Source organism: Methylopila sp. 73B (assembly GCF_000526315.1).
Taxonomy (GTDB): Bacteria; Pseudomonadota; Alphaproteobacteria; order Rhizobiales; family Methylopilaceae; genus Methylopila.
Genome location: NZ_JAFV01000001.1, coordinates 2,472,098 through 2,586,071, shown reverse-complemented (window position 1 = coordinate 2,586,071; position 113,974 = coordinate 2,472,098). Strand labels below are relative to the sequence as shown.

Genomic DNA, 113,974 nt, shown 5'->3' with positions numbered 1-113,974 from the left:
ATGACCGTCACGCCGGGGAACAGCTTGGCGAGGCCGGCGTGGAGGATCTCCTCCGCGCGCTCGTCGGCGTCGGTCACCGGGCTGCGGTCGTCCTTCGAACGCACCACGATGGCTTCGGCGTCGTAGACGTCCAGGATCGCCCGGCCGGCCTCGACGCAGAGGGCGCCGAGCGCCTGGAGCAGCGCGAGGTCGGTCATGGGCACTGTGTCCTTCCCGAAGGCTTCGGCTTGAGGGCGGAGACCGCAGCGTGTATCAGGCCTGACGTCGCGGCCGGGCGGCGCCGACGAGTCGCCGGCCCGGAAACCGCTCCCAAAGCGCCGGCAGGAGCCCCCATGTCAACCTCCGATGCGACGCCGCCTTCGGGCGTGATCACGCTCGACGCCCTCGACCTCGCGGCGCTGATCGCGAGCCGGGTCTGCCACGACGTGATCAGCCCGGTGGGCGCCATCGTCAACGGCCTCGAGATTCTCGAGGACGAAAAAGACGAAGGCATGCGCGGCTTCGCCTTCGACCTGATCAAGAAGAGCGCGGCGCAGGCCTCCGCCCGCCTGCAGTTCTGCCGCATCGCCTTCGGCGCGGCGGGTTCGGCGGCGGCCATGCTCGACCTCGGCGACGCCGAGCAGGTCGCGCGCGGCTTCATCGAGGACCAGAAAACCAAGCTCACCTGGGAAGCGCCGCGCCAGCTGCTTCTCAAGAACAAGGTCAAGCTGCTGCTCAACCTGGTGCTGGTCGCGACCACCACCATTCCGCGCGGCGGCGTCATCGCCGTGACGTCGGAAGGCGAGGGCGACGCCACCGCGTTCCGCATCGTCGCGACGGGCCCGACCGCCCGCGTGCCCGGCAACGTGGTCGACCTGCTGGCGGGCCGCGCGCCGGACGACCGGGTCGACGCCCACGTCATCCAGCCGTTCTATGCGGGCCTCGTCGCCAAGGCGGCGAACATGGCGGTGACGATCGAAGCCGAGATCGAAGGCGAGCGCATCGTCACGCGGGCGACGAACGTTTCGGCGTAAACTGCCCGCAGCGGGCGCTCACTCCGCGGCGATCGCGCGGTCCTCATAGTTCGCCGACATGTTGTCGAGGCTCGCCACGATGTGGTCGGCGAGCGCCTGCGCCGTCTCGGTCAGCGATCCGGTGTTGCGCAGCAACGCGATCTTGCAGGTGGGCAGCGAAGGGAAGCCCTCGGCCGATCCGAGCACCCGCATGCCCGGCCGAAGCGCCGATTCCGGCAGCACCGAGATCGCGAGCCCCGCCAGCACCGCGGAGCCGACCGCGGTGAAGTTGCAGCTGGAATAGAGCACCCGGTGCTGCCGCCCCATCGCCTCCAGCTTGGCGATGGCGGTCTCGCGCCACTCGCAGGCGGCGGTGCCGAGCGCGAGCGGCAGCACCTGCTCCTCATGCACCAGCGCGCGCTGCGAGGTCACCCACAGCAGCGGCTCCTGCCGGATGATCTCGCCGACGGGCTTGCGGGAGGCGTGGGTGATGATGGCGAGGTCGAGATCGTCGCGCGCGATGAAGCCGATGAGATGGCTCGTCGGCTCGCAGACGACCGACACCTCCACGCGCGGATTGGAACGCGAGAAGCGGGCGAGGATCTCGGGCAGGTAGCGCTCGGCGTAGTCGTCCGGCACGCCCAGCCGCACCCGGCCGGTCAGCGCGTCGTCGGCGAAGGCGGAGACCGCCTCGCGGGAGATGTGGACGATGCGCCGGGCGTAATCCAGCAGTCGCTCGCCGTCTTCCGTCAGCCGGTTTCCGCGACCGTCGCGCGCGAAGATCGCCCGCCCGATCCTCTCCTCCAGCCGTTTCATCTGCATCGAGACCGCGGACTGGGTCTTGTGCACCACGTCGGCCGCGCGGGTGAACGAGCCTGTGTCGACGATGGCGAGGAAGGTCTTCAGCTGGTCGACGTCGAGAAGAGCGGTCATGGCGGCTCCACAGTCCGGGCCTCTAACGCCCATCACGGGATCTGATGACCTATATTAGGAACATTCGTTTCACTGATCAATGCGGGTCAGGCAAGGTTCGCTCGTCCCCGGGTGGCCGGCGGCGGTTTTCAAGCGGCTCGGACGATCCGAGCGGCGGACCGCCCCTCAAAAGGTGAGAGACGTCGTCCCGGCGCGAGGAGGTTGCTATGTCCCTGCCGTCCATCGAGAGCCTGACGCCCGCCCGGATCACTCCGGCGAAGGTCGCCCTCGTGAAGGTCCAGGCGCTCATGCGAACCGCCTTCGCCGCGGCCGTGGCGTGGAACAACCACCGCAAGCTCGGCGAACTCGCGGGCCTCGACGACAAGATGCTGGCCGATATCGGCCTTACCCGCGCGGACGTCGGAATGGCCGCGTCCGAGCCGCTGTGGCGCGACCCGACCGTTCGGCTCACCGTGCTGGCGGTCGAACGGCGCGCGTCGGAGAAGGCGCACCTGCGGTGGCGGATCTCGCGTCGGCGCGAGGCGGTCCAGGCGCGGCGGAGTTTGCCGCGCGAGACCTGCGCGGACTGACGCGACGGCGGATCAGGCGGGCGGCTTGCGCGGCCCGCCTTTCGGCTCGCTGAAGAAGGTCTCGAAGATCTGCTCCATGGCGCGGGCGTTCTGCGCCGAGAGCTCACGGCTCGTCTCGAGCATCTGGTCGAACGGCGTCGTCCCGGCGGGCTCGCCCTGCTTCGGAGCCGGAGCTTCGACCGGGTCGGGCGTTGGCTCCCGCGGCTCGGGCTGGGCCGCCGCCCGCGCGCCGAACATCCCCCCGAACATCTCCGCCATCATCTCGCCCATCGGATTCGAAACGGCTCCGCCGTCGCTCCCGGCGTTTTCGGTCCTGCGGCCCTCGGTCTTGTCGTCCTCCGCCTTGGCGGACTCGGGCTGGAAGGCGCTCGCCCAGTCGGTGAACGGATTGCGCGGCGCGTCGTCGGCGGCGTCGGCTTCCGGGCGGCGGGTCGAGTCGCGCAGCAGCTCGTTCCAGAACGCGCCGAAGGGCCCGGGAAACGGGCCGCCGCTCGCCGCCTCGGGCGCTCCCGCCTGCGAGGCCTGAGCCGCTTTGATCACCCCGCCGATCAAAACGCTGGTCAGCACCGGCATCACCTTGCGAATGATGTCGGCCTGCACGCCGGAGGCCGCGGCGGCCTGCGCGGCCACGGCGCGCGACACGTCCTTCGAGCCGAACAGGGCGCCGAGCGCGTCCTCGCCGGCGCTCTTGGCGCGGGGGTCGAGCGCCGCCGCCTGGGCCTCGAAGGCGCGCGCGTAGGTTTCCGCGCCCATCAACTCGTGCAGCCGTCGCGCGGCGGCGTCGCTCTGAGACTGGCGTTGAAAGCCCTGGGCGAAGGCCGGCGTCAACGCGGCGGTCGCGGCCCGCATCTGCTCCGGCGTCATGCCGTAGGCGCGGGCGATGTGGTCGAAGGCGCCGCCGCCCTGCGTTCGCCGGATCAGCTCGAACATGTCGAACATCGCGTCTCTCCTGAGCCGAGCCTTAACCACCCTAACCCGCGGCGGTCGGGGCCGCCACTCACTCCGCCGGGGCCGGGGCGGGCGTCGCCGCGTCGTCGACAACGGCCCCCTTCCGCTTTGGCTGCGCCAGCGGCTGGGGCGTCGGCTTGTTGGTGTAGGTGAGGTCGCGCCCGGCGTAGATGCCCTCGACGCGCTGAACGTCGAGCTTCTCCGCGTCGCGGCGCCGGACGTCCTCCTCGATCTCGAGCGCGCGCTCGGCGTCGACCCCGACCGCCTCCAACGCCATGCGCCCGATGACGAGCGCGCTCTCGAAGGTCTCGCGCACGACGTTGGCGACGCCCATGCCGTAGAGATCGAGGGCGTGCCCGCGATCGTAGGCCTTCACCACCAACTCGGTGAGCGGGAAGCTCGACTGGATCAACTCGACGATGCGCTTCGCGGTCTCGCGATCATCGACGCAGACCACGATGGCGCGCGCCTTGTCCGCGCCCGCCGCCCGCAGCACGTCGAGGCGCGAGCCGTCGCCATAATAGACCTTGAAGCCGAACTGGGCGGCCTGGAAGACCCGCTCCGGGTTGCCGTCGATCAGCGTCGTCTCGACGCCCTCCGCCAGGAGCAGCTGCGACGCGATCTGGCCAACGCGGCCGAAGCCGATCACCAGCACCTGCCCCTTGGCTCCCTCGAAGTCCTCGTCCGGCTCGGGCATTGTCGGCTCGGCCTTTGCGGCGAACTGCTCGGCGAGCGCCGCAAGCGGCGGGGCCGCGACTAGGCTGAGCGCCGCCATCGCGGACAACAGGCTTGCCGTCTCGGCGTCGATGAGCCCGTTGCTCAGCGACAGCGGAACGAGCACGAACACGAACTCGCCGGCCGCCGCGAGCAGCGAGCCGATCCGGATCGCGTCCGGCAAGGAGGCGCCGAACAGGCGGGCGAGGACGCCTGCGATAACGACCTTGAGCGCGAGATAGCCGACCGTGGCGGCCAGCAGCAGCGGCAGTCGGTTCCAGACCACGCCGACGTCGATGGTCATGCCGATGCCCATGAAGAACAGGGCGATCAGCAGCCCGCGAAATGGCTCGACGTCGGCTTCGAGCTCATGCCGGTAGGATGAGGTCGCGAGCAGCACTCCGGCGAGAAACGAACCGAGCGCCATCGACAAGCCCGCGGCGTGCGCGACTTCCGCCGCGCCGAGCACGACGAGCAGCGCGGCGGCGGTCATCACCTCGCGCGCGCCGGTGCGCGCCAGCAGGCGGAACATGGGATCGAGCAGATAGCGCCCCGCGACCACGATGCCGGCGAGAGCGGCGACGGCGATCGCCGCGGAGGCCAGGGTGTGGCCCCAGCTCTCGCTCGGGGCCCCCGCCGGCGCGCCGAGAAACGGAATGAGCGCCAGCGCCGGGACGACGGCGATGTCCTGCGCCAGCAGCACCGCGAAGGTCTTCTCGCCGTAAGGCCGATTGAGATGGCCGCGTTCGTCGAGGATCTGCAGCGCCATGGCGGTGGCGGAAGAGTAGAGCGCGACGCCGATCGCAAGCGCCGAGGGGGCCGCCCAGCCACCGAGGTAGGCGAGCAGCGCTACGGCGAGGGCCGCTCCCACGATCTGGCCGCCGCCCATGCCGACGACGTAGCGGCGGAGCGCGATCAGCCGCTCGAGCCTGAGGTCGAGCCCGATCAGGAACAGCAGCATGACGACGCCGAGCTCGGCGAGCTGCAGCACCTGCTCCGGGTCCCGGAAGAAGCCAAGCGCCGCGGGGCCGACGACCACGCCGGCCGCAAGGTAGCCGACGACGGCGCCCAGCCCCAGCCGGCGGGCGATCGGCGCGGCGACGACCGCCGCCACGAGGAAGACGAGGATGCCGATCAACGGTCCGGGTGCTGCGGGATGTTCCATGAGGCGGCTCCGGCGGGAGGTTCGCCGCGCATGTGGCGCTCTGCGGCTCGCCTTCGCAAGCGGTCCCCGGCTATGCATCGCCGCGCCGCACATGACGCAGGGCTTGAGCGCGCTTATCATAAGAGACGACACGCGCGGCCGGCGACCGGCGGCGCCGGAGTGCGGACGGACGATGCGCATCGCGGAGCTTCAGACGACGGACATGCCTGCGCTGGCGGAACGCCTTGCTGGACTGCCGCATCTCGTCTTCCTCGACAGCGCGATGCCGCACGCGAAGCTCGGCCGCTTCTCCTACCTCGCGGCCGACCCCTACGCCGTTCTGGAGGTCGACGCCGCCGGAGCGCGGATCGGCGGCCAGGTCATCGAGGGCGATCCGCTCGCGGCGCTGGAGCGGGCGCTCGCGGCCGAACGCGCGCCGGCTCATCCCGACCTTCCGCCGTTCCAGGGCGGCGCGGCGGGCTTCATCTCCTACGACTATGGGCGCCGTCTGGAGCGGCTGCCGGCGCCTGAAGTGGACGATCTCGGCGTTCCGGACGCGGTGCTGCCGCTCTACGACTGGGTGATCGCCTGCGATCACGCGAAGGGGAAGGCGTGGCTGGTCTCGACCGGTGCGCCGGAGCGCGACGCACAGGCCCGCGCGGTCCGCGCGGACGCCCGCGCGGACTTGGTGCTGGAGCGGCTCGCGGCCCCCGTCGTCGCGCGCGCCGCCGTCTCCGCCCAACCGATCGCTTTCGCCTCGAACTTCACCCGCGAGGACTACGAGCGCGCGATCGCGCGCACGGTCGACTACGTGCTCTCGGGCGACATCTTTCAGGCGAACGTCGCCCAACGCTTCCTGGCCGATCTCCCGGCGGGCTTCGATCCCTGGGCGTTCTACCGCCGCCTGCGCACCCGCAACGCCGCGCCCTTCGCCGCCTATCTCGCCTTCGGCGACGTGGTGCTCGCCTCAAGCTCGCCGGAGCGCTTCGTCTCGGTCGAGGGCGACCGTGTGGAGGCGCGGCCCATCAAGGGCACAGCCAAGCGCTGGGCGGACCCGCACGCCGACGGCTCGTCCTCCCGCGCTCTGCTCGCCTCAGAGAAGGACCGGGCCGAGAACGTCATGATCGTCGACCTGCTGCGCAACGACCTGTCGCGGGTCTGCCGGCCGGGCACGGTCGAGGTCCCGACGCTGTGCGGGCTCGAGACCTACGCCTCCGTCCATCACCTGGTCTCCGTCGTGACCGGGCGGCTGCGTGAAGGGCTGGGCGTGACCGACCTGCTCAGGGCGAGCTTTCCCGGTGGCTCAATCACCGGCGCGCCCAAGCTGCGCGCCATGGAGATCATCGCCGAACTGGAGCGCCACGCCCGCGGCGTCTATTGCGGCTCGATCGGCTGGATCTCATTCGCCGGCGACGCCGACTTCAACATCGCGATCCGCACGGCGACCCTCGCCCGCGGAAAGGCCCTGTTCCAGGCCGGCGGCGGCATCACCGCGCTGTCGGACCCGCGCGCCGAATACGACGAGACGCTGACCAAGGCCCGCGCGGTGTTCGACGCCTTCGGCGGGGGGCTCGCCGCGACGAAGGACGGCGGCGAGCCGCCGCGCGCGGCCGCCGGAGGGCTCCGATGATCCTCGTCGTGGACAACTACGACTCCTTCGTCTTCAACGTCGCCCGCTACGTCGAGGAGCTCGGTCGCGACGTGAAGGTCGTGCGCAACGACGCGATCGGCGTCGAGGAAATCGCGGCGATGACGCCGGAGGCGGTGATCGTCTCTCCCGGTCCCTGCACCCCGACCGAAGCCGGCGTGTCGCTTCCGCTGATCCGGGCGCTGTCGGGCGCGGTGCCGATCCTCGGCATCTGCCTCGGCCACCAGGCGATCGGCGAGGTCTTCGGCGGCCGCGTCGTGCGCGCCCAGCGTCCGCTGCACGGCCGCGCCTCCCGCGTCGCGCATGACGGCGACGGGCTGTTCGCCGGGCTTCCCGACCCGCTGACCGTCGGCCGCTATCACTCCCTGATCGTCGAGTTCGACGAGGGCTACGCCGGGCCGTTGCGCGTGACGGCGACCTCCGAGGAGGGCGAGGTCATGGCGGTGGCGCACGCGGAGCATCCGACGGTCGGCGTGCAGTTCCATCCGGAGTCGATCCTCACCGACCGCGGGCACGCGTTGCTCCGAAACTTCCTGGCCATGGCGGAGGCGCGCGCGCCGTGCCTCGCCTGAACGGCGCCGCGGTGGCTGGGGTCGCGCCGTTCGACCTAGCCGACCGCGGCCTGACGCTCGGCGACGGGCTGTTCGAAACCATCGCGGTGTTCGGCGGCCGTCCCGCCGCGCTCGAGGCCCATCTCGACCGCATGGTCCAATCCGCGGCCGAAATCCGGTTGCCGGTCGACCGCGCCATGCTCGAAGCGGAAGTGGCGGCTCTGGCGGGGGAGGGCGGCGACGCAGTCGTTCGCCTCACGGTCACCCGCGGCGCGGGCGCGCGCGGGCTCGCGATCCCCGATGCCTGCGCGCCGACCGTGATCGCCGCGCGGACGCCGTTCCCTTGGGCGACCCTCGGCGCGCCGATCCGGCTCGCCACGGTTTCGGTCCAGCGCAACCCGACGTCCTTCGCGTCGCGCGCCAAGACGCTGTCCTATCTCGACAGCGTGCTGGCCTATGACGAGGCGCGGAGCGCGGGCGCGGACGACGCGCTGATGCTCAACGTCCACGGCCGCGCCGCATCGACGTCGATGGCGAACCTCTTCGCGCTGTTCGGACGGACGCTTGCAACCCCGCCGGTCTCCGAAGGCGTGCTGCCGGGGATCATGCGGCGGCTCGTGCTGAAGCTTGCCCCCGCGTTGGGCCTCACGCCGCTGGAGCGGCCGCTGACGCGCGATGACTTGAGCGAGGCCCACGCCGTCTTCGCCACCAACAGCGTCCGGCTCGTAATGCCGGTGACCGCGCTGGACGGCGCCGCGCTCGCAGGCCAGACGCGTTTCGTGACGGCCGTCGCCGACGCCGTGCGAGAGGCCTGCGGCGCCTCACGAAACGGTTAACGGCCGGCGTCCAGAAATTATCGATCGTTCACTACGTGTGGCCGCTCGAGCTTGCGGCCGGCGTCGGCGACGGTATCTCCGCGGTCGCCATGGCTGACCCCGCTCGCACCTTCAAGCGCCTTCGCCCGCCGCCGTCGCCGCCGGCGCACCCAAGCCGGCCGGCCTTCGGCCGCCGCGTCTCGGTCCCCGAGCCGACGCCTGCGCCACGACGCACGTCGCGCGCCGCGCAGGCGTTCTGCGCGGTCATGATCGTCTACGGGATTGTGATGATCGTCCTGGAGCGACTTTAGATCGCGCAGTCCCTCAGGGCAGGGCGTCGTAGCCCGGCCCGAAGCCCTTCAGCGACACCGGAATGCCGATGCCCTTTTCGGGGGTCTGGAAAATGATGAAGGTCGCGCTCTGACCGTTGCGAAACTGGCCGACGAGCGTGTCCTCGAGCACGACCTCGGCCACGCAGCCGTTCTGCAGGCAGCGGACGAAGCCGGCGCGTCCCACCTCGTTCTGGTCGATCCGCAGCCCCAGTCCCGACGGCAGCAGCACGCCGAGCGGCGCCAGCACGCGCAGGAGGCGGCTCTTCTTGTCGGCGGTCTTCAGGACGATGACCGTGAGGCCGACGTTCGGCATGTCGTCGGCGGTGACGCTCTGGATCAGCGCGCACTGCTCGCCCTGCGCGCCCGCCGGCGTGTCGCAGCGCATTTGCCAATCGCCGTGGGTGGCCTTCACCGCGCCCTGGGCGACGGCGGCGATTGGCGCGAGTCCGATCAGAGCGGCTGCGGCGGCGAGCGCCAGCGAACGGATGCGAGGCACGTGGGGCGGTCTCCGGATACGGACCGCTCGGGCGTAGCAGAGCGGGGCGGCGTGTCAAGCTGACGCCCGCCCGCCCAAGGCCGTCTCGGGACTGTGGTTTTTCGCGCCCTTATGCCGCATGGAAGTCACTGAGGCGCCACATTGAGCTTGCGCAACCTTTATGATTTCAAGAAAGCAGGTTAGACCCCCTACAGCCTGCCGCACGCACGGATTCGTCCGCGCGGGCCGGCCGCTTGGGCCTGACCGGCTCCGACCATTGGCGGGCTCGCTCCGTCTGGCAGGGGCATGACAAGACAACAAAAAGGGCGAAACCGGCCCTTGGGAAGCGACGAGAGGCTGGCATGTTTCCAACCGGACGTCTGACGACGCTCACGATCGCCGCCGCCGCGGCCTCGATCCTTGGCGCCGCCCCGGCGCTGGCCGCCGCCGGCCAGCCCAGCCCGTGGGAGGTCGGCTTCCAGGACGCCGTCACGCCGATCTTCGAGCAGATCCACGATTTCCATAACTTTATCCTGGCGATCATCACGGTCATCACGCTGTTCGTTCTGGCGCTGCTGATCTACGTGGTCGTGCGCTTTCGCGAGGATAAGAACCCGGTTCCATCCAAGACCACGCATCACACGATGCTCGAGGTGGTCTGGACGATCGCGCCGGTGCTGATCCTGGTCGCGATCGCCGTGCCGTCCTTCCGCCTCCTCTACGCCCAGTACACCCCGCCCCCGGGCGATCTGAACATCAAGATCGTCGGCCGCCAGTGGAACTGGGACATCGTCTATCCCGACGCCGACGAGTTGACGCTGACCGCCGTGATGGCGCAGGACAGCGACCTCAAGCCCGGCCAGCCCCGGCTGCTCACCGTCGACAACGAGGCCGTGGTTCCGGTCGGCAAGGTGGTCCGCGTGCAGGTGACCTCCGAGGACGTGATCCACTCTTTCGCCATGCCGTCCTTCGGCGTGAAGGTCGACGCCGTTCCAGGCCGCAACAATGAGACCTGGTTCCGGGCCGACAAGGAAGGCGTCTACCACGGCCAGTGCTCCGAGCTTTGCGGCCAGGACCACGCCTTCATGCCGATCGTGATCCGGGTGGTGAACGAGGAGCTGTACGGCCGCTGGCTCGAAGCCGCGAAGTCGGACACCGAAGAAGCCAAGAAGCTGCTCGAGGCGTCGATCGGGCAGGGCGGCGCGACCGTCGCGCAGCGCTGATCGACCGCCCGAAAAAGACTTGAGTCAGGGAGACGAGGCTATGGCCACTGCGGCTCACGCCCACGGGACGACGCACCCGGGGCACGACCATCCGACGGGATGGCGGCGCTACGTGTATTCGACGAACCACAAAGACATCGGCACGATGTACCTGATCTTCGCGATCTGCGCGGGGATCTTGGGCGGCGCGCTCTCGATCGGCATCCGCCTCGAGCTGCAGCAGCCGGGCATGCAGTTCTTCACGAACCCGAACACGTTCAACGCCTTCACCACGGCGCACGGCCTCATCATGATCTTCTTCATGGTGATGCCCGCGATGATCGGCGGCTTCGGCAACTGGTTCGTGCCCCTCATGATCGGCGCGCCCGACATGGCGTTCCCGCGCATGAACAACATCTCCTTCTGGCTGCTGATCCCCGCGGTCGGCCTGCTCATCACCTCGCTCTTCGTCGAGGGCGCGCCCGGCTCGCACGGCGTCTCGGGCGGCTGGACGATCTACCCGCCCTATTCCACGAGCGGCCAGCCCGGCCCGGCCATGGACTTCGCTATCCTCGGCCTTCACATCGCCGGCGCGTCGTCGATCCTGGGCGCGATCAACTTCATCACGACGATCTTCAACATGCGCGCCCCGGGCATGACGCTGCACAAGATGCCGCTGTTCGCCTGGGCGGTGCTCGTGACCGCATTCCTGCTGCTGCTCTCGCTCCCGGTTCTCGCCGGCGCGATCACCATGCTGCTCACCGACCGCAACTTCGGCACGACCTTCTTCTCGCCGGCCGGCGGCGGCGACCCGATCCTCTACCAGCACCTGTTCTGGTTCTTCGGGCACCCGGAAGTGTACATCCTGATTCTGCCGGGCTTCGGCATCATCAGCCACATCATCTCGACCTTCTCGCGCAAGCCCGTGTTCGGCTACCTCGGCATGGCCTACGCCATGGTCGCGATCGGCGTGGTCGGCTTCGTCGTGTGGGCGCACCACATGTACACCACCGGCATTTCCGTGAACACGCAGGCCTACTTCGTGTTCGCCACGATGGTCATCGCGGTCCCCACGGGCGTGAAGATATTCTCGTGGATCGCGACGATGTGGGGCGGTTCGATCAGCCTCCGCGCCCCGATGTACTGGGCGATCGGCTTCATCTTCCTGTTCACGCTCGGCGGCGTCACCGGCGTGGTGCTGTCCAACGCCGGCATCGACCGCTCGCTGCACGACACCTACTACGTGGTGGCGCACTTCCACTACGTGCTGTCGCTCGGCGCCGTGTTCGCCATCTTCGCGGGCTGGTACTACTGGTTCCCGAAGATGTTCGGCTATATGTACAACGAGACGATCGCGAAGACGCACTTCTGGGTCACGTTCATCGGCGTGAACCTCGTGTTCTTCCCGCAGCACTTCCTTGGCCTGTCGGGCATGCCGCGCCGCTACGTCGACTATCCCGACGCGTTCGCGGGCTGGAACTTCGTGTCCTCGGTCGGCTCGTACATCTCGGCGGTCGGCGTGTTCATCTTCCTCTACGGCGTGTTCGAGGCCTTCTCGAAGAAGCGCGTGGCGGGCGATAACCCCTGGGGTCCGGGCGCCACGACGCTTGAGTGGACGCTGCCTTCGCCCCCGCCGTTCCACCAGTTCGAGACGCTGCCCCGCGTGAAGTGACCTTCCGAGCGGCCGGGCGGGCTTCGCCCCTCCGGCCGCTCTCGCCCCGACCGGGCTCAACCTCAAGTCAGGCGCGTACCCCGTCATGTCCCTCGCTCACGACGATCATCTCGACGCCCCGACGCTGACGGGCCCCGGCCCGAGCCTCGCGGGCGTGGAGGACTTCGTCGCGCTCCTGAAGCCGCGGGTGATGTCGCTCGTGATCTTCACGGCGCTCGTTGGTCTCGTCGCCGCTCCCGGCGGCCTCCACCCTGTGCTCGGCGCGATCGCGCTGCTCTGCGTCGCCGTCGGCGCGGGGGCTTCGGGCGCGCTGAACATGTGGTGGGACGCCGACATCGACGCGGTCATGACCCGCACCCAGAACCGCCCGATCCCGGCGGGCCGGGTCGCGCCGGGCGAGGCGCTCGGCTTCGGCCTGCTGCTCTCCGGCGTTTCGGTGATGCTGCTCGGCCTCGCCACCAACTGGCTGGCGGGCGGGCTGCTCGCCTTCACCATCTTCTTCTACGTCGTCGTCTACACGATGTGGCTGAAGCGCTGGACGCCTCAGAACATCGTCATCGGCGGACTCGCCGGCGCGCTGCCGCCCATGATCGGCTGGGCGGCGGCGACGGGGACCGTCGGGCTCGAGAGCGCGACGCTCGTCGCCATCATCTTCATGTGGACGCCGCCGCACTTCTGGGCGCTCGCCCTGATCAAGTCCGAGGACTACGCGCGGGCCGGCGTGCCGATGCTTCCCGTGGTCGCCGGCGAGGACGAGACCCGCAAGCAGATCCTGCTCTACTCGATCGCGCTGGCGCCGCTCGGCGTGCTGCCGGCCGCGATCGGGCTCGGCGGCTGGGCCTATCTGGCGCTGTCGAGCGCCGCCGGCTTCGCCTTCGTCGGCTTCGCCTGGCGGGTCTACCGGCTGCGTGAGGGCGTCCCGGCGCGCCGCGCCGCGGGCAAGCTGTTCGCCTATTCGCTGTTCTACCTGACGGCGCTGTTCGCCACGATCCTGATCGAAAAGAGCCTCGGGGTCGCGGCGCTGACCGCGCCGTTCGATGGCTGGATGTGATGGCCGAGGAGGATGGCGTCCGCCTGACCGCGGAGCAGCAGCGTCAGCGGCGGCGGCGGAACGTCGCCATCGCCTGGGCGCTGGGCGCGCTGGTGGTGCTGTTCTGGCTGGTGACAATCTTCAAACTGGGCGGAAACGTCCTCAACCGGCCCCTGTGAGCGTGGAGACCGAGCGGTGACCGAACAGGCGCCGAAGACCCAGACCGATCTCGACCGCCGCCACCGCAACGTGGCCGCGGCCTGCGGCGTGTTCGTCGCGGTAATGGTCGGCGCGGCCTTCGCCGCGGTGCCGCTCTACGACATGTTCTGCCGCGCGACCGGCTTCGACGGCACCACGCAGGTCGCGAAGAGCGCGCCCGAGGCGGCGCTGGACCGCACGATGATCGTCCGGTTCGACGGCAACGTCGCCCCGGGGCTCGACTGGGACTTCCGGCCGGAGATCACGACGACCACGGTGAAGGTCGGCGAGACGAAGCTGGTGAACTTCAAGGTCCGGAACCGCTCGGACCGCGAACTGTCGGGAACCGCGACCTACAACGTTACGCCCGAGACGACCGGGGCCTACTTCGCCAAGCTGCAGTGCTTCTGCTTCACCGAGCAGACGCTGAAGCCGGGCGACGAGATCGACATGCCGGTGGCATTCTTCGTCGATCCGACGATCGCGGACGAGCGCGAGCTCGACCGCGTGAAGCAGATCACGCTGTCCTACACGTTCTTCCCGGCGAAAGGCCCGAAGCCGCTCGCCGCCGTGAAGGACGACCGACCGAAACTCTAGACGCTCACCGGGACGCGACGCTTCGAACGCCGCGGTCCGAAGGACAATAACGGGGAGACGACCATGGCCGACGCCCACGCCAAGCATCACGACTACCACCTTGTGGACCCGAGCCCGTGGCCGTTCCTCGCCTCGATGGCGGCTTTCGTCATGGCTGTCGGCGCGGTGCTCTGGATGCACGGCCACACGCCGTGGATCGCCGTCGCCGGCTTCGCGGGCGTGCTCTACACCGCGATCGCCTGGTGGCGCGACGTGATCAAGGAGGCCCACGCCGGCTTTCACACCCGCGTCGTGCAGATCCACATGCGCTACGGCATGATCCTGTTCATCGCCTCCGAGGTGATGTTCTTCGTCGCGTGGTTCTGGGCCTACTTCGACGTGGCCCTGTTCCCGAACGAGGCGCACCAGTTCCAGCGGCTCGAGGCGACCGGCGGCGTGTGGCCCCCCACGGGCATCCAGACCTTCGACCCCTGGCACCTGCCGCTGGTCAACACGCTGATCCTGCTGACGTCGGGCACCACGGTGACCTGGGCGCATCACGCGCTGCTGCACGGCGACCGCCGCAGCCTCAAGATCGCCCTGTGGCTGACGATCGGCCTCGGCGCGCTGTTCTCGGTGTTCCAGGCGATCGAATATTCCGAGGCCGCGTTCAAGTTCTCCGAGAACATCTATGGCGCGACCTTCTTCATGGCGACCGGCTTCCACGGCTTCCACGTGATCGTCGGCACCATCTTCCTCGCGGTCTGCCTCGCCCGCGTCTACGCCGGCCACTTCACCCCGAAGCAGCACTTCGGCTTCGAGGCGGCGGCCTGGTACTGGCACTTCGTCGACGTGGTGTGGCTGTTCCTGTTCATGGCCATCTATGTCTGGGGCGCCGGCGCTCACGGCGCCGCCCATTGACGACGGCGCCCTCGCGGCGCCAGAGCTTCCGAAGGGCCGCCGGCGTCGCGCCGGCGGCCCTTCGCCGTTCCAAGGACCCGCGATGACCCCGCCGACCGTGTCCCAGCCCCCCGTCAACGCCGCCGCCGCGGGACTGCTGGGGCGTTGCCCCGCCTGCGGAAGAGGCAAGCTGTTCAAGGGCTTCATCGATCTGCCGCCGGCCTGCGCGGCGTGCGGCCTCGACTACGGCTTCGCGGACGCGGGCGACGGGCCGGCGGTGTTCGTCACGCTGATCGCGGGCTTCCTCGTACTCGGCTTCGTGCTGTGGTTCGAGTTCACCTTCGATCCGCCGTTCTGGGTTCATCTCCTGGTGTCGCTGCCGCTGACGCTGATCGTCTGCCTGGGAATGTTGCGTCTGTTCAAGGGGTTGCTGATCGCCCTCCAGCACCGCAACGCCGCCTCCGAGGCGAAGCTCGACCGATGACCGGGGCGCGCAGGCTTCTCGGCGCGGGGCTCGCGACGCTGGTCGCGCTCGGGCTTCTGGTCGCCCTCGGCGTCTGGCAGCTCGAACGGCTCGCCTGGAAGAACGACCTTGTCGCCCGCATCTCCGCGCGGACCGAGGCGTCGCCCGTCGCGGCGCCCCCGGAAGCGGACTGGCCGAGGCTCGACTTTGACGCCTGGGGTTACCGTCGGGTTAACCTGACCGGAACGTTCGCGCACCAAAACGAGGTCCGGGTCTACGTCACGCTCAGCGACGCCCGCGGGCCTCTGTCCGGTCCCGGCTATTTCGTCCTGACCCCGCTTGTTCGGCCGGATGGCTCCGCCGTGATCGTCAACCGCGGCTTCGTGCCCGAGCCGCTGGGCGATCCGGCGCGGCGGCCGGAGACGCAGGTCGCAGGACCGGTCACAGTGACGGGCCTCCTGCGGGGACCGGAGGACCGCAACCTCTTCACCCCTGCCGACAACCCCGCGAAGCGCCTGTTCTTCGCGCGCGATCCGAAAGCGATCGCGGCGGGCCTCGGGCTGACGCGCGTGGCGCCGTTCACGGTCGACGCCGACGCCGCGTCCAATCCCGGCGGCCTGCCGCAGGGCGGCGAGACGCGGCTGACCTTCCCCAACCGTCATCTCGAATACGCGCTCACCTGGTTCGGCCTCGCGGCCGCGCTCGCCGGGGTGTTCGCGGTCTACGCCGTCCGGGTCGTGCGCGAGGATCGGGGCTCCTGAGCTCCACCGCGCTTGCGGGTCCGGGTCCGGACGCCTAGTTTGGCGGCCTCATTTCCCTGTTTCGACGGAGCATCTTCGGCATGGCTGTCGCCTATGTCTCGACCCGCGGCGACGCGCCCAGGCTCGGTTTCACCGACGCGATGCTGGCGGGCCTCGCGCGCGACGGCGGCCTCTATGTGCCGGAGACCTGGCCCACCCTCTCCCGCGTCGAGATCGCCGCGCTTGCGGGCCGCCCCTACGCCGAGATCGCCGAGGCCGTGATCGCCCCCTTCGTCGGCGACGCGATCCCGGCGCCCACGCTCCGGGCGATGATCCAGGAGGCCTACGGCTCGTTCCGCCACCCGGCGACCACGCCGCTGGTGCAGACCGGGCCGAACCGCTTCGTGCTGGAGCTGTTCCATGGGCCGACACTCGCCTTCAAGGACGTCGCCATGCAGCTGCTCGCGCGGCTGATGGACTACGCCTTGGCCGAACGCGGCCAGCGCGCGACCATTGTCGGCGCCACCTCCGGCGACACCGGCGGCGCCGCGATCGAGGCCTTCCGCGGCCGCTCGCGGCTCGACGTCTTCATCCTGATGCCGGACGGCAAGGTGAGCGAAGTCCAGCGCCGGCAGATGACGACCGTGCCGGACGTCAACGTCCACGCCATCGCGATCGACGGATCGTTCGACGACGCGCAGGCGCACGTGAAGGCCATGTTCAATCATCACGCCTTCCGCGACCGGCTGGCGCTCGCCGGCGTCAACTCGATCAACTGGGCGCGGGTGCTGGCGCAGGCGGTCTATTATTTCGCGGCCGCGCTCGCGCTCGGCGCGCCGCACCGCAAGGTCGATTTCGTGGTGCCGACCGGCAACTTCGGCGACGTCTTCGCGGGCTATGTTGCGAAGCGCATGGGGCTGCCTATCGGCCGGCTCGTCATCGCCACCAACGTCAACGACATCCTCGCCCGCACGCTCGAGACCGGGCGCTACGAGGTCACCGGCGTCACCGCGACCACCTCGCCCTCCATGGACATCCAGGTGTCGTCGAACTTCGAGCGGCTTCTGTTCGACGCCCTTGGCCGCGACCCCTCCAAGGTGCGCGCCGCGATGGCGTCTCTCGGCCAGTCCGGCGCCTTCACGCTGGAGCCGGACGCGCTCGCAGCCATCCGCGCCGAGTTCGACGCCGCCCGCGCCGACGAGGCGACGGTCGGGCGCACCATCGGCCGCGTGCTGAAGGACGCGGGCTACCTGCTCGACACCCACACCGCGGTCGCCTACGCCGTCGCCGACCACGCCGCGCTCGATCCCGCGACGCCGACAGTGGTGCTCTCGACCGCCCATCCCGCCAAGTTCCCGGACGCGGTGCAGGCGGCGTCCGGCGTGCGGCCCGCGCTGCCGCCGCATCTCGCCGACCTGCTGACGCGGCCCGAGCGCCTCAAGCGCCTGCCGAACGACGTCGCGGCGATCGAGGCCTACGTGTCGGACCATGCCCGGGTGCTGCGGGACGCCGCCGCGTGAGCGCGCGCATGGAGACGACCGCGACAGCCCTTCTCCCCTCCCCCTTGCGGGGAGGGGCCGGGGGTGGGGGTCGCGCAGGTTATGGCTCCTGGCCTGAGGCGGCGAAGGGGGGGCGCTTCGTTCTGAACCACCCCCCCCCCCAGCCCCTCCCCGCTGGGGGGAGGGGGGCGCCTCCCACTTGTTCCAACGAAGAATCCGCCCAATGAGCGCGCGCGTCACCACGCTCCCCTCCGGCCTCGCGGTCGTGACCGACGCCATGCCGGAGCTCGGCACGGCGGCCGTCGGCGTCTCCTTCGGGGCCGGGGCCCGGTCGGAGCGCGAGGAGGAGCACGGGCTCGCCCATCTGCTGGAGCACATGGCGTTCAAAGGCACCGCGCGGCGCTCCGCGCTCGCCATCGCCGAGGAGATCGAGCAGGTCGGCGGCGATCTCAACGCCGCGACCGGCGTCGAACAGACCGCCTATTCCGCCCGCGTGTTGGCCGCCGACGTGGAGCTCGCGCTCGACATGCTGGCCGACATCGTCACCGAGCCGGCCTTCGATCCGGACGAGCTGAAGCGCGAGCAGAACGTGATCGTGCAGGAGATCGGCTCGGTCGAGGACACGCCCGACGACCTCGTGTTCGACATGCTGCAGGAGGCGGCGTTCCCCGGCCAGCCGCTCGGCCGTTCGATCCTCGGCACGGAGCAGACCGTGCGCGGGCTGGACCGGCGCGCGCTCGCGGGCTTCCTCGGCCGCAACTACACCTCCGGCGGCGCGGTCGTCGTCGCGGCCGGGGCGGTCGAGCACGACGCCTTCGTGGACGCCGCGGCGCGCCTGTTCGACCGGCTGCCCGCCGGCAAGGCCGACACGCCGAAGGCCGCGGCCTACCGCGGCGGCGACAAGCGGGCGAAGCGCGACCTCGAGCAGCTCCATGTGGCGATCGCCTTCGAGGGCCGCCCCTACGAGGCGCCTGACGCCTACGCGGCCCAGGTGTTCACGAACCTCGTCGGCGGCGGCATGTCCTCCCGCCTGTTCCAGGAGGTGCGCGAGAACCGCGGCCTCGCCTACTCCGTGCACGCGTTCCATTGGGGCTACGCCGACGCCGGCCTGTTCGGCGCCTACGCCGGCCTCGGGCCGGAGGACGCGGCTGAGATTCTGCCTGTCATGCTCGACGTGCTGCACGACGCCGCGGACGCGGCGACCGAGCGCGAGGTGCTGCGCGCCAAGGCGCAGATGAAGGCGGGGCTGCTGATGTCGCTGGAGCAGGCGGCGTCGCGCGCCGACCATCACGCCCGCCACCAGCTCGCCCACGGGCGCCCGCTCGATCTCGGGGAGACGCTCGCCAAGATCGAGGCGGTGACGGTGGAGGACGCGCGGGCCGCGGGCAAGCTCATGCTCGGCTCCGCGTCGACGCTCGCCGCCATCGGCCCGACGCGGGGGCTGATGCGCGAAGATCGCCTGGCCGAACGGCTGGGCGCGCGGCGGTCTGCGGCCTGAGACCGCGGGCGATGGCGTTCTTCCGGACGCTGGCGGCGGCGGAGCTGGTGCCCACGGTGACGGGCGAGGGCGTCACCCTCCGCACGCCCCAGATGGCGGACTATCAGGCCTGGGCGGACCTTCGGGCCGCCAGCCGATCCTTCCTGCGGCCGTGGGAGCCGATCTGGCCCGCCGACGACCTGACGCGGCTCGCCTACCGCCGCCGGCTGAAGCGCTATGTGCGCGAGATCGAGCAGGACCAGGCCTACCCGTTCTTCGTGTTCGACGCCGAAGGGAGGCTCGTCGGCGGCGTGACGCTGAGCCAGGTCCGCCGCGGCGTCGCCCAGACCTGCTCGGTCGGCTACTGGATGGGCGAACGTCACGCGGGCCGGGGCCTGATGACCAAGGCGGTGCGCGCGCTCGCGCCCTTCGTCTTCACCCAGCTGAAGCTGCGGCGGATCGAGGCCGCCTGCCTGCCCTTCAACGCCGCGTCGATCCGCCTGCTGGAAAAGACGGGGTTCCAGAAGGAGGGCTATGCGCGGGAATATCTGTGCATCGACGGCGTCTGGCAGGACCACCTGCTTTACGCGCTTCTGCGAAGCGACGCCGTGGGCTAAGTAGATGCGGGTCGGCGCTCCGCGGAGCGGCCGACGCGATCGGGACCCGCGGTAAAAGCCGGGCCATCACGTCGCCGTCGCTCCGGCGGCTTTCGGGGAGACGCCAAGCGTTGCGTTCGGTCCGCGCCCTCCTTCCGGCGCTGCTTCTCTTCATGTCGCTCTTTTTCGCCGTCGCCCCCGCGGCGGCGCTGCAGCCGTTGTCGGTCGACGGCGACGACGAGGCGATCGATCTGCTCGGCGCGGTCGAGCGGCCGGTCGGCCAGGCGGACCGCCTCCAGGTCGCGACCTTTCCCGGCCCCGACGGAATCGTCCGGCGGATCGAGGTGCGCGCCCAGCGGGAGGGCGGGGACGGCCGGCAGTGGCTCGTCTTCGCGCTCCGCAACGACGGCGACGAGCAGATCGACCGCCTGCTGGTCTCGCCGCACTTCCGGCTGGTGGGTTCGGGGGCCGTGTGGCCGGACCTCGGCGAAGAGCGGCTGGCGAACGTCACGGCGAGCCAGGGACTGCGCCCCGAACGGCAGGCTTCCGACGACGCGGACGTGTTCCAGCTGACGATTGATCCCGGGGCGACGGTCACCTACGTCGTCGAGCTCGCGTCGCCGAAGCTGCTGCAACTGACGCTCTGGGACACCGACGCCTACAAGGACAAGATCAACTCCTTCACGCTCTACCGCGGCATCATGCTCGGCGTCGGCGGCCTTCTGGCCCTGATCCTGACCATCCTGTTCGTGGTGAAGGGCAGCGTGATGTTCCCCGCCGCGGCCGCGCTGGCCTGGGGCGTGATGTTCTATCTCGGCGTCGACTTCGGCTTCTGGCGCAAGATCTTCGACCTCCAGCCGGACGTCGACCGCATCCTGAGGGCCGCGAGCGAAGCGTCGCTGGCGGCCACCCTGCTGGTCTTCCTGTTCGCCTACCTCAATCTGAACCGCTGGCACGTGCGCTACAGCCACATCATGGGCGTGTGGCTGGCCTTCCTGGTTGGGCTCGTCTGGCTTGCGGCCTACCAGGCGCCGATCGCGGCCGGCATCGCCCGGCTCTCGCTGATCGGCGTCGCGGTCATCGGCCTCGGCATCGTCGTCTGGTTCGCGGCCAAGGGCTACGACCGCGCGGTGATGCTCGCGCCGACATGGGTCCTGCTGGTCGCCTGGGTCGGCGCCGCCGCGATCACCGTCGCGGGCGGCCTCGCCAGCGATCTGGCCGCCGCCGCGCTGGTGGGCGGGCTAGTGCTGATCGTCCTGCTGATCGGCTTCACGGTCATGCAGCACGCCTTCTCCGGCGGCTCCGTGGCGACAGGCCCGGCCTCCGACGTCGAACGCCGGGCGCTGGCGATCACCGGCTCCGGCGACGTGGTGTGGGACTGGGACGTGGAGGGCGACCGCGTCCACGCCGGGCACGAGCTCGAGCATGCGCTCGGTCTCAAGCGCGGCGCGCTCGACGCGCCGGCCGCGCGCTGGCTCGACGTCGTGCATCCGAGCGACCGCGACCGGTTCCGCGCGGCGCTCGACGCGCTGGTGGAGGAACGCCGGGGGCGCCTCGCCGAGACCTTCCGCCTGCGCGGCGCGGACGGGCATTTCCTCTGGTACACGCTGCGCGCCCGCCCCGTGGTCGGCGCCGACGGCGAAGTGGTGCGCTGCGTCGGCACGCTGCTCGACGTGACCGACGCCAAGACCACCGAGGAGCGCCTGCTCCAGAACGCGGTGCATGACAACCTCACCGGCCTGCCGAACCGCGAGCTGTTCGTGGACCGGCTCGACGCCGCGCTCGCCTACGCCCAGACCGACCCAGGCCTGCGGCCGACGGTGATGGTGCTCGACATCGACCGCTACAAGAAGGTCAACGAGAGCGTCGGCGTCACCACCGGCGACACCATCCTCATCACCGTGGTCCGGCGGCTCTCGCGGCTCCTGAAGCCCCAGGACACGCTGGCGCGGCTCGGCGGCGACCAGTTCGGCGTGCTGCTGCTGTCCGAGCGCGACGGCGAGAACATCACGGGCTTCGCCGACACCCTGAAGCGGACGCTGCGCGCGCCCATCACCTTCGGCGGCCGCGAGATCTTTCTCACCGCCTCGATCGGGCTCGCGCTCGCCGACGGCCGCTCGGGCGGCGCCGGCGACGAGATGGTCAAAAACGCCGAGGTGGCGATGTACCACGCAAAGCGCTTCGGCGGGGACCACATCGAGGTGTTCAAGCCGACCATGCGGGCGGCGACCACCGACCGCCTGCTGATCGCGGGCGAGCTGAACCGGGCGCTGGAGCGCAACGAGATCAAGGTGCATTACCAGCCGATCGTCCGGCTGGAGGACCGCACCATCGCGGGCTTCGAGGCGCTGCTGCGCTGGGAGCATCCGCGCTACGGCCGCCGCTCGACCGCGGAGTTCATCTCGATCGCCGAGGAGAGCGGCCTGATCGTGGACCTCGGGCTGTTCGCGCTGGACGAGGCCGCGCGCCAGCTCGCGCAGTGGCAGGCGCGGGTGCCGGGCGAACCGCCGCTGTTCATGTCGGTCAACGTGTCGAGCCGGCAGTTCCTGCGGCAGGATCTGGTGCAGGACATCAAGAACGTGCTGGCGCGCGCGCTGCTGCCGCCGGGCTCGCTCAAGATCGAGCTGACCGAGAGTCTGGTCATGGAGAACCCGGAGCACGCGGCCCAGATGCTGCTGCGCCTCCGCGAGCTCGGCGCCGGGCTCTCGCTGGACGACTTCGGCACCGGCCATTCCAGCCTCGCCTACCTCCAGCGCTTCCCCTTCGACGTGCTGAAAATCGACAAGTCCTTCGTTCGTCCTACGGGACGGGGGGAGCGGCCGGTGATCCTCGGCTCGATCGTGCGGCTCGCGCACGATCTCGGCATGGAGGTCGTGGCGGAGGGCGTGGAGACCGACAGCGACGCGGTCGAGCTCTACCACCTTGGGGCCACCTTCGCGCAGGGCTACGCCTTCGGCGAGGCCATGTCGGCCGACGACTGCGACCGCATGCTCGGCCTCGCACCCCAAGGCGTCGCCCGCCGCGTGATGCAGGGCGCGCTCGGGCGGCGGTGAGCCGTTTCTGAAACCGTCATAACGAGGCGCGGGCATCCCTCCCCCGGAAGGGGAGGGTGGACGGGCGAAGCCCGGCCGGGTGGGGTGGTTTCAGTTGGACGCTCGGCTAAGCTCACGTGCTCTACGTCCAAGGCCCCACCCGGCCCTTTGCTTCGCAAAGGTCCACCCTCCCCACGCCTATGGCGCGAGGAGGGACAGAAGGCCGCGTCAGGCGTGGCCAGCTTCGGGGGAGAGCTTGCCGAGGTCGATGCCGATCTTCGCCAGCGCGCGCTCGTATTTCGTCTCGACCGCGCCGTCGAACACCAGGCCGCGGTCGGCGGGCACGTTGAGCCAGCCGTTGGCCTGGATCTCGGTCTCGAGCTGCCCCGGCGCCCAGCCGGCGTAGCCCAGCGCGAGCAGGGCGCTCTTGGGTCCGGCGCCCTTGGCGATCGCCTTGAGGATGTCGAGCGTCGCCGTCAGGCAGATGCCGTCGTCGATCGAGAGCGTCGAGTCTTCGATCATGAAGTCGGCGGAGTGCAGCACGAAGCCGCGGCCGGATTCGACCGGGCCGCCGCGCAGCACCTGGATCGCGCCGGCGCGTTCCGGCAGGCGGATCTCCTCGCCCTCCGAGATCACGTCGAGCTGCACCAGCAGGTCGGGAAAGCTGATGTGCGGGGCGAGCTTGTTGACGACGATGCCCATCGCGCCCTCGGAAGAATGGGCGCAGACGTAGATCACCGTGCGGGCGAAGCGGTCGTCCGTCATGGTCGGCATGGCGACCAGCACCTGACCGTCGAGATAACCCGATCGGGAGGTGCGGTCGGCGAGGCGTTTGCGCAGAAGCTCCGGCATGCATGAAAGAGTAGGGCTGCTGATGGTTTTTTAAAAGGAGGCGTCGCTGCGCTTTCACGTCGCCCTCACGTCGAGTTGCCTTTCTCAGGGGCCGGCGTCAGGTAAGGCTTCGATGATGATCGCACGCTCGCTGCTCGCCGCCCTGTCCGTCGCCGCGCTCGGCTCGCCCGCGTCGGCGGAGCCCACGTCGCCATGGGCGCGGGACGGCGCGTCGGCGCTGCGGCTGGTCGACGCCGGCCGCGGGCCAGCGGGCGAGCGCCTCGCCGCCGTCGCGATCACGCTCGAGGGCGGCTGGAAGACCTACTGGCGCCAGCCCGGCGACAGCGGCGTGCCGCCGCGCTTCGACTTTTCCGGCTCGCGCAACCTCGCGTCCGCGACCGTCGTCTTCCCCGTTCCGGAGCGCGCCAGCGACGAGAGCGGGATCACCAACGTCTACCACCACGAGGTGACGCTGCCGGTCGCCGTCACCCCGAAGGATCCGGCCGAGCCGGTGGAGCTCGCGCTGGTGGCGGACTACGGCGTCTGCGACCAGGTCTGCGTGCCGGTGCGCTCGGAAGTCTCGCTCAGCCTCGCCGCCGACGGCGGTTTCCCCGGTCCCGCCGCGGCGGCGGCGCGCCGGGCGCTCGCCCATGCGCCGAAGCTCAAAGCGCTCGGCGCGCCGGACGGGCCGCTGGCGATCGCGTCGATCATCCGCGAGGGGAACGGCTTCGAGATCGGCGTCCGCGCGGGGGCGCCGGGCGCGCTGCTGTTCGCCGAGACGGGGGAGGGCGCCTTCGTGCCCTCGCCGAAGGCGCTGCCGCCGCGGGCGGACGGCGTCGCGCGCTTCCACGTGGCGCTCCCGGACGGCGCGCCGCCCGCGGCGCTGCGCCTGACGCTCTCGGTCGGGGGACAGGCGATCGAGACGCTGGCGCCTATCGACGCCGTCGCGGCGAAGCCCTAAATCTCGGCCTCGACGTCCCCAACGGCCGTGCCTCGTTCGGCCGCCTCACTGGATCGATCAGGAGAGACCCAATGGCCATCGAGGTCGGCGCGCGCCTGCCCAACACCACCTTCCGCACCATGGGCCCCGAGGGTCCGGCGACGGTGATGGCGGACGAACTGTTCGCGGGCAAGAAGGCGGTGCTGTTCGCCGTGCCGGGGGCCTTCACGCCCACCTGCCACAAGAACCACCTGCCGGGCTATCTCAACAACCTCGATGCGCTGAAGGACAAGGGCGTCGACGTGATCGCGGTGACGTCGGTCAACGACGTCTTCGTCATGAACGCCTGGGCCGAGGCCACCGGCGGCAAGGGCAAGATCGAGTTCCTGTCGGACGGCAGCGCCGATTTCGCGAAGGCGCTCGGCCTCGAGCTCGACGCCTCGGCCGGCGGCCTCGGCGTGCGCTCCAAGCGCTACGCCATGATCCTCGACGACATGACCGTCAGCTTCCTGGCGGTCGAGGACAGCCCCGGCAAGGCCGACCTCTCCGCCGCCGACAAGGTGCTCGCCGCGCTCTGAACGGCGCTGAGCGCCCCAGAGAGGGAACGCCTGCCGTGCCGGAGACTCGCCGTCGCCCAGCCGCGCTCTCTCCCCTCCCCCTTGCGGGGAGGGGGCGGGGCGGGGGTGGTCCCGGATGAGGCCCCCGAGGCGAAATCGCGTCAGCCGCTCTGCGCCTTGGCCGCTACGCTTCGTTCTGCGCCACCCCCACCCCTAACCCCTCCCCGCAAGGGGGAGGGGAACAAGGCCGGGCGTCTGCTTGAAGCGATCCGGCTCTAGCCGCGCTTCGTCTGGAACGGCTTCATGCCCTCACGCGCCAGCTCGTCGGCGCGCTCGTTCTCCGGATGGCCGGCGTGGCCCTTCACCCAGCGCCAGTCGATCTGGTGGATCCGGATCGCGGCGTCGAGGCGCTCCCACAGGTCCTGGTTCTTCACCGGCTTCTTGTCCGCGGTCTTCCAGCCGTTCTTCTTCCAGCCGAACACCCACTTGGTGACGCCGTCGCGCAGGTACTGGCTGTCGGTGTGCAGGACCACCTCGCAGGGGCGGGTCAGCGCCTCCAGCGCCGAGATGGCGGCCATCAGCTCCATGCGGTTGTTGGTGGTGGGAGCCTCGCCGCCCTTCAGCTCCTTCTCGACGCCGCCTTTGCGCAGGATCGCGCCCCAGCCGCCGGGGCCGGGGTTTCCGGAACAGGCGCCGTCCGTGAAGATCTCGACGGCGCCGGGCGCGACCGGCTTCTCCGGCTCCGCGGGCCTCGCGAGCGGCGTAGGGCTCTTCGTCCGCGGCCTGTGCGACACCGGGCTCATGCCCGCCACCCGTAGTCGCCGAGGCCCGCCGCCTGCTGGTGGAACCGCAGCTTCTTCAGGTATTCGAGCGGGTCGAGCTTCTTGACCAGCGCCCCCGGCGGCGTGTCGAGCCAGTCCACGAGGCGCGTCAGCATGAAGCGCAGCGCGGCGCCGCGCGCGAGCGCCGGCAGCGCCGCGATCTCCGCCTCCGACAGCGGCCGCGCCGCATTATAGGCGTCGAGCAGCGCGCGGCCCTTGGTGACGTTGAACTCGCCGGTCGGCTCGAAGCACCAGGCGTTGAGGCAGATCGCGACGTCGTAGGCGAAGGCGTCGTCGCAGGCGAAGTAGAAGTCGATCAGCCCCGACAGCCGGTCGCCCAGGAAGAACACGTTGTTCGGGAACAGGTCGGCGTGGATGACGCCGGAGGGGAGAGCGAGGTCCTCGAAGGTGGGGCCGAGCGCCGCAAGCTCCGCCTCGATCAGCGCGTCGAGCCCCGGCGCGACCGCGTCGCTGCGCCCGCGGGCGCTCTCCGCGAGGCGCCGCCAGCCCTCGACCGACAACGCGTTGGGGCGCTTGAGTTGGAAGTCCTTGGCAGCCTCATGCAGATCGGCGAGCGCGCGGCCCAGCTCAGCGCACTGTCGCGGCGTCGGCCGCCGCACCGAGACGCCGTCGAGGAAGGTGACGAGGGCCGCGGGGCGGCCGCACAGCTCCGACAGCAGCGCGCCGTCGCGGGCCGCCACCGGCTGCGGGCAGGTGACGCCGCGGGCGGCGAGATGCTCCAGCAGGCCGAGGAAGAACGGCAGGTCGTCCCGGCTCACCCGCTTCTCGTAGAGCGTGAGGATGAACCGCGCCTTGGTGGTCACCAGCAGGTAGTTGGTGTTTTCGACCCCCTCCGCGATGCCCTTAAACGAGACGGCCTCGCCGATGTCGTAGGCCTTGAGTAAGGCGGCGAGGTCCTCGTCGGGGACTTCGGTGTAGACGGCCATGCGGGGTCTCGGGTGAGGGGAGGGCGCACGGGCTGCTTAAGAGGTCGGCGCGCGGGCCGCAATGCTCTGCAGGGGCGGAGCCGCCGAAGAGGGGCGATCCTTGGCCGTAGCGAGCGCAGGGATCCCTCCTCGCGCCGCAGGCGTGGGGAGGGTGGCCCCGGCCGCCGGCCGGGGTCGGGTGGGGGCCTTCGGCGTCGAGCGCGGGGGCGTCATGAGCGTGAGTCTGGAGCGCACCCCACCCGGCCGGGCTTCGCCCGTCCACCCTCCCCTGTCCCAGGGGAGGGATCGCCCGCGTGCAAGCTCGCCAGACCTCGGCTCTTGAAGGCCGATCGCTTTACTCCGCCGCCGGCGCGCGCAACTCCCGCGGCAGCGGGAAGAACACGCTCTCGTCCGCCGTCGACACGGTCTCAACCGTCACGGCGTAGCGCTCCGCGAAGGCGTCGATGATCTCCTCGACCAGGATCTCCGGCGCCGAGGCGCCGGCGGTGACCCCGAGCGTGCTGAGACCCGAGAACTCGTCCCAGTCGATATCGGTCGCGCGCTGAACCAGCCGAGCCACGCGGCAGCCGGCGCGCTCGGCCACCTCCCGCAGGCGCTGCGAGTTCGACGAGTTCGGCGCGCCGACCACGACGAGGCCGTCGCACTCCGGCGCGACGCGCTTGACCGCCTCCTGGCGGTTGGTCGTCGCGTAGCAGATGTCTTCCTTGTGGGGGCCGTGGATCAGCGGGAAGCGGGCCTTCAGCGCCGCCACCACGTCGGCGGTGTCGTCGATCGACAGCGTCGTCTGGGTGACGTAGGCGAGCTCCGCTGCATCCGCGGGCAGCACGAGGGCCGCGACGTCGGCGACGGTCTCGACCAGCAGCACCGCGCCCTCGGGCAGCTGGCCCATGGTGCCGATCACCTCCGGATGGCCGGCGTGGCCGATGAGCAGCACCAGCCGCCCGCGCTTGTGGTGGATCTCCGCCTCGCGGTGCACCTTGGTGACCAGCGGACAGGTGGCGTCGATCGCGATCAGGTTGCGGGCCTTCGCCGCGGCGGGCACCGACTTCGCGACGCCATGGGCCGAAAACACCACCGGCCGGTCGCCGTCGGGCGCCTCGTCCAGCTCCTCGATGAAGACCGCGCCTTTGCGCTTCAGCGCGTCGACCACGTAGCGGTTGTGCACGATCTCGTGGCGGACGTAGACCGGCGGCCCGAAGCGCACGAGGGCGGCCTCGACCACGTCGATCGCGCGCACCACGCCGGCGCAGAAGCCCCGCGGGGCGCACAGCAGAATGCGGAGGGGCGGCTTGTCGCTCATGATCCGCTCAATAAGACAGGCGCCGAAGCGCGGGCCGTCGGGCGGGGACGGCGTTCGCCCCCGAGATGGGCCGCGCGGGCGGGGGGTGTCAAGGCGAGCCCCGCGCTTTCGCGGGCGGGACCGCCTTGCTATAAAGCCCGCGCGCCGGGGCCTTCCCGCCCGCGGCGCCTGTTCCGGGGGCGAGGCGTATGCGTAGCGGCGACGGACGACGGACGAAGGCCGGCACATATCTATTGGCGGGCGCCGCGGCGCTGGCGCTGTCCGCGTGCAGCACGGTCGGCGGCGACCAGCAGGCGGGCGCCCCAGGCCAGGAAAGCGTGGCGACGAAGCTGCTGCTCGGCAACGCCAATCCGCCCCCCATCACGCCGCCGGTGGACGACGCCCTCAAGCGCGATTGCCCGCCGATCGAGATCCTCGACGGCACGGCGGCCTTCCGCGCCTATGATCCGCCCTCCGCGACGGACCCGTTCTCGGTGCGCTACCAGGCCAATCTGGTCGACACCGCGCGGCAGTGCTCCAGCCTGGGCGTCGAGGCGGCGATCCGGGTCGGCGTGACGGGCCGCGTGATCCTCGGGCCCAAGGGCGCGCCCGGCGCCTTCCGCCTGCCGCTGCGCGTGGCGGTGGTCGACGAGGCGGACAAGCCGATCTACTCGCAGGTTCATGTGATCGACGTGGTGGTGCCGGCGGGCCAGACCCAGGCGCAATTCCCGCACCTAGAGCAGGACATCGTGGTGCCGATCCCCGAAAACCGCTTCCGCGGCTGGCGCATCCTTGTCGGCTACGACCCCAAGGGCGCGCCGGCCGGCGCCGTCCGCCGCTCCGCCCGCCGCTGAGGCGCGGCCGCCGCGCAGGGGCCGCGCGTTTCTCCTCGGCCGCCGCTTGACACCGTTCCGCCCGCTTCCTTATATCCGCCCGCGCCGCGGGGACGCTCATGCGACCCCGGCCGTGGCGGAGTAGCTCAGCTGGTTAGAGCAGCGGAATCATAATCCGCGTGTCGGGGGTTCGAGTCCCTCCTCCGCTACCACCGATCCCCCCGGCACTGCGACGCTCGGGAACAGGTCGTGATCAAGCAGCAGCGCCAGCCTGCCTTGCACCGTAACGGACACCCTGTCTCCCGCCTTCGACGGCTCCACAACGACGTGGTCGACTAGCGATCGGAACGCGTCGACCGCAGCGGCGTCGCCGTCTGCGAACGCTTCGCCCAAACCCTTGGCAAGCGCGCCCAGATCGCGGGCGTAGGTTTCGAGTGCGGCGGGGTGGTGTGTGATCGGCGAAGCGTCGTCGTCAGCCGAACCGAGGTCCTGACGGCAGCGGTGGCGTTCGGCAGTAAGATCGTCCACGCGGAGCTTGACCGTCGCAGGATAGCCGGCGGGTGCGGGACGGCTGCGACAGGCTTCCGGTGATCGCCGGAGCATGACGGCAGGGAGGTCGCCGTGATCTACCGCGAGCGCGGATGAAGGGCAGCTGCGCCGACCTCGATGCGGCGGGGCAGGGGCCCGGCCGACGCGTTAGGGACCGTACGACGATCCGAACGTCCGCGGGGTCGCCGCCCCCGGGGTGCCCAGTTTGCCAGCCGTTTTGAAGCCTAAAGTCGCTAAAGTCGCAGGCTGGAGGCGAGGCTAGTCGTCGGGATTTTCTATTAGCCACGACGAAAGGTGCTGGTTCGGCTTCTGACCCTTCGCCGAACTTGGAACGTCTGGTTACGGGAGCGTCGGTGCCTACTTGACGTGTGGGCGACGGCTAGGTTGGCACTCCCGGCGGCGGCTACTCGCGAGACGCCGTTCCAACACGTTCTTAACGCGCCGCCGCATCGATCCCTCTTAAATTCCAACGGGGCGAGGCTGCATCTCATCCGCATGGCGACGTCGCCGTGTGGAGCCTTGCACATGATGGATTTGTTGATGCTCGCCGGCGGGATCGCGGGGTTCTCCGCGCTGGCGGCCTATGCGCTCGCCTGTGAAAGGCTTTGAGCGCGATGATTCTTCTCGGACTTCCCGTTCTCGACGTCGTTCTCGGCGGAGCGGCCGCGCTCGCCGCGACCGCGGTCTTCCTCGCAGCGCTGCTGCGGCCGGAGCGGTTCTGAGCCGCTCGACCTTCCGGACCCCAACACGATGACCATCAATGGCTGGATGCAGATCGCAGTGTTCTGCGCGATCGTCCTTGCGCTCGTCCGCCCGCTTGGCGGCTTTCTCTTCCGCCTCTACGCCGGCGAGCGCACCTTCCTTTACCCCGCTCTCGCGCCGGTCGAGCGTGGCTTCTACAGGCTTGCGGGCGTCAGGCCCGACGCTGAGCAACGCTGGGCGAGCTATGCGCTCGCCATGCTGGCGTTCCACGTCGCAGGCTTCCTTGCGGTCTATGGCGTTCTGCGCCTTCAGGGCGTTTTGCCGCTCAATCCGCAGGGCTTTGCGGGCGTGACGCCGGACCTCGCCCTCAACACAGCGATCTCCTTCGTCACCAACACGGACTGGCAGTCCTATGGCGGCGAAGCTACGCTGTCCTACGGCTCGCAAATGTGGGCGCTGACGGTCCAGAACTTCCTATCGGCCGCGACCGGCATGGCGCTTGCGGTCGCCCTGATACGCGGCTTTGCGCGGCGCTCGGCGAAGGGGATCGGCAATTTCTGGGTGGACCTGACCCGATCGGTCCTCTACGTGCTGCTGCCCGCGTGCATCGTATTCGCGCTGATCTACGTCGCCCTCGGAGTGCCGCAGACGCTCCAACCCTATCTCACCGCGAAGACGCTCGAAGGGGCGGAGCAGACCATCGCGCTAGGGCCGGTCGCGAGCCAGCTCGCGATCAAGATGCTCGGCACCAATGGCGGTGGCTTCTTCAACGCCAATTCGGCGCACCCGTTCGAGAACCCGTCGGCGCTTTCCAACCTCATCCAGATGGTCTCGATCTTCGCGATCGGCGCGGCGCTCACCAATGTATTCGGCCGCATGGTCGGCGACGAGCGGCAGGGATGGGCGATCCTCGGCGCGATGGGGACCCTGTTCCTCGCGGGCGTCGGGCTGGTCTACTGGGCGGAGGCCGGCGCCAACCCGATCCACGCCGCAATCGGCCTCGATCCCTCGGCCGGCAATATGGAAGGCAAAGAGGTCCGCTTCGGGATCGCCCTGTCGGCGCTGTTCGCGGTGCTCACCACCGCGGCCTCGTGCGGCGCCGTCAACGCGATGCACGACTCCTTCTCGGCGATTGGCGGCCTCATCCCGATGGTCAACATGCAGCTCGGCGAGGTGATCGTCGGCGGCGTGGGGGCCGGGCTCTACGGCATCCTGCTGTTCGCGGTCGTCGCCGTCTTCGTGGCCGGGCTGATGGTCGGGCGCACGCCGGAATATGTCGGCAAGAAGATCGAAGGCCGCGAGGTGAAGCTCACCATGCTGGCGCTGCTGTGCTCGCCCGCGGCGACGCTGCTCGCGCTCGCCGTCGCCCTCGTCGTTCCCGTCGGCCTCGCCGGCCTGCAGGAAAGCGGGCCGCACGGCTTTTCCGAAGCGCTCTACGCGACGACCTCGGCTGCGGCGAACAACGGGTCGGCCTTCGCCGGCCTGACCGCGAACAGCCCGTTCTGGAACGTGACGCTCGCAATCGGGATGATGATCGGCCGGTTCGCGCTGATCGTCCCGATGCTGGCGGTGGCGGGATCGCTTGCGGCCAAGAGCAAGGTCCCGCCCTCCGCCGGCACCTTTCCGACGCATGGACCGCTGTTCGTCGGGCTGCTGGTCGGCGTCGTCCTCATCGTGGGCGGCCTCACCTACTTCCCGGCGCTCACTCTCGGCCCGGTCGCCGACGCCTTTGCGACCGCCGCCGGCGATACGCGGTAAGGCCATGCTCTCCGACCGGCGCTCTTTTCGGGTCTTTTACGCGGCGCGCTCAGACGCCGGCGCGCCGCATGGATCGTCCTTCTGCTCGTCCTGATCACACTGTTTGCAATCGTCGCCCGCGCGCTCAGCGCGCCGCCGACAGATGCGACGCTCAACCGGCCAGATACATGTCAGCACAACCTCGCTCCCTGCTCGATCCCGCACTGATCGTTCCGGCGCTGGGCTCCGCCCTGCGAAAGCTCGATCCCCGCCAGCTCATCCGCAATCCCGTGATGTTCGCGGTTGAGGTCGTGGCGCTTGTCGCCGTCGTTCTCTTCGCGCGCGACCTTGCGGTCCGCTCGCCCTCCGCCGGTTTCTCCGGCCAGCTCGCCTTCTGGCTCTGGGCGACGGTCTATTTCGCTACCTTTTCCGAAGCGATCGCGGAGGGGCGCGGCAAGGCCCAGGCCGACGCTCTTCGCCGCACCCGCTCGGACACGATGGCGAAACGCCTTGTCGGCCAGGGCGGAGATTACGAGGAGATCGCGGCGCCCGCGCTGAAGGTCGGCGACCTCGTCCTCGTCGAGCCCGGCGACCTGATCCCGGGCGACGGCGAGGTCCTCGAAGGCGTCGCGACCGTCGATGAGAGCGCGATCACGGGCGAAAGCGCGCCGGTGATCCGCGAGAGCGGCGGCGATCGCTCGGCCGTCACCGGCGGCACGAAGGTGCTGTCGGACAGCATCACGGTCCGGATTACGGCCGCGAGCGGTTCGAGTTTCCTCGACCGCATGATCGCGCTGGTGGAAGGCGCCGAGCGCGCCAAGACGCCGAACGAGATCGCGCTCACCATCCTGCTCGCGGGCCTCTCGCTGATCTTCGTGCTTGCGGTCGCGACCATCCCATCCTTCGCGGCCTATTCCGGAGGCGTGGTCCCGATCGTCGTGCTGGTCGCGCTGTTCGTGACGCTGATCCCGACGACGATCGGCGGGCTTCTGTCGGCGATCGGCATCGCCGGCATGAACCGGCTCGTTCGTTTCAACGTGCTAGCCATGTCGGGCCGTGCGGTCGAGGCCGCGGGCGACGTCGACGTGCTGCTGCTCGACAAGACCGGCACGATCACGCTCGGCAACCGGCAGGCGGCGGAGTTTCTGCCCCTGCCAGGCGTTCGCGCAAGCGAGCTCGCCGACGCCGCTCAGCTCGCGAGCCTCTCCGACGAGACGCCGGAGGGCCGCTCGATCGTCGTCCTCGCCAAGGCGGCGCACGGCCTGCGCGGCCGCGAGATGGGGCCGCTCGAGGCGACCTTCATCCCGTTTTCGGCGCAGACCCGCATGAGCGGCGTCGACATCGGCGCGACGAAGATCCGCAAGGGCGCCGCCGACGCCGTCATAAAGCATGTGAAGGCCCATGGCGGTCAGATCCCGGACGAGCTCGGCGCCATCGTCGAACGCGTGGCGCGCGAGGGCGGCACGCCGCTCGTCGTGTCGACCCACGCGAAGGCTCTCGGCGTCGTCCACCTCAAGGACATCGTTAAAGGCGGCATCCGCGAGCGCTTCAGCGAGCTTCGCGCGATGGGCATCCGCACGGTGATGATCACCGGCGACAACCCCATGACCGCGGCCGCCATCGCCGCGGAGGCGGGCGTCGACGATTTCCTCGCGGAAGCGACGCCGGAGGCGAAGCTCGCGCTCATCCGGAGGGAGCAGGAGGGCGGCAAGCTCGTCGCGATGTGCGGCGACGGCACCAACGACGCCCCGGCGCTCGCGCAGGCCGACGTCGGCGTCGCCATGCAGACCGGCACGGTCGCGGCGCGCGAGGCCGGCAACATGGTCGACCTCGACAGCGACCCGACCAAGCTCATCGAGATCGTGGGCATCGGCAAGCAGCTGCTGATGACGCGCGGCGCGCTGACGACCTTCTCGGTCGCGAACGACGTCGCGAAGTATTTCGCAATCATCCCGGCGATGTTCGTCGCGCTCTACCCGCCGCTTGGCGCGCTCAACGTCATGGGGCTCGCGAGCCCCCAGAGCGCGATCCTTTCCGCGATCATCTTCAACGCGCTGATCATCGTCGCGCTGGTGCCGCTCGCGCTGAAGGGCGTCTCCTACACGCCGTCGAGCGCCGCGGCGCTGCTGCGCCGCAACCTCCTCGTCTACGGCCTCGGCGGCCTCAGCGCGCCCTTTATCGGGATCAAGCTCGTCGATCTCGCGATCACCTCCGTCGGCCTAGCGTGAAGAAGGAAACCATCGACATGCTCCGCCATCTCCGCCCCGCGCTGACGCTGCTCGCCCTCCTCACTCTCGTGACGGGCGTCGTCTATCCGCTCGGGATCACATCGGTCGCGCAACTCGCCATGCCTGCCAGGGCCTCCGGTTCGATGATCGAGCAGGACGGCCGCGTCGTCGGCTCAAGCCTCATCGGCCAGTCCTTCGCCAGCCCGCGTTATTTCCACGGCCGCCCCTCGGCCGCGGGCCAAAACAGCTATGACGCGGCGTCCTCCTCCGGCTCCAATCTCGGGCCGACCTCGAAGGCGCTCGCCGACCGCATCAAGGGCGACGTCGCCAAGGCGAAGGCCGAAAACGCAATCGACGGACCGGTTCCGGCCGATCTCGTCACTGCGTCGGGTTCCGGACTCGATCCAGACATCTCGCCGGCCGCGGCCTACGCGCAGGTGGGCCGCGTCGCGCGCGAGCGCGGAGTGCCCGAAGACGACGTCCGACGCCTGATCGAAGCAAGCGTCCAGGGGCGGCTGTTCGGCCTTATCGGCGAGCCGAGGACGAACGTGCTCGCGTTGAACATAGCGCTCGATGCGCTGAAGAGACCGTGACGCCGAGCCTGTTCGGCGATCTATAATCCGCCGGAAATGGCCGCCGATCCACGCTCTTCGCCCGAACGCTTTTTCGACGCCCCTTCGCGTGAAGGACGGGGCCGCCTGAAGATCTTCTTCGGGGCGGCCCCGGGCGTCGGCAAGACCTACGAGATGCTGTCGGCCGCCCGCGCGGCGCATGCCGAGGGCGTCGATGTGGTGATTGGCGTCGTCGAGACTCACGGCCGAGCGGAGACGGAGGCGCTCGTTAGCGGTCTCGAAGCGATCCGGAGGGTCGAAGTCGCCTATCGCGGCCGGACGCTGCAGGAAATGGACGTCGACGCCGTGCTGAAGCGCGCGCCGAAACTGGTCGTCGTCGACGAGCTCGCCCACACCAATGCGCCCGGCTCGCGACACCCGAAGCGTCACCAGGACGTCGAGGAGTTTTTGGCCGCCGGGATCGACGTCTTCACGACCCTCAACGTCCAGCATCTCGAAAGCCTCAACGACATCGTCGCCCGCATCACGCGCGTGAGGGTCCGCGAGACGGTGCCGGACAGCGTCTTCGACCTCGCCGACGAGGTCGAAGTCGTCGACGTCACGCCCGACGTTCTGCGAAAGCGCCTCGCGACCGGCAAGATCTATGTACGCGAGCAGGCGGAACGCGCGGTTCGGCACTTCTTCCAGCCCGGCAATCTGACCGCGCTTCGCGAGCTCGCCCTCCGGCGCACCGCCGAACGCGTCGACGCCGACATGCGCGAGCACATGCGCGCCAACGCCATCGAAGGGCCGTGGCCGGCGGTCGAGCGCGTCCTGGTCGCGATCGACGAGCAGCCCGGAGCTGCCGCGCTCGTGCGCGCCGGCCGGCGGCTCGCAGACCGGGCCCGCGCGGACTGGCTCTGCGTGACGATCGAGACCCCGCGCCACGCCCATCTGTCCGACGCCGAACGGGATCGCGTCGCCGACACGCTTCGGCTCGCGGAGACGCTTGGCGCGGAATCGCTTTCTCTCCCCGGCGGCGCCGACGTCGCGGAGGACCTGCTCGCTTTCGCCCGGAGCCGGAACGTCACGACCATCCTTCTCGGCAAGGCGCGGCGCTCGCGCTGGTTCGCGTTCCGTCACGGATCAGTCGTCGCGAACCTGCTCGAACGCTCCGGGCCGATCGCCGTGCAGGTGATGGCGGGAGACGGAGAAACCGTTCCGCCGAAATCGGTCGCCTCCCGCCCCGTCCCGCGGCCGCCGCGCCTGCGCGGCTACCTCGCCGCGGCCGCAGCGTCGCTCGGCGCCGCCCTCGCCGGTCTCGCCGTCGACCTCACGATCGATCTGCCGAACATCTCGCTGGTGTTCGTGCCCGCGGTGCTGCTTATCGCGGTGCGCTACGGCCTCGGCCCGTCGCTCGCCGCGTCGTTCTTCGCCGCCCTCGCCTACAATTTCTTCTTCACCGATCCGCGCTTCTCGCTGACCGTCGACGATCCTTCGAACGTCGTCGCCATCCTGTTTTTCTCGCTGACCGCGGTGCTCGCAAGTTCCGTCGCGGCGCGCGTGAGGGCGCAGACGCTCGCGGCGCGCGATCAGGCGCGGGTCACGGCCGAGCTCTACGCGTTTTCGCGCAAGCTCGCGGCCGTCGGCGATGAGGACGATCTGCTCTGGGCCGCCGCCCACCAGGTGGCGCTGATGCTGAAGGCCGACGTCGTGCTCCTCACCGAGACCGCAAACGGCCTCGACGTCGGCGGCGCCTATCCGCCCGAAGACCAGCTCGACGCCGCCGAACTCGCCGCCGCGACCTGGGCCTACGAGCACGACGCGCCGACGGGCCGCGGCGCCGCGACCCTGCCGGGCGTCACGCGGCTGTTCCTTCCGCTGAAGACGAGCCGCGGCAAGCTCGGCGTCGTCGGCGTCGCGCGACGCTCGGCGGGCCCGGTGCTGACGCCCGGGGAGCGTCGCCTGCTCGACGCGCTCGTCGACCAGACCGCGGTCGCGCTGGAGCGCATCCGCCTCGGCGCCGACGTCGACGCCGCGCGCCTGGAGGCTGAGGCCGAACGCCTGCGGGGCGCCCTGCTCGCCTCCGTTAGCCACGACTTCAAGACGCCGCTCGCCACCATCATGGGCGTGATCACCAGCCTGCGGAGCTATGGCGCCCGCTACGATGACCTCACGCGCGACGACATGCTGGCGAGCGCGCAAGGCGAGACCGAGCGGCTGGACCGCTTCGTCGCCAATCTTCTGGACGTCGTGAAGCTCGACGCCGGCGGCGTGGCGGCGAAGGCCGAAACGCTCGACGTCGAAGACGTCATCGGAGGAGCGCTGAGGCGCGCGTCGCCTTTGCTCGGCGACCGCCGCGTGACCGTCGCGCTTCCCGAGGCGACGCTTCTGATCAGCGGCGATCCGGTGCTGCTCGAGCACGCGCTGGTCAATCTGCTGGAGAACGCCGGCAAGTACACGCCAGCGGGGGCGATGGTGACGATCGAGGCGCGCGCCGAGGCCGATCACGTGCTGCTGAGCGTGACGGACGACGGCCCCGGCATCCCCGCGGACGATCTTCAAAAAGTGTTCGATCGGCTCTACCGCTCCGGGCAGGGCGACCGGAAGACGACGGGCGCCGGTCTCGGCCTCGGCATCGCCAAGGGCTTCGTGGAGGCGATGGGCGGCTCGATCACTGCTGAGAACGTCGCCGGCGGCCATGGCGCGCGCTTCGAACTGCGGCTCCCGCGGGCGGCGACGCCGGCGCGGGAAGGAGAGGCCGCCTGATGGTCTCGAGCGCGATCACCGTTCTGATCGTCGACGACGAGGCGCCGATCCGGCGCTTCCTGAAAGCGACGCTGGGGGTGAACGACTACCGGACGCTGGAGGCGGAGACCGGGGCCGAGGCGCTGCGGCTCATGCGCCATGTCGCGCCTGAGCTCGTCCTGCTCGATCTCGGCCTGCCCGACATGGACGGGCTCGATCTCATCCGCGAGATCCGCGCGAAGGGCCCCGTGCCGATCGTGGTGCTCTCCGCTCGCGGCGAGGAGGCGGCGAAGGTCGCGGCGCTCGATCTCGGGGCGGACGACTACGTCACAAAGCCCTTCGGGACTGACGAGCTGATGGCGCGCATGCGCGCCGCTCTGCGCCACCGCCTCGCCGACCGCGGCGCCGAGCCAGTCTTTCGAGCGGGGCCGCTTGTCGTCGATCTCGCCCGTCATGTCGTCACCCGAGACGGCGCGGAGGTGAAGCTGTCGCCGAAGGAATTCGCGATCCTGCAGGAACTCGTGGTCCATGCCGGCAAGGTGCTGACCCATCGCCACCTGTTTCGCGCCGTCTGGGGACAGGACGACGGCGACCAGACGTCGCTCCGCGTCTACATCCGGCAGCTGAGGGTGAAACTGGAGCCCGACCCCTCGCGTCCGAGCCATCTGTTGACTGAGGCAGGCGTAGGATATCGGCTGGTCAGTTGATCGACGGACGATGTCCGCCTTCCGCATATAGGCCAGCTTCCGCTATCGACGCACAACGAGCGTGGCGTCTGTTCGCGGTCTGCCCTTGGCGATTAGACGCGGGCGGCGCCACAGTTCGGCAACGCGATCCAAAACGTAGCGCCGGGCGCGTCATCCGTCAGAATAACATTCGAACCCTGCGAGAGCAGCAGCGAGCGGGCGATCGCAAGGCCGAGGCCGGTGCCGCCATCCGCTCGGCGCGTTGTGAAGAACGGCTCGAACAATCGGTCACGGTCGGCGGCGGGCACGCCTTGCCCGTCATCACGCACTTCAAGCCATGTTCGATCATCGCGCCGGATCACGCGGATATCGACGTTGCGCGCGCCAGACTGAGAAGCGTTCTCGATCAAAGTCGTCAGAACCGCCTCCAGAGCTTCGGGAGCGAGCGAGGTCTCGACGCGATCTCCCATCGCGGCCTGAACCGCGACGGCCCGACCGCTCATCGCGTCCGCGATGTTGCGTAAGGGTCCCTCGATAGACGTGCGTCCGCTTCGGGCGGGAACCGTCATTTCTGCGCGGGCAAGCTCTAGCAAACGCCTTACGAGGCGCGAAAGGCGTCGGCGTCCTGGGTGGCGTTCGCAAGGAAGCGACGGCGGTCGCTTTGGTCCATCTCGGCGCCATGCTCATCGAGCAGTTCCAGCGCGCCGCGTATGCCGGCGAGCGGCGTCTTGAATTCGTGGCTCATGGCGGCCGCGAAGTCGCGCAGGTAGGTCGAGCGGCGCTCGATCTCCTTTGCCATGCGCGCAAAATTCTCGAACAGCTCACGGATCTCGACCGCCGCCGTGGCCGGGGGCGGCGGCACCGAGGTGGGTCCAAGCGCCACTTGCTTGGTCGCTTCAGAAAGCCGCTCGATCGGCCGCGCTATCGTGCGCGACAGGAGCGCCGATAGGCCGAGAATGATCGCGAAGATCACGCCGACGCCCAACGCGATCTTGCCGAGGTCATCATAGACGCCACGAAACAGGCTTCGTGGCGACCGCGACAACAGGATGGCCCCGACCACGTCGGCGCCGACACGGATCGGACGCGCGTAATGCACGCGAATGTCCGCGGCGCGGCTGAACACCTCGAGCGGGTAGCGAGGAGCGTAATTCCCTCTCCGCCTGAGGACCGTCTCGGCCGTTCCTTTGAGCGCGGAGTCGACCTCCGGCAAGGCGGCGTGGCTGCGCCCCACATCGGTGCGCGCCAGGACGATGGTGCCATTTCGGTCGAGCACACGGACGGAGGCCAGCGTCGCGCGGACTGTGTCCCAAATGACGGCGGACGCTCCAGACGTTGCGCGGGCGGCGTCCGGATCGGACGGAAGCGTCGTGATCTCGGCCGACGGACGTTCGGGCAGCGTCTTCATGCGGTTGAGATCGACGCTGAGGGCCTCCGGCTCGTACTCGTCGTCGCGCGGCGGCGCGGAGGCCGCAGGGCCCGGCCAGTTTTGGCGCATCACCGCTTCGATCGCCGCTCCCTGAGCGATCAGTTCGGCCTCGGTCTGACGCACGAGCACGTTTTCGTAGACCCGCAGGAACACCGCGCCGAGCCCGGGCATCGCGGCGGTGAACAGCAGCACGCCGAACAGGATCGCCCGCAGGCGCAGCGCCGGCCATCGCGCTTTGACGAACGCCTTCAGTCGACCCATCACGCGTCGCCGCGGCAAGGTCCGAGCCGGTAGCCGACGCCAGCGCGCGTCTCGATGACGTCCGACCCGCCGCCCTTCAGGAACTTGTGCCGGACGTTGCGCACATGCCTGTCGATCGTCCGGTCGGTCACCGCGAAGCCCGGCCCATGCATCCGGTCGATCATCTCGTCGCGCGAAAACGCCTTGTTGGGCGCCGCGGCGAGCGTCGCCAGCAGATGGAACTCCGTGGCTGTGAGCGGCACCTCGACCTCATCCCAGAAGGCGCGATAGCCGTCCCGATCGAGGCGCAGCCGCTCTCGCGCGATCGTCGCGGGTTCCGGTGCGGATTGCCGGGCGCGGCCGCGGGAGCGTTTGAGGATCGCGCCGACCCGCGCCACCACCTCGCGCGGCGAGAATGGCTTGACGACATAGTCGTCGGCCCCGATCTCGATTCCGAGCACACGGTCGATCTCCTCGTCGCGAGAAGACAGGAATAGGATCGGCACGTCGCTGGTGACGCGCAGCCGGCTGCAGACTTCGAGCCCCTGTATTTTCGGCATGTTGATGTCGAGCACGACGAGGTCGGGCGACTGGTCTCGCGCCACAGCGAGCGTCTCCTCGCCATCGGCGGACTCGACGGTCGTCATGCCCGCCTTGGTCAGCGCGAAGACGAGGACCTGCCGAATATGCGGATCGTCGTCTGCGATCAGAATCTTAGGAACGCCGAGGTCCGCCATCTTAATCTCCCGCCTCGCCGTCTGCAGCGGGCGACCAGCCAGGATCGGCCGCGTGTGCGACCGCAAGACGTCGCGCTCCGCGCCATGTCCATGACCGCCAGTCCGACTGCGCCGCGGCGAGCGTCTCCGAAATTCGCAAGCGCGCGGACGCGACCTGTTCGGTCAGTGGATCGGACGGATGCGCGCGTTCGAATTCAAGCATGGCGTTCAGTGCCGACGGACCAAGATATTCGAGGTATGCGACGTCGAGCACGCCGCCGCTACCCGAGGTCGTCGCGTTATGGCGGACGTTCCACTGCGCCGTCACTGAGCCGAGGCTAACGAAGACGCACGAGACGAGTGTGGTGGCGAGGACGGCCGCGTTCGCGTTAATGAGCCAGGCGCTGCTCTTGTTCGCGATGATGCGCCAGCAGATCAGTCCGAGGCCCGCTGCGACCAGCGCCATCCAGATCAACGCCGCAAGCCGCAGACGCGTCAGCGAGTAGGCCTCGATATAGTCCACGGTCCGCAACATGCTCGACGCGACGAGGAATATGTTCTGGGCGATCCAGACATAGACGAGCGCGCGGAGCGGTCCGCCGCCTTCCGTTGGCGCTCCCGGCCGCAATACGAACAGCACGAAGCCGCCGGCGAGCAGCGCGGTGAGGATCAGCGGGTATGCGCCACTGTGGGCGTAGTCGGCGAGAGTGACCCCGTCCGGGAGCGGCGCGCCGCTCCACAGGAAGACGACGTCGAGGACATTCTCGATCGCGAAGATCGCGTTGAAGACGACCAGCGACACGATCACCGACGCCGTGGAGATCGCCGGCGCCCCCGGCAGGGCGATGGTCGGGAGCCTGACCGTGCGGGGGCGGATGAAGCGGCTCGCCCTAAGCGTGCTCCAGACGACGAATGCGATGACGATCCACCACCAGACGCGCCGCATCGACAGATCGGTCGCGTCCCCTCCCCAGCGCAGCCCCTCGATCCAGCGCGCGATGATCGGGTTAGCGCTCGCGAACAGCCCCGTGAACACGACGGCGCCGGCCAGCGGCGCCACGAGGAATAGGGCGACCTTCGCAAACGGCAGCCCCCGTCGGCGCCGTCGCACCTTGAACCAGCGTTCGCCGTCTTCGATAGGCTTGACCAAGATGCTGAGCGTAAAAGCCGCCAACCGCCCGATCCAGCGCCAGGCGTCGTCGAACCGCGCGGCGCGTGGCAAAAGCGCGGCGAGGCCGATTGCGCACCAAAAGATGAGCCCGGCGAGCGGAGAGGGATCCTCCAGAAGGGCGAACACCATCGCCCAAGCGAAGCCGAAGGCGGTCAACGCGCCGAGATGGGCAGCCGTCGCCGGTCGAACGAGCCAAAGACCGAACAGCCAGGCGGCTCCGAACGCCGCGGTCGCGGCGCCTATTTTTCCCGATCCGATCGTTGCGTCGCCGAGAGCGACGAGCGCAAGCAGAACGCAAAGTTTCAGGAAAAAGCTGGACCGGCTCCAGGAAAGCGCAGGGGCGCTCAAGGTCATCGCTTGCATCATGACGCGGCTCCTTCGTGGAGCTCCCTTGATGCGGGGCGGCGATGCAGCGCAAATGGGAACGCGGCGCCGTTCCTGTGCCTTCTCGTGCAGAAACGGTGCAGAAGATGCAGTTCCTGGCGTCGAAGGCCACCGCCTTGCGCTTTTTGCGACCAGACTGTCGCGCAGTAGAGCGATTGGTGAAATCGTCGATCTAGGCCGCGGAGCGCAATCACCGCTCTTGGCGGATTCCGTTGAAAAACTCCGTCGTTGAAGCGAGGCGCGGCCGCTGATTCACTCAGCTCCATGAGCGGAGGGCTGCGGCGATGATGGGCGAGCGGCAGGTCGACCAGACGGCGCTGTTCTATGAGTTCTCGCTTGAGCGGCATGTGCCGCAGGACCACCTGCTAAGGGCGATCGATCGGTTCGTGGACCTGTCGGAGGTGCGTCGGGAGCTGGCCCCGTTCTATAGCTCGACCGGTCGTCCTTCGATCGACCCGGAACTCCTGATCCGGATGCTGCTCGTCGGCTACTGCTTCGGCGTCCGCTCGGAGCGACGGCTGTGCGAGGAGGTTCACCTCAACCTCGCCTATCGCTGGTTCTGCCGGCTTGGCCTCGATGGCGACGTGCCGGACCACTCGACCTTCTCGAAGAACCGCCATGGCCGCTTCCGCGACAGCGACCTGCTGCGCAAGCCGTTCGAGACGGTGGTCCGCGGTGTGTAGCGCAGCAAGTTTCTGCGTTCGACGAAGCTCAAGTCGAGCTTCTGCGCAAACCCAACATACGCTATTCTGGGTGGTGCTGGCCAAAGCGCCCGCCGGACGTATGGCCTGCGCGCAGCGCCAGCACGCCAACCGCTCGGCGCCCTCAATGCGATGTAGATAGCCCGTATTCCTGTCGGGGCCGCAGGCACCATAGCCGCGTGGCGGAACGGCCCGTCTCCGATACGGAGCGTTCCATTCCGCGACCACGTCGCCCCGTCGGCTGAAATCCCTCTAGCGCGAGATCCGGCCGTTCATGTTGTCTCGGAGCCAAGAGATTGATCGCGGGACGGTCCGGTCGCTCGCGTCAGCAGGTGCTTATCAACCGGCTCTGGGATGAAATCAGGCTGCGGTCGAGCGCGCCGAAACTGGCGCAGATGCGCTGGTGAGGGTACCAGCCGCTCTCGGACGCCGATCAGGTTCGCTTGGTGAGGCGTCATGGCGTATGCCCGTGTGGCGCGTTCGCGGAAGCTCTCGCCGTGCGCGATGACGCGCGACATCCTCCGTCTTCAGCCTCTTGACGGCGCTATCTCATAAGCCGAGGCCATGAGCGTCAAAAGTTTCGTCAGTCACCTCGGTCCTGATCGTCGCCATGGGGCCTGGAACGCGCGCGGGGCCGCATTCATGGTCCTCGCCATGCTGGGGTTCGCAGTCGAGGACACTTTTCTCAAGCTTGCGGCCCAGTCGCTGCCGATCGGCCAGGTGCTCGTGTCGTTCGGCGCCTTCGGGCTCGCGGCGTTCTCCGCGATGGCGATCGCCGCTGGCGAGCGGCCCGTCTCCCGGGCGGCGTTGTCCCGCGTCGTGCTGGTCCGGTCTCTGTTCGAGGTGACAGGGCGGCTGTTCTTCATGCTGGCCATTGCGCTGACGCCGCTCTCGACAGCCTCCGCGATCCTCCAATCGACGCCCCTCGTCGTGATCGCAGGCGCCGCGCTGTTCTTCAAAGAGACCGTCGGCGTTCGCCGCTGGCTCGCGGTCGTCGTCGGCCTTGGCGGCGTGTTGTTGATCTTGCGGCCGGGCGCCGATGGTTTCAGCCTGCTGTCCGTCTTCGCCGTGGTCGCGACGCTCGGCTTCGCGGGGCGGGACCTCGCGACGCGCGCCGCGCCGTCCAGCCTGTCCCACAACCAACTCGGCGTGCTCGGCTTCGCGTCGCTGGTGTTCGCAGGGCTGGTGGCGCTTCCCTTCGGGGCGGCGGCGGAGCTTCCGGACGCGGGGGCGGCCCTGAGCTTGGTGGTCGCGTCCTGCGCCGGCATCGTCGCCTACGGATCGCTGACGACCGCGATGCGGACGGGAGAGATCAGCGCCGTGACGCCCTTCCGCTACACGCGGCTGGTGTTCGCCATGCTCACCGGAGTGGTCGTCTTCGACGAGCGACCCGACCTTCTCACCCTCGTCGGATCGACGATCGTGGTCATGGCGGGGATCATCGCCCTGACGCGCGCGCGTCCCTCAGCCTCCTAAGCCTGTGTTCGACGCGGCGCGATCCGGCAGATGCGGGGATGTCTCTAGTCCGGAAAGACCTCGCGCTCGAGCGGCTTGAGGTCGAGAACGTCGTCCCCGCGATGCATCCGAACGTTGATGCGGAACGAGTTGCCGATGCGCTCGGAGCGGTCGGCCCAGAAAGCCGCGACGTCCGGCTCGCAGAGCTCCTCGACCGTCTTCCGGAACAACGCGAGCCAGCGTCTGAAGTGCTCGTCCCCGAGGTCCGGGAGCATGAGGTGCTTGCGCAGCGGACGGCCGTCGTAGCGGCGGGTCCCGAGCAGCATCGAGCTCCAGAAGTCGACGATCGTGTCGAGGTGCGCTCGCCATCGCTCGTCTGGCACGGCGGTCTTGAAGACCGGTCCGATGACCTCGTCGTCCCGCGCCTGCGCATAGAAGCAGTCGACGACCCTGCGGATGAGACGCTCGTCGATTCCTTCGGTTACGGCGCGGGGTAGGGCCGTCGAAGGCGCGGGAAGAGTCGGCACGTTCATCGAACCTCCAGCGGTCTGGTGTCTGCAGGCGTTTCTCAGGAGGCGATGCTTGCCACGCCACCACACGAATGTCTTGCGAGGGCTTCGTGCGGGCTATGGGTCCGAGAGGGTCAGGGCTTGGCCGGCGGAGACCAGGAGTTCGCGGGTCAGCCTGGACAGCTCGTGAAACGACGCCTTGTCCAGGCTGCTGAAGAGCACGTCGTTGACGTCTCTTTGGATCGCGCTGACCACGGCGATCGCGCGCCGGCCCTCTTCCGTCAGGACGAGGTCGACCTTCCGCTTGTCTTCGGCGACGGGGAGCTTGCCGATGAACCCGAGCCGCTCAAGCTTCTTGGTCTCGTTGACCACGAAGGGCACGCTGACCCGCATGCGCTCGGCAAGAGCCTTGACGCCCATCGCGCCTTCCTCGGGTCTACGGGCGAGCGCCATCAGGATGGAGTATTGCGGCGTCGTCACCCCCATCCGCCGCGCCAGCCCGTCCCGGATCTGCTGAAGCCGCGACGCGAAATGGGACAGGTCGTCGACCAGCGTCCTGAAGGCAGCGTCGGAACCCTCGACGAGCAGTTCAGGGCGGCTGACGGTCTTCGGGGGAAATGAGGTCATCGGAACGTCCACGAGGATCTCCGCCTGGCGAGGTGCCCATAGCTGGCGACGAACCGCAACCGCGGCCTGACCCCTTGGATAAAACCATTTTCGCTTATTGACAAAGCTAACTTGCAAAGTGAAATATCGTGCTTGCTAAGGGGCTGAGGCCGCGGAGGGCGCGATGAGATCCGGAGCCGACTACGTCCGTGGCCTGAACGATGGCCGCTGCGTCTTCCTGAACGGCGAGCGCGTCCCGGACGTCGGGCGCCATGGGGCCTTCAAAGGCGCGGCCGCCTCGGTCGCGGGCCTCTATGAATTTCAGGGCCGCCCCGAGAACGTAGAGCGATCGACCTTTGAGACGCCGACCGGCGTGCGCGTCAGCCGCGCCTGGCAGATGCCGACCTCCTACGAGGAGCTGGTCCGTCGCCGGGAGGCGCTGGTCGCCTGGGCGGAGCTGCATCACGGCTTCATGGGGCGCTCGCCCGACCACGTCGCCTCGACCATCGCCTGCATGGCGGCCGGCGCCGACGTCTACCGCCGGCTCGAGGGCGGGCGGGCCGACGCGGTGCTGGACTATTACGCCTATGCCCGCGACCGCGACCTCTACCTCTCCTACGTGATCATCGACCCGCAGGGCGACCGCTCGAAGGGCGCCGGGGAGGGAGGCAACGCCGACGTCGCGGCCCGGATCGTCGACGAAGACGAGGGGGGCGTCACCATCCGCGGCGCCAAGATGCTCGGCACGGGCGCGGCGCTGTCTGACGAGGTCATGGTCACGACGCTTCGGCCGCTCGGCCCCACCGAGGAGCGCTACGCCCTGACCGCCATGCTGCCGATCGCCGCCAAGGGCGTGAAGCTAATGTCGCGTCGCTCCTATGAGCAGGCTGCGACCTCGCCGTTCGATTACCCGCTGTCCTCGCGCTTCGACGAGAACGACGCGCTGATCTACTTCGACGACGTCAAGATCCCGTGGGATCGCATCTTCGTCCATCGCGGGATCGCGGCGCAGCTCGCCCAGTGGCACGAGGCGCCGGTGCACGCGTTCCAGAACTACCAGGCCGAGATCCGCCTGATGGTGAAGCTGCGCTTCCTTGTCGGCCTCGCCCACAAGATCGCGGACGCCATCGGCACCTCCACCATGCCGAACGTGCGTCAGACGCTCGGAGAACTCGCAGCCGACGTCGGCATGATCGAGGCCTTCGTCTACGGCATGGAGGCCAAGGGGTCGTTCTACGGCTCCTACTTCCTTCCAGACCGCGGCCTGCTCTACGCCGCGCAGGTGAAGGGCCAAGCGCTCTATCCGAGGGTGATCCAGACGTTGCGGGAGCTCTCCGGCGGAGGCGTCATCATGCTGCCGTCCTCTGTTGAGGATTTCGCCAACCCCGAAGTCGCCGACCTCATCGGCCGCACGCAGCATTCGCCGGCCTTCTCGCCGGAAGAGCGCGTGCAGCTGTTCAAGCTCGCCTGGGACGCGATGGGGTCGGAGTTCGCCTCGCGGCACGTCCAGTACGAGACTTTCTATTCCGGCCCGCGCCACGTCGTAGCGGGCATGGCCTATCGCACCTTCGACTGGGCCGGCGCCAAGGGCGCGGTCGAGGGCCTCTTCACCTCCTATGGCCTGCCCGAGCCGGCGTCCGACGCGCCGCTCATGGCGGTCGCCGGCTGATACGAGCGCATGATGCAAGACCTGACGATCGAAGGTTTTTCCGTTCCCCCCGGCGAGCGAGCGCGCGGGCAGATTTCCGCGCTCGAGCTCGCGGACGGCTCCAGCGTCCAGCTGCCGCTCGTGCTGATCAACGGCGCGAAGTCCGGGCCACGGATCTATATCGGCGCCGGCATCCACGGCGACGAGGTGAACGGCATCGCGCTGGTCAACCGGGCGCTCGCGGCGATCGACCCGAAGACGCTATCCGGCTCGATCGTCTGCTGCCCGGTGCAGCAGCCGCTGGCGCTGCTGGCCGACCATCGCCTGCCGATCTCGCAATATCTCAAGTCGCCGCTCGATCAGGCGCCGACCGACGCCTGGACCTGCTTCCCGGGCGACCCCCAAGGCAACATCGCGCAGGTCATGGCCGCGACGCTGTTCCGCCTCATCAGCCAGTGCGACGCGGCGCTCGACGTCCACACTCCGACCCGCGGCGGCCGCTACGTGCCGATCGCGATCCTGCCGCACATGAACCTCGGCGAGCCCGCGCGCGAAGCGGAGCGCATGGCGCAGCTGCTGGGCACCGGCTGGATCATGCGCGGCGACAAGGGGATGTATGTCTCAGACGGCATCCTGTGCGTCGAAGCGACGAAGGCCGGGGTGCCCTGCTTCACCTTCGAAATCGGCGAGGGCGGCCGGCTCGAAGAGGACCAGGTGGCGATCGGCGCGCAATGCGTCACCAACCTGCTGATCGGTCTCGGAATGATCGAGGGGGAACCGGTTCCGCCAGCGACCGCTCATGTCATGCGCGATTTCGTAGGCCTGCGCGCAAATCGCGGCGGCCTGCTGATCACCGAGCGCGCGCTCGGCGAGGCGGTGAAGGCCGGCGACGTGCTCTGCCGCATCTTCAACGTCTATGGCGACGAGGTCGAGGTCGTGGCCGCGCCGGAGGACGGGTTGCTGGTCCGCACCACCACGCTCGGCAGCGTCTCCAAGGGAGAGCGCGTCGCGACGCTCGGGCTGCTGTGAGCGAGGCCGGCGCGACTCTGCTCGGCCGGTTCGACCCGATGGCGTTCCGCCGCGCGGCGGGATGCTTCGCCACCGGCGTGTCGATCGTCGCGGCGGAGGACGAGTCGGGCCGGAAGGTCGGCGTCACGGTCAACTCCTTCGTCTCGGTCTCGCTCGACCCGCCGCTCATCTCTGTGGCGCTTGCCCGGTCGCTCTCCAGCATGCCGGTGTTCGAGCGCGCGAGCCACTTCGCCGTCAGCGTGCTCGGCGAGGAGCATGCGCATGTCGCGACGCGCTTCGCCTCGCGCGGCGCGGACAAGTGGGCCGGGACGCCAAGCGCTGCCGGGGTCTGCGGCGCGCCTCTGATCGAGGACGCGATCGCGACCTTCGAATGCGCGCGCTATGCCATGCATGACGGGGGCGACCATCACATCCTGATCGGGCGCGTGCTGGAGCTGACCTGGGCCCCCGCGCGCCGACCGCTGCTCTTCCACGGCGGGGGCTTCGCGACGCTGGGCGCGCCATCGGCTGCGCCCCCGCGCTCGTCGGCGCCTAGCGCAAGAGCAGGCGCCGCGGAAAGCGGCGACGAAGGGCTCGCAACACTGCGCGCCGCCAAGGAAATCCTGGGGAAACCGACCAGAATCCGGCTTGGCACGCCGCTTGCTTGACTTGCGTATCATGCAAGTCACTTGCATAGATGGTTTTCGCCTGTGACGCCCTGACGGCGCTCTGTCGACGGCCCCTCAACCACTGACGCAACGGGGAGTTCAGACTGTGGCATTCATCAAGAGCATGGCGATCGCGGTGGGCTCCCTCGGAGCGCTTGTCGCGCTTACCAGCCTCGCCAGCGCTGAGGCTGCCTGCGAGCCCGCGAAGGTTGCGCAGAAGTATCCCTCGCTCGCAGGCAAGATGATCAAGATCGGGGCTGACCCGCAGACGCCGCCTTACGTCATGCGCGACAAGGCGGGCTTCGACAAGGTTGTAGGCGTCGACGCCGATCTTGCGCGCGCCGTCTTCGACTGCGCCGGCCTGAAGACCGAGTTCGTTCTCGGCGGCTGGTCGGGCCTCCTGCCGGCCGTGATGGCGGGGCAGATCGACGTCATGTGGGACAACCTCTACTACAAGCCCGCCCGCGCCAAGACCGTCGACTTCGTGCTCTACATGAAGGCCGGGACCGGCGCGCTCGTGCCAGCGGGCAACCCCAAGAAGGTCTCGGCCATAGAGGACTTCTGCGGCAAGACCGTCGCGTTCGGCCTCGGCAGCGTCGAGGAGCAGGCGACCAAGAAGCAGGACGAGGCCTGCAAGGCCGGCGGCAAGGACGCGGTCACGATGATGCCGTTCCAGGATCTTGCGGCCGGCATGCGTCAGCTCGACAGCGGCCGGTCGGACATCCTGTTGTGGGACCTCGGTTTCGCCGACGCCACCGTGAAGGACGCGCCGGAAAAGTACGCCCGCGCCTTCGCGATCATCAGCGGCTTCACGATGGGAGCGGCGACCGCCAAGGGCAACGCCGACCTCATCAAGGCGATCGATGACGGCCTGAAGGTGCTGCAGGCCAAGGGCGAGCAGGCCGCCATCTTCAAGAAGTACGGCGTCGATCCCTCGCTTGAGGTTGCGGCCGAAGTGAAGCGCGACTGATCGGGCGAGGTCGGACAGGCGCGCCCGCATGAGGATCGGCATCGCTCTGCGCGCCGCGGCGACATTCGTCGCCGCGAGCGCCTTCATGGCGGTCGCCGCTTGGGCCCAGGCCCCGGCGACGACCGCCGGGCAGTCCCTGTTCGCCGACGACGCCCCCGTGGCGGCCGAGCAGCACTGGATATGGGAGTTCTTCTCCTACGCGGCGTCGGAGTTTCTATGGTCCGGCGCCTGGACCGCGGTGAAGATCACCGCGCTCGCGATGACCATCGGCCTGATCCTCGGGCTCGGCCTTGCACTGATGCGGCTCTCCAACTTCTTCGCCGTGCGCGCGCTCGCCTGGTTTTACATTTGGATCGTGCGCGGGACACCGCAACTGCTGCAGCTCGTCTTCATCTATGACGCGCTTCCCTATATCGGCCTGAAGTTCGACAGCTTCACCACCGCAGTGATCGGTTTCTCGCTCAACCAGGCGGCGTTCAGCGCGGAGATCATCCGCGGCGGCATCCTGTCGGTGAACAAGTCTCAGTCAACGGCCGCCACCGCGCTAGGCATGGGGCCGGTGCTGACGTTGCGCCGGATCGTGTTGCCTCAGTCGATGCGGGCGATCCTGCCGGGGGTCGGCAACGACACGATCAGCATGCTCAAGCTGACGTCGATCGCCTCGATCATCTTCGTCAACGAGCTGACGTTCAAAGCTCAGCAGATCGTCGGCCAAAACTTCAAGTTCTTCACCGTCTTCGCCGCCGCCGGCCTCATCTACCTCATCCTGACGAGCGCGATCTCGATCGCCCAGGGTTGGGCCGAGGCGCGCTTCGACCTCGAGCGCGAGCGGCGCCCGCGCGGCGAGACGCTGCGGCGCATGCTAGGGTTCCGGCTGAACGAAAAGCCGTCGGAGACGGCTCCATCGGCCGCTCCCGCCGTCTCCGCAACCGCCGAGGCGGAGGCGCCCAGCGACGACGTCTTCCGCAGCCTCGCGACCTCCGCGGGAGGGACGGCGCAACGCGGCGAGCCCTTCGTGGTCTGCCGCAACGTCCAGAAGTCCTATGGCGGGCGCGTCGTGCTCAACGGCATCGACGTAACGGTCGCGCGCGGCGAGGTGGTGGTGCTTCTGGGCCCGAGCGGCTCCGGCAAGAGCACGTTCCTGCGCGCCATCAATCATCTCGAGCCCGTCGACTGGGGCGAGATCACCGTCGACGGCGCTCATGTCGGCTACGAACGCGGTCCTGGGGGAGGGATGAGGCCGACGGGCCGCCTCGCCAAGGCGCGGGCGGATGCGCGCATCGGCATGGTGTTCCAGCACTTCAACCTGTTCAGCCACTTGAGCGCCCTCGAAAACGTCATCGAGGCGCCGATCCGCGTGTTCGGCATGAAGCCGGAAGCGGCGCGCGACCTCGGCCTCAGGCTGCTCGCCGAGGTCGGCCTCGCGCGGCACGCCGACCACCTTCCGCACCGGCTTTCGGGCGGCCAGCAGCAGCGCGTCGCCATCGCCCGCGCGCTCGCGATCTCGCCGAAGCTGATGCTGTTCGACGAGCCGACCTCGGCGCTCGATCCCGAACTCGTCGGCGAAGTGCTGCAGGTCATGCGCAAGCTCGCCGACGCCGGCATGACCATGATCGTCGTGACCCACGAGATCCGCTTCGCGCGCGAGGTCGCCGATCGCGTCGTCTTCATGGACGAGGGCGTGGTTGTCGAGCAGGGGCCGCCCTCCGACGTGATCGACAACCCGAGCCACGAGCGCACGAAGCGGTTCCTGCGCGTCGTCGAACGTTCGGAGACGGCGTCGTGAATCGTGTTCCCGCGCTCTCAGAACGTCGGCGGCGTGTTGATCCAGAGCACGCGGCAGTTTTTCGCTCCGAAGGCCCGATAGCTGTGCAGGCGCGACGAGCTGAAGAAGAAGCTATGCCCGACCGGCAATTGGTGCCGCTCGCCCTCGACGATCAGCTCGAGCTCGCCTTCGAGCACGTAACCGACTTCTTCGCCCGCGTGCTCGAACGGTCCGCAAAGCGGCCCCCCGCCGGGCAGGTCAAGCAGCAGTCCCTCGAGCATCCGCTCCGCGCCGAAGGGCGTCAGCGTCTCGCAGAGGCTGCCGTCGCCTTCGCCGGCCGGCCCGTGCGAAGTGCGCGGCCGGTCGTGGGGACCGTAGGTGGTGCACACGCGCTGCTCGACCGGATCGACCAGCGCCGAGACGTTCACCCCGAGCGCCTTGCAGATCCTGTGGATGGTGCTGAGCGAAGGGGTGACGAGATCGTTCTCGATCCGCGACACCAGGCTCTCGGAGCAGCCGGCGAGGCCCGCGAGATCCTTCAGCCGCAGACCCTGAAGCTGGCGCAGGTGTCGCACCCGGGGGCCGATCGGGATCGGCTTCTCCTGGGAAGGACCCGACGCGCTGCGCTCGACGCTCGTTCCGGCCATGCGGCTTCCGTTCTCCTCAGATTCGACGACCAACCACTTAAACCAGCCGGCTTGCGCGTGGCGCAAGCGGCTTGCATCGACCCCAGGATGCGAAGGGCGGACCCGCATGCGCTTGTCCATTGACGTCGGCGGCACCTTTACCGACCTCGTCGTCGACCGCTCCACGGGAGCGGCCGAGATATTCAAGGCCCCGACAACCTACCCCGACCCGATCGACGGCATCATCGCCGCGGTGGCCTTGGCCGCGGAGGCCCAGGGCGCCAGCGTCGAGGCGTTCCTCGCAGGGGTCGAGGTGCTGTTCCACTCCACGACCCGCGCCATTAACGCGGTGATCACCGGACAGGCGGCGCGCACGGCGCTGCTCGCGACCGAGGGGCACCCCGACATCCTGCTGATCCGCGAGGGCGGCCGCACAGACCCGTTCAACTACCGGATTGGTTATCCCGCCCCCTATATCCCGCGCGCGCTCACCTTCGAGATCCCCGGCCGCATCCTCGCCGACGCCCGCGAGCGCGCCGCGCTCGACGAGGCCGCCGTTCGTGCGGTCATCCAGCGGCTCAGGGACGAGAAAGTCGAGGCGGTGGCGGTCTCGCTGCTGTGGTCGATCGTGAACCCGGCGCATGAGCTGCGCGTCGGCGAGCTTCTGTCCGAACATCTGCCCGGTGTGCCCTTCACGCTCGCGCATCAGCTGAACCCGACGGTGCGCGAATATCGCCGCACCTCGTCCTGCGCGATCGACGCCTCGCTTAAACCCATCATGAGCGCCTATCTGCGGGCCCTGAAGCAGCGGCTCGCGGAGCGTGGGATGGCCGGCCAGATCTTCGCGGTCACCTCTCAGGGGGGGCTCGTGGACGTCGAGGAGCTGGCCGAGCGACCGATCCTCGCGCTCAACTCCGGCCCCTCGATGGCCCCAGTGGCGGGCCGTTATTTCGCCGCGCTGGAGGGAGCGACGACCGCGATCGTCACCGACGCCGGCGGCACCACCTACGACGTCAGCCTCGTGCGTGACGGGACGCTGCCGCGGACCCGCGAGACATGGCTCGGGCCGATCTATCAGGGCCACCTCACTGGCTTCCCCTCGGTCGACGTGAAGAGCGTCGGCGCGGGCGGCGGCTCGATCGCGATCGTGGAGGGCGGGCTGCTTCGCGTCGGCCCCGAGAGCGCGCGCTCCGATCCCGGGCCCGTCTGCTACGGCCGCGGCGGGACGCGCCCGACCGTCACCGACGCGGCCGTCGCGCTCGGCTATATCGACCCCGACTTCTTCCTCGGCGGCCAGATGGGCCTCGCCGTGGACGCGGCCCGGTCGGCGATCGAGCGTGAGGTCGCGACGCCGCTGGGATTGAGCGTCGAGGACGCCGCCCTCGCGATCGTCGACCTTGCGACGGAAAGCATGGTCCACGCGATCGAGGACATCACGGTCAAGCAGGGCGTCGACCCTGAGGACGCTGTGATGATCGGCGGCGGCGGCGCGGCCGGCATCAACGCGGTGCTGATCGCGCGCCGGCTCGGCTGCCGCTCGATTATCTTCCCCGACGTCGGCGCCGCGCTGAGCGCCGCCGGCGCCATGATGTCGGAGCTCACCTCCGAGTTCTCGCAGGTCGTGTTCATGAAGGCCTCGGCCTTCGACGCCGCGGCGGCGCAGGAGATCGTTGCGGCGCTGAAGCGCCGCGCCGACGCCTTCTTCGTCTCCGCCGGCGACCGAGCGCGCGAGCGTCGCGTCGATCTCGCGATCGAGGCGCGCTATCCCAGTCAGGTCTGGGAGATCGACGTGGCGTTCGACGAAGAGATGCTTGGGGCCGAGGACGCGGCCGCGCGGCTCGTCGCGGCCTTCCACGCGCGCCACGAGGAGCTGTTCAGCTTCCGCGACGACGGCGACGACGTCGAGATCATGGGCTGGCGGGCGCTCGCCCGCTGCCGCCTCGCCGACGAGAGCGCGATCCGCCTGTCCGCGGGCGCCGGGTCATCGGGCGCCGCCTCGCGCCCGATGACGTTCCGAGAGACCGGCAGGGTCGACGCGCCCGCCTACCGGCTTGAGACGCTGGACCCCGCGACGACGGTCAGCGGGCCGGCCGTCGTCGAGAGCAACTTCACCACCGTGGTGCTCGCGCCGGGCTCGCGCGCCCGAAAGACCGCCGACGGCGGGCTCATGGTCGAGCCGCTCGTCCAGTCCGTCGCCCGCATCCGGGAGTTCGCCGCGTGACCGCTTCCGTCGCCCCTGCCGCCGGCTTCGACGGCGTCAAGCTCGCCATCATGCAAAAGCGCTTCGACGGCGTGACGCGCAAGATGGCCAACACCCTGCTGCGCACCGCGCGCTCCGGCGTCATCAACACCGCGCGCGACTTCTCCTGCGCGCTCGTTACCGCCGAGTGCGAACTGCTGACCGCGGCCGATAGCTACCCCATCCACGTCATCGGAGGCGCCGACCTGATGGCGCGCGCGATGCTCGACATCCACCCGGACCTGAAGCCCGGCGACGCCTTCCTCCACAACTCGCCTTATCACGGCAACAGCCACGCCGCGGACCACACGATCCTCGTGCCGGTGTTTGACGACGACGGCGTCCACCGTTTCACGGTGCTCGCCAAGGCGCACCAGGCGGACTGCGGCAACGCGCTGCCCACGACCTATATGGGCCTCGCCCGCGACGTCTATGCAGAGGGCGCGCTGATCTTCCCGGCGGTCAAGGTCCAGACCGGCTACAAGGACGTCGCCGACATCATCAACATGTGCCTGATGCGCATCCGCGTCCCCGACCAGTGGCGCGGCGACTACCTCGCCATGGTCGGCGCGGCGCGCATCGGCGAGCGCGAAATCACCAAGATGGCGCGCGAACTCGGTTGGGAGGCGCTCACCGCCCACGCCCGCGATTGGTTCGATCTGTCGGAGCGCCGGATGATCGAGGTCATCGGGCAGATGAATTCGGGCGGCGCCCGCGCGACCTGCGTGCACGACCCGCTTCCGGGCACGCCCGAAGGCGGCATCCCGGCGACGGCCGACGTGGTGGTGGACGCGCAAGGCGGTCGCATCTTCGTCGACATGACCGACAACATCGACTGCGTGCCGGTCGGCGTGAACCTCAGCCATGCCTGCGCCCGCACCGCGGCCCTCGTCGGCGTGCTGAACAGTCTGCCGATCCCGGTGATCCCAAACGCCGGGACGCTGCGCCGCATCGACGTGACCCTGCGCGAGAATTGCTGCGTGGGCATTCCGCGCCATCCGGTCTCGACCTCGGTCGCAACCACCAACCTCGGCGATCGCGTCACCAACGCGGTCCAGCGCGCGCTTGCGCAGATCGACCCGAACGTGGGCATGGCGGAGGGCGGCGCGGGGCTGCCGCCGGCCGCCGGCGTCATTTCCGGAAAGGATCCGCGGAACGGGCACGCCTTCATCAACGAGGTGATCCTCGCGGCCGGCGGCGGGCCGGGGACGCCGGTGCAGGACGGCTGGCTGTCGCTGTTCTGCATGGGGAACGCCGGCATGCCGTTCTATGACAGCATCGAAATCGACGAGATGCTCCATCCGATGATGGTCGAGCGCCGCTCGATCGCGCCTGACAGCGAAGGCGCGGGCGCCTTCCGGGGCGCGCCGGGCATCCGCACGGAGTTCCGGCCGGTGGACTGCGACTTCGAGCTCGGCTTCGTCAGCGACGGCACCGTCAATCCGGCGCAGGGCGCCTGCGGCGGCCTGCCGTCGCTTTCGGCCAGACAGTACCTCGAATCCGACGAGGGGGCGGTCGTCATGCTGGGCACCGCCGAGCAGGTCGTGGTCCGCGCGGACCAGAAGGTCGTGTCGATCTCGAACGGCGGCGGCGGCTATGGCGACCCTGCGACTCGCGATCCCGAACGCGTGCGCGTCGACGTCGTCGAGGGACTGGTCAGCCGCGAGCGCGCCGAGGCGGTCTACAAGGTCGCGCTGACGGCGGAGTTTTCGGTCGATGTGGCGGCGACGGCCGCGCTGAGGGCCGCGTGACGATGCACGCCGCCGTCGTGGACAGGATCGACGTCGTCGACCTGACCAAGCGCCTGCTGCGCGCGCGTAGCGAGACGCCTCCCGGCGACACCAACGGCCCGGCGGACGTCATCCTCGCCGCGGTCTGGGGCGTCGACGGGATCGAGGCGGAGCGCGTCCAGAGCGCGGATCACGTCGCGAACGTCGTGCTGCGCGTGCGCGGCGGGCGGCGAGGCAAGCGACTCGTCTACAACGGCCATCTCGACACCTATCCCCTTGGCTCCGGCTGGACCACGGACCCGGACGGCGAGGAGCGCGACGGCAAGCTCTATGGGCTCGGCGTCTCCGACATGAAGGGCGGCGTCGCGGCGATCGTGGTCGCGCTCGTCCGGCTTGCGGCGAAGCGCGAGACGCTGTCCGGAGAGGTGGTCGCGACCTTCGCGGGCGACGAGGAGACCATGGGCGTGCTCGGCACGAAGCTGCTGATCGACACGGTTCCTTACGCGCAGGGCGACGCGATGATCTCGGCCGACGTGGGCTCGCCCGGCGTGCTGCGGTTCGGCGAAAAAGGCATGATCTGGTTGACCCTTAAGGCGACCGGAAAGGCCGCCCACGCCGCCCATGTCCACCGCGGCGACAGCGCGATCGAAAAACTGGTTGACGCGATCGAGAGCCTCAAGGCGTTGCGCGACACGGCCGTTCAGGCGCCGGAGGAGGTCACACGCGAGATCGCCGCGAGCGCGCCGGTTTCCGAGGCGCTGTCGGGCGTCGGCGAGAGCCACACGCTCGGCCATGTCACCGTGACCTTCGGCACCATTCGGGGCGGCCGCCTCAGCAACCTGATCGCCGACGAGGCCGAGGCGACCGCCGACGTCCGGCTGCCGGTCGGCGTGACGGTGGCCGGCGTCGAGGCCGAGATCCGCCGTCGAACGGAGGCGATCCCCGGCGTTTCAGTCGAGATCACGCGGCGCTATGAGCCGAACTGGACCCCGCCCGACCACCCGATCGTCGCGGCCGTGAGCGCCGCCTGCGAGACCGTGCTCGGCGAACGGCCCGTCCGGACCATGCGGGTCGGAGCCTCGGACGCGCGTCATTATCGCTACGCGGGCGTTCCGACGGTGACCTGCGGGCTGACGCCGAACAACATGGGCGCGGCGGACGAGCATGTCGGCCTGGACGAGCTCCGGCGCCTCGTCGACGCGCTCGAACTGAGCGCGCAGCTCTTTCTGACGGAGGTTTCCGCCTGACATTCCGTTCTTGTTCAAGCCTTCGGTTTTGGACGTCTATCCGCCGAACGACGGCCAGTGTCACCCGACGCGGCGCGGTTGCACGGATGCGACGCCTGGGGCGCAGCTTTCCTAGTTTAGAACAAGACAAACATCCTCAAGCTCAAACCATTTGACAGTGGAGCCGCTCCTTCTTTTGTAGAGATGTGCGAGGCAACTGGTTTTTTGAGCATTTCCAATGACCTACAGGTGCGAACTTCATAGGCGGGCGTGGCCGGAGCGGTTGGGCTGCGCTTCGTGCGCGGACGCGCGGCGATGACCGCTGGCGGACTGGCCGAGCTTTATGCCGCCGAAGGCGGCCGGCTACGCCGTCTCGTCCGGCGCATCGTGGGGTCCGCGGAAGCGGCCGAGGACCTCGTCCACGACGCCTTCGTGAAGCTTGGGAACCGTCCGCTCGGCCCGGACGACGTCGGGTTGCTGGTGCGCACGGCGCAGAACGCCGCGCGCGACGCCCGCCGCGCGGACCGCGTCCGGTCCGCCTATGTCAAGCGCATGACGCCGGAGCAGCTCGGCGCCGAGAGCCCTGCGCCGGACGCCGTGGCGTCAGGCCGGCAGGAGCTGGCCGATCTGTTCGCGGCGCTCGAGAGGCTTCCTCCCCGGACCCGGCGGGTGTTTCTCATGAGCAAGCTCGACGAGATGACCTACCCGCAGATCGCCCGAACCCTCGACCTCTCCCTCTCCACGGTCGAGAAGGAGATGGTCTCCGCTCTCGAATTCTGCCGGCTCTGGCGCAAGCGCCGCGCCTGAACCCGCGACGAATGTGAGGGCCGATGCCTCGCCGGCCGTTTCGCTGTATAGGCGGCGGACAGGTTGAGGGGCGACATTCGCGGCATGGCGGATCAGGGTGGACAGGACGACGCCGTCGAGCGCGCGGCGCGTGAAGCGACGACGTGGTTCGTGCGCTTGAACAACCCGCTGGCGACCGACGCCGACAGAAGCGCCTTCCGCGCATGGCTCGACGCGGATCCGGCCCACCGCAGCGCTTTCGCGGAGACCGACGACCTCTGGCGCGATCTCGAGGCGCCGGCGCAGCGGCTTCGCGCCGTGACGCGGCGGCGGGACGCTTCGCGCCGCCATCTGGGCCGGCTTGCGGCCGCGGCGGCGGTCGCAGCGACGCTCGCCGCCGGCGCGTTGTGGCGCGACGCCGGGCTGATCGATCGCGCCTTGGCCGACTACGCCGCGCCGCCCGGCCAACGCCGCGACATCGCCTTAGCCGATGGGACGACGGTGACGCTCGACGGCGACAGCGCGCTCGACGTCGCCTTCGCGGGCACCGCGCGCGAGGTGACAGTGGTGCGGGGCCGGGCATGGTTCGAGGTGGCGCCGGACCCTGACAGGCCGTTCACGGTGCACGCGGACGCGATCGCCGCGCGGGCGGTGGGCACGGCCTTCGCCGTCGATGGCCTGGCTCAGTCGGTGACCGTGGACCATGGGGTGGTCGAGGTCTCAGGGGCCGGACGGACCGTGACGCTCGGGCTTGGCCGCGAAGTGGCGCTCGCCGCGGACGGGACGCTCGGGGCGCCGAAGGACGTGTCGCTCGAGACGGCTCTCGCCTGGAGGCGAGGCCTGATCGTGCTCGACGCCGCGCCGCTCGGCGCCGTCGCGGACGAGCTCGCCCGCCGCGCGCCGGGCCGCGTCGTCATCCCGGATCCGTCGCTCAGGGCGCTGCGGTTCTCAGGCGTGTTCCGGGCCGACGACCCGGACGCCGTGCTGGAGGCGATGCGCACCGCTCTGGGTCTGAGGACCCTGGCGATCCCGGGCCTCGCCGTCGTCGTCTACCGCTGATGCGGAAAAAGTTACGGGGTCGGCGAGCGCCGCCCGTTCACGCAATGGGGGCCGCACAGGGACGCGGCGTTTGCGTGCGCGGGGCTTCGTCGTCATGTCAGTCATCGCCAACGTCGCCCGCTTCGGCGGCGTGTCCGCTCTGGCGGTCGCCCTGTCCCTCACGAGCCCGGCGCTGGCCGACGACGGCCGGCGCTTCACGCTCGACATCCCCTCGAAACCGCTGCTCGCCGCGCTCGCCGACTACGCCGCCGCGACCGGCGTGCAGCTGGTGCGGACGGGCGGCGACAGGATCGCCGGTCGCTCCCGCGCCGTGTCCGGCCGCTTCGGCGCCGAGGAGGGCCTGAAGGCGATGCTGGCGGGGTCCGGCCTGATCTACCAGTTCACGGGCCCGCGCACCGCGGCGCTCTACCCCATCGGCGGCGTGATGCCTGTCCAGCTTGCGGGGGAGGCGGAAGCGCTCGACGAGCTGCAGGTGACGGGCGAGAGCGGCGCCGGCGCGCCCGGCGGCGCGCCGGGATCGTTCGTGGTGACCTCGGCCGACATCGCGCGCAAAAACCCGCAGGACGTGAGAGACCTGTTCGGCGGCGAGCCGGGCGTGCAGGTCGGCAGCTCCATCCCGCTGTCGCAGAAGGTCTATGTCCGCGGCGTCGAGGAGACCAACCTCGCGGTCACGATCGACGGCTCGGCGCAGAACAACAAGGTCTTCCACCATAACGCGACCACCTACATCGATCCCGGCCTGCTCAAGCAGGTGCGCGTCGATCCCGGCGTGGCGCCGGCCGACGCCGGCTTCGGCGCGCTGGCGGGCTCGATCGCCTACGAGACCAAGGACGTCGCCGACCTTCTCGGCCACGATCGCGACGGCTATGGCGGCATCGTTAAGGGCTGGTTCAACTCCAACGGCGGCGTGTTCGGCGACTCGGTCACGACCTACGGCAAGCAGAACGGGTTCGAGGCGCTGGGCTATTTCAACTGGGCCGACGGCGGGCGGTACAAGAATGGATCCGGCGACAAGGTGGCCGGCACCGCGACCGAACTGTTGAGCGGCCTCGGCAAACTCGCCTACGAGAGCGGGGAGGGCCACCGGTTTGAACTGAACCACGAGCGCGTCCACGACGACGCTATCCGGCCGTTCCGGCCCAACCTCGGCTCAGTCGGGCGACCCGGCGAACCGCCCACGCGCGACTTCAAGCTGGACCGTCAGAACACCGTATTCAATTACACCGACACGTCGCCGGGCGGCTGGTGGGATCCAAAGGTTGTGGTCGCCTATAGCGCCACCAAGATCAAGGTGCCGACCTTCGGCGTCGTAGGAGGCGTCTACTTCCCGGACTACAACTCCGCCGGACGGACAAGCAGCCTTAATGGCAAGGTTCAAAACAAATTCGCCTTTTCCCTCGGTGACGTCACGGCCGGCGTCGACTTCCGCCACGACCGCGCCCGGTATGCGGACCCGAACTACCACGCCATTGAGAAGATGACCAACGTCGGCTTCTACACGCAGGCTCGTCTCGAGCCGATCGAACGCGCGCGCCTCTCCTTCGGCGGACGTGTCGACCATCAGCGGTTCGATGGCGTCAACGACAACGAAGGGTCAGAAAAGAACCACACAGGCGTCAGCGCAAACGTCTCGGGCGAGTATGACCTCATCGAGAACCTGCTGACGGCGAAAGCTGGATATTCGCACGTCTGGGCCGGTATTCCCCTGGCCGAGAACTTCATTCTGAATCCCGATTGGACCTACCGGAACGACACCGGCAAGCTTCGCGCCACGACCGCCGACAACTATTCCGCAGGGCTTGTTCTGAAGCACAGCGGCTTCATGGTGGAAGGTTCGCTCTTCAAGACCCAGATCGAGAACGCCCGTAACGCTAAGTTCCGCGACGCCTATTTCGGTCCTTTCGAGCCGGGCTCCGTCCCCGGCGCGACCTGGGCGCCGGATCTCGACACGAAGGGGTTTGAGATCGGGGCCGGCTACGAGTGGGAGACTGGTTTCGTTCGCGTGAAATACGCGCATATCGACGTCGACATCAACGGACGCACCGCCGACTCCGACGTGGGCAACTACATCGCCACGCCGGTAGGGGACATCGTCACGATTTCAGCCGTGCACACCTTCGTCGACTGGAATGTCACGATCGGCGGCGACATCGAACTCGCGCCCGAATTCGATCGCGTTGGCCGCGATTCCCTTACGGGAGAGCGCCTTAAACCTTTCGGAGCTTACGAGATCGTCAATGTCTTCGCGGAGTACAAGCCGAAGCTCAAATACGAGACCACCTTACGCCTCGATTTGAAGAACCTGTTCGACGAAAAATATTCCAGCCGCGCAAGCTATGGTCAGGATTTCCCGAGCGTCACGCCGCTGTTCGAACCCGGCCGGTCGGTCCTCGCGACCGCTACGGTGAAGTTCTGACCGCCCCGGCGGACCTGCGCGCCACGTCCTCCTGCGTCGTGCCCACGTCGCAAGGGGCGCGGTATGTCGCGCAGCTCTGCAGCCACTGGGGGCGCAAGTTCCAGATCGCCGAACGCGAGGACGGCGCGACGATCGTCATGACGACGGGGGCGGTCGTCGAGATCGCCGTCAGCGCGGGGGCGATGGCCGTCGAGGTCGTAGCCGCCGGCGACGCGCGCCTCATCGAGCTCAAGGCGGTCGTCACGACGCATCTCGATCGCTTCGCCTTTCGGGAGGCGCCCCTTCTGTTCGAATGGCGCGATCAGTGGGCCGAGGCGCGGTCGACCTAGCCTCCACCACTCGGAGCCGCGCACGCATCGGCGTTTGACCTCCGTCGTCGGCGCCGCCGGGCCTGCGCGCCTGAGATGCGGGCTCCCGCAACGACGCCAAGTTATACGCCTATAACGTCAGCCGCAGGTTCCTCCGGCGATTGCAGGGCGCCGATCGGCGCGTCTCGGATCGCGAGGAACCAACGGGAGCGGCGTGGTCTTAACCCTTCAAAGGGAGAGATCAATGAAAGCGCTGACCTGGCACGGCAAGGGCGACATCCGCTGCGACTCCGTCCCGGATCCCCAGATCCAGAACGACCGGGACATCATCATCAAGGTGACGGCCTGCGCTATCTGCGGTTCCGACCTTCATCTCATGGGGGGCTATGTGCCCACCATGGAAAGCGGCGACATCCTCGGTCATGAGACGATGGGCGAGGTGATGGAGGTGGGCCGGGCGGCCACGCGGCTCAAGGTCGGCGACCGGGTGGTCGTTCCCTTCACGATGTCCTGCGGCGAGTGCCGGCAGTGCAAGTGGGGCAACTGGAGCTGCTGCGAGCGGACCAATCCCAACGGCAAGATGCAGGCCGAGCAGTTCGGCTATCCGCTTGCGGGCCTGTTCGGCTACTCGCACCTCACCGGCGGCTTCGCCGGCGGTCAGGCGGAGTACCTGCGGGTGCCCTACGCCGACGTTGGACCGCTGGTCGTTCCCGACGGGCTGAGCGACGAACAGGTGCTGTTCCTGTCCGACATCTTCCCCACCGCTTATCAGGCGGCGGAGCAGTGCGGGATCGAGGGCGGCGAGACCGTCGCCGTCTGGGGCTGCGGGCCGATCGGCGTTCTGGCCGTGAAGTGCTGCTTCCTGCTGGGCGCGGAGCGCGTGATCGCGGTCGACGCGGTGCCGGAGCGGCTGGCGCTGGCGCGGCAGGCTGGAGCGGAGACCATCGATTTCGGCAATCAGAACGTTCAGGAGGAGATCATGGCCCTGACCGGCGGAAAGGGTCCGGACGCCGTGATCGAGGCGGTCGGGATGGAGGGGCATGGCGCGGACACGCTCGCCCAGAAGGTGTCGTCGTTGGTGATGTCGTCGACGATCAGCATGGACCGGCCGTTCGCGCTCAATCAGGCGATCCTCGCCTGCCGCCCCGGCGGCGTGGTGTCGATGCCGGGCGTCTACGCCGGCCAGGTCGGTCCGGTCGCGCTCGGCGCGTTCATGAACAAGGGACTGACGCTGAAGACCGGGCAGACCCACATGCTGCGCTACATGCAGCCGCTGCTCGAGCGGATCGAACGCGGCGAGATCGATCCGTCGTTCATCATCAGTCACCGCTCAAGTTCGCTCGAAGACGGCCCTGCGCTGTACGACAGCTTCAGGGACAAGACCGACGGCTGCACCAAAGTCGTTTTCAAGCCGCACGGCTGAAGGAGCACGTCATGGCCGAGAGCCCATCCTCGAAATCGACGGTCAAGAACGACGCGAAGGGCGCCATGGCGCCGTCGCAGGGCGACAGCCGGAACAACGGCGTGCACAGCGCCAAGCCGGGCGGCGACAGAGACGCCACCCGCAAGCCGGACGATCACTCCGCGCCGCGTCGCCCGGTGACGGATCACCGGGACGCGCCGAAGGACAGCTCGACCTGACAGGACGTATGATCTGAACAAGCCGTCATGCCCTTCCGGGCATGGCGGCGTTTCTCGCGACGAAGGCTGTTCATTGCGGCGACGGGGGACCGTCGCGCCGCCGCTTGACCCTTGCTGCAGCTGATGCTGACTGGCGCAGCTACACAATGAGGAGTTCTCCGTGTCTGAAGGCATCAAGATGTCGAGCGAAGCTCAGGCGAAGAAGCGCGCCGAACGGCAGCTGGCGAAGGCTCAGGCCAAGACGGGCGCGTCAGATCCGAAGGCCGCCGCGAAGGCGCAGAAGCTTGCTGACAAGGAGGCCATCAAGAAGGCGAGGCGCCTCGATCGCAAGGTCGCGAAGATCGCCAACGCCGCCGCCGACAAGGCTGGCTGATACGCTGTTCTACGCCTGCAACTGGCGTCCGTAGGTCCGTCGGAGCGCAGCTGTCGCCGATTTACGTTGGGAATGTCGCGGATCGGCCGCGCTTCCTATATGATGGCGAACTTGCATAAGGAGTTTGCTTTTGGATCAGGTCATTCAGGAGGGCCGTGAGGCCTTTGTCGCCGGCGTTGAAATGCGGCGTTGCCCCTACAAGGATTCCAGCCGGCGGGACGCCTGGCTGAAGGGTTGGGTCGAGGCCCGTCAGACCTCTCGCGCGCCGGACTGACAATCGTCTGCCTCAAAAGCCGTCCGGCGATATCTCGTCGGGCGGCTTTTTCGCGTCTGGACGGCCGCGTCCAAGTCGTGAGACGCAGGGTGTCTCAGCCGAACGCTCCGAGCGGATCCCCGCCACCAAGACTTAGGTCGCGGCCCCAAGCGAGACTCGCGCCTCGAGCGCCGCCGCGCTCTCCTTACGTTCGCTGTAGCGGTCGGTCAGGTGGTCGGAGACGTCCCGGGTGAGACGCGTGAACTTCACCAGCTCCTCCATGACGTCGACCACGCGGTCGTAATAGGCGGAGGGCTTCATGCGTCCGTCCTCGCCGAACTCCTGGAAGGCTTTCGCGACCGAGGACTGGTTCGGGATCGTGATCATCCGCATCCAACGGCCGAGGATGCGCATCTGGTTCACGGCGTTGAACGACTGCGAGCCGCCCGAGACCTGCATGACCGCGAGCGTCCGGCCCTGTGTCGGCCGAACCGAGCCGACCGACAGCGGGATCCAGTCGATCTGGGATTTCATGACCCCGGTCATCGCGCCGTGCCGCTCGGGGCTGGTCCAGACCTGCGCCTCCGACCACAGCGACAGCTCGCGCAGCTCCCGCACCTTGGGATGATCGACGGGCGCCCCGTCCGGCAGAGGAAGGCCCCTGGGGTCGAACACCTTCGTGTCGCACCCGAGGCGCGTCAGCAGGCGCTCGGCTTCGAGGGTCAGCAGGCGGCTGTAGGAAACGGGCCGCAGCGAGCCGTAGAGCAGCAGCACGCGCGGCGCATGGGTCGACCGCGGTCCGTGGAGACGCGCGAGGTCCGGCGTCGGGAGCAGGGCGTCCGTCACGTTCGGCAGGTCGGTCATCCCGCGCCCCGGCCGCTCGCCACGACCTCGCCGTCCTCCTTGACGAACGCGTGTTCGAGCGGCTTCGGCAGGATCTCCAGCACCACCTCGGAGGGGCGGCACAGGCGGACGCCCCGCGCCGTGAACACGAACGGGCGGTTGATCAGCATCGGGCGTTCGAGCATCGCGTCGAGGATGGCGTCGTCGGAGACGGACGGATCGTTGAGGCCGAGGTCCTCGAAGGGCGAGCCTTTCGTCCGGGCGGCCTCGCGGACGGTAAGCCCGGAGTCGGCGATGGCCTTGGCGAGTTCGGCCCGGCCCGGCGGCGTCTTCAGGTACTCGACGACGGTGGGCTCGACGCCCGCTGCCCGGATCATCGCCAGCGTGTTGCGCGACGTCCCGCAGGCGGGATTGTGCCAGATGGTGACGGTCTCGCTCACAGCAGCCTCCTGGGGGTCGGTTCGGGAGAGGCGGCGCGCACGCCGGGGGCCTCGTACCAGGGCTTCGAGCGGTTCACGATCCAGACGACCGAGAGCATCGCCGGAACTTCGATCAGCACGCCGACGACCGTCGCAAGCGCCGCGCCGGATTTGAAGCCGAACAGGCTGATGGCGGCTGCGACCGCCAGCTCGAAGAAGTTCGAAGCGCCGATGAGAGCCGACGGGCCGGCGACGCAGTGCGCCTCGCCGGCGGCGCGGTTCAGCAGATATGCGACGCCGGAGGTGAAGTAGACCTGGATCAGGATCGGGATCGCCAGCAGCGCGATGACGACCGGCTGGGCGACGATCTGCTCGCCCTGGAAAGCGAACAGCAGGACCAGCGTCGCGAGCAGGGCGACGAGCGACAGCGGCTGGATCCACGCGAGCAGGCGGGGGAGCGCAGCCGGCTCGCCCGAAGCGAGAGCCAGCCGCCGCAGCGCCTGGGCCACGATCACCGGCGCGACGATGTAGAGCGCGACCGACAGGGTCAGCGTGTCCCAGGGCACCAGGATCGCCGAAAGGCCGAGCAACAAGCCGACCAGCGGCGCGAAGGCGACGATCATGATCGCGTCGTTGACCGCGACCTGGCTGAGCGTGAACAGCGGGTCGCCCTTCGTCAGGTTCGACCACACGAACACCATCGCGGTGCAGGGCGCCGCGGCCAGCAGGATCAGCCCCGCGATGTAGCTGTCGATCTGCTCGGCGGGGAGCCAGGGACGGAACAGCCAGCCGATGAAAAGCCAGCCCAACAGCGCCATCGAAAACGGCTTCACCGCCCAGTTGATAAACAACGTCACCGAGATCCCGCGCCAGTGCGCGCCGACCTCTCGCATGGCGGCGAAGTCGACCTTCGCCAGCATCGGAACGATCATAAGCCAGATGAGCGCCGCGACCGGCAGGTTGACCCGCGCGACTTCGACCGCGGCGATCCCCTGGAACAGGCTCGGCGCGGCGTAACCCAGCGCGACCCCTACGACGATGCACAGGAAGACCCAAACGGTCAGGTAGCGCTCGAACAGGGACATCGGTCAGGCCTGTGCAACAGGCGCGGGGGCGCAGCCGCAGCTCCGCTCGAGCTGTTTGAAAACGGGGGCGCACACCTCGGGCCGCCCGGCGCAGCAGTCCTCGAGCAGGTAGTTCACGAGGCCGCGCATGCCGTCGAAGTTCGCGGCGTAGAGGATCGACCGCCCGTCGCGGACGCCGGTGATCAGGCCCGCGCGCGCCAGGATCGCGAGGTGCGTCGAAAGGGTGTTCTGGAGGCAGCCGAGGGCGTCGGCGATGCCGCCTGCAGGAAGGGACTCCGGAGCAATCGTCACAAGGTGCCGGAACACCCGGAGCCGCGTGGGCTGGCCCAGCGCGAACAGCGCGTCGAGCGCCGCCTGTTCGAGGAGGCGAGGGCCCGGGGAAGCAAGGGTTGGCATGCGCGGCTCCGTGCGGTTAGTCCCGATCATATCGATAGATCGAAAAATGTCGATATGAATATTCGAGCTGGGGTGTCGAGGGACGCTCGCTTCTCTTGCGCCGTTCCTTCCATCGTCGCGGCGGCGCCGTTCGCCTCGTCATCGATGTCGCCGCAGCGCACTTCTGGGACATCTCGGCGATCGCGGCGCTGGACCGGGTGGTCCTGAAGGCGCGGGCGCTCGGACGCGAGGTCCAGATCGTCGGCCTGAACGAGGCCAGCGCCACAATGGTCGAGCGCTTCGGCGTGCACGACAAGGACGCGCCGGCGTCCCGCGCCGCGCACTGACGGCGAAGTCGTGCTTAACGGTCGGGTAGGATGTGGTGCGGGGAAAGCGTTCCCTGTCCGATCACGCGGACCGAATCCGGACGTCGCGGTCTGTTCCGCGTCCGGCCCCTTCGATCAGCTCAGTCGTCCCGCCGGCTTGTCGGACGAGACGTCGACGGCGAGGTTGTCCGCCAGATCCCGCAGCGCCAGGATCAGGTCTTCCAGTTGCTTGGCGGTCGCCACGAGCTGGACCGCCTCGCTGTTGCGCATGGTCGGATCCAGGGCGAACTCGATCCGAAGCATGCCCGCCATCCCGTCGGTCATCGCGGCGGTCTCGTAGCCGACGATCGGATTAATGGCGAGGCCGCCGCCCGGATGCCGTTTCCAGTCCTTCAGCGCCACTTTGCGGTTCCTCTCGAAATTGAACGCAGCGAGACGTAACCAGCGATGGTCGTCGCGGCAAGCGCGGGACCGCTCGCGATCAGCGCGCCCGGGCGGCGAGCCGAGGTCCCGTCGCGACGTCGACCACTTCCGGCGTCGACACCTCGACCGGCTTGCCCCAGCCGCCGCCGAGCGCCTTCTGGAGCGCGACGTAATTGGTGGCGGCCAGCACGCGGCTGGCGAGCAGCGCGTCCTCGGCGTCGTAGAGCGAGCGCTCCGCGTCGAGCACGTCGAGGAAGGCGGAGCTGCCGGCCCGGTAGAGCTCGCGGGACAGCCGGGCTGAATCCCGGTAGGCGGAGGCCGAAGCGCCGAGCTTCGCGGTCCGCTCACGCTCCTTGCGCAGGGCGACGAGGGCGTTCTCGACATCCTCGAGCGCAGTCAGCACGGAGGCCTTGAAAGCGACGAAGTACTGGTCCCGCTGGGCGCGCGCCACGTCCACCGCGGCGACGAGCGAGCCGCGTTCGAACAGCGGCACGTTGACGGAAGGTCCGTAGGACCAGCCGATGGTGGAGCGCTTCGCCAGGTCGCCGATCTTGGCGCTGGTGGTGGAGATCGACCCGGTCAGGCTGACGCTTGGATAACGTGCGGCCTCGGCCTGACCGATCTTGGCGGTGTACTGGGCGAGCTGGCGCTCGGCGAGCCGGACGTCGGGCCGCGCGCGCAGCACGTCGGCCGGAACGCCCGCCGCCGGCATGCCTTTCGGAGCGGGGATCGACCGGGCTGCGGCGAGGCGCGGGCCAAGCGCGCTCGGCGCACGCCCGGTGAGCACGCCCAGCCGGTGGACCGATTGCGCGAACGAGGTTTCAAGCGTCGGGATCTCGGCCTCGGTGGAGGCGGCGAGTCCCCTGGCGTTCGCGACGTCCACGCCCGAGGCGGAGCCCGCCTCGAGCTTCTGCTGGGTCAGGCTCGCGGTCTCGCGCTGGGACGCGGCTGTGCGGCGGGCGAGGGCGATCCGGGCCTGGTAGCCGCGCGCCTCGACATAGTTCTGCGCGACGTCGCCGATCAGCGTCAGCAGGGTGGAGCGCAGATCCTCCTCGGCGGCGTCGACGCCGTAGGTCGCGGCCTCGACCTCGCGGCGCGTGGCCCCGAACAGGTCGAGCTCCCAGCTGGCGTCGAAGCCGGCCTGGAAGGTGCTGGCGAGCGCCGACTTTCCCGTCCCCGTCTGGGTGGCGGCGGTCTTGGTGCGGTCGCCCGCGCCGAGGCCGTCGAGGGTCGGGAACAGGCCGCCGGCGGCCTCGCGCCGGGAGGCCCGCGCTTCCCGGATCGCGGCCTTGGCGGTCGCGACGTCGAGGTTGCCGGCCACCGCCTCGGCGATCAGCGCGTTCAGCAGCGGGTCATTGAGGTTGCGCCACCACTCGACGAGCTGGGGCTGGGCCGGCTTGGTCGCCTTGGGCTCCGCGCCCCAGCGGGCGGGGAGCGACAGCGACGGCGTGCGGTAGTCGGGACCGACGGCGCAGCCGGCCAGCAGGGCCGCCATCGACGCCGCTGCGAGGCGGCGCGCGGTGGCGCCGATTGAAACGGTCGTCATTGCTCAGGCCTCCGACGGCGTGGCGGCCGTGGCCGCAGGTCGGCCCGGGAAGAGCCTTCGGATCAGCACGTAAAGCACCGGCGCGAAGAACACCCCGAGCATCGTGGCCGCGATCATGCCGCCCATGACGCCGATGCCGATCGAGTTCTGCGCGCCCGAGCCCGCGCCGCTGGCGATCGCGAGCGGCGTCACGCCGAGGATGAAGGCGAAGGAGGTCATCAGGATCGGCCGCAGCCGCTGGCGCGACGCTTCGAGCGTCGCCTCCACCAGGCTCTGGCCCGCCGCCTGCCGCTCGATCGCGAACTCGACGATCAGGATCGCGTTCTTCGCCGCAAGGCCGATCGTCGTGAGCAGGCCGACCTTGAAGTAGACGTCGTTGGTCTGGCCGAAGAGCGTGGCGGCGGCGACCGCCCCGAACACGCCGATCGGCACGGCGAGCATGACGGCGAACGGGACCGACCAGCTCTCGTAGAGCGCGGCGAGGCACAGGAAGACGACGAGGATCGAGATCGCATACAGCGCGGTCGCCTGGCTTCCCGAGAGCTTCTCCTGATGCGACAGGCCGGTCCACTCGTGGGCGTAGCCCGGCGGCAGCGCCGCGATCATGCGATCGATCTCGTCCATGGCGTCGCCGGAGCTGACGCCGGGCGCGGCCATGCCCTGGATCTCGACGGCGGAGGAGCCGTTGTAGCGTTCGAGCCGCGGCGAGCCGTAGGTCCAGTCGCCCGTCGCGAAGGCGGAGAACGGCACCATCTCGCTGTTCGAATTGCGGACGTACCAGAGGTCGAGGTGGTCCGGCTGCATGCGGAACGCGGCGTCGGCCTGCACGTAGACGGTTTTCACGCGGCCGCGGTCGATGAAGTCGTTGACGTAGGCGCCGCCCCAGGCGGTGGAGAGCGTCGTGTCGACGTCGGACAGGTCGAGGTCGTAGGCGCTCGCCTTCTCCTGGTCGATCTCGACCGAGTACTGCGGGGTGTCCTCCATGCCGTTCGGGCGGACGGCGGCGAGGCTGGCGGTCTTCGCGGCGTCGCCGAGTAGCTTGTCCCGGGTCGCCATCAGCGCCGCGTGGCCTGCGCCGTTGATGTCCTGCAGGTAGAAGCTGAAGCCGCTGTTGTTGCCGAAGCCCTGGATCGCAGGCGGCGCGAGCGCGAAGACCTGGCCGTCGCGGATGGAGGCGAACGCCGCCTGGGCGCGGCGCGCGACCGCCTGCGCCGAGAGGGTCGCGTCCTTGCGATGGTCGAAATCCTTCAGCTTGATGAAGGCGATGCCGACGTTCTGGCCCGAACCGCCGAAGCCGAAGCCGACGCTTGAGAACACGCCTTCGACAGCGTCCTTCTCCTTGGTCAGGTAGTATTCGCGGACCTGCGCCAGCGCCTTCAGCGTCCGGTCGGCGGTCGCGCCGACCGGCATCTGCACCGCCGTGATGAGCATGCCCTGGTCCTCCTCGGGGAGGAACGAACTCGGCAGCTTGGCGAACAGCCACGCCGTCGCGCCGCAGATCACCACAAACACCAGGAGCGCTCGGATCGAGCGCCGGACCAGTCCGCCCACGGCGTTGCGATAGCCCGTCGCGAGGCTGTCGAACGTTCGGTTGAACCAGCCTGGAAAGCCGCGCCGGGGGCCATGCTTTTTCGGCTTCAGCAGCGTGGCGCAGAGCGCAGGCGTCAGGATCAGCGCCACGAGGGCGGAGAGAGCCATCGCGCTGACGATCGTGACCGAGAACTGCCGGTAGATGACGCCGACCGAGCCCGAGAAGAACGCCATCGGCACGAACACCGCCGAGAGCACCAGGGCGATGCCGACCAGCGCGCCCGTGATCTCGTGCATCGACTTGATGGTGGCCTCCTTCGGCGGGAGCTTCTCCTCCTCCATCACCCGCTCGACGTTCTCGACCACCACGATGGCGTCGTCGACGAGCAGACCGATGGCGAGCACCATCGCGAACATGGTTAGAGTGTTGATGGTGTAGCCGGCGAGCGCCAGCACGCCGAAGGTCCCGAGCAGCACGACGGGCACGGCGAGCGTTGGGATCAGGGTCGCACGCAGATTCTGCAGGAAGACCAGCATCACCACGAAGACGAGCACGATCGCCTCGAGCAGGGTCTTCACCACCTCCTCGATCGAGAGCCGGACGAAGGGCGTGGTGTCGTAGGGGTAATAGACCTCGACGCCGTCGGGGAAGGTCGCCTTCAGGCGCTCGATCGCGGCCTTCACGGCGGACGCGGTGTCGAGCGCGTTGGCGCCGGTGGCCAGGCTGATGGCGAGGCCGGCGGTGTTCTTGCCGTTGTAGGACGCGTTTGTGGTGTAGTCCTCCGCGCCAAGCTCCACGGTCGCGACGTCGTTGAGGCGGACGATCGAGCCGCCCTCGGCGCTCTTGAGGATGATGTTCTCGAACTGCTGCGGCGTCTGCAGCCGGCTTTTCGCGGTGATCGTCGCGTTGAGCTTCTGGCCCCTGACCGATGGCAGGCCGCCGAGCTGGCCGGCGGAGACCTGCGTGTTCTGCGCCTCGATCGCGGAGGTCACGTCGCTCGGCATCAGAGCGTATTTCTGGAGCTTCGCCGGATCGAGCCAGATCCGCATGGCGTAGCCGGAGCCGAACAGCTGGGTCTGGCCGACGCCTTCGATGCGCTTCAGCGTGTCGTTGAGCGTGGAGTCGACGTAGTCGGCGAGGTCCGTCGAGTTCAGCCGCCCGTCTTCCGAGGTGAAGGCCGCGACCAGAAGGAAGCCGCCGGTCGACTTCGTCACCGTCAACCCGACGTCGCGGACGGTCTGAGGGAGCTGCGCCTCGATGAGGTTCAGCTTGTTCTGCACCTGCATCTGCGCGACGTCCGGATCGGCCGCGTTGGTGAAGGTGATCTTGATCTCCGCCGAGCCGGACCAGGTCGAGGTCGAGGTCATGTAGTCCAGGTTGTCGAGCCCGGTCATGCCCTGCTCGATGACCTTGGTCACCGAGTTCTCGATGGTCTGCGCGTCCGCGCCGGAGTAGGTCGCGGAGATGTTGACGGTCGTCGGCGCGATCTCGGGATACTGCGAGATCGGGAGGTTCAGGATGGCGAGCGCGCCGCCGAGCATCACAGCGATCGCCAGCACCCAGGCGAAGATCGGGCGATCGATGAAGAAGCGGGACATGGGCGATCAGTCCTTGTGAGCCGCGTCGCGAACATCGCCCGTGGCGTCGTCCACCGAGACTTCGGTCGCCGTCACCTCCTGGCCCGCGCGAATGTTCTGGCCGCCCTCGACGACGACCCTGTCGCCGGCCTTCAGTCCCTGGTCGACGAGCCATGAATTGCCGATCTGGCGGCCGACCACGATCACGCGCTCTTCGACTTTGCCGTCAGCTCCGACGATCTTGACGGTGGCCTCGCCCTTCGTGTTGCGGCCGACCGCCTGCTGGGTGACGAGCACGCTGTTCGGCGCCACGCCCTCTTCGATCACGGCCCGCACATACATGCCCGGCAGCAGCAGCCGATCGGGGTTCGGAAACGAGGCGCGGACCGTGAAGGTGCCCGTCGTCTCGTCGACGTTGGCTTCGGCGAACTGCAGCGCGCCGTTCTCGCCATAGGTGGCGCCGTTCTCAAGATGGAGCTTCACGGCCACCTCCGGTCCGCGGAACTTGAGGCGGCCGGTCTTCACCGCGTCCTTGAAGCGCAGCAGGTTGGTGCTCGACTGGGTGACGTCGACGTTGATCGGGTCGAGCGTGCGCACGGTCGTCAGCGCCGTGTCCTGGCTCGCTGTCACCAGCGCGCCCGGCGTCAGCGACGACGCGTCGACGCGGCCGCCGATCGGCGCGCGGATCGTCGTGTAGTCGAGATTGATCCTCGCGGTGTCGACCTCGGCCTTGGCGGAGGCGACGTCCGCGATCGCCTGGGCGAGGGTCGCCTCGGCGTCGTCGAGGTCCTGTTTCGAGACGGCGGAGCCCTTGGCGAGCCCTTGGTACCGCTCGACCTTGGCCTGCGCGCTCGGCACGGCGGCCTCCGCCTTCTGCCGGGCCGCGACGGCGCTGTCGTAGGCCGCCTTATAGGAGGCGGGGTCGATCTGGTAGAGCGGGTCGCCCTGCCTGACCTCGCTGCCTTCCTTGAACAGCCGCGTCTGGATGATTCCGCCGACCTGCGGCCGGACCTCGGCGACCAGCGAGGCGCTCACCCGCCCCGGCAGCTCCGCGGTGACCGCGACTGAGCGGCCGTCGACCACGACGACGCTGACCGAAGGACGTTGCGTGGCCTGAGCCGGAGGGCCGCCGGCGTCGTCCCGCTCGCACGCCGAGAGCAAGAAAGACATCGCAGCCCCCAAAGCCGCAGCCGCGAGGCTGCGCCGGGTGCCTGCGGTCCGCTGTACGATCGTCATGCTCGTCGCCTGCGCTATTTACGGTACTTATCGGTACCAGTATTGTGCGGGGCGTCTCGCTGTCAACGCGGGATAGGTTTCGAAAGGTTGCTGAGCATGTCCGAGACAGCGTCAGATCCGACCGCCGTCCGCACCGCGCGCGGCCGGCCGCGCACGCCGTCCGGCGAGCGGCGGGCGCGCATCGTCGCCGCGGCGCGCGCGATCTTCGTCGACGCGGGCTACGGCGCGATGACCACCAACGCGGTCGCCGCGCGCTGTCAGGTCTCGAAGCGCACGATCTACGAACAGTTCGCCAACAAGGCCGAGCTATTCGGCGCGATTGTCGACGCGCATCGCCCGGAGATGCTTCGGCTGCCGCGTCCCGACGATGAGGCGCCGCTCGAAGACGCGCTGGCGGAGATTTTCCGCCTCGACATCGACGAGGACAGCGATCGCATCCGGAACGCCTTCATCCGCGCGGCGCTCAAGGACGGCGACGCCTTCCCCGAGGTCCAGGATCTCATCGTCGCCAAGGGCGTCGAGCCTTCGCAACGCGCGCTCGCGGCGTGGTTGGACGAACGGCGACGGGAAGGACGGCTCGTGTTTGATGACGCCGAACAGACGGCGCACGTGCTGATGGATCTGGTCTTCACGTCGGCCGCGTCGCGGTCGGTTCCGCACGACCCGTGGCCCGATCTCGCCTCGCGCGCGGCGCATCAGCGCTTCTGCATCGCCGTGTTCCTCAACGGCGTGCGCGCGCGAGACCGCGGCGAAACCGCCCGGGAGAGCGCGCGATCGAAAGCCTGATCGTCTCGGATTGACCACACCGTCACGCCCGCGTCTTCACGCGGGCGTCCACGACTTACCCGGCTTCGCCGGGCATGACGCCGCCTCCGTCACAGGCGATCGCGGTCCTAACGTGGCGCACGCGCCTCGAAGGCGGCGGCGTCGCGCAGCAGCTTCACGAGGTAGCGTGGGCTCGGCATCTCTTCGGTGACGAAGATCAGCTTGCCCGAGGGCGCTAGGAGATAGACCCGGGCGTCGTGCACGTCCGGGCCGGAGCCGCGGCCGTTGAGCGCGTCGACGAGCGGTCCGACGCCTTCAGGGGAGGGGACCACGGCGCGCCAGCCCGTTCGGGCGTCGAAGCCGCTCAGCCAGCGCGCCAGCGCGTCCGGCGTGTCGCCCACGGCGTCGATGCTGACCGAAAGCAACTGCGCCTCGACGCCTTCCGCCGCCAGCGCCGCCTGGACAGCCTTGAAGATCGCGCCCTGGATCGGGCAGGTGACCGAGCATCCGGTGAACATCAGTTGCAGCAGCGTGTAGCGGCCGTGCGTGAGCGCGGCGAGCGTCGTGGCCACGCCGTCGTCGCCGGTTAACGCGACCGCCGGCATGGCGCGCGGCGGCCGGATCGGTCCGAACGGCAGGTGCGTCTCCTGCGGCGCGGAGACGACGGCGGGGAGCGTCGGCGGCGCGCCGCTCCGCGCGGACAGGAAAAGGCCCGCGCCGACGCCGACGGCCGTGAGCGCGCACCCGAGGAGCGCCCCTACGAGGGCAGCGCGCCGGCCGCTCACCGGCCGCTCACATAGCGCCACAGCGCTTGGCAGTCGTCGTCCGGGAGCACGAAGCGCGGCATCGTCCGGTCGAGGAGGACCGAGGACGGGTCGAGCCCGTCCCGCAAGGCCGTGCAGAACGCCGCCGCGTCATAGACCGAGGCGGGGCCGCCGCGCCGGGGGGTGGCCTGTGTCAGGCTCGCCCGGTCGAGGGCGACGACCCGCCGCGGCGCAGCCGAGGGCCGGGCGTCATGGCAGTTCGCGCAGCGCGAGGCGGATGTCGGCAGCGGCACCTCGGTGGCCGCGACGGAGGCCTGCAGTCCGGCGTAGCCGTGGTACAGCGCATAGCCTCGAACGTCCGGCAGGAACGCCGCAGCCGAGGCGGCGCCGACGCCTCCGAGCGCCAGCGCCGCCGTCGCCGCGGCGCCTCGCGGCCGCCATCTCATGGCGGGCCGATCTGCTTGAGGTAGTCGGCGAGGGCGCTGAGGTCCGCGGCGGACGCCGTGACGTTCGTGTGGGCCTTCACCGCATCGGCGAGGGTCGCGGCCGAACCGTCATGGAGATAGGGCGCCGTGGCCCAGACCCCGCGCAGCGTCGGCACGTCGATGCCGGGGAGCGGCCCGCCGAGGCGGCTGCCGGACGAGGGCTTGATGGTGCCGACGTCTTTCATCCGGCGCGCGTTGCCGCTGATCGTCATCGCGTCGCCGGCGTGGCAGGAGCCGCAGCGCAGGCGGTCGAAGGCCGCCTTGCCGGTCACGCCCGCCGGGGTCAGCGCTCCGTCGGCCTTGGCGTAGGGGCTCGGCGGGAACGCGTCGAGCGATTGCACGAAGGCGGCGAGCGCGTCGAGGTCGGCGCTCGCGCGCGCCTTGGCCTTCCCCAGCGGGTCGGACCGGGTGCCGAGCGCAAAGGCCGCGTCCGACATCAGGCCGCGGCCTCCGGCGAAGCTGCGAATCTGGCCTTCGAAGTCCTGCACTTCGTTGAAATTCGCGCTCCAGTGCATGAAGCCGTTGCCGAGACCGGCGCGGCCCACGAGCGAGATGGTGTTCCGCAGGCCTTCGCCGAAGCCGGTGAAGTCCCAGGTGCGGCCGTCGTCCTCGCCGCGGTCGTGGCAGGCGGCGCAGCTGAGATAGCCGTCGCGGGCGAGCCGGAGGTCCGCGGCGTCGTAGAAGAACTGCTTCCCCTTCAGCACGGTCGGCGACAGCTTGTCCTGCGCGACCGTCGGGATGGTCGCGAGAATGCGCTCCTTCATCTGGCCGTAGCGCAGCACATAGGCCAGCGAGGCGACCGTCACCGTGCGGTCCATGAAGTTGCCGACGTAGAGCGTGTCTCCGTCCGGCGACAGGGTGAGCGACGACGGCGCGCGACCCACTTTGAAACGGAACAGCTCGCGCCGCCCGACCGGGTCCACGACCGCCACTTGGCGCGTTGTCTGCAACGCGACGAAGAGATAGGCGCCCGTCGGATGCATCACGGCGGCGCTGGCCACGCCGGAATTGTCGAGATCGATCCGCGCGCTCAGGTCCTCCTGGCCGGTGGCGAGGTCGATCTTGGAGACGATCGCGCGCACCGTGTTCTGGAAGGTCAGATTCTGGCCGTCCCGCAGCGTCCCCCGGGCGATGTTGTCCTGCTTGGAGGGCGCCCAGGCGGTCTTGCCGTCGGGCGACAGGGCGAGGGCGCCGACGTAGTTCGGCACGCCGCGCCCGCCAGCCTCGCTGTCCGGCGCGGTCGAGTGACGAAGGACGATCGTTCTCTCGACGACGCCGTCCAGCTTCATGACGCGGACCTCGCCGCCCGTCGGCTGGCCGGCGGCGTCCACGCTTTTGACGACGGCCGTGCCCTCGCCGGGCTGCGGGCCGGTCACGAAGCGGGAGATGAAGACCCGGTCCTGCGCCTGGTTCGCGGCGATGAACCGCGGCGAGGGCCCGACAGGCACGGATCCGCCGTAGACGCCGGCGGGGGAGATCATGGCCGCCTCGCCGAGCCCTTCGAGCGTGACCACCGCGGCGCCGTTTCCATTCACGAACGCGATGCCGAACGGGCGGGACGCCGCGGGGAGGGCGATGGTGCGGACTACGGTCAGCGACGCCGGATCGACGACGCTGACCGTGGAGCTGTCGCGGTTGACGACCCACACTCCGCCGTTCGGCGCGATCGCGAGGCTCTGGGGCGAGACGCCGACCGGAATCTCCGCGACCCGCGTGTTGGTTCCGAGGTCGAGCACGGCGACGCTGTCGTTGTCGGGGTTCGCGATCCATAGCCGCGGCGACGCTCCGGATCGCGCTTCGTAGCCCGCCGCGCCGCTGGTCGCGCCGCGCGCGTCGGAGGCCGGCTTCACGTAAATCGCCTGGTCGAAGCCGTAGGTCGTCTGCCGCCCGCTCGCCGTCCGCATCGTCAGGGTGACGTCGAAGCTGCCGGCGGCCTTGAAGACGTGCGTCGCGACGGGGCTGGTCGAAAAGGCGGTGTCCGCCGTGCCGTCGCCGAAGCTCCAGCGGTAGGTCACTCCCTCGCCGTTCAGGATGGTGGGCGAGTAGGTGACCGTCCGATTGACCACCGTCGGCTTCACGAGCAGAGACCGTACGGTGGGCGTGGCCTCGGTGACGGTCCAGGAAAACTGTCCCGCCGTCGCCGCCAGCGCGTCTGCGGCCGTCACGGCGACGGCGTAGGACCCCGGCGTGGTCGGCGTGCCGGAGATCCGCCCGCTCGTGGCGTTGATCGACAGCCCGTCGGGAAGGCCGCTCGCGCTGAAGGTGATGGCGTCGCCCTCCGGATCGGTCGCCTTGACGGCGAGCGCGGCCGCGGCGCCCGCCGGCGACGATTGCGCGGCTGGAACGGTGAGCGTGGGCGGCTTGTTGGTGAAGACGCCGAACGCCTGCGCCTCCGCGAGCTGAAGCGCGGAGGCGGCCGCTCCCTGCACCCGGACGAACCGGCCGATCGCGCCGATCGGCACGTCGATGAAGTTGGTGATCGTGACGTCCGCCGAGACGTAGCGCTTGACGACCGCCGGATCCGCCATCAGCTCCGCGAAGCTGCGGCCGGTCGGATCCTCGACCGAGACGAAGACATAGAGGTTTTTCGTGCGCGCTTCGCAGCAGTCCGTCCGCCTCCACAGCCGGACGTAGTCGAGCGCGGCGCGGCCGCCGAGGTCCACCTGCCACCAGGGATTGGCCTGGGTGGGAGTCAACGTGACCGAACCTGCCGACCATTGGCCGTTGACGACCCCGTCGACGGCGCGGTCGGGCGTTCCTCCGCTCTGCACGCTCGACTGGGTCGCGACCTTTCCGCGCGCGAGATTGGCCGTCGACAGCGGCGCGGACGAACCGCCGAGCTGCGAAAGGGGGATCGGGATGAAGTCGACGTCGCCGGGGCGGAGCCAGCTCAGGCGCAGCGTGCCGCCGAACAGGCTGTTGTAATACTCCATGAAGACCGGGACCTTCTGCCCGGCGACGAGATCGAGCTGGCCTTCCTTGACGGCGGGCGCATGGGCGACCCAGTCGTCCGCGATCTGCTTGCCGCCGATCCACAGCCGCACGCCGTCGTCGGATTCGACCCGGAACTGGGTGACGCCGCTGCGCTGCGCGGTGATCTCGCCGCTCCAGCGCGCCGAGAAGGCGCCCGGCACGTTCCCGCCCGGCCCGGTCTCCGGGAACGAGAAATAGGGCGCCTCGCGGCGGAGCATGGCGATCGGCCCGGTGAGGTCCATGGAGGAGTAGTACTCGCCGAGCAACCCGTCGCCGGCGGCGAGGGCGCCGTCCACCGCGACCTTGAAGTCGGTCGAGACCGTCTGGCCGCCGGCGGTGGCGATGAGTTGCGCCTGGAACGTGCCGGCGACGGAGGGCGCGCCGGAGATGGCGCCGGTGGTGCGGTCGATCGTCATTCCCGCGGGCAGGCCGACCGCGCTGAAGATCGTCTCTCGCGACAGCGGAACGACGTTCGGCTCCACCAGCAGACCCGCGCCGAGGCTCGTGACGATGGTTCCGGGGCTCACCAGCGACGCCACCGCGTTCGGGCTGACGTGCACGATCTTGGCGACAGACGGCGTGCCGGCCGCGTCGAGGCCGAACAGCATCCAGTTGCCGGGCAGCAGATAGCCGGGATTGGACGGCGCGCTCAGCGCGTAGGCGTTCGTTCCGGTCGGGCGGAAGCTGAGCGACAGCCGGCGCTGGTCGTTGTTGACCGAATGCGTCGCCGCCGACATCCGCACCAGCGAGAATGCGACGACCTCGCGGTCGGTGACGACGGCCGCTTCCGCGCCGAAGCGGAATTCGTCCGGCGCCGACACGATCTTCGGGCGCGAGGCGAGCGCCCCGTTCGCGTCGAAGAGATAGCCGGGCGAGTAGATCTGGACATCGGGATGATCCGCGGAGCACCCGCACAGGCCGCCGCCGCCAGACAGCACCCGCCCGTCCGGCAGCAGCAGGGCGATGCTGTGGTAGTTGCGGGGGCGCGCGGCGGCCGCGACCATCCGGAAGACGCCGGTCTTGGAGTTCCAGATCTCCGCCGCCAGAACGGCGTTCGAGTCCGAAAAGCTCTGGCCGTAGGTCTGGCCGCCGATCATCATCACGTCGCCGTCGGGCAGCACGACCGCGTTGTGGTAGGTGCGGGCGTAGGCCATCGGCGCGACCTTGGTCACCGCCGCGTCGCCGCTCGAAACGTCGATGACGTAGGCGCCCGCGCGCGCCGGGTTACCGTTGTAGGAGATCGAGCCGCCGGCCTTGAGCACCTTGCCGGCGTCGTACATCGAGGCGGTGCCGTTGATCGCGAAGGCGTCGTCCCCGCGCAGGCCAGCCTCGCTGACCGAGCCCCCGCCCGTCGAGTCGATCCACTTCATCGCCGGCGAAGGACCGGCGAACAGCACCTTGCCGTTGCCCGCGGGGATCAGCCAGTAATGGCTGTCGTAAGCGTAGCCGGAGGTCTCGTCCGGGGTCGTCATGCCGCTCGTGGCGACGCCCGGAAGCACGCGCCAGCCCGCGTCCGGCGTCCAGATCTCTCCGTCCTTGCGGTCCGCCCATTCGCCGGACCATGAGCCGCCGAGCGTCAGCACCGAGCCGTCCGCCAGGATCGTGTTGCCGCTGTAGCCGCGCGGGATGTTCATGTCCTGCGCGCGCGCGTAACTCTTGGTCTTCGGGTCGTAGATGCTGGTCACCGCGGCGTTCGAGCCGCCGTTGGCGAGGACGCGGCCGTCGGCCAGCATGGTGGTGCCGGTGCAGAACATGTTGTGGCCGACCTCGGCGTCCTGCCGCACATGGGTCAGCGTCGCCGGATCGAACAGCAGCGCCTTGACCTTGCCGAGCGTGCCGAAGGTGAACTCGTCGTCCGCGGACCACAGCAGGGTCTTTCCGTCCGGCAGCACGGCGCCCGAGGACGGGATCAGCGGGAGCGTGATCACGCCCGACCATGCGCCGGACAGGTTTTCGTCCGCCGCGAACGCCGGCGCGGCGGCGCACGCCGTCAACGCCGCGACGGCGGCGGCCGCGATGCTGAGTTTCATGTCAGTCCCCGATGTGATCGGCCGATAAATCGGCCCCCGCCGATCACCGTCCCCCACGCTCAACTGATTCAATTTTTAGAAAAAAGAGTCAAAAGCTTCGGTGATCGATCATTAACGCCTGGGTTGGAGCGGGCGCTTCGACCTTGAAAGTATGTTCATGCCTCGGTTTTGCTCAGATATGTCATTGATCCCCGCGCCAATGACGCGCGTCCTCGCTCCGGACACTATGGCGCCGGACGATGAATCGGGGGTCAACGGACGCCGAGGATTGACCGGGAACGGGCGGAGGCTGTCGATTGCGCGGGGCTTTCGGCATGTTTCGCACGACGAACACGGATGAGACGGGGCAGGGATGGCGAAGGAGGACGACGCGACGTGGCGCGTGGGCGTGCTGTTCTCGCGCAGCGGCGTGAGCGGCGTCACCGAGACTGAGCATTTCCTCGGCACGGCGCTCGCGATCGAAGAGATCAACACCGCAGGCGGCGTGCTCGGCCGGCAGATCGAGCCGATCTGCTACGACCCTGCCGCCGACAACGACGCCTATCGCGCTCTTGCGCGGCGGCTGCTGGCCGACGACGGCGTCGAGGTGATTTTCGGCTGTTCGCTGTCGGCGAGCCGCAAGTCAGTGCTTTCGACCATCGAGCGGCACAACGGACTGCTCTGGTACCCGTCGATCTACGAGGGGTTCGAGTACTCCGAAAACGTCATCTACACCGGCGCCACGCTGAACCAGAACGTGTTCGCCCTGGCGGACTTCCTGCTGCAGGAATATGGGCCGCGCATCTTCATCGTCGGCTCGGACTACATCTACCCGCGCGAGTCCAACCGGGTCATGCGCGACCTGATCGAGGCCAAGGGCGGGACCATTGTCGGCGAACTCTATGCGCCGCTCGACGCCGACGAAGACGCCCACAAGGCGATGGTGGCGGAAATCCTGCGCGCCGCGCCCGACGCGGTGTTCTCGACCGTGGTGGGACGCGGCGCCGAGCGGCTCTACCGCGCTTACGCCGACGCCGGGATCGACCGGGCGCGCCGGCCGATCGCGAGCCTCACCATGTCGGAGGGCCAGATCCAGGCGATCGGCGCCGAGCGATGTTCCGGCCATGTGCTGGCCGCGCATTATTTCGAGCAGCTCGACAGCGACGAGAACCGCCGGTTCGTCCAGGCCTTCAAGGCGCGCTTCGGCGAGGGCCGGCCGACGAGCATGTGGTCGGAGACGGCCTACGCGCAGGTGCATCTCTTCGCCAAGGCGCTCGCCGAGGCCGGCACGCTGGACGCGGAGCGCCTGAGCGCCGCCGCCCTGCGCCAGAGCTTCGCGGCGCCCGAGGGCGACCTCGCCTTCGACGGCGAGACCCGCCACATCTGGCTGACGCCCGGCATCGGCGTCGCACGCGCGGACGGGCAGTTCGACGTGGTCTGGCGGTCGAGGCGTCCCGTGCGTCCGGATCCCTACCTTGCGGCGTCGCGGTTCGAATCGAACTGGCTCGAGGAAGGGCTCGCCTCGTGAGCGGTCCGGCCCGCCGGATTCTCGAGGATCTCCGCCGCGCCCGGGCGCTCGTGGTGCATCCGCGCGACGAGGAGGGCGCCTCGCTGGTCGACCAGCTGCGCCGTCTGGGCTGTGAGGTCTCGATCGCCTGGCCGCCGCCCGCGGTCCTGCCGCCCGACATCGACACGCTGTTCATCCAGCTCGACGACGCCGAGGTCGGACATCTGCTGCCCTCGATCGAGGAGACGGAGCCCGCGGTGATCGCGATCGTCGCCTACGAAAGCCCGACCTCGCTGAAGGCGATCGTGGACTTCAACGCCCACGGGGTGCTGAGCAAGCCGCTGAGGCCGCGGGGCGTGCTCACCCAGTTCGCGCTGGCCCGCTACCGGCGCGGCTACGAGGGCCGGCTGACGGCCAAGATCGTCAAGCTCGAAGAGACGATGAAGGGTCGCCGGATGGTCGAGAAGGCGGTGCGGCTCCTCACCGACCTCAACCGGATCGACGAGGACGCGGCCTACAAGCTGCTTCGGGACCGCGCCACCGCCGCCCGCGTGCCGCTGGCGAGCGTGGCCGAAAGCGTGGTGGCCGCGCACGAGGCGATGAGCGGCCTGGGACTGCACATCTCGTTGGCCGAAAGGTCATGATCACGGCAGGTCTTGCTGCATTTATCGCCTTGATCACGGCGTCATCGAGTCTATCGTAACGGCGTCGGGCAAGATTGCCCCGCAGCAGGATTGCTGCATCACATCTCGGCTATGGAGCCTCTGGTCTGCGGATGACTTCCGCGTCCAGGGGCTTTTTGCGTTTTGGAGCTTACATGATCCAAGCGAATGATCCCGCGCGTCCGCCGTTGCAGGTGTCGTGCATTCAGTTCGAGCCGAAGATGGGCGCCGTCGCCGACAACGTGGCGCGGGCGTCCGAGCTCATCCGCGCGGCGGCGGCTTCGGGAAGCCGGCTCATCGTGCTGCCGGAGCTCGCCAACAGCGGCTACGTCTTCGAAAGCATGGAGGAGGCGACGGCGCTCTCCGAACCCGCCAAGGACGGGCCGACCGCGCTCGCCTGGGGCGCGCTCGCCAAGGAGCTCGGCGTCTACCTCGTCGCCGGCTTCGCCGAACGCGACGGCGACGCGCTCTACAACTCCGCGATGATCCTCGGCCCGGAAGGCTTCATCGGCGTCTACCGCAAGTCGCATCTCTGGTATCGGGAGAACATATTCTTCCGAAAGGGCGATCTCGGCTTTCCCGTGTTCGAGACGGCGATCGGGACCATCGGCGTCGCCATCTGCTACGACGGCTGGTTCCCGGAGACGTTCCGCCAGCTCGCTCTCGCCGGCGCGGAGATCGTCTGCATTCCGACGAACTGGGTGCCGATGCCGAGCCAGCCCGAGGGCGAGGCGGCGATGGCCAACACGCTGCACCGGGCGGCGGCGCATTCCAACGGGATCTTCATCGCCTGCGCCGACCGCGTCGGCGTCGAGCGCGGCCAGCCGTTCGAGGGCCAGAGCCTGATCATCGGGCCGAAGGGCTGGACGATCGCCGGCCCGGCGAGCCGCGACCAGCCCGAGACGCTCACCGCGATCATCGACCTGGACGAGGCCTCCGCCAAGGACCTCAACGAGTTCAATTCCGTCCTGCGCGACAGGCGCAGCGACGTCTACGGCTGAAGCCCAGGCCTCGCCGTCTCACCCTGTCTCCGAGGAGCCAAGATCCATGCTCAAGCGTCACTTCGCCGGCGTCGCAGCCGCCCTCGCGCTCGCGGCGTCGCCCGCCTTCGCGGCCGACAAACCGATCGTGATCGGCGTGCCGGTCGGCCTCTCCGGCGCGAACAGCGTCGTCGCCCCGTCCGTCGTGCAGTCGGCCGAACTCGCCGTTGAGGAGATCAACGCCGCCGGCGGCGTGCTCGGCCGTCCGCTCAAGCTCGAGGTCGCCGACGACGCCTCCGGCGCCGCGGGCGCGCAGAAGGCCTTCGACTCCCTGATCTACCAGAAGAAGGTCGACGTGCTGATCTCGATGGAGACCAGCGCCGCCCGCAACGCCGGCCTGCCGGCCGTCACCAAGGGCAAGGTGCCGTACATCTACACCTCGTTCTACGAGGGCCGGTCCTGCAACAAGAACCTGTTCGTGAACGCCTGGGTGCCCGAGCAGCAGGTGCCGCCGATCGTCGACGCCTTCGCCAAGGACAAGGCCGCCAAGACCTACTTCCTGATCGGCAGCGACTACGCTTTCGGCCGCGGCATGCTGGCCTTCACCAAGAGCTACATCGAGAAGATCGGCGGCAAGGTCGTGGGCGAAGAGTACCTGCCGATGGACGGCAGCGACTGGACCGCGATCATCTCCAAGCTGAAGGACGCCAAGCCGGACGCGCTGATCACCTCGACCGCCGGCGGCGCGCCGAACGTGACGCTGACCAAGCAGCTGCGCGGCGCGGGCGTCGCGCTGCCCTACGCCAACCTCGCGGTCGACGAAGGCACGGCGAAGAGCATGGGCGCGGACGCCGAGGGGATCTACCTCTCCGCCTCCTATGTCACCGGCATCGAGAGCCCCGAGAACAAGACCTTCCTCGCCGCGATGAGCAAGAAGTTCGGCGCCGGGCTGAAAACCCCGAATGACCTTTCGGTGCCGCAGTACGAGGCGATCTACCTCTACAAGGCCGCCGTCGAGAAGGCGGGCGGCACGGAGACCGCGAAGGTGCTCGAGGCGCTGCCGACGGTAAGCTTCACCGGCCCGCGCGGCTCGATCAGCATGTCGAAGCAGCACCACGCGCCGCTGACCATGTACCTCGGCCAGGTGCAGGGCGACGGCTCGGTCAAGGTCGTCAGCTCGTTCAAGGACGTCGATCCCGGCGAGCAATGCCCCAAGCTGAACTGACTCCAGTCCTTCTCCCCTCCCCCTTGGGGGGAGGGGCCGAGGGTGGGTGTGGTTCAGGCTGAGTTCGTACGGCGGCGCTTGGCCGCCGGCGCCTCTCTCCCCTGACGAGCTTGGTTCTGCCCGACCCCCAACCCCTACCCCCTCCCCGCAAGGGGGAGGGGGACCGAAGACCGCGCTTCCACGCGTTGCGATGACGCCTCAAGGAAAGGCCGAAGATGCTGCTCATCCTCGACGTCCTGACCACCGCCGGCATCCTGTTCGTGGTCTCGATCGGGCTGCTGGCGGTGTTCGGCGTGCTGAAGATCATCAACTTCGCCCACGGGGCCTGGCTGACCATCGGGGCCTATTGCGCCGTGGTCGCCGCCAAGCTCGGCCTTAACCCCTGGGCCGCGCTGCCGCTCGCCTTCGTGATCGGCGGCGCCCTCGGCGGGCTGGCCGAGCTCTTCATCATCCGACCGCTCTACCGCCGGCCGCTGGACGCGATCCTCGCGACCTGGGGGCTCGGCATCGTCATCGGCCAGCTGATCACGCTTGGCTTCGGCCGCGACGTGCAGATGACCCCGAACCTGTTCTCCGGCACCGTCGAGGTCTTCGGCGCGGACTACTCCGCCTACCGTCTGGTGGCGCTCGGAGCGGCCGTCGTCATCGGCGTCGCCTTCGCGCTCACCATCGAGGGCACGCGGCTCGGGCTGTCGGCGCGCGCCGTCATCATGAACGAGACCCTGGCGCGCGGCCTCGGCATCGACACCGCCCGCGTGCGGTTCTTCACCTTCATGATCGGCGCCGGCCTCGCTTCGCTCGCGGGCGTGCTGCTCACCCCGCTCACCAGCGTCGATCCGAACATGGGCGTCAGCTGGCTGATCGGCGCCTTCATGCTGGTGATGGTGGCGGACGCGTCCTTCCTCGCGCTTGGCGTCGCCTGCCTCGTGTTCGGCGCGGCGCAGGTGCTGATCAGCACCTTCGTCAGCCCGATCCTGGGAAGCATCGCGATCGCCGTGTTGGCGGCGCTCGTGCTGCGCATCAGCCCGAAAGGTTTCTCCCGTGCCTGACGACGTCTCCGCCCTCGGGCTCGCCGCGCGGCCCGAGCGGGGCCGCGCGCGGCTGTCGCGGGCCGCGCCCTTCGTGGTCGCGGGTCTCGCAGCCGTCGCGCTTTGGATCGCCCCGCTCGTTCTCGACACCTTCGCCGTCAACGTCCTCACCCGGTCGATGATCTACGCCGTGCTCGCGGTGACGGTGGACCTGCTGTGGGGCTTCGCCGGCATCCTCACCTTCGGGCAGGCGGCGTTCTTCGGGGTGGGCGCCTACGCGACCGCGATGGCGCTGACCTATCTCGGGGCGACCCCGGCGTGGATCGCTGTCGCCCTCGCGCTCGCCGTCGTCGCGCCGATGGCGCTCGGCCTCGCGGTCGGCTGGCTGTCGTTCTACCACCGCTCCACCGCGCTCTACGCCTCCGTCATCTCGCTGGTCACGCCCATCGTGGTGACGCAGCTGATCTATTCCGGTGGCGAGTGGACCGGCTCCTCGAGCGGCCTCGTCGGCTTCGACGTGCTGCCGCTCGAGCTCGAAGGCTTCTTCCGGCTGGCGGCGTTGGTGCTGATCGCGGTGACGCTTGCGGCCTGGGTGTTCGTGCGCTCCGACGCCGGCCGCGCGCTGGTCGCGGTCCGCGACAACGACGCGCGCTGCGCCTATCTGGGGCTCAGCCCCAAGCGGCTGCAGATCGCGCTCACCACCGTGCTCGCGGGCGTCGCGGGCCTCGCCGGCTTCGTCTTCGCCAACGCTTCGTCGGTGGTCGCGCCGGAGAACGCCGGCTTCCTGTTCGGCACCGAGCTCGTGATCTGGGTCGCGCTCGGCGGCCGCGGCACGCTGCTCGGACCGGTCCTCGGCACGATCGCGATTGACTATCTTGCGGCGAACCTTTCCGGCGACCTGCCGTTCCTGTGGCAACTGCTGCTCGGCACGGCCTTCGTCGCCGTCATCATCCTGCTGCCGGGCGGCTTGGCGGAACTCGCTCGCCGGGCCTGGGGCGCGCTGCCGGTCGGACGCCGGCCGGGCTTCGCCCCGCGGCTGGCCGCCAGCCCGCCGCGCGCGGAGGCGGAGGCGTCCGACGCGCCGCTGCTCAAGATCGACGGCCTCGCCAAGTCCTACGGCAGCCTGACCGTGCTCGAGAACATCGACCTCGAGATCCGCGCCGGCGAACTGGTCAGCCTCGTCGGCCCGAATGGCGCGGGAAAGACCACGCTGATGCGCTGCCTGAGCGACGGCACGGAGCCCTTCAAGGGCGCGGTCTCGATCGCGGGCGCTTCGACCGCCGGCCTGACGCCCAACCGCATCGTGGCGCTCGGCGTCGGCCGCAAGTTCCAGGTCGCGAGCGTGTTCGAAAGCTTGACGGTGGCGGACTGCCTGCTGCTCGCCCGCGCGCCCCACGACGGGTTGAGCGCCCTCGGCCGCGCCGAGACCCTGACCCTGCCGCAGGCCGCGCTCGACGTGCTCCGGATGACCGGCCTCGACCGCATGTTGGCGGAGCCGACGCGGCTGCTCTCGCATGGCCAGAAGCAGGCGCTCGAGCTCGCGATGGTGGTGGCGCTGGAGCCGCGGGTGATCCTGCTCGACGAGCCGACCGCGGGCCTCACCAAAGCCGAACGCACGACCATCGGCGCCGTGCTGAAGACCCTCACCGCCGAGCTTGGCATCGCGGCGGTGCTGGTGGAGCACGACCTCGACTTCGTGCGGCAGATCTCCTCGCGCATCGTGGTCCTGCACCAGGGACGGCTGGTGCTCGACGGGACCGTGGACGAGGTCGTCAATTCCGAGCTTGTCCGGACCATCTATTCGGGAGGGGCGCATGTCTGACGCGGCGCGGCGGGCGGAGGACGCGACGGGCGGCGCGCTCGCGCTCGATGGCGTGACGAGCGGCTACGGCGCCGTCTCGATCGTGAAGGGCGTCTCGCTCACGGTCGCCTCGGGCGAGATCGTGGCGCTGCTCGGCAAGAACGGCATGGGCAAGACCACCCTGCTCAAGACCATCCTCGGCATGGTCGGCCTGCGCGGCGGCGCGATCGCGGTCGACGGGGTTTCGGTCGCAGGGCTGTCTCCCGCGAAGCTCGTCGCGCTCGGCGTCGGCTACGCGCCGCAGGAGCAGCCGCTGTTCCAGGATCTTTCGATCCGCGACAACCTGCGGCTCGCGGTCGCGAGCGACCGTCTGCTGCCCGCGGCGCTGGAGCGCGTGTTCGGCCACTTCCCGTTCCTGAAGGACCGGCTCGCGCAACGCGCGGGCACGCTCTCGGGCGGCGAACAGAAGATGCTGATCCTCGCCCGCGCGCTGATGCTGAAGCCAAGGCTGCTGCTGATCGACGAGATTTCGGAGGGCCTGCAGCCCTCGGTCGTCGACCGCATCGCCGCCGCCCTTTCGGCCGAGCGGGCGGCGAGCGGCGCCACGATGCTGATCGTCGAGCAGAACCTCGATTTCGCCCTGCGCGTCGCCGACCGCTGGGCGGTGCTGAAGCTCGGCGAGATCGACGACGAGGGCGCGACGGGCCCCGACGCGCGCGAACGCATCCTTCGTCACCTCAGCGTCTGACGCGACGCTGTCTCAGCCGGCGTTGCGGCCGACGCTTGCATAAGCAAAACCGTGCCGGACGACCTCGGCCGGGGGGTAGACGTTTCGCAGGTCGACCATCACCGCCTCGCGCATGGCGGCCTTCAATCGGGGGAGATCAAGCGCGCGGAACTGGTCCCATTCCGTCACCAGCGCGACGGCGCTCGCGCCCTCGGCGGCCGCGTAGGCGTCCGGGCAGAAGACGACGCCTTCGAGCAGGGGCTTCGCCTGCTCCATGCCCTCGGGGTCGTAGGCGCGGACCGTCGCCCCGGCGTCCTGCAGCGCCGTGATGATCGACAGCGACGGCGCCTCGCGCATGTCGTCGGTGTTCGGCTTGAAGGTCAGGCCCAATACCGCGATCGTCTTGCCGCGGACGTCGCCTCCCATGGCGGCGACGATCTTGCGGGCCATGGCGCGCTTGCGCGTGTCGTTGACCGCGACGGTGGTCTCGATCAGCCGGACCGGGCTGTCGTGGTCCTGGGCGGTCTTCACCAGCGCGACCGTGTCCTTCGGGAAGCACGAGCCGCCGTAGCCCGGACCCGCGTTCAGGAACTTCGAGCCGATCCGGTTGTCCGAGCCGATGCCGCGGGCGACCTCCTGCACGTTCGCGCCGACCTTCTCGCAGAGGTCGGCGATCTCGTTGATGAAGGTGATCTTCATCGCGAGGAAGGCGTTGGCCGCGTATTTGATCAGCTCCGCCGTGCGGCGCTCGGTGAACATCAGCGGCGAGGCGTTGAGCGACAGCGGGCGGTAGATCTCGCTCATTACGGCGCGGGCGCGCTCGTCGACGGTTCCGATCACCACCCGGTCCGGCCGCTTGAAGTCGGAGATCGCGGCGCCCTCGCGCAGGAACTCCGGGTTCGAAGCCACCGCGACGTCGGCGTCCGGATTGGCGGCGCGGATGATGCGCTCGACCTCGTCGCCGGTCCCGACCGGCACGGTCGACTTGGTGACGACGACGGTGAAGCCGGTCACGGCCTTGGCGATGTCTCGGGCGGCCGCATAGACGTAGGACAGGTCCGCATGGCCGTCGCCGCGGCGCGAGGGCGTGCCGACGGCGATGAAGACCGCGTCCGCGCCCGCGACCGCGGAGGCGACGTCGGTCGAGAAGGTCAGCCGGCCGCCGCGCACGTTGCTTGCGACGAGGTCCTCGAGGCCCGGCTCGTAGATCGGGATGCGCCCCGCCTCGAGGGCGGCGATCTTGCCGGCGTCGGTGTCCACGCAGGTCACGTCATGGCCGAAGTCCGCGAAGCAGACCCCGGAGACCAAGCCGACATAGCCGGCGCCGATCATCACGATACGCAAAGGCGTTAGTGTCCGTTCTCGAGGGAGGGCGGGCGCCCGGATGCGGCCCGGTTATCACGTCGGGGGCGGCGGGAACAGTCATGGGCGCTGGCGACGCCCAGCATCCGGCGCGCGGTCGCGGCTGCTTCACCCCTCGACGCCTGCTCAACCCCTGGCGGAGCGCGATAACAGCCCGATGACAACGAAGCGCCTGAGCCGCGACGGCGCTTCGCGCGTAGACCTTAAGTCGTCTGGCGGCGGATTGTCGTCCCGCCGACCGTGCCGTCCATCTCAAGCGTCAGGATCTCCCCATGACCCTCATTCGCCGCCTGATCGTCGCGACGGCCCTCTGCCTCCTCGGTGGGCCGCCCGCCGTCGCGGCGGCGATCGACGACGCCCGGCTGCAGGCGGCGGATGGGGACGCCGCGAACTGGATCCTACCCGGCCGCGACTACGGCGACCGCCGGTTCTCGCCGCTGAAGGACATCAGCCGGGAGACGGTCAAGCGTCTGGTTCCAAAGTGGATCTACCAGACCGGGACCGCCGCGACCTTCCAGACCACCCCGCTGGTGGCCGACGGGGTGATGTACGTCACCGCCCCGTTCTCCCACGTCATGGCGGTCGACGCCCGGACGGGGCGCGAGATCTGGCGCTACGAGCACAAGGCGGCGACGAAGAAACTGTGTTGCGGCCCGGCGAACCGGGGAGCCGCGCTGGGCTACGACCGGGTCTACGTGGCGACGGTGGACGCGCGCCTCGTCGCGCTCGACCAGTCCACCGGCAAGGTCGTCTGGGACGTCGCGCTCGATCCGGCGGCGACCGACGGCCCGAGCGAGGACCGCGGCGCGATCAGTCCCGGCGACGCGACGCTGAAGGGCGCCGTCTCCGGGGCCACCGGCGTCGGCGCCAACGCCGCGCCGCTGGTCTACGACGGCAAGATCATCATCGGCATCACCGGGGTAGGTTACGGCCTCCACCTCGACAGCGACCGTCCGGGCGCGCCGCTGGGCGCGGTGGTCGGCGTCGCTGGGCGCTACGGCCGGCCGGGATTCCTCGCGGCCTACGACGCCGCGACCGGCAAGGAGGTCTGGCGGTTCGATACCACCAAAGAGGGGTGGGAAGGCGCGTTTTTGGAAAAGACCGCCTATGGCGAGACGCTGCCGCGCGACGCCGCGGCGGAGAAGGCGGCCGCTCCCGACCACCAGGATTCCTGGCGCTTCGGCGGCGGTTCGATCTGGCATGCGCCGGCGCTCGATACGAAGACGGGGCTGATCTACTTCGGGGTCGGCAATCCGTCGCCGCAGGCCGCGGGCGAAAGCCGGCCTGGGGACAATCTCTACACCTCGTCGCTCGTCGCCCTCGAAGCCAAGACCGGACGCCTCGTCTGGAGCTACCAGCAGACGCCGCACGACCTCTGGGGCTACGACGTCGCAAGCCCGCCCTCGCTGTTCGACGTCGATGTCGGCGGGCGGACAGTCGCGGCGGTGGGGCAGGCGAGCAAGCTCGGCTGGTACTTCGTCCATGATCGCGCGACGGGCGCGCTGCTGTTCAAGTCCGAGCCCTATTCGCCGCAGTCGAACCTGTTTCATGCGCCGACGCCGGACGGCGTCGTGGTCGCGCCCGGCGTCGGGGGCGGAGTGAACTGGTCGCCGGCCGCCGTCGACCCCACCAGCCAGACCGCGTTCGTCGCCGCCATGCACTGGCCGGCTGCCTACCGCTCGCAGGTGATCCCCGCGGCCGACGGCAAGCCCGAAGTCCGCTACTTCTCGATCGAGCCCGTATCGGAAGGCACCTATGGAATTCTGGCGGCGATCGACCTGAAGGCGGGCGGCAGGATCGCCTGGAGCACGAAGCTGCCGCAGCCGCTGATCGGCGGGGCGCTGGCGACGGCGGGAGGGCTGGTCTTCACGGGGGAGGGCGTCGGCGATTTCTCGGCCTTCGACGCGACGACCGGCCAAAAGCTCTGGAGCTTCAACTGCGGCGCCGGCGTCAACGCGCCGCCGATCAGCTTCGCGGTCGACGGCAAGCAGTACGTCGCGGTGGCGGCCGGCGGCAGCCAGATCTGGGGCTTCCGGCAGGGCGGCGCCGTGATCGTGTTCGGCCTGCCGGACTGAGGGGAAGGCGCCGATCGTCTCCGGTCCTCGTCGCGTCAATGAACGCCTGATGAACGCGACGGCGGGAAAGCGTTCAGGGACTTCGGTCTACAAGGACGGAAGCTTCGCATTTGGATCCCCCGCCCTGAACGGCGTCGTGACGGTCTCCCGCCCCTCTCCGTCACGAACCAGCGAAGTAAGCCCGGCCGATGGGGATTGGCCGGGCTTACTCATATCAGGTTTGTTCCGGCCAGGCTTCGCAGCGCGGCGCGAGAGCCGAGGCCAACGCCAACGCCTACTCCGCTGCGGCGCGCTTACGGCCGCGCTTCGCCGGGGCCGGCGCGGGCGCTGCGACCGGTTTGGCGCGCTGTTGGCCAAGGCCCATCTTCTTGGCGAGTTCGGACCGGGCCGCCGCGTAGTTCGGGGCGACCATGGGATAGTCCAGCGGTAGCCCCCACTTGGCGCGGTAATCCTCGGGGCTCAGGTCGTAGCGCGTGCGAAGATGGCGCTTGAGCGACTTGAACTTCTTTCCGTCCTCCAGGCAGATGATGTAGTCGGGCCCGATCGATTTCTTGATGGCGATCGCGGGCTTGAGTTCGACCGTCGGTTCTTCGACGGCGCCCGTCGCCACTTTGACCAGCGCGCCGTGCACGCTCGCGATCAGCTCCGGAAGATCGGCGGAGGGGACGGAGTTGTTGCTGACATAGGCTGCGACGATGTCGCCGGCTAGCGTGATAGGGTCCTGCGCATAGCTCATGTCAATCTCCAGTGATCTTTCATTTCATATTCATGTTCTGATTTTGGCAGATCATGCAAGGTGAATTTACGAAAACTCTGATCCGTTTCTACCGTTGTTGTTGGCCGCTCGCACCGAGATCAGCATCCGCATTTCCGGAGGCCTCGTCGTCTGCAGATATGCGATCTGCACAAGGGACGAAGGCTCCGGTCGCACGCGCGTCTGGGCCGCGCAACGGCGCCGGATCGCCTGTGCACAGCCGCGCGGACGCCGTTGCGCGGCGGGGCGTCATGATTAATGTCGCGTTCATGGAGACCGAGGGGGCGGCGTCGCAGTCGACGCGGGCGTGCGGGGCGGCGGGGGCGTTGGCCGCCCGCATACGTTTCGCCGCCATCGAGACCCGCATCGCCGAGCAGGCGGAGGCCATGACCGTCTTGCGCGCAGGGCGAAGCCGGCACCATCGGCGCGGCTCCGCCAGCTGGACAAGCGACGATGAGGCCGTCTTCACGCAGTACTTGGCCGATCTGAGGCTCGCGACCGCGGGCCAGATCGCCGCCGTGCTGCGCTCGGTCGCCGCCATGGCGCAGTCCCGCCTGAACTGATCCCCTGATAGTCTCGGGCCGCGCCGAGCGTCGTGGCGGCATGGCGCTCACGGCGGATGGCTCTTCGAGCTGATGCGCGTTGAATCCCGCGGCCATGCCCAGCGCGCGATGCGCCACGTCGCGCTCTATGGCCACGCGATCATGGACACGCGGCGATCGGCTCTTGTTCTTTATTTGTTCTTATGGAATTTCTCCCTTCAAGGGAGATGGATGATGGCCAAGATCGAACCGCCGCCGGAGGTCAGAGCGCAGCCGACGCTCCCGCCTGCCCGGCACGAGGATCTCGCGCGGTTTATCGGCTGGCTGTGCGTGGAGTGTCGCCGCTGCGGCCATCGTTGTGTGTTCGAGGCGGGGAGCCCGCCGACCGCGCAGCCGCCGGAGCGGCTCGCACGGGCGTTGGTGTGCCGCCGCTGCGGCGAGCGTTCGCCCAAAGTCCATCGGGCCCCGAGCCCCCGCGACGCCCAGCGCTGGCGGCTGGATCGCTAGCGGTCAGCCATTCTCCGGCGCGTAGGGGAAGGTCCAGGTCTCGGTCAGCGCCCGCTCGCCCGCCTTCAGGAAGGCGCGGAGCTCCATCGTCTGGCCCGTGTCGGCCTGCACGTCGACGCCGACGCGGAAGCCGCCGATTTTCGGGTTCGGCGTCACGAAGGTGCGGCTGATGCGGCCGGAGGACGACGAGGGCACCACCTCCACCCGCGACGGGTCGCCCAGATAATAGGGCAGGTCGCCGCCCGCGAAGTCGATGATGAAGCGCTGGGTGCCGGCGGGCACGGGCTCGGCGGAGCCGAGCGCCGCGGCGCGGGTCGGGAAGGTGTTGAGCGCGCGTCCGCCGGGGTGCATACGCCCGTCCGACGACAGCGATTTCAGCCGGTAGCCGAAAACCCGCTCCTGGCCCACCTCGACCGGACCCGCCGGGACCCAGAAGGCCACGATGTTGTCGTTGGTCTCGTCGTCGGTCGGAATCTCGATCAGTTCGACGCGGCCCTGGCCCCAACCCTCGCGCGGCTCGATCCAGTAGCTCGGCCGAAGCTGGTAGGAGAGATCGAGGTCCTGGTAGTGCTCGAACAGCCGGTCGCGCTGCATCAGGCCAAAGCCGCGCGGGTTCGTGTCCCAGAACGACGAGGACTGCAGCGTCTTCGGGTTCCGGAGCGGCCGCCACACCCATTCGCCGCCGCCGGTCTGGACCAGCAGGCCGTCCGAATCGTGCAGTTCGGGCCGGAAGTCGGAGTAGTGGCGGCGCTGGTTCTCGCCGTAGAAGAACATCGACGTCAGCGGCGCGACGCCGAGCTTGGCGATCGGCTTGCGGATGCAGAGCGTCGCCGTGACGTCCACGACGGTCTCGACGTCGGGGTAGACCACGAAGCGATAGGCGCCTGCGAGCGAGGGCCCGTCGAGCAAGGCGTAGATCGTGGCGCGGTCGGAGCCCGGCCCGGGCATTTCGACCCAGAACTCGCGGAAATCCGGAAACTCCTCCGGGTTCGGGCCGCCGCAGTCGATCGCGACGCCGCGCGCGGAGAGTCCGTAGACCTGGTTGCGGCCGAGCACCCGGAAGTAGCTCGCGCCCACGAAAGAAATCAGTTCGTCGAACACCCGCGGATCGTTCAGCGGGTAGTGCAGGCGGAACCCGGCGAAGCCGAGGTCCACCGGAAGCGGGCGTTCGAACTTGTTGGCCCCGTAGTCGAACAGCGCGCCGGAGTAGGGGGCGGGGGTGGCGATGCCGTCGCGCACGACGTTCACCACGACCGGGCGGCGGTAGAGAAAGCCGGGGTGGAACATCTGCATGCGGAAGGGGCCGCCGCCGGCGGCGAGGAGCGAGCGGTCCGGCCGGAAGCGGATGTCGCGGTACCGGTCGAAGCTCAGGTTGCGCAGCTCCTCCGGCAGCTCCCGCGCGGCCGGGTCGTAGGGCTGCTTCGCGAGGTCGCGCGCGCGGCGGACCACGTCTTCGTAGCCGAAGGCCGGTTGCGGCGTCGGCTGCTGGGCGAAGGCGGGCACGGAAGCGGCTGCGACCGCGCCGGCCGCGCCGAGCTTGAGCGCGTCGCGGCGCGTGAGTGGGCTGATCGAAAAATCGCTCATCGAAACTCTGATGGGAGCGCGCCGTCCCCCGCCGGAGGCGCATCGGAAAGCTCGGACGCGCGGGCCGCCCGCACGAGGCTTAAGTCGTAACGGGCGGACCTCGCGCGGGCAAGCCGCCGGCCGGCCTGAACCTTCTGGACTCGCTCGACAAAAAACACCGTCACAATTCAAAGTTTCTGTTGCATGCGACAGCGAACGTCCCTATCTCGTCGCTTGCCCAATGAACGCGTGCCTGTGTCGTGTGTCGGGTTGGCGGGAACTCCCCGCCGGGCAACCCGATGGCCGGAAATCCCAACCGGCTCTAAGTCGTCTCTCCGACGGCGGACGCGACGTGAAGCAACGACGTAGAGGGCTTTTTTGGTCTCTGCCGGCTGTCCAAACGCCGGGGTCACTGAAGAGGCGACTACTTCCTTGCCGGGCGTGCGGGTCTCCGGGTGTTCCCCAAGTCCCAAACGTGGCGCCGACCTTGTCCGAGACGGTTCGTTCCGTCGCGAGAGGTCGTCGTGACTACGGCGTGATCGAACGGTCGGGTCCAGTCGGATTCGGCCGCGGGATGCTGACGACGACCGAAGCGCGTCTCCAACGCGCGCTCCGGGCGATCGGCGTCCCTCAACCGTCACTCTGACTTCCGTTGGGACACCGCCATGGCCTCGCACCTCTCCGCCCTCGACAACGACCGCATCCGACGCTTCCTCGCCGAGAAGCAGTCCGACGAGCCGATTCTGGTCGTCGACAGCGAGATCGTGCGCGACAACTACACCAAGATCGCCCATGCGCTGCCCGACACCCGCGTGTTCTACGCGGTGAAGGCGAACCCGGCGCCGGAGATCCTGAACCTGCTGGCCGAGATGGGCTCGTGCTTCGACTGCGCCTCCGTGGTCGAGATCGACATGGCGCTCGCGACCGGCGTGGGCCCCGACCGCATCTCCTTCGGCAACACCATCAAGAAGGAGCGCGACGTCGCCGCAGCATACGCCCGCGGCGTGCGCCTGTTCGCGGTCGACTGCCGCGCCGAGGTGGAGAAGATCGCGCGTTCGGCCCCCGGCGCGCGCGTGTTCTGCCGCATCCTGGCGGACGGCGCCGGCGCCGAATGGCCGCTGTCGCGCAAGTTCGGCTGCGCGCCCGAGATGGCTGCGGACGTGCTCGACCACGCCCATCGTCTCGGCCTGCAGGCCTACGGCGTGTCGTTCCACGTCGGCTCGCAGCAGAACAACACCGGCGCATGGGACGCAGCCCTCGGCTCGGCCGCGCAGATCTTCCGCGACTGCGCGGAGCGCGGCATCACGCTTTCGATGGTGAACCTCGGCGGCGGGTTCCCGACCCGCTACCTCAAGGACATCCCGGCGGTCGAAGCCTATGGCGAGGCGATCTTCGAGGGCCTGCGCGCGCACTTCGGCAATCGTATCCCCGAGACGATCATCGAACCGGGCCGCGGCATGGTGGGCAACGCCGGCGTGATCGAGGCCGAGGTGGTGCTGGTGTCGAAGAAGTCGGACGCGGCGGACGAGATCCGCTGGGTCTATCTTGACATCGGCAAGTTCGGCGGCCTTGCCGAGACCATGGACGAGGCGATCCGCTACCCGATCCGCACCGGACGGGACCAGGACGCGATGTCTCCCTGCGTGCTCGCCGGTCCGACCTGCGACTCGGCGGACGTAATGTACGAGAAGGCGCCCTACGCGCTGCCCGTGAGCCTCGAGATCGGCGACAAGGTGCTGATCGAGGCGACCGGCGCCTACACCACGACCTACGCCGCGGTGGCGTTCAACGGCTTCGCGCCGCTCGCCTCCGTCGTCATCTGATCCCGACCTCATACGTCGTCATCTAACCCCTTCAGGAGGGTTTCATGGCCGTCATTCGTGACGAGGCCCCGGCCGACGCCGGGGCCCGCGAGGCGCTGCTCGACCGCGCGTTCGGTTCCGCCCGCTTCGCCAAGACCTGCGAGCGCCTGCGCGCCGGCCGTCTGGCCGCCCGCGGCCTTGCGCTCAAGGCCGAGATCGGCGGGCGCCTGGTGGGCACGCTGCGCTTCTGGCACGTGGCCGCGGGCGGCCGCGCCGCGCTGATGCTCGGGCCGCTCGCGGTCGAGGCGGACGTGCGCGAAAGCGGCGTCGGCGCCGCGTTGATGCGCGAGGGCCTGGCCCGCGCGGCGGCGCTCGGCCATCAGGCCGTGATCCTCGTCGGCGACGCGCCCTATTACGCCCGGTTCGGCTTCGACGCCGGCACGGTCGAGGGCCTCACCATGCCCGGCCCGGTCGAGCGCGCGCGTTTCCTCGGCCTCGAACTCGTCCCCGGCGCGCTCGCCGACGCCGCCGGCCTCGTCCGCGCGACCGGCGCCGTCGCCCTGCCGACGCGCGAGATCCCGGCGGCCGCTCCGAAGCGCGCGGCCTGATCATCTAAACTCTTCGACACGCCCGCGCCGGATGCCGGCGGGGGCGTGTCGCTCATGCCGCCCGATGGATCGGTTCGATCGCCTTCGCCAACGCCTCGCGCGTGGCCGCTGCCGTCTGTGCGTCGTAGCGAGCCTGAAGATTGAGCCAGAACTCCGTGCTGGTGCCGAAATAGAGCCCGAGCCGGACGGCGGTGTCGGGGGTGATCCCCAGTTCCTCCTTCGCGACCCGTTCGATTCGCGTCCGCGGAACGCCGCAGGCCCGGGCGACCTTGCCGGCCGAGACTGCGAACGGAATGAGGAACTCCTCCCTCAGCACCTCGCCGGGGTGCATCGGCGGCAGAGCCTCGGCTTCGTCCATGTCGTCGTTCGTGCGCGTCATCGAGCGCCTCCGTCTCGCCTGGCCTGGGGCCGTCAGTGGTAATCCGCAATTTCGACGTTCTCTGCGCCGGCGGCGGTCCACACGAAGCAGACGCCACTGGTCGTTGACACGGATCGAGTGCTGACCTGCGCGATCGCCCACCAGCGGCTCGAGCCGATTTCCCGGCGGTGACCGTAGGTCGTTCAAGCTGACCGCCGCGTGGAGCATTTCGAGCTTCCGACGTGCGACGCGCAGTATTGGGGGCGGAAAGCCCTTCGGAGCCCGTCCGTCGAACGCGGCTTCCGTTTTCCTGTCGCGGAACGAGACAATCATTGCGGGCCTCGGCGCACACTTTTGATTGTATCGCCTGACGATACAAAAATGCAAGCGTGTGTACCCTCCGAAGATGCACCCGTCTGGGCGCGCGCCTGTCTCGCCCCGGTCTCGTCGTCCCCGCTTGCTCCGCCGGCCTCCCTCAGGCATTTTCGCGCACGACGCATCCGCCGCTGACGGCGGTTTCCGCGCGGGTCTTCAGCCCTCCCGATGGAGAGGGCGCCGATTCGCGTCCCCACCGATCGTGACGCCGTGGCCCAAAGCGCTGCGGCGTGGAGACCGCACATGTTCCGCCGCACCGTCCTTGGGCGCCTCGCGCTCGCCGTCGCCCTCATCGCCGCGCCCGCAGGCCTCGCCTTCGCCGACGAGGCCAAGGCGCCCGTCATTGTGTTCGCCGCCGCCTCGCTTAAGAACGCGCTCGACAAGATCGGCGCGGACTGGACCAAGGAGACCGGCGTCGAAGTCAAGGTGAGCTACGCCGCGTCCTCCGCGCTCGCCAAGCAGATCGAGCAGGGCGCGCCCGCCGACCTGTTCATCTCCGCCGACCTCGACTGGATGGACTACGTCGCCAAGAAGGATCTGATCGTCGCCGACACGCGCCAGAACCTGCTGGGCAACCGCCTCGTGCTGGTGGCTGCGAGCGACTGGTCGAAGGGCGACGTGGACCTCAAGCCCGGCGTCGATCTCGCCGCCGTTCTCGGCGACGGCCGTCTCGCCATGGGCGAGGTCGCCTCCGTTCCCGCCGGCAAGTACGGCAAAGCCGCGCTTGAGAAGCTCGGCGCCTGGGACGGCGTGTCGGCCAAGGTCGCGGGCGCCGAGAGCGTGCGCGCGGCGCTGGCTCTGGTCTCCCGCGGCGAGGCGCCGCTCGGCGTCGTCTACAAAACCGACGCCGCGGCCGATCCGAAGGTCAAGATCGTCGGGACCTTCCCCGCCGACAGCCACCCGCCGATCGTCTACCCCGTCGCCAAGCTCAAGGATTCGAAGAGCGGCAACGCGGACGCCCTGCTGAAGCGCCTCACCGCGGCGCCCGCCCGCTCGGCCTTCGAGACCGCCGGTTTCGCGGTGCTGCCGCCCGTTTCGGGGAGCTGAGTCGCTGGAGGGGATCGAGCACGCGCTGGGGCTTGAGACCGGCGACGCCGACGCCATCCGCCTGAGCCTGCTCGTCGCCTCGGTCGGTACGCTCGCGACCCTGCCGTTAGCGGTGCTGGTTGCGGTCGCGCTCGCGCGCGGCCGTTTTCCCGGCAAGATCCTGCTCGACGGGCTCGTCCACCTGCCGCTGGTGCTGCCGCCGGTCGTCACCGGCTACCTCCTGCTGATCGCCTTCGGCCGCCGCGGGATCCTCGGCCCCGCGCTCGAAAGCTGCTGCGGGCTGGTGTTCTCGTTCCGCTGGACGGGGGCTGCGCTCGCGGCCGGCATCATGGGCTTTCCGCTGATGGTGCGGGCGATCCGGCTCTCGATCGAGGCGGTCGACCGGCGGCTGGAGGCGGCGGCGGAGACGCTCGGCGCGAGCCGCATCGGGGCGTTCTTCGCGGTCACCCTGCCGCTCAGCCTGCCGGGCGTGCTGGCGGGCGGCGTGCTCGCCTTCGCCAAGGCGCTCGGCGAGTTCGGGGCCACCATCACCTTCGTCTCCAACATCCCCGGCGAGACCCGCACCCTGCCGGCCGCGATCTACACCCTGACCCAGACTCCCGGCGGCGACGCCGCGGCGGGGCGCTTGGTGCTGGTCGCGATTGCGCTGTCGCTCGGCGCGCTGATCCTGTCCGAGCTGTTCGCCCGCCGGCTTTCAGCACGGATCGTCGGATGACGCTCGAGGTCGACATCCGCCGGACGGTCGGCGCCTTCATGCTCGACGTGGAGTTTTCGGCGCCTGCGGGCGTGACGGCCGTGCTGGGCCGCTCCGGCGCGGGCAAGTCGACCGTCGTGGCGGCGGTGGCGGGGCTGACGCGCCCCGACGCCGGCCGCATTGCGCTCGGCGGCGAGGCTTTGTTCGACTCGTCGGCCCGGGTGAACCTCGCTGCCGCCAAGCGCCGGATCGGCGTGGTGTTCCAGGAAAGCCGGCTGTTCCCGCATCTCTCTGTGCGCTCCAACCTTCTGTTCGGCCGCAAGCGGCGGCGCGAGGCCGCGGCGCCGGCCTTCGACGAGGTGGTGGAGACGCTGGGCGTCGGCCATCTGCTCGACCGCCGCCCACGCTCGCTCTCCGGCGGCGAGCGCCAGCGGATCGCGATCGGCCGCGCGTTGCTGTCCGGCCCCCGCGCGTTGCTGTTCGATGAGCCGCTGGCCGCGCTCGACGCCGAGCGCAAGGCGGAAGTTCTGCCGTTCCTCGAAGCTCTGACGCGCGCGACGGCGTTGCCCGTTCTCTACGTCACCCATGCGCTGGAGGAGGCGCGCCGCCTCGCCGACAGGCTCGTGGTGCTGGAGGCGGGCGTCGTCGTCGCCGAGGGCGGAGTGGAGGCGGCGATCGCGCAGGCCGGGCTCGCGACCGCCGGAGACCGCTTCGCCGAAGGCGTCACGGTCGACGCCCGCATCGCGCAGCTCGACGAGGCCTACGAGCTGACGGGCGTGGCGCTCGGCGCGCATCTCGTCTGGGTCCCGGGGCTGCTGGGATCGGTCGGCGAGGCGGTGCGGCTCCGCCTGCTCGCTCGGGACGTCGCGCTCGCGCTTGATTCGCCGGGGCGGATTTCGACCCGCAACGTCCTGCCGGGCGTGGTGCGCACGCTGAAGCGGACCGGCGGACCCTATGTGCTCGCATCCGTCGACGTCGGCGGCGCGGTGCTCAAGGCCGAGATCACCCGGCGCTCCGCCGACGAGCTGAAGCTCGCGCCGGGGCGTGTGGTGCATGCGCTGGTGAAGAGCGTCGCGACCGCGCGCGCGTAACGCGGGCGCACGGACCGCATGGGCGAGGAGGGGAGCGATGGACGCTCCTCACGCAGGTCCGGCGCGAGGCCGACGCTTGGCAAGGCGATGGATCGGCACGGCCCCGAACGAAAAAGGGCCCCGCCACGGCGGAGCCCTTTGATCAACTCCTCGGCGTCGCCGCACTCAGTCTTCGAGTTCGCCGATGTGGTGCTGGGCGTAAAGCTGCTCGCCGAGTTTGGCGACGAGGTCGAGCTGCGTCTCGAGGAAGTCGATGTGACCTTCCTCGTCGCCCATCAACTCCTCGAACAGGTTCTTGCTCGGGAGATCGCCCACCTGCTGACAGTAGAGCGCGGCTTCGCGGTACAACGCACGGGCCTCGTTCTCGGCGGCGAGGTCGCACTCCAGAACTTCCTTGACGGTCTGGCCGATCCGCAGCGGATCGAGGACCTGCATGTTGGGGAAGCCCTCGAGGAAGATGATGCGCGTGACGAACTTGTCCGCGTGCTGCATCTCCTCGATCGACTCGGCGCGCCACTTCTTGGCGAGCGCGGCGTAGCCCCAATCGTCCAGCAGGCGGTAGTGCAGCCAGTACTGGTTGATCGCCGTCATCTCGGACCGAAGCCCGCGATTGAGATAGTCGATGACCTTTGCGTCGCCCTTCATGGCGTCCTCCTCCGCGGCAGAGCCGCCCGTCCGAATATTGGAGGAGTTCTAAACTACGGCGCAGAGCCGTGCAAGCGCCCTTGCATGCGCGATTTGACGCCTAAACGGAGAAAAATGGCTCAGCGGCGCGCGCGCTCGATGGTCGCGACGCCGACCACGTCGCCGATGAAATCGACGACCTCGCCATGGCCGTGAGTCACCGCGGGGCACGCCGCCGGGCACGCGCCGCACGCCGACGGTTCCGGCGCCTTCAGGCCCTTGATGTCGTCGAGCATGGCTTTGATGGTGCGCGCGCAGCGGCCGCACTGGGGGCTGCAGCCGAGACAACGGTAGACCTGACCCGGCGTCCGCGGATTCGCGGTCTCGTCGCCGATGGTCGTCCGAATCTGCGTGTCGCTCAGCACGTTGCAGGAGCAGACGATCATGAGGCGTCCGTCGAGTCCCGAGGGCGGATTGCAGGAAGATTACAGTTTGGAATTCATCTAAACTATTGGTCTTGCTCGCGATTTTAAGTAGGGACTCAGCGCGCCGCCGTCAACGTGGATTCGAGCCCGGACGCCGTCCCACGCGGAATCGTTCGGATTGTCGTTAAATCAGCTCGGGCGGACCCGGCGTTTTTGGAGGAGGAGAGGCGCGTCTGTTGGACGTTACCGCTGCCGCCTCACCGGCGCGCCTTGGCGAAGGCCTGGAACGTCACTTCGATCAGCGTGCCGGCGCCGACCGTGCTCTGCATGGCGAACTTGGCGTTGTTGGCTTCGACCAGCGCCTTCGTGAGTGGTAGCCCGACGCCCGCGCCTTCCGGACCGGAGGTCGTCAGCGGGCGGAACGGCTCCAACGCCAGCGCCAGCTCCTTCTTCGACATGCCGGCGCCCGCGTCGCGGACCCGCACCACTGGCTCCCCGAGGTCGTTGATCGCTGTCGCGACGATCACCTGGCCGCCGCCGGGCGTCAGCTTCACCGCGTTCATGGCGAGGTTGAGCACGATCTGGCGGGCGGAGCGCAGATCGGCGCGCACCGGCGGCAGGCTGCGGGCGAGCGATGTGCGGATGATGATCCGCCCGCGGTTCGCCTCCGGCTGAAGCTGCGCCACCGCTTCGGCCGCGATTTCGTTGAGATCGACCTCCTGGAACTCGAGCTCGAGCTTGCCGGCCTCGATCTTGGCGAGGTCCAGCAGGTCGTTGACCAGGCTGACGAGGTGGCGGCCGGAGAGGTGGATGTCCTTGAGGTAGTCCTTGTAGCGCTCGTTGCCGATCGCCCCGAAGCGCTCCTCCATCATCACCTCGGCGAAGCCGACGATGGCGTTGAGCGGGGTGCGGATCTCGTGGCTGATCTTGGCGAGGAAGTCCGATTTCTGCGCGTTGGCGCGCTCCGCCTGGCGCTTGGCGGCGATCAGCTCCTCCTCCGCCCGCTTCCAGTGCGTGACGTCGCGCAGAACGGCGCAGAAGCGCGCGTCCTCGTCCTGGCCGATGCGGCCGAGAGTGAGGTAGAGCGGCACGGCGCCGCCCTGGCGCACAAGTCCCAGAACCTCGCGACCGTCGTTCAGCAGCGAGGCGACGGCGTTGTCGCGGAGGCTGTCGAGATACTCGAACGCCGTCCGGCGGCTTTCCGGCGCAAGCGCCAGCGAGAACAGGCTGCCGACGATCTCGCGGGATTCGTAGCCGAGCAGCGCCTCGGCGCTGCGGTTCATGGAGAGGATCCGACCGGCGGAATCGAGCGTCAGCACGCCGTCGGTCGCGGTGTCGAGGATCGCCGCGAGCTCCTGCTCGCGCCGCCGGGCCGCCTCCATGCCAAGGCTCGGCCGCCGAAGAGCCACGAGCGTCGAGGCCGTCTCGTTCCAGGCGATCGCGGCGAGGGTCGCTTCGACCTCGACCGCCGAGCCGTCCGCCGTGAGCAGCCGCAAGGTCGACGGGGCGCTTTCGGCGGGGTCGGCGGCCTCCGCGAACAGCCGCTCGGGCGGGCGGGCGGCGAGGCTCGCGAGGTCGCCGTCGCCGGTCAGGTCGAGCGCGGCCTTGTTCGCGTAGGCGATGCGTCCGCCCGACAGCACGATCGCTCCGAGAGGAAGGCGGTCCAGCATCCGGGCGAAGTCGTCGGCGGAGGCGGGGCTCGCAGGCGCCGACGGGAGCGGCGGCGCGTCGGAGCCGAGCGACATCTCCGCATCGGCGGCGATGTCCTCCCAGACCGCGCGGGCCGCCGCGGGTCCGTCCGCCCCGCCAAGACCCCGCAGCCGCCGGGCGATCTCGTCGAACGCGTTTTCCTCGATCGGGGTCAGCACGGCGCGCGGGGCTGATGTCTCGCGGAGATGCACCACGTTCGCGGGGAAGGGCGGCGGCGGCGCCGCGGCGAAGATCGCCGGCGGCTCCCGCCGCGCCCCGGGCTCGCGCAGTTCCAACGCGGGCCCGGGGTCGGGCAGGGCGAACGACATCTCCGCCTCCGCCTCAGGCTCAGGCTCGGCTTCGGCGTCCGCCGCCATGTGGACGTCCGGCGCGACGTCGGCCTCCGGCGCCAAGGCGTCGATCTCCTCGGCCGGAACCTCGGACGCGGGTTCGGCGACGGCGAGCCCGAGGCCGCGGAAGCCGATGAAGGTGCGGCCGCGGTCGAACATCGGCAGCGCCGAGAGCGTAAGGGGCAGGCGGCGGCCGCCCTCGATCGGCCAGGAGACCACCAACCCGTTCCAGCCGCTTCGCTGCGACAGCGCGCGCGCGACGGCGTCGTCCGGGTCGAGCCCGAGCGTCTCCGACGCCTCGGTCCAGCCCCGCCCGACGAGGTCGCGCCCGGGCGCGCCGACCACGTCGGCGAGGTCCGGCGAGACGAAGGCGATGCGGCCGTCGGCGTCGATCTCGAACACGAAACGAAGCGCCGCGGGGTCGGCGAGGGGAGCGGCGGGCGCCTGCTCCGAAGTGGAGGCCTTTTCGTTCTCCGGGGTGTCCGCGGAGGGTTCCGCCGCCGGCGCGTCGGCGTCATCGACGGCGTGGGAAGCGTCGGGCCTCAAGACGGCGCCGTCCGCCAGCGTCGGCGCGGCGGTCGGCTCATGAAGGGCGGCGACCGCGGGCTCAGACGATGCGTCAAGCGCCGCGAGCGCGACCTCGGGCGAGGCCAGCACCACGAGCGGCTCGCCTGCGACCACGACCGACTGCGCCTTGAACAGCTGGGGGGCGAACGCCCCTGCGGCGCCGACCCGCAGCCGGGCGAGCCCGCCGCGCGCGGCGGCCGCCGCCGCCCGCATGGTGGATGGATCGAAACGCGCCGCAGGCTCCAGCGCGCGGGCCGCCTTGTTCGCCCAGACGAGCGCCCCGTCGGCGCGCAGCGCCATGACTGGACCAAGGACGCCGTCGAGCGACGCCAGCCGAGGGTCGGCTGCGATCGCGTCGAGGGGGGCGTTCTCGGTCATTGGGGCCACTCCGGCGCGCCGGCCCGACGGGAGCGCGGCGGCGTGCGTTAACAAACACTTAAATATCGATCGGGCGGAACGCCGTCCATCCGCCCTAGCCCCTAGTCCAACGGCATCGGGCGGGAGGGTTAACGCGGCTCGCCGAATGGACGTTTGCGCGGCTCTGGGGCCGCTGCTACCACGGAGGCGAGGGCTCGTCCGCGACGAGGCGTCGCGCGTCGAGGGCTTCGGGATCAAGCGCCAACTCAAGGAGCGACCGATGGCGAACGACGCGAACCCCAAGTTCGAGATACCGAACGAAATGCGCGATTTTGCGGAGAAGAGCGTCGAGCAGGCCCGCAAGGCGTTCGACAGCTTCATGGACGCCGCCCAGAAGGCCTCGACGGCGTTGGAAAGCCAGCAGGAAGAGGTCGGCGAGCGGGCGCGCCAGGCGAACGCCTCCGCGGTCGCCTACGCCGAAGCGAACATCGCGGCCACCTTCGCATATGCGCAAAAACTCGTGCGCGCGCGCGACCTCCACGAGATGGTGGCGATCCAGACAGAGTTCGCAAAATCGCAAGTCGAAACACTTACGAAGCAGATAAACGAAAAGGGACAGTTCTCAGGGCGTCGTCCGGAAACAAAATAACGGTTTACGGCCGGCGAAGGGGTTGATGCGTCACCATCGCCCGCTTATGTTGCGCTGCACACAAGACCTGTCGTTCGACGGGTTGCGGGTCGGCGCGGCACGGCGGATCGCGCGGCTTTCGTGTTGACGGATTCCGCCGCACGAGCTGAGGACTACGACTATGGTAACCTCTCCCAAGGCCGCCGCCGCCAAGGCGGATGACGTGATCGACGACGTCGCTGCGGCGGCGAACAAGACCTTCGAGACCCCCGCGCAGGTGCGCGATCTGGCCGAGAAGGGCGTGCAGCAGGCCAAGCAGAACTACAGCCGTCTGAAGAGCGCTTCGGAAGAGGCGACGGACGCGCTTGAGGACGTCTACGCCACGCTGTCCAAGAACTACAAGGAGCTCGGCAAGAAGTCGGTCGAAGCGACGCGCAGCAATGTGAACGCGCATTTCGACTTCCTGTCGTCGCTCGTCGCCGCCAAGTCGCTGAGCGAAGCGGTCGAGCTTCAGGCCTCCTACGCCCGCAGGCAGTTCGACGTCATCGGATCGCAGGCCAAGGAGCTTTCGGCGCTCGCGCAGCGCGCGGCGGCCGATAGCGCCAAGCCGTTCCAGGACGTTGCGGCCAAGGGTCTCAAGTTCGCCCCGACCCGCTGACGCCCCGCTGACAGGCGAACGTCGCTTACTACCGCGCCCGGGCCTCCCAAGGCCCGGGCGTTTTCGTTCGTGAGCCGGTCTGTCGAAGAGGCGGCGCCCGCGCCAAACGGCTCCGTCGCAAAGGGCGCGGAGCCCATGTCGGAAATGCGCCGCCGCCGCTTGCCTGCGCGTCCGGATTCGCCTAGGTTCCGCCGCGCCGAAAAGGCCCGGTGCCGCCATAGCTCAGTTGGTTAGAGCGCTAGATTGTGGATCTAGAGGTCCCTGGTTCGAGCCCAGGTGGTGGTACCAACATTCTCTCAGGACTGGTGTTTAGCAACCTTGCGCGTGGGATGGCCTGCGTTCGCGGCGTCGCCGGCGCGCGCGCCGGGCCTAGCGGCTTGGGCTGTATGCCGCTCCGTCTGATCGCTGGTTCGAGGCGATAGGTGAGGCGGCCCGTCCTGACGTTCGGAGCAGGCCGCCTCGGCGTTCGCCACGGGCGAGGTGGTGCACGATTTCCATGACGTTGGCGCGACGGCGGAAGACCCCCGTATGGCGACGCGCAAGCGTTGTGCGATAGGGGAGGGTGAGCTGCGGGCGACGCGTGGGGACGCTGGGTCGTCGCCCGCAGCTCGGGTCCCCACCGGACTCCGGCGGGTCGAGGACCGGAGATCGATGGAGCGAGGAAGCGGCCGCCGGAACCATCCGGCGGCCGCAATTCGTCAGGCGCTCGCCGCCTTCGAGCTGGAGGCTTCGCCCAGAACCCGGATGAACGCCTGCACCATGGCGCAGCCCTGGGCCGTCAGGTCCATCTCTTCGGGCGCCTCCAGCCAGCGGCGAAACACGCCGAACACCAGCGCCCGGAACGCGCCTTGCGCCAGCGCCGGCGTGAAGGCCGGGTGCAGCAGCCCGCGACCGCCGGCGGCCGCGAACAGGGCGCCGAACCGCGCGTCCAGCGAACAGTCGGCTTCTTTCCGGCGCCGGAGAGCTTCCGCCATCTCGTCGGTGTACTCGCAGCGCAGGAGCAGGATCGCGAGCACCCGCTTCTGGCTTTCGTCCGTCGCGATCCGGCGGAACATGTCGCAGACGACGTCGGCGACGGTCGCCAGCGGGTCGCGGTCCGGCGTGTCGGCGAGCTGTTCGCAGAGGTCCTCCTGCGGCAGCCACGCGCGGTCCTGCATGGCGAGGAACAGCTCGACCTTATTGGCGAAGTGCCAATAGACCGCGCCCCGGGTGACGCCGGCGGCGCGCGCGATGTCGTCGAGAGACGAACGTGCGACCCCACGCTCGAAGAAGGTCATCTCCGCCGCATCAAGGATCTGGTCGCGCGTCCGCTCCGCGTCCGCCTTGGTCTTGCGCATGTCGCTCCTGCCTGTCGCGACTATTATTCATACATGAATGTATGTAAAGGATTGGCTTGCGAACCGGGCCGTTGGGTCGATCACGGCCTCGTGCGCGAAGACGCGACATCTGCGGTTCCGGTCGCCGGCGCGCTTGCGACCACGTCGATCTCAGCCGCGGGGCCCCGCCGAGGCGGGCGGCCTGGACTCAAGCTCCCTCGGGTGTCGCCAACGTGCTGACCAACGCCGTCATTCCGGCCGCAGCGCCGGAACCGATCAGTCCGCCGGTTGAGAACAGCCCCAACTGCCGGGCTGATGGGTCCCGTGACAGGCCCGGGGGACGCGGAGCGCGAGGCGCCGGCGTATTCACCTGACGTGAAACCCGTGAAACTCGGAATCCAGGCGGTGCGGGCGGCGGCACGGCCGCCCCTGAAGGGCGCGAGACGACGCGGCCCCCTGCGCAGCCATTGTCCGCCGGCATCGCCAGGCCGGCCTCGGCAAAACGAAAAAGGCGCGCTTCGAGAAGCGCGCCTTCAGCAGCCTCTCCGACCGACCGGCCGGCTTACGTCACCAGTTGACGTCGAAGGAGTACGCCACGCCGAGACCGACGGTGAACTGATCCTTGGAGCCGGCCCGCTTCACGATCGGGCTGTCGGCGGCGTCGGAGACGAGGCGGTTGTAGCCGCCGAACACGGTCGTGCTCCAGTTCGGCGTCCAGTCGTAGGTCGCGGCGCCCGCAACGCCGACCGACTTGACGCCGCCCTTGGCGTTGTAGCGCGACAGGCCGGTGCGAACCGAGTCGCGGTTCGTGACGCCGAAGTACTCGTTCATGAAATCCGAGTCGCCGAGGGCGAGGCGGGGGCCGACCGAGAGGGTCCACGGACCCCGACGCTCGATCCAGTCCGCGGCGATATCGCCGACGAAGCCGTCATGGCCGGTCACGCCGTAGCGGAGCTCGCCGCGAACGCGAATGTTATGGGTCGGGTAGACTTCGAGGAACACGCCCGGCTCGATCCCCCAATCGACGTCATGGAGGCCGCGGAGCTTGTTGACCTCGCTCGAGTTGCGCTCGGACCGCACGCGGCCGACGGGGCCGAACTGGAAGAATTCGCTGTCGTAGAGGGCAAAGCCGAAGCCATCGTCCGGAGCGCCGAACTTCCAGGGCTGGCCGGGACGGCGGATGCTCAAGCCCGGTGTGCCGGACACGCCGTACTTGTCGACGCCCTCGAACTTGGGCTGGAACACGCCGGTGGCCTTGAGCGTCACGCGCCAGCCGCTCTCGTCCACCACGGTGGGGGCGATCGCGACGCCGTCAACTGCGAGATCGGCCGCGAAGGCGGGCGCGGCGACGGTCGCGAGCGCTAGTGCGAGCAGGCTCGCGGACGAACGAATGTGCATCTCAGAAAGCTCCGGGGGAGGGCGTCGGAAGCCGCATGGGCGACATCCTGATCTCGGCGGCAAGTATGGCGTGAAACTGTCGGTCGAACACCCTTTCGCCGCGAAGAGATCTCAGGCGTGGCGGAAAGGCCGCACTGCGTCGATCTCGCTCAGGTGGGTGCGGCGATACCCTCTGTAGGGAAGGCCGTCGTCGGGGTCGAACTGGAGATAAGGCGGCAGCGTCGCCGGCGTCAGCGCGGCGATCTCAGTGACATGCTCGATGTAGGCGACCTTCGCTTCGCACAGGTGATGCCGCAACGCCTCGGCCGCGCCGTCGACGTCGTCGTCCGCGAGCCGGTCGGCGACGGCCAGATGCTCGGAAAGGATCTGCCGGAACCCGTGGGGCATCTTCGCGAAGAGCTGGCGGTTCGCCGCCAGTTGCAGTTGGCCGACGCGAAGGGCCTGGATGATCTCGGGGTTGTCGCACAGCGAGATCAGGTCGATGTGCAGCTCGCGTTCGAACGCGCAGATTTCGAGCGGGGTGACATAGGGAAGCCGGCTGTAGGCCGTCGCAAGGCGATCGCGCATGTCCCGCGCGGCGTGGTAGCGACCGCCTTCGATGGCGCGGCGCAGCGCGACCGGCTCAAGCGCGCGACGGAGTTCATAGAGGTCGGAAGCGCGCTCGGCGGTGAGCGGCGTGACGCGCCAGAAGTTGCGCTCATCCTTGTAGATCAGCCCCACGCGCTCGATCCGCGAAAGCACGTCGCGGGCGACGGTTCGCGAGACGCCATAGATCTTCGCAATCTCGAGCTCGATGATCCGCAATGGGCCGAAGATGGCGCCGCCGCCGACTTCGGCCTCCACTTCGGCGTAGATCCGCGACCAGGCGGCGGGCGCGCGTCCGCCGAATTCGGACGCCGAGGGAAGCGCGACGAAGGCCTCGCGATCGATGCGGCGCAGGCGCTTGGGCGACGCGCCGTCGCCGCCGGCCACCCCGTAGCCGCGGCCGAGCAGCTTCACGAGCCGACCCTCCTCGCGCAGCAGTTCGAGCGCGGTCCGGACCGGCGTACGGCTCGTCAGCAAGGCCTCCGCCACGATCGCCTCGAACAGGACGTCGCCGGGCACGAGCCAACCGGCGACGATCGCCTCAGCGATGACGCCCCTAATGCGAAAGTGCAAGCTTGAAGACACTCTTGGCCCTAACGCAGCGCGCTGTCGCAATACCAACGGTGGTCGATTGCTTAATGCAGTCTTAAGCCGACTGTCGATCCGCACCTTTGCGTATGATCCAAAATCCTTCAATCAGCGAGGGCAATTTCATACGGTGCAACCGCCCGCGTCTTAATCTTAAGGAGGTCGTTCGCGCGGCGCCCGTCCATGCGATGTTCGCTGAAACCGTTGGAACAAGACGGAGGAAGCGCATGGAGCAGCTCAATGGGCGGCAGCACGAGATCGTGGCGCTCGCGCGGTCGGTGGGGCGCGTGGTGGTGGAGGATCTTGCCGCGCGCTTCTCCGTCACGCCGCAGACCATCCGGAAGGATCTGAACGAGCTCTGCGAGCGCCGGATGCTGTCGCGCGTCCATGGCGGCGCGACGATCGCGTCCGGGGTCGAGAACGTCGGTTACGACGCTCGCCGCTTCATCGCGCAGGACGAGAAGAGGGCGATCGGCGAGGCCGCCGCGCGGATCATTCCGAACGGTTCGTCGCTGTTCATCAACATCGGAACGACGACGGAAGAGGTCGCCCGGGCGCTCGGCCGCCATGAAGAGCTGCTCGTCATCACCAACAACCTGAACGTCGCGACCCTGCTCTATCGCCATCCCGGGGTCGACGTGATCGTCGCGGGGGGGCCGGTCCGCCGCTCCGACGCGGGCATCGTGGGCGGCCCCGCCGTCGATTTCATCAAGCAGTTCAAGGTCGACTACGCCGTCATCGGCGTGTCCGCGATCGACGAGGAGGGCGCGCTTCTCGACTACGACTACCGCGAGGTGATGGTCAGCCAGGCGATCATGGAGAACGCTCGCGAGATCGTGCTGGTGGCGGACCGGTCGAAGCTCGCCCGCAGCGCGCCGATCCGGGTCGGTCGCCTGTCGCAGGTGGACACGTTCGTGACGGATCGCCTGGACAGCGAAGAGCTCGCCGAATTGTGCCGGCGCCATGAGGTGCGGGTGGTCGAGACCGGGTTGCGCGACGAGGTCCAGAGCGAAGCGGCCCAGTGATCCCGGCGGCCGGCGTCTTCGACCTCGCGATCGTCGGCGGCGGGATCAACGGCTGCGGCCTCGCCCGCGACGCGGCCGGCCGCGGCCTTCGCGTGCATCTGAGCGAAGCGGGCGATCTCGGCGGCGCGACCTCGTCGGCGTCGACCAAGCTCGTCCATGGCGGCCTGCGCTACCTCGAGACCTTCCAGGTCCGGCTCGTGCGCGAGGCGCTCGCCGAGCGCGAGGTTCTGCTCGGCCTCGCGCCCCACCTCGTCCGGCCGATGAGCTTCGTCCTCCCGCATCATCCCGGCCTGCGGCCCTGGCCGCTGCTCCGCTTCGGTCTGTTCCTGTACGATCGGCTCGGAGGCCGGACGACGCTCCCGGCGTCGCGCACGCTCGATCTCGCCCGCACGCCCGAGGGCGCCGCGCTGAAGCCGAGCTTCCGCCGCGCGCTCGAATACGTGGACTGCTGGGTCGACGACAGCCGTCTCGTCGTCCTGAACGCGGTCGACGCCCGGGCGCGCGGCGCGACGATCGCGCCCCGCACCGAAGTCGTCGCGGCGGCGCCAGGCGAAGGTCTCTGGCGACTGACGCTGCAGGATCGGGCCGGCCGGCGGGAGATCGCGGCGCGCGCGCTGATCAACGCGGCAGACCCCTGGGTCGCCGCGATGGCCGGGCGGATCGCGGGGGCGACCAACCTCGGGTGCGGCTCGTGCGCGGCTCGCACATCGTCACCCGCCGGCTGTTCGCAGGCGACCGGGCGTTCATCTTCCAGCATCGCGACGGCCGCGTGGTGTTCGCGATCCCCTACGAACAGGACTTCACGCTGATCGGCACGACCGATTGCGATCACGACGGCGATCCCGCCGCGGCCGTCCCGACCGCGGAGGAGGTCCGTTACCTCTGCGACGCCGTCAGCGCGTACTTCGCGACGCCCGTGCAGCCCGCCGACGTGGTGTGGAGCTTCGCGGGCGTCCGACCGCTGCACGACGACGGCCGGGACGCCGCCCAGACGGCGAGCCGGGACTACGCGCTGGACCTCGACGCCGGCGAGGGGAGCCCGCCCTTGCTGACGGTGATCGGCGGCAAGCTGACGACCTACCGCAAGCTGGCCGAGGCGGCGCTCGCCCGGCTCGCCGGGCCGCTCGAGCTGACCGCGCCGGCGTGGACCGCCGCCGTCCCGCTTCCCGGCGGCGACTTTGGTGGGCGAAATATGGCGACGCTCGTCGACGATCTTACGCGCGCCTGCCCGTTCTTCGCGCCGACGACGGCGCAGCGTCTCGTGCGGCTCTATGGCGTCCGGGCCCACGAGATTTTCGCAGGCGCGGCGGCGATCGACGACCTGGGCGAAGACTTCGGCGCGGGGCTCACCGAACGCGAGGCGCGTCATCTCTTTGCGGCGGAATGGGCGCGCACCGCCGAGGACGTGCTCTGGCGGCGGACCAAGCTCGGCCTGCGGTTCAGCGCACCGCAGACGGAGCGGCTCGCCGCGTTCATGGACACCTTGTCGGAGGAGGACCCGGCATGAGCACGCATCTTCTCGCGATCGATCAGGGCACGACGTCGACGCGGGCGATTGTGTTCGACGCCGGCCTCGCGCCGGTGGCCTCGGCGCAGCGCGAGTTCCGGCAGATCTATCCGCGGCCGGGCTGGGTCGAGCATGACCCCGAGGATCTTTGGGCGACCACGGTCGCGACCGTCTCGGAGGCGCTGGCGCGCGCGGGCCTCCACGCGGCGGATGTGGCGGGCCTTGGGATCGCCAACCAGCGCGAGACCGTGGTGGTGTGGGAGCGCGCCACGGGCCGGGCGATCCACAACGCGATCGTCTGGCAGGACCGTCGCACCGCCGAGATCTGCGCGCGGCTCGAGGCTGAGGGCGCCGGGCGCGACGTCGCGGCCAAGACGGGGCTGCTGCTCGACCCGTACTTCTCGGCCGCCAAGATCGGCTGGCTGCTCGACCGCGTGGACGGCGCGCGGGCTCGGGCGGAGGCCGGCGAGCTTCTGTTCGGAACGGTCGACAGCTACCTGATCTGGCGCCTCACCGGAGGCGGCGCGCATGCGACCGACGCGACCAACGCCTGCCGCACCTCGCTCTACGACATTCACGTAGGGCGGTTCGACGAGGATCTCTGCCGGCTGTTCGACGTGCCGCGCGCGATGCTGCCGGAGGTCTTCGACTGCGCGGGAGAGTTTGGCGCCACGTCCCCGGACGTCTTCGGCGGGTCGATCCGCATCCTGGGCGTCGCGGGCGACCAGCAGGCGGCCATCGTCGGCCAAGCGTGCTTTGAACCGGGCATGGCGAAGGCGACCTACGGCACCGGCGCCTTCGCGCTGCTGAACGTCGGCGAACGTCCGGTCATGTCGCGCAACAGGCTGCTGACGACCGTCGCGTACCAGCTCGGCGGCGTCCGCACCTACGCCCTCGAAGGCGCGATCTTCGTGGCGGGCGCGGCGGTGCAATGGTTGCGCGACGGGCTCGGCCTCGTGCGCGAAGCCTCCGAAACGCAGGCGCTCGCCGAAGCCGCGGATCCCGACCAGGACGTCTATCTCGTGCCCGCCTTCGTGGGCCTCGGCGCGCCGCACTGGGACGCGGAGGCGCGCGGCGCCCTGTTCGGACTGACCCGCGGGGCAGGCCGGGCGGAGATCGCCCGCGCGGCGCTGGAATGCGTCGGCTACCAGACGCGCGATCTGCTGGAGGCGATGCAGGCGGACTGGCCGGAGGCGGCCGGCGTGCGAACGGTGTTGCGGGTGGACGGCGGCATGGCGGCGAGCGACTGGACCCTGCAGTTCCTCGCCGACGTGCTGGACGCGCCGGTGGACCGGCCGATCGCGCCGGAGACGACGGCGCTGGGGGCCGCCTACCTCGCCGGTCTCGCGG

100 protein-coding genes, 2 tRNA genes and 4 pseudogenes (2 of these 106 cut by a window edge) are annotated in these 113,974 nt (G+C 69.3%); 68 read left to right on the top strand and 38 right to left on the bottom strand.

Annotation, left to right across the window (positions count from 1 at the left end; genetic code table 11):
• Positions 1-197 carry the start of a 3'(2'),5'-bisphosphate nucleotidase CysQ gene (cysQ, locus tag K244_RS0112455; RefSeq protein ID WP_020186601.1) on the bottom strand. 601 nt of this gene lie to the left of the window's left edge, so 197 of the gene's 798 nt are visible here — the first part of the coding sequence; the start codon lies at positions 195-197; its stop codon lies beyond the left edge, outside the window.
• Positions 198-332: 135 nt separating this feature from the next.
• On the opposite strand from cysQ, the gene K244_RS0112450 reads away from it, so the two are divergent.
• Entirely contained in the window at positions 333-1,013 is a 681-nt protein-coding gene (locus K244_RS0112450; RefSeq protein WP_020186600.1) for a histidine phosphotransferase family protein, read from the top strand.
• Positions 1,014-1,031: 18 nt separating this feature from the next.
• Here K244_RS0112450 and K244_RS0112445 read toward each other — a convergent pair whose 3' ends face one another.
• Complete coding sequence (locus tag K244_RS0112445; RefSeq protein ID WP_020186599.1) at positions 1,032-1,925, bottom strand: LysR substrate-binding domain-containing protein; 894 nt, start codon at positions 1,923-1,925, stop codon at positions 1,032-1,034.
• 206 nt (positions 1,926-2,131) lie between these two features.
• On the opposite strand from K244_RS0112445, the gene K244_RS22730 reads away from it, so the two are divergent.
• The gene (locus K244_RS22730) at positions 2,132-2,494 is read left to right on the top strand and encodes a DUF1127 domain-containing protein (RefSeq protein ID WP_020186598.1); all 363 of its coding nucleotides are present in this window, start codon (positions 2,132-2,134) and stop codon (positions 2,492-2,494) included.
• Between the two features lie 12 nt (positions 2,495-2,506).
• Here the strand turns inward: K244_RS22730 and K244_RS22725 are convergent, their stop codons facing one another.
• Together K244_RS22725 and K244_RS0112430 are read right to left on the bottom strand one after the other, a co-directional pair.
• Positions 2,507-3,433 (bottom strand): DUF937 domain-containing protein, encoded by a 927-nt coding sequence (locus K244_RS22725; protein WP_020186597.1) that lies wholly within the window; start codon positions 3,431-3,433, stop codon positions 2,507-2,509.
• A 58-nt stretch (positions 3,434-3,491) separates the two neighbouring features.
• Positions 3,492-5,321: a monovalent cation:proton antiporter-2 (CPA2) family protein gene (locus tag K244_RS0112430; RefSeq protein WP_024816479.1), complete on the bottom strand. Its 1,830-nt coding sequence runs from the start codon at positions 5,319-5,321 to the stop codon at positions 3,492-3,494.
• 172 nt (positions 5,322-5,493) lie between these two features.
• On the opposite strand from K244_RS0112430, the gene pabB reads away from it, so the two are divergent.
• From pabB to K244_RS0112410, 4 genes are all read left to right on the top strand, one after another.
• A complete protein-coding gene (pabB, locus tag K244_RS0112425) occupies positions 5,494-6,930 on the top strand; it encodes an aminodeoxychorismate synthase component I (protein ID WP_020186595.1) in 1,437 nt (478 codons plus the stop codon).
• The gene (locus K244_RS0112420; protein WP_020186594.1) at positions 6,927-7,520 is read left to right on the top strand and encodes an aminodeoxychorismate/anthranilate synthase component II; all 594 of its coding nucleotides are present in this window, start codon (positions 6,927-6,929) and stop codon (positions 7,518-7,520) included. The genes pabB and K244_RS0112420 overlap by 4 nt, the downstream gene beginning before the upstream one ends.
• Positions 7,508-8,335 carry an aminotransferase class IV gene (locus K244_RS0112415; protein ID WP_020186593.1) on the top strand — a complete coding sequence of 276 codons (828 nt, stop codon included), beginning with the start codon at positions 7,508-7,510 and terminating at the stop codon, positions 8,333-8,335. Before K244_RS0112420 ends, K244_RS0112415 begins: the two co-directional genes overlap by 13 nt.
• An 89-nt stretch (positions 8,336-8,424) precedes the next feature.
• Positions 8,425-8,625: a hypothetical protein gene (locus tag K244_RS0112410; protein WP_155931726.1), complete on the top strand. Its 201-nt coding sequence runs from the start codon at positions 8,425-8,427 to the stop codon at positions 8,623-8,625.
• Between the two features lie 13 nt (positions 8,626-8,638).
• Here K244_RS0112410 and K244_RS0112405 read toward each other — a convergent pair whose 3' ends face one another.
• Positions 8,639-9,133 carry an invasion associated locus B family protein gene (locus K244_RS0112405; protein WP_245259814.1) on the bottom strand — a complete coding sequence of 165 codons (495 nt, stop codon included), beginning with the start codon at positions 9,131-9,133 and terminating at the stop codon, positions 8,639-8,641.
• A 350-nt stretch (positions 9,134-9,483) separates the two neighbouring features.
• Between K244_RS0112405 and coxB the strand changes: the two genes are divergently transcribed.
• The 12 genes from coxB (at position 9,484) to K244_RS0112345 (ending at position 22,527) form a co-directional block, all read left to right on the top strand.
• Positions 9,484-10,344 (top strand): cytochrome c oxidase subunit II, encoded by an 861-nt coding sequence (coxB, locus tag K244_RS0112400; protein WP_020186590.1) that lies wholly within the window; start codon positions 9,484-9,486, stop codon positions 10,342-10,344.
• Between the two features lie 40 nt (positions 10,345-10,384).
• Complete coding sequence (gene ctaD / locus K244_RS0112395) at positions 10,385-11,995, top strand: cytochrome c oxidase subunit I (protein ID WP_020186589.1); 1,611 nt, start codon at positions 10,385-10,387, stop codon at positions 11,993-11,995.
• A gap of 85 nt (positions 11,996-12,080) precedes the next feature.
• On the top strand, positions 12,081-13,046 hold the full coding sequence (locus K244_RS0112390; RefSeq protein ID WP_020186588.1) for a heme o synthase: 966 nt from the start codon (positions 12,081-12,083) through the stop codon (positions 13,044-13,046).
• Positions 13,046-13,204 (top strand): hypothetical protein, encoded by a 159-nt coding sequence (locus K244_RS23945; protein ID WP_020186587.1) that lies wholly within the window; start codon positions 13,046-13,048, stop codon positions 13,202-13,204. The genes K244_RS0112390 and K244_RS23945 overlap by 1 nt, the downstream gene beginning before the upstream one ends.
• 16 nt (positions 13,205-13,220) lie before the next feature.
• The gene (locus K244_RS0112380; RefSeq protein WP_020186586.1) at positions 13,221-13,820 is read left to right on the top strand and encodes a cytochrome c oxidase assembly protein; all 600 of its coding nucleotides are present in this window, start codon (positions 13,221-13,223) and stop codon (positions 13,818-13,820) included.
• Positions 13,821-13,883: 63 nt separating this feature from the next.
• Positions 13,884-14,720: a cytochrome c oxidase subunit 3 gene (locus tag K244_RS0112375; protein ID WP_020186585.1), complete on the top strand. Its 837-nt coding sequence runs from the start codon at positions 13,884-13,886 to the stop codon at positions 14,718-14,720.
• An 82-nt stretch (positions 14,721-14,802) separates the two neighbouring features.
• Positions 14,803-15,183 (top strand): DUF983 domain-containing protein, encoded by a 381-nt coding sequence (locus tag K244_RS0112370; RefSeq protein WP_024816478.1) that lies wholly within the window; start codon positions 14,803-14,805, stop codon positions 15,181-15,183.
• Positions 15,180-15,923: an SURF1 family protein gene (locus tag K244_RS0112365; protein ID WP_020186583.1), complete on the top strand. Its 744-nt coding sequence runs from the start codon at positions 15,180-15,182 to the stop codon at positions 15,921-15,923. Before K244_RS0112370 ends, K244_RS0112365 begins: the two co-directional genes overlap by 4 nt.
• Before the next feature lie 80 nt (positions 15,924-16,003).
• On the top strand, positions 16,004-17,422 hold the full coding sequence (gene thrC / locus K244_RS0112360) for a threonine synthase (RefSeq protein WP_020186582.1): 1,419 nt from the start codon (positions 16,004-16,006) through the stop codon (positions 17,420-17,422).
• 202 nt (positions 17,423-17,624) lie between these two features.
• The gene (locus tag K244_RS0112355) at positions 17,625-18,899 is read left to right on the top strand and encodes a pitrilysin family protein (RefSeq protein ID WP_020186581.1); all 1,275 of its coding nucleotides are present in this window, start codon (positions 17,625-17,627) and stop codon (positions 18,897-18,899) included.
• Between the two features lie 11 nt (positions 18,900-18,910).
• Positions 18,911-19,495, top strand: a complete 585-nt coding sequence (locus K244_RS0112350) for a GNAT family protein (protein WP_020186580.1) — start codon at positions 18,911-18,913, stop codon at positions 19,493-19,495.
• 110 nt (positions 19,496-19,605) lie between these two features.
• On the top strand, positions 19,606-22,527 hold the full coding sequence (locus K244_RS0112345) for a sensor domain-containing phosphodiesterase (protein ID WP_020186579.1): 2,922 nt from the start codon (positions 19,606-19,608) through the stop codon (positions 22,525-22,527).
• A gap of 207 nt (positions 22,528-22,734) precedes the next feature.
• Here the strand turns inward: K244_RS0112345 and K244_RS0112340 are convergent, their stop codons facing one another.
• On the bottom strand, positions 22,735-23,358 hold the full coding sequence (locus K244_RS0112340; RefSeq protein ID WP_020186578.1) for a YqgE/AlgH family protein: 624 nt from the start codon (positions 23,356-23,358) through the stop codon (positions 22,735-22,737).
• 115 nt (positions 23,359-23,473) lie between these two features.
• Between K244_RS0112340 and K244_RS0112335 the strand changes: the two genes are divergently transcribed.
• Together K244_RS0112335 and K244_RS0112330 are read left to right on the top strand one after the other, a co-directional pair.
• Positions 23,474-24,298 carry a protein-disulfide reductase DsbD domain-containing protein gene (locus tag K244_RS0112335; protein ID WP_155931722.1) on the top strand — a complete coding sequence of 275 codons (825 nt, stop codon included), beginning with the start codon at positions 23,474-23,476 and terminating at the stop codon, positions 24,296-24,298.
• Positions 24,299-24,369: 71 nt separating this feature from the next.
• Positions 24,370-24,855, top strand: coding sequence for a peroxiredoxin (locus K244_RS0112330; RefSeq protein WP_020186576.1), 486 nt, complete (start codon positions 24,370-24,372; stop codon positions 24,853-24,855).
• 254 nt (positions 24,856-25,109) lie between these two features.
• On the opposite strand, the gene rnhA is transcribed toward K244_RS0112330, so the two are convergent.
• The 3 genes from rnhA to ispH form a co-directional block, all read right to left on the bottom strand.
• Positions 25,110-25,637, bottom strand: coding sequence for a ribonuclease HI (gene rnhA / locus K244_RS0112325; protein WP_081761560.1), 528 nt, complete (start codon positions 25,635-25,637; stop codon positions 25,110-25,112).
• A complete protein-coding gene (locus tag K244_RS0112320) occupies positions 25,634-26,602 on the bottom strand; it encodes a homoserine kinase (protein ID WP_020186574.1) in 969 nt (322 codons plus the stop codon). Before K244_RS0112320 ends, rnhA begins: the two co-directional genes overlap by 4 nt.
• A 334-nt stretch (positions 26,603-26,936) precedes the next feature.
• On the bottom strand, positions 26,937-27,902 hold the full coding sequence (ispH, locus tag K244_RS0112315; protein WP_020186573.1) for a 4-hydroxy-3-methylbut-2-enyl diphosphate reductase: 966 nt from the start codon (positions 27,900-27,902) through the stop codon (positions 26,937-26,939).
• A 188-nt stretch (positions 27,903-28,090) separates the two neighbouring features.
• On the opposite strand from ispH, the gene K244_RS21940 reads away from it, so the two are divergent.
• The 8 genes from K244_RS21940 (at position 28,091) to K244_RS0112270 (ending at position 37,936) form a co-directional block, all read left to right on the top strand.
• The gene (locus tag K244_RS21940) at positions 28,091-28,735 is read left to right on the top strand and encodes a hypothetical protein (RefSeq protein ID WP_197027172.1); all 645 of its coding nucleotides are present in this window, start codon (positions 28,091-28,093) and stop codon (positions 28,733-28,735) included.
• 114 nt (positions 28,736-28,849) lie between these two features.
• Positions 28,850-28,926 (top strand) — tRNA-Met (locus K244_RS0112305).
• A 951-nt stretch (positions 28,927-29,877) separates the two neighbouring features.
• The gene (locus K244_RS23940; RefSeq protein ID WP_020186571.1) at positions 29,878-29,985 is read left to right on the top strand and encodes a hypothetical protein; all 108 of its coding nucleotides are present in this window, start codon (positions 29,878-29,880) and stop codon (positions 29,983-29,985) included.
• 28 nt (positions 29,986-30,013) lie between these two features.
• Positions 30,014-31,723 carry a potassium-transporting ATPase subunit KdpA gene (gene kdpA / locus K244_RS0112290; RefSeq protein ID WP_020186570.1) on the top strand — a complete coding sequence of 570 codons (1,710 nt, stop codon included), beginning with the start codon at positions 30,014-30,016 and terminating at the stop codon, positions 31,721-31,723.
• Positions 31,724-31,890: 167 nt separating this feature from the next.
• Positions 31,891-33,930 (top strand): potassium-transporting ATPase subunit KdpB, encoded by a 2,040-nt coding sequence (kdpB, locus tag K244_RS0112285; RefSeq protein ID WP_020186569.1) that lies wholly within the window; start codon positions 31,891-31,893, stop codon positions 33,928-33,930.
• 17 nt (positions 33,931-33,947) lie between these two features.
• Positions 33,948-34,523 carry a potassium-transporting ATPase subunit KdpC gene (kdpC, locus tag K244_RS0112280; RefSeq protein WP_024816477.1) on the top strand — a complete coding sequence of 192 codons (576 nt, stop codon included), beginning with the start codon at positions 33,948-33,950 and terminating at the stop codon, positions 34,521-34,523.
• Positions 34,524-34,559: 36 nt separating this feature from the next.
• Positions 34,560-37,250 carry a sensor histidine kinase KdpD gene (locus K244_RS0112275; RefSeq protein ID WP_020186567.1) on the top strand — a complete coding sequence of 897 codons (2,691 nt, stop codon included), beginning with the start codon at positions 34,560-34,562 and terminating at the stop codon, positions 37,248-37,250.
• A complete protein-coding gene (locus tag K244_RS0112270) occupies positions 37,250-37,936 on the top strand; it encodes a response regulator (RefSeq protein ID WP_020186566.1) in 687 nt (228 codons plus the stop codon). Before K244_RS0112275 ends, K244_RS0112270 begins: the two co-directional genes overlap by 1 nt.
• Positions 37,937-38,028: 92 nt before the next feature.
• Here the strand turns inward: K244_RS0112270 and K244_RS23625 are convergent, their stop codons facing one another.
• From K244_RS23625 to K244_RS24045, 4 genes are read right to left on the bottom strand one after another with little or no spacing between them, the layout of a single operon-like run.
• Positions 38,029-38,484, bottom strand: coding sequence for a HAMP domain-containing sensor histidine kinase (locus K244_RS23625; RefSeq protein WP_155931720.1), 456 nt, complete (start codon positions 38,482-38,484; stop codon positions 38,029-38,031).
• A gap of 29 nt (positions 38,485-38,513) precedes the next feature.
• Entirely contained in the window at positions 38,514-39,605 is a 1,092-nt protein-coding gene (locus K244_RS21935; RefSeq protein ID WP_155931718.1) for a histidine kinase dimerization/phospho-acceptor domain-containing protein, read from the bottom strand.
• A complete protein-coding gene (locus K244_RS0112260; RefSeq protein ID WP_020186565.1) occupies positions 39,605-40,321 on the bottom strand; it encodes a response regulator transcription factor in 717 nt (238 codons plus the stop codon). The genes K244_RS21935 and K244_RS0112260 overlap by 1 nt, the downstream gene beginning before the upstream one ends.
• A gap of 1 nt (position 40,322) precedes the next feature.
• Entirely contained in the window at positions 40,323-41,627 is a 1,305-nt protein-coding gene (locus K244_RS24045; RefSeq protein WP_210164321.1) for a DUF4173 domain-containing protein, read from the bottom strand.
• 512 nt (positions 41,628-42,139) lie between these two features.
• Here K244_RS24045 and K244_RS0112250 point away from each other — a divergent pair.
• Both K244_RS0112250 and K244_RS0112245 read left to right on the top strand, forming a co-directional pair.
• Positions 42,140-42,517: pseudogene (locus K244_RS0112250) on the top strand (transposase); the annotation flags it as partial.
• Between the two features lie 603 nt (positions 42,518-43,120).
• Positions 43,121-44,032: a DMT family transporter gene (locus K244_RS0112245; protein WP_155931716.1), complete on the top strand. Its 912-nt coding sequence runs from the start codon at positions 43,121-43,123 to the stop codon at positions 44,030-44,032.
• Positions 44,033-44,076: 44 nt separating this feature from the next.
• Here the strand turns inward: K244_RS0112245 and K244_RS0112240 are convergent, their stop codons facing one another.
• The gene (locus K244_RS0112240; protein ID WP_020186561.1) at positions 44,077-44,544 is read right to left on the bottom strand and encodes a group III truncated hemoglobin; all 468 of its coding nucleotides are present in this window, start codon (positions 44,542-44,544) and stop codon (positions 44,077-44,079) included.
• A 93-nt stretch (positions 44,545-44,637) separates the two neighbouring features.
• On the bottom strand, positions 44,638-45,147 hold the full coding sequence (locus tag K244_RS21930; protein WP_155931714.1) for a MarR family winged helix-turn-helix transcriptional regulator: 510 nt from the start codon (positions 45,145-45,147) through the stop codon (positions 44,638-44,640).
• A gap of 163 nt (positions 45,148-45,310) precedes the next feature.
• Here K244_RS21930 and K244_RS0112230 point away from each other — a divergent pair, with 163 nt between their 5' ends.
• The 5 genes from K244_RS0112230 (at position 45,311) to K244_RS24325 (ending at position 51,206) form a co-directional block, all read left to right on the top strand.
• Complete coding sequence (locus K244_RS0112230) at positions 45,311-46,795, top strand: 4-hydroxyphenylacetate 3-hydroxylase N-terminal domain-containing protein (RefSeq protein WP_020186559.1); 1,485 nt, start codon at positions 45,311-45,313, stop codon at positions 46,793-46,795.
• Positions 46,796-46,807: 12 nt separating this feature from the next.
• A complete protein-coding gene (locus K244_RS0112225; protein WP_197027168.1) occupies positions 46,808-47,803 on the top strand; it encodes a succinylglutamate desuccinylase/aspartoacylase family protein in 996 nt (331 codons plus the stop codon).
• On the top strand, positions 47,800-48,450 hold the full coding sequence (locus K244_RS21925) for a flavin reductase family protein (protein WP_020186557.1): 651 nt from the start codon (positions 47,800-47,802) through the stop codon (positions 48,448-48,450). Before K244_RS0112225 ends, K244_RS21925 begins: the two co-directional genes overlap by 4 nt.
• A gap of 106 nt (positions 48,451-48,556) precedes the next feature.
• Positions 48,557-49,420: an ABC transporter substrate-binding protein gene (locus tag K244_RS0112215; protein WP_197027167.1), complete on the top strand. Its 864-nt coding sequence runs from the start codon at positions 48,557-48,559 to the stop codon at positions 49,418-49,420.
• 28 nt (positions 49,421-49,448) lie between these two features.
• Positions 49,449-51,206, top strand: a complete 1,758-nt coding sequence (locus K244_RS24325; protein WP_020186555.1) for an amino acid ABC transporter permease/ATP-binding protein — start codon at positions 49,449-49,451, stop codon at positions 51,204-51,206.
• Between the two features lie 17 nt (positions 51,207-51,223).
• Here K244_RS24325 and K244_RS23620 read toward each other — a convergent pair whose 3' ends face one another.
• Positions 51,224-51,952, bottom strand: coding sequence for a cupin domain-containing protein (locus K244_RS23620; protein ID WP_155931712.1), 729 nt, complete (start codon positions 51,950-51,952; stop codon positions 51,224-51,226).
• On the opposite strand from K244_RS23620, the gene K244_RS0112200 reads away from it, so the two are divergent.
• From K244_RS0112200 to K244_RS0112155, 10 genes are all read left to right on the top strand, one after another.
• Positions 51,939-54,032 carry a hydantoinase/oxoprolinase family protein gene (locus K244_RS0112200; protein ID WP_020186553.1) on the top strand — a complete coding sequence of 698 codons (2,094 nt, stop codon included), beginning with the start codon at positions 51,939-51,941 and terminating at the stop codon, positions 54,030-54,032. The genes K244_RS23620 and K244_RS0112200 overlap by 14 nt on opposite strands.
• Positions 54,029-55,801 carry a hydantoinase B/oxoprolinase family protein gene (locus K244_RS0112195; protein ID WP_020186552.1) on the top strand — a complete coding sequence of 591 codons (1,773 nt, stop codon included), beginning with the start codon at positions 54,029-54,031 and terminating at the stop codon, positions 55,799-55,801. The genes K244_RS0112200 and K244_RS0112195 overlap by 4 nt, the downstream gene beginning before the upstream one ends.
• A 2-nt stretch (positions 55,802-55,803) precedes the next feature.
• Positions 55,804-57,027 carry a M20/M25/M40 family metallo-hydrolase gene (locus tag K244_RS0112190; protein ID WP_036305732.1) on the top strand — a complete coding sequence of 408 codons (1,224 nt, stop codon included), beginning with the start codon at positions 55,804-55,806 and terminating at the stop codon, positions 57,025-57,027.
• A gap of 294 nt (positions 57,028-57,321) precedes the next feature.
• The gene (locus K244_RS0112185; RefSeq protein WP_036306698.1) at positions 57,322-57,813 is read left to right on the top strand and encodes a sigma-70 family RNA polymerase sigma factor; all 492 of its coding nucleotides are present in this window, start codon (positions 57,322-57,324) and stop codon (positions 57,811-57,813) included.
• Positions 57,814-57,897: 84 nt separating this feature from the next.
• Positions 57,898-58,851, top strand: a complete 954-nt coding sequence (locus K244_RS0112180) for a FecR domain-containing protein (protein ID WP_020186549.1) — start codon at positions 57,898-57,900, stop codon at positions 58,849-58,851.
• Between the two features lie 94 nt (positions 58,852-58,945).
• Positions 58,946-61,267 carry a TonB-dependent receptor gene (locus K244_RS0112175; protein WP_024816475.1) on the top strand — a complete coding sequence of 774 codons (2,322 nt, stop codon included), beginning with the start codon at positions 58,946-58,948 and terminating at the stop codon, positions 61,265-61,267.
• A gap of 38 nt (positions 61,268-61,305) precedes the next feature.
• Positions 61,306-61,596: a DUF2218 domain-containing protein gene (locus K244_RS0112170; protein WP_020186547.1), complete on the top strand. Its 291-nt coding sequence runs from the start codon at positions 61,306-61,308 to the stop codon at positions 61,594-61,596.
• Between the two features lie 223 nt (positions 61,597-61,819).
• Positions 61,820-62,998 carry a zinc-dependent alcohol dehydrogenase gene (locus K244_RS0112165; RefSeq protein ID WP_020186546.1) on the top strand — a complete coding sequence of 393 codons (1,179 nt, stop codon included), beginning with the start codon at positions 61,820-61,822 and terminating at the stop codon, positions 62,996-62,998.
• Between the two features lie 11 nt (positions 62,999-63,009).
• Positions 63,010-63,216: a hypothetical protein gene (locus K244_RS0112160; RefSeq protein WP_020186545.1), complete on the top strand. Its 207-nt coding sequence runs from the start codon at positions 63,010-63,012 to the stop codon at positions 63,214-63,216.
• A gap of 160 nt (positions 63,217-63,376) precedes the next feature.
• Positions 63,377-63,589 carry a hypothetical protein gene (locus tag K244_RS0112155; protein WP_020186544.1) on the top strand — a complete coding sequence of 71 codons (213 nt, stop codon included), beginning with the start codon at positions 63,377-63,379 and terminating at the stop codon, positions 63,587-63,589.
• A gap of 406 nt (positions 63,590-63,995) precedes the next feature.
• Here K244_RS0112155 and arsH read toward each other — a convergent pair whose 3' ends face one another.
• Genes arsH through K244_RS0112135 form a run of 4 tightly spaced genes read right to left on the bottom strand, consistent with a single transcriptional unit; the run spans position 63,996 to position 66,585 of the window.
• Entirely contained in the window at positions 63,996-64,706 is a 711-nt protein-coding gene (gene arsH, locus K244_RS0112150) for an arsenical resistance protein ArsH (RefSeq protein ID WP_020186543.1), read from the bottom strand.
• The gene (gene arsC / locus K244_RS0112145) at positions 64,703-65,125 is read right to left on the bottom strand and encodes an arsenate reductase (glutaredoxin) (protein WP_020186542.1); all 423 of its coding nucleotides are present in this window, start codon (positions 65,123-65,125) and stop codon (positions 64,703-64,705) included. Before arsC ends, arsH begins: the two co-directional genes overlap by 4 nt.
• Positions 65,122-66,189: an ACR3 family arsenite efflux transporter gene (gene arsB, locus K244_RS0112140; RefSeq protein ID WP_020186541.1), complete on the bottom strand. Its 1,068-nt coding sequence runs from the start codon at positions 66,187-66,189 to the stop codon at positions 65,122-65,124. Before arsB ends, arsC begins: the two co-directional genes overlap by 4 nt.
• A 3-nt stretch (positions 66,190-66,192) precedes the next feature.
• Entirely contained in the window at positions 66,193-66,585 is a 393-nt protein-coding gene (locus K244_RS0112135; protein WP_020186540.1) for a metalloregulator ArsR/SmtB family transcription factor, read from the bottom strand.
• Between the two features lie 131 nt (positions 66,586-66,716).
• Between K244_RS0112135 and K244_RS0112130 the strand changes: the two are divergent.
• A pseudogene (locus K244_RS0112130) lies at positions 66,717-66,911 on the top strand (STAS domain-containing protein); the annotation flags it as partial.
• 114 nt (positions 66,912-67,025) lie between these two features.
• Here the strand turns inward: K244_RS0112130 and K244_RS0112125 are convergent.
• The 4 genes from K244_RS0112125 to K244_RS0112110 form a co-directional block, all read right to left on the bottom strand.
• The gene (locus K244_RS0112125) at positions 67,026-67,292 is read right to left on the bottom strand and encodes a hypothetical protein (RefSeq protein WP_020186538.1); all 267 of its coding nucleotides are present in this window, start codon (positions 67,290-67,292) and stop codon (positions 67,026-67,028) included.
• A 79-nt stretch (positions 67,293-67,371) separates the two neighbouring features.
• The gene (locus K244_RS0112120; RefSeq protein ID WP_020186537.1) at positions 67,372-68,859 is read right to left on the bottom strand and encodes an efflux transporter outer membrane subunit; all 1,488 of its coding nucleotides are present in this window, start codon (positions 68,857-68,859) and stop codon (positions 67,372-67,374) included.
• Positions 68,860-68,862: 3 nt separating this feature from the next.
• Positions 68,863-71,988, bottom strand: coding sequence for an efflux RND transporter permease subunit (locus K244_RS0112115; protein WP_020186536.1), 3,126 nt, complete (start codon positions 71,986-71,988; stop codon positions 68,863-68,865).
• A 6-nt stretch (positions 71,989-71,994) separates the two neighbouring features.
• Positions 71,995-73,203 (bottom strand): efflux RND transporter periplasmic adaptor subunit, encoded by a 1,209-nt coding sequence (locus K244_RS0112110; RefSeq protein ID WP_155931708.1) that lies wholly within the window; start codon positions 73,201-73,203, stop codon positions 71,995-71,997.
• A 96-nt stretch (positions 73,204-73,299) separates the two neighbouring features.
• Between K244_RS0112110 and K244_RS0112105 the strand changes: the two genes are divergently transcribed.
• Positions 73,300-73,989: a TetR/AcrR family transcriptional regulator gene (locus tag K244_RS0112105; RefSeq protein WP_020186534.1), complete on the top strand. Its 690-nt coding sequence runs from the start codon at positions 73,300-73,302 to the stop codon at positions 73,987-73,989.
• Between the two features lie 107 nt (positions 73,990-74,096).
• Here the strand turns inward: K244_RS0112105 and K244_RS21920 are convergent, their stop codons facing one another.
• From K244_RS21920 to K244_RS22720, 3 genes are read right to left on the bottom strand one after another with little or no spacing between them, the layout of a single operon-like run.
• The gene (locus K244_RS21920) at positions 74,097-74,753 is read right to left on the bottom strand and encodes an SCO family protein (RefSeq protein ID WP_020186533.1); all 657 of its coding nucleotides are present in this window, start codon (positions 74,751-74,753) and stop codon (positions 74,097-74,099) included.
• The gene (locus K244_RS0112095; protein WP_020186532.1) at positions 74,750-75,178 is read right to left on the bottom strand and encodes a hypothetical protein; all 429 of its coding nucleotides are present in this window, start codon (positions 75,176-75,178) and stop codon (positions 74,750-74,752) included. The genes K244_RS21920 and K244_RS0112095 overlap by 4 nt, the downstream gene beginning before the upstream one ends.
• On the bottom strand, positions 75,175-80,220 hold the full coding sequence (locus K244_RS22720; RefSeq protein WP_020186531.1) for a putative Ig domain-containing protein: 5,046 nt from the start codon (positions 80,218-80,220) through the stop codon (positions 75,175-75,177). The genes K244_RS0112095 and K244_RS22720 overlap by 4 nt, the downstream gene beginning before the upstream one ends.
• Positions 80,221-80,572: 352 nt before the next feature.
• Between K244_RS22720 and K244_RS0112080 the strand changes: the two genes are divergently transcribed.
• From K244_RS0112080 to K244_RS0112050, 7 genes are all read left to right on the top strand, one after another.
• Positions 80,573-81,727 (top strand): transporter substrate-binding domain-containing protein, encoded by a 1,155-nt coding sequence (locus K244_RS0112080; RefSeq protein WP_020186530.1) that lies wholly within the window; start codon positions 80,573-80,575, stop codon positions 81,725-81,727.
• Positions 81,724-82,350 carry an ANTAR domain-containing protein gene (locus tag K244_RS0112075; protein ID WP_020186529.1) on the top strand — a complete coding sequence of 209 codons (627 nt, stop codon included), beginning with the start codon at positions 81,724-81,726 and terminating at the stop codon, positions 82,348-82,350. Before K244_RS0112080 ends, K244_RS0112075 begins: the two co-directional genes overlap by 4 nt.
• A gap of 173 nt (positions 82,351-82,523) precedes the next feature.
• Positions 82,524-83,369, top strand: a complete 846-nt coding sequence (locus K244_RS0112070) for a nitrilase family protein (protein WP_020186528.1) — start codon at positions 82,524-82,526, stop codon at positions 83,367-83,369.
• Positions 83,370-83,415: 46 nt separating this feature from the next.
• Positions 83,416-84,573, top strand: coding sequence for a substrate-binding protein (locus tag K244_RS0112065; protein ID WP_020186527.1), 1,158 nt, complete (start codon positions 83,416-83,418; stop codon positions 84,571-84,573).
• A 215-nt stretch (positions 84,574-84,788) separates the two neighbouring features.
• Positions 84,789-85,622, top strand: coding sequence for a branched-chain amino acid ABC transporter permease (locus K244_RS0112060; protein WP_020186526.1), 834 nt, complete (start codon positions 84,789-84,791; stop codon positions 85,620-85,622).
• A gap of 73 nt (positions 85,623-85,695) precedes the next feature.
• Complete coding sequence (locus tag K244_RS0112055) at positions 85,696-87,423, top strand: ATP-binding cassette domain-containing protein (RefSeq protein WP_280949670.1); 1,728 nt, start codon at positions 85,696-85,698, stop codon at positions 87,421-87,423.
• Positions 87,416-88,150: an ABC transporter ATP-binding protein gene (locus tag K244_RS0112050; protein WP_020186524.1), complete on the top strand. Its 735-nt coding sequence runs from the start codon at positions 87,416-87,418 to the stop codon at positions 88,148-88,150. Before K244_RS0112055 ends, K244_RS0112050 begins: the two co-directional genes overlap by 8 nt.
• Before the next feature lie 12 nt (positions 88,151-88,162).
• Here K244_RS0112050 and K244_RS0112045 read toward each other — a convergent pair whose 3' ends face one another.
• Entirely contained in the window at positions 88,163-89,473 is a 1,311-nt protein-coding gene (locus K244_RS0112045; RefSeq protein ID WP_024816474.1) for a UDP-glucose/GDP-mannose dehydrogenase family protein, read from the bottom strand.
• Positions 89,474-89,763: 290 nt separating this feature from the next.
• Between K244_RS0112045 and K244_RS0112040 the strand changes: the two genes are divergently transcribed.
• Positions 89,764-91,566 carry a PQQ-binding-like beta-propeller repeat protein gene (locus tag K244_RS0112040; protein WP_020186522.1) on the top strand — a complete coding sequence of 601 codons (1,803 nt, stop codon included), beginning with the start codon at positions 89,764-89,766 and terminating at the stop codon, positions 91,564-91,566.
• Between the two features lie 274 nt (positions 91,567-91,840).
• Here K244_RS0112040 and K244_RS0112035 read toward each other — a convergent pair whose 3' ends face one another.
• Entirely contained in the window at positions 91,841-92,302 is a 462-nt protein-coding gene (locus K244_RS0112035) for a MucR family transcriptional regulator (protein ID WP_020186521.1), read from the bottom strand.
• 269 nt (positions 92,303-92,571) lie between these two features.
• On the opposite strand from K244_RS0112035, the gene K244_RS0112030 reads away from it, so the two are divergent.
• Together K244_RS0112030 and K244_RS23925 are read left to right on the top strand one after the other, a co-directional pair.
• Positions 92,572-92,883, top strand: coding sequence for a hypothetical protein (locus K244_RS0112030; protein WP_020186520.1), 312 nt, complete (start codon positions 92,572-92,574; stop codon positions 92,881-92,883).
• A gap of 72 nt (positions 92,884-92,955) precedes the next feature.
• A complete protein-coding gene (locus K244_RS23925) occupies positions 92,956-93,369 on the top strand; it encodes a hypothetical protein (RefSeq protein ID WP_024816472.1) in 414 nt (137 codons plus the stop codon).
• 3 nt (positions 93,370-93,372) lie between these two features.
• Here K244_RS23925 and K244_RS0112020 read toward each other — a convergent pair whose 3' ends face one another.
• The gene (locus tag K244_RS0112020; RefSeq protein ID WP_020186519.1) at positions 93,373-94,953 is read right to left on the bottom strand and encodes a glucan biosynthesis protein G; all 1,581 of its coding nucleotides are present in this window, start codon (positions 94,951-94,953) and stop codon (positions 93,373-93,375) included.
• Positions 94,954-95,597: 644 nt separating this feature from the next.
• Here K244_RS0112020 and K244_RS0112015 point away from each other — a divergent pair.
• Complete coding sequence (locus K244_RS0112015) at positions 95,598-96,755, top strand: type III PLP-dependent enzyme (RefSeq protein WP_020186518.1); 1,158 nt, start codon at positions 95,598-95,600, stop codon at positions 96,753-96,755.
• A gap of 44 nt (positions 96,756-96,799) precedes the next feature.
• Positions 96,800-97,342 carry an N-acetyltransferase gene (locus tag K244_RS0112010; RefSeq protein WP_020186517.1) on the top strand — a complete coding sequence of 181 codons (543 nt, stop codon included), beginning with the start codon at positions 96,800-96,802 and terminating at the stop codon, positions 97,340-97,342.
• A 52-nt stretch (positions 97,343-97,394) separates the two neighbouring features.
• Here the strand turns inward: K244_RS0112010 and K244_RS0112005 are convergent, their stop codons facing one another.
• Together K244_RS0112005 and K244_RS23150 are read right to left on the bottom strand one after the other, a co-directional pair.
• The gene (locus K244_RS0112005) at positions 97,395-97,721 is read right to left on the bottom strand and encodes a HigA family addiction module antitoxin (protein WP_020186516.1); all 327 of its coding nucleotides are present in this window, start codon (positions 97,719-97,721) and stop codon (positions 97,395-97,397) included.
• 32 nt (positions 97,722-97,753) lie between these two features.
• Positions 97,754-98,033 (bottom strand): annotated as a pseudogene (locus tag K244_RS23150) (type II toxin-antitoxin system RelE/ParE family toxin).
• Between the two features lie 285 nt (positions 98,034-98,318).
• Between K244_RS23150 and modA the strand changes: the two are divergent.
• From modA to modC, 3 genes are read left to right on the top strand one after another with little or no spacing between them, the layout of a single operon-like run.
• Complete coding sequence (gene modA / locus K244_RS0112000; RefSeq protein ID WP_020186515.1) at positions 98,319-99,122, top strand: molybdate ABC transporter substrate-binding protein; 804 nt, start codon at positions 98,319-98,321, stop codon at positions 99,120-99,122.
• A 25-nt stretch (positions 99,123-99,147) separates the two neighbouring features.
• Positions 99,148-99,837, top strand: coding sequence for a molybdate ABC transporter permease subunit (modB, locus tag K244_RS0111995; protein WP_036305723.1), 690 nt, complete (start codon positions 99,148-99,150; stop codon positions 99,835-99,837).
• Complete coding sequence (gene modC, locus K244_RS0111990) at positions 99,834-100,907, top strand: molybdenum ABC transporter ATP-binding protein (protein ID WP_020186513.1); 1,074 nt, start codon at positions 99,834-99,836, stop codon at positions 100,905-100,907. The genes modB and modC overlap by 4 nt, the downstream gene beginning before the upstream one ends.
• A gap of 165 nt (positions 100,908-101,072) precedes the next feature.
• Here the strand turns inward: modC and bfr are convergent, their stop codons facing one another.
• The 3 genes from bfr to K244_RS0111975 all read right to left on the bottom strand — a co-directional run bounded on the left by bfr (position 101,073) and on the right by K244_RS0111975 (position 104,940).
• Positions 101,073-101,552: a bacterioferritin gene (bfr, locus tag K244_RS0111985; RefSeq protein WP_020186512.1), complete on the bottom strand. Its 480-nt coding sequence runs from the start codon at positions 101,550-101,552 to the stop codon at positions 101,073-101,075.
• Between the two features lie 119 nt (positions 101,553-101,671).
• On the bottom strand, positions 101,672-101,977 hold the full coding sequence (locus K244_RS0111980) for a (2Fe-2S)-binding protein (RefSeq protein WP_020186511.1): 306 nt from the start codon (positions 101,975-101,977) through the stop codon (positions 101,672-101,674).
• Between the two features lie 236 nt (positions 101,978-102,213).
• Positions 102,214-104,940 (bottom strand): PAS domain S-box protein, encoded by a 2,727-nt coding sequence (locus K244_RS0111975; protein ID WP_020186510.1) that lies wholly within the window; start codon positions 104,938-104,940, stop codon positions 102,214-102,216.
• Between the two features lie 259 nt (positions 104,941-105,199).
• Between K244_RS0111975 and K244_RS0111970 the strand changes: the two genes are divergently transcribed.
• The 3 genes from K244_RS0111970 to K244_RS0111960 all read left to right on the top strand — a co-directional run bounded on the left by K244_RS0111970 (position 105,200) and on the right by K244_RS0111960 (position 106,493).
• Complete coding sequence (locus K244_RS0111970) at positions 105,200-105,568, top strand: phasin family protein (RefSeq protein WP_020186509.1); 369 nt, start codon at positions 105,200-105,202, stop codon at positions 105,566-105,568.
• A gap of 160 nt (positions 105,569-105,728) precedes the next feature.
• Positions 105,729-106,205, top strand: a complete 477-nt coding sequence (locus K244_RS0111965) for a phasin (protein ID WP_020186508.1) — start codon at positions 105,729-105,731, stop codon at positions 106,203-106,205.
• A gap of 211 nt (positions 106,206-106,416) precedes the next feature.
• A tRNA-His gene (locus tag K244_RS0111960) sits at positions 106,417-106,493 on the top strand.
• A 410-nt stretch (positions 106,494-106,903) separates the two neighbouring features.
• Here the strand turns inward: K244_RS0111960 and K244_RS0111955 are convergent.
• The 3 genes from K244_RS0111955 to K244_RS0111945 form a co-directional block, all read right to left on the bottom strand.
• On the bottom strand, positions 106,904-107,542 hold the full coding sequence (locus K244_RS0111955; protein WP_020186507.1) for a TetR family transcriptional regulator: 639 nt from the start codon (positions 107,540-107,542) through the stop codon (positions 106,904-106,906).
• A gap of 546 nt (positions 107,543-108,088) precedes the next feature.
• Positions 108,089-108,919 (bottom strand): MipA/OmpV family protein, encoded by an 831-nt coding sequence (locus K244_RS0111950; protein WP_020186506.1) that lies wholly within the window; start codon positions 108,917-108,919, stop codon positions 108,089-108,091.
• A gap of 111 nt (positions 108,920-109,030) precedes the next feature.
• Positions 109,031-110,077, bottom strand: coding sequence for a GntR family transcriptional regulator (locus tag K244_RS0111945; protein ID WP_020186505.1), 1,047 nt, complete (start codon positions 110,075-110,077; stop codon positions 109,031-109,033).
• Between the two features lie 242 nt (positions 110,078-110,319).
• On the opposite strand from K244_RS0111945, the gene K244_RS0111940 reads away from it, so the two are divergent.
• The 3 genes and pseudogenes from K244_RS0111940 to glpK form a co-directional block, all read left to right on the top strand.
• Positions 110,320-111,117 (top strand): DeoR/GlpR family DNA-binding transcription regulator, encoded by a 798-nt coding sequence (locus tag K244_RS0111940; protein ID WP_020186504.1) that lies wholly within the window; start codon positions 110,320-110,322, stop codon positions 111,115-111,117.
• Positions 111,114-112,624 (top strand): annotated as a pseudogene (gene glpD, locus K244_RS21905) (glycerol-3-phosphate dehydrogenase). Before K244_RS0111940 ends, glpD begins: the two are co-directional and overlap by 4 nt.
• Positions 112,621-113,974, top strand: partial view of a glycerol kinase GlpK gene (glpK, locus tag K244_RS0111930; protein ID WP_020186503.1) — the 5' portion only. 146 nt of this gene lie beyond the right edge of the window; 1,354 of the gene's 1,500 nt are visible here — the first part of the coding sequence; it begins with the start codon at positions 112,621-112,623; the stop codon falls past the right edge of the window. The pseudogene glpD and the gene glpK overlap by 4 nt, the downstream one beginning before the upstream one ends.

Coding starts and splice junctions, on each gene's coding strand:
- K244_RS0112390 (WP_020186588.1), top strand. CDS start 12,081: ATGTCCCTCGCTCACGACGATCATCTCGACGCCCCGACGCTGACGGGC.
- K244_RS0112175 (WP_024816475.1), top strand. CDS start 58,946: ATGTCAGTCATCGCCAACGTCGCCCGCTTCGGCGGCGTGTCCGCTCTG.
- K244_RS0112165 (WP_020186546.1), top strand. CDS start 61,820: ATGAAAGCGCTGACCTGGCACGGCAAGGGCGACATCCGCTGCGACTCC.
- K244_RS0112050 (WP_020186524.1), top strand. CDS start 87,416: ATGTCTGACGCGGCGCGGCGGGCGGAGGACGCGACGGGCGGCGCGCTC.
- K244_RS0112080 (WP_020186530.1), top strand. CDS start 80,573: ATGGCGAAGGAGGACGACGCGACGTGGCGCGTGGGCGTGCTGTTCTCG.
- K244_RS0112370 (WP_024816478.1), top strand. CDS start 14,803: ATGACCCCGCCGACCGTGTCCCAGCCCCCCGTCAACGCCGCCGCCGCG.
- K244_RS0112160 (WP_020186545.1), top strand. CDS start 63,010: ATGGCCGAGAGCCCATCCTCGAAATCGACGGTCAAGAACGACGCGAAG.
- K244_RS0111970 (WP_020186509.1), top strand. CDS start 105,200: ATGGCGAACGACGCGAACCCCAAGTTCGAGATACCGAACGAAATGCGC.
- K244_RS0112030 (WP_020186520.1), top strand. CDS start 92,572: ATGATTAATGTCGCGTTCATGGAGACCGAGGGGGCGGCGTCGCAGTCG.
- ispH (WP_020186573.1), bottom strand. CDS start 27,902: ATGAGCGACAAGCCGCCCCTCCGCATTCTGCTGTGCGCCCCGCGGGGC.
- K244_RS0111980 (WP_020186511.1), bottom strand. CDS start 101,977: ATGATCGTCTGCTCCTGCAACGTGCTGAGCGACACGCAGATTCGGACG.
- K244_RS0112105 (WP_020186534.1), top strand. CDS start 73,300: ATGTCCGAGACAGCGTCAGATCCGACCGCCGTCCGCACCGCGCGCGGC.
- rnhA (WP_081761560.1), bottom strand. CDS start 25,637: ATGAGCCCGGTGTCGCACAGGCCGCGGACGAAGAGCCCTACGCCGCTC.
- K244_RS0112365 (WP_020186583.1), top strand. CDS start 15,180: ATGACCGGGGCGCGCAGGCTTCTCGGCGCGGGGCTCGCGACGCTGGTC.
- K244_RS0112110 (WP_155931708.1), bottom strand. CDS start 73,203: ATGACGATCGTACAGCGGACCGCAGGCACCCGGCGCAGCCTCGCGGCT.
- K244_RS21930 (WP_155931714.1), bottom strand. CDS start 45,147: ATGACCTCATTTCCCCCGAAGACCGTCAGCCGCCCTGAACTGCTCGTC.
- K244_RS0112355 (WP_020186581.1), top strand. CDS start 17,625: ATGAGCGCGCGCGTCACCACGCTCCCCTCCGGCCTCGCGGTCGTGACC.
- K244_RS0112420 (WP_020186594.1), top strand. CDS start 6,927: ATGATCCTCGTCGTGGACAACTACGACTCCTTCGTCTTCAACGTCGCC.
- arsB (WP_020186541.1), bottom strand. CDS start 66,189: ATGTCCCTGTTCGAGCGCTACCTGACCGTTTGGGTCTTCCTGTGCATC.
- K244_RS0112135 (WP_020186540.1), bottom strand. CDS start 66,585: ATGCCAACCCTTGCTTCCCCGGGCCCTCGCCTCCTCGAACAGGCGGCG.
- K244_RS0112065 (WP_020186527.1), top strand. CDS start 83,416: ATGCTCAAGCGTCACTTCGCCGGCGTCGCAGCCGCCCTCGCGCTCGCG.
- K244_RS0112015 (WP_020186518.1), top strand. CDS start 95,598: ATGGCCTCGCACCTCTCCGCCCTCGACAACGACCGCATCCGACGCTTC.
- kdpA (WP_020186570.1), top strand. CDS start 30,014: ATGACCATCAATGGCTGGATGCAGATCGCAGTGTTCTGCGCGATCGTC.
- K244_RS0112410 (WP_155931726.1), top strand. CDS start 8,425: ATGGCTGACCCCGCTCGCACCTTCAAGCGCCTTCGCCCGCCGCCGTCG.
- K244_RS0112270 (WP_020186566.1), top strand. CDS start 37,250: ATGGTCTCGAGCGCGATCACCGTTCTGATCGTCGACGACGAGGCGCCG.
- coxB (WP_020186590.1), top strand. CDS start 9,484: ATGTTTCCAACCGGACGTCTGACGACGCTCACGATCGCCGCCGCCGCG.
- kdpC (WP_024816477.1), top strand. CDS start 33,948: ATGCTCCGCCATCTCCGCCCCGCGCTGACGCTGCTCGCCCTCCTCACT.
- K244_RS0112035 (WP_020186521.1), bottom strand. CDS start 92,302: ATGAGCTATGCGCAGGACCCTATCACGCTAGCCGGCGACATCGTCGCA.
- K244_RS21935 (WP_155931718.1), bottom strand. CDS start 39,605: ATGGGTCGACTGAAGGCGTTCGTCAAAGCGCGATGGCCGGCGCTGCGC.
- kdpB (WP_020186569.1), top strand. CDS start 31,891: ATGTCAGCACAACCTCGCTCCCTGCTCGATCCCGCACTGATCGTTCCG.
- K244_RS0112005 (WP_020186516.1), bottom strand. CDS start 97,721: ATGACGCGCACGAACGACGACATGGACGAAGCCGAGGCTCTGCCGCCG.
- modA (WP_020186515.1), top strand. CDS start 98,319: ATGTTCCGCCGCACCGTCCTTGGGCGCCTCGCGCTCGCCGTCGCCCTC.
- K244_RS24325 (WP_020186555.1), top strand. CDS start 49,449: ATGAGGATCGGCATCGCTCTGCGCGCCGCGGCGACATTCGTCGCCGCG.
- K244_RS0112350 (WP_020186580.1), top strand. CDS start 18,911: ATGGCGTTCTTCCGGACGCTGGCGGCGGCGGAGCTGGTGCCCACGGTG.
- K244_RS0112190 (WP_036305732.1), top strand. CDS start 55,804: ATGCACGCCGCCGTCGTGGACAGGATCGACGTCGTCGACCTGACCAAG.
- K244_RS0112200 (WP_020186553.1), top strand. CDS start 51,939: ATGCGCTTGTCCATTGACGTCGGCGGCACCTTTACCGACCTCGTCGTC.
- K244_RS0111975 (WP_020186510.1), bottom strand. CDS start 104,940: ATGACCGAGAACGCCCCCCTCGACGCGATCGCAGCCGACCCTCGGCTG.
- K244_RS0111965 (WP_020186508.1), top strand. CDS start 105,729: ATGGTAACCTCTCCCAAGGCCGCCGCCGCCAAGGCGGATGACGTGATC.
- K244_RS0112070 (WP_020186528.1), top strand. CDS start 82,524: ATGATCCAAGCGAATGATCCCGCGCGTCCGCCGTTGCAGGTGTCGTGC.
- K244_RS0112245 (WP_155931716.1), top strand. CDS start 43,121: ATGAGCGTCAAAAGTTTCGTCAGTCACCTCGGTCCTGATCGTCGCCAT.
- K244_RS0112330 (WP_020186576.1), top strand. CDS start 24,370: ATGGCCATCGAGGTCGGCGCGCGCCTGCCCAACACCACCTTCCGCACC.
- K244_RS23940 (WP_020186571.1), top strand. CDS start 29,878: ATGATTCTTCTCGGACTTCCCGTTCTCGACGTCGTTCTCGGCGGAGCG.
- K244_RS0112260 (WP_020186565.1), bottom strand. CDS start 40,321: ATGGCGGACCTCGGCGTTCCTAAGATTCTGATCGCAGACGACGATCCG.
- K244_RS0112335 (WP_155931722.1), top strand. CDS start 23,474: ATGATCGCACGCTCGCTGCTCGCCGCCCTGTCCGTCGCCGCGCTCGGC.
- K244_RS0112010 (WP_020186517.1), top strand. CDS start 96,800: ATGGCCGTCATTCGTGACGAGGCCCCGGCCGACGCCGGGGCCCGCGAG.
- K244_RS0112275 (WP_020186567.1), top strand. CDS start 34,560: ATGGCCGCCGATCCACGCTCTTCGCCCGAACGCTTTTTCGACGCCCCT.
- arsH (WP_020186543.1), bottom strand. CDS start 64,706: ATGACCGACCTGCCGAACGTGACGGACGCCCTGCTCCCGACGCCGGAC.
- modC (WP_020186513.1), top strand. CDS start 99,834: ATGACGCTCGAGGTCGACATCCGCCGGACGGTCGGCGCCTTCATGCTC.
- K244_RS0112115 (WP_020186536.1), bottom strand. CDS start 71,988: ATGTCCCGCTTCTTCATCGATCGCCCGATCTTCGCCTGGGTGCTGGCG.
- K244_RS22725 (WP_020186597.1), bottom strand. CDS start 3,433: ATGTTCGACATGTTCGAGCTGATCCGGCGAACGCAGGGCGGCGGCGCC.
- K244_RS23925 (WP_024816472.1), top strand. CDS start 92,956: ATGCGCGTTGAATCCCGCGGCCATGCCCAGCGCGCGATGCGCCACGTC.
- K244_RS0112445 (WP_020186599.1), bottom strand. CDS start 1,925: ATGACCGCTCTTCTCGACGTCGACCAGCTGAAGACCTTCCTCGCCATC.
- K244_RS23620 (WP_155931712.1), bottom strand. CDS start 51,952: ATGGACAAGCGCATGCGGGTCCGCCCTTCGCATCCTGGGGTCGATGCA.
- K244_RS0112040 (WP_020186522.1), top strand. CDS start 89,764: ATGACCCTCATTCGCCGCCTGATCGTCGCGACGGCCCTCTGCCTCCTC.
- K244_RS22720 (WP_020186531.1), bottom strand. CDS start 80,220: ATGAAACTCAGCATCGCGGCCGCCGCCGTCGCGGCGTTGACGGCGTGC.
- K244_RS0112095 (WP_020186532.1), bottom strand. CDS start 75,178: ATGAGATGGCGGCCGCGAGGCGCCGCGGCGACGGCGGCGCTGGCGCTC.
- ctaD (WP_020186589.1), top strand. CDS start 10,385: ATGGCCACTGCGGCTCACGCCCACGGGACGACGCACCCGGGGCACGAC.
- K244_RS0112375 (WP_020186585.1), top strand. CDS start 13,884: ATGGCCGACGCCCACGCCAAGCATCACGACTACCACCTTGTGGACCCG.
- K244_RS0112225 (WP_197027168.1), top strand. CDS start 46,808: ATGCAAGACCTGACGATCGAAGGTTTTTCCGTTCCCCCCGGCGAGCGA.
- thrC (WP_020186582.1), top strand. CDS start 16,004: ATGGCTGTCGCCTATGTCTCGACCCGCGGCGACGCGCCCAGGCTCGGT.
- K244_RS0112230 (WP_020186559.1), top strand. CDS start 45,311: ATGAGATCCGGAGCCGACTACGTCCGTGGCCTGAACGATGGCCGCTGC.
- K244_RS21940 (WP_197027172.1), top strand. CDS start 28,091: ATGCGTAGCGGCGACGGACGACGGACGAAGGCCGGCACATATCTATTG.
- K244_RS0112450 (WP_020186600.1), top strand. CDS start 333: ATGTCAACCTCCGATGCGACGCCGCCTTCGGGCGTGATCACGCTCGAC.
- K244_RS0111950 (WP_020186506.1), bottom strand. CDS start 108,919: ATGCACATTCGTTCGTCCGCGAGCCTGCTCGCACTAGCGCTCGCGACC.
- K244_RS0112185 (WP_036306698.1), top strand. CDS start 57,322: ATGACCGCTGGCGGACTGGCCGAGCTTTATGCCGCCGAAGGCGGCCGG.
- pabB (WP_020186595.1), top strand. CDS start 5,494: ATGCGCATCGCGGAGCTTCAGACGACGGACATGCCTGCGCTGGCGGAA.
- K244_RS22730 (WP_020186598.1), top strand. CDS start 2,132: ATGTCCCTGCCGTCCATCGAGAGCCTGACGCCCGCCCGGATCACTCCG.
- K244_RS0112430 (WP_024816479.1), bottom strand. CDS start 5,321: ATGGAACATCCCGCAGCACCCGGACCGTTGATCGGCATCCTCGTCTTC.
- K244_RS0112060 (WP_020186526.1), top strand. CDS start 84,789: ATGCTGCTCATCCTCGACGTCCTGACCACCGCCGGCATCCTGTTCGTG.
- K244_RS23945 (WP_020186587.1), top strand. CDS start 13,046: ATGGCCGAGGAGGATGGCGTCCGCCTGACCGCGGAGCAGCAGCGTCAG.
- K244_RS0112180 (WP_020186549.1), top strand. CDS start 57,898: ATGGCGGATCAGGGTGGACAGGACGACGCCGTCGAGCGCGCGGCGCGT.
- K244_RS23625 (WP_155931720.1), bottom strand. CDS start 38,484: ATGACGGTTCCCGCCCGAAGCGGACGCACGTCTATCGAGGGACCCTTA.
- K244_RS0111940 (WP_020186504.1), top strand. CDS start 110,320: ATGGAGCAGCTCAATGGGCGGCAGCACGAGATCGTGGCGCTCGCGCGG.
- K244_RS0111955 (WP_020186507.1), bottom strand. CDS start 107,542: ATGCGCAAGACCAAGGCGGACGCGGAGCGGACGCGCGACCAGATCCTT.
- K244_RS0112340 (WP_020186578.1), bottom strand. CDS start 23,358: ATGCCGGAGCTTCTGCGCAAACGCCTCGCCGACCGCACCTCCCGATCG.
- K244_RS0112120 (WP_020186537.1), bottom strand. CDS start 68,859: ATGACGACCGTTTCAATCGGCGCCACCGCGCGCCGCCTCGCAGCGGCG.
- bfr (WP_020186512.1), bottom strand. CDS start 101,552: ATGAAGGGCGACGCAAAGGTCATCGACTATCTCAATCGCGGGCTTCGG.
- K244_RS0112320 (WP_020186574.1), bottom strand. CDS start 26,602: ATGGCCGTCTACACCGAAGTCCCCGACGAGGACCTCGCCGCCTTACTC.
- K244_RS0112020 (WP_020186519.1), bottom strand. CDS start 94,953: ATGAGCGATTTTTCGATCAGCCCACTCACGCGCCGCGACGCGCTCAAG.
- K244_RS0112240 (WP_020186561.1), bottom strand. CDS start 44,544: ATGAACGTGCCGACTCTTCCCGCGCCTTCGACGGCCCTACCCCGCGCC.